This is a genomic window from Agrobacterium sp. a22-2 (assembly GCF_012276985.1).
Taxonomy (GTDB): domain Bacteria; phylum Pseudomonadota; class Alphaproteobacteria; order Rhizobiales; family Rhizobiaceae; genus Allorhizobium.
This window is the reverse complement of record NZ_JAAXMM010000008.1, coordinates 115,344-228,992: the sequence shown is the minus strand read 5'-3', so window position 1 is coordinate 228,992 and position 113,649 is coordinate 115,344. Positions and strand designations below refer to the sequence as shown.

Sequence of the window (113,649 nt, the reverse complement as noted above, 5' to 3'; positions counted from 1 at the left end):
AACCCGCCGAAATCCCTGCATCAACGCATTCTGGATAACATTCAGGACAATATCGTCAGCGGCCGCTGGCCCCCAGGCCACAAGATCCCGTCGGAACAGCTGCTGACCGAGGAATACGGATGCTCCCGCATGACGGTCAACAAGGTGTTGACGCAACTCGCCCGAGCCGGGCTGGTCCTGCGCCGCCGCAAGACCGGCAGCATCGTCATGCCGCAGAATTCGCAAAGCGCGATCCTGGAAATCTACAATATCCGCGACGAGGTCAACGCGTTCAACCTGCCCTATCGCTACGAGATCCTCGACAAGAGCATCCGACCGCCGACAAAGGCCGAGCGCGGCGGTTTGAGCCTGGCGCCAAGGCGTCGGGTCGCCGCAATCACCTGCCTGCACTATGCCGGCGATGCCCCATTCTGCCTTGAGGAACGCCTGATCAATCTTGGTGTCGTGCCCGAGGCCGAGACGGAAGATTTCTTGAGCCTGTCGCCTGGCCCCTGGCTGCTCGACCATGTGCCGTGGAACGCCGCCGAGCACCGAATTGCCGCCGAAGGCGCCAGCCAGACGGCAGCCCGCACCCTTGCGATTGCCGTTGGCACACCGGTGCTGGTCGTCGAGCGCCAGACCTGGCGGCTGGATGAGACGGTCACCCATGTGCGCCTGACCTATCCCGGCGGCAGCCACGCGCTGACGGCGCGGTTCACACCATCTCAGAAACTGGTTTAGAGCGGTAAAGAAGGAAACTTGACATGGCCCGCGACGAGAAACTGAAGCTTGGCACCTTCGTCTATACGTTCGGCTTCAACCCGGCCGCCTGGCTGCATCCGGACAGCGACGTCAACGGCGCCAACGATATCGGCCACTTGCTCAACGTGGCGAAAATCTCCGAAGCAGCCAAGTTCGACTTCATGTTCGTGGCGGATTCGCCGGCCTCCGCTATCGGCGATGCGGATGCCCTGTCGCGCTCGCCGACCAAGATGAACCGCTTCGAGCCGTTGACGCTGATCACCGCTCTCTCCGTGCTGACGGAACGTCTCGGCTTCGTTGCCACGGCCTCCACCAGCTATTATGAACCCTACAATATTGCCCGCCTCTTTGCCTCCATCGACCATATGAGCGGCGGCCGCGCCTGCTGGAACGTCGTCACCTCCGACCACGACGAGACTGGCTATAATTTCAACATGGAAGGCCTTCCGCCCCATGCGCTGCGCTATGAGCGCGGTGCGGAATTCGTCGATGTCGTCTTCGGCCTTTGGGACAGTTTCGAGCCGGACGCCCTGTTGCTCGACCGTGAGAGCGGCCTCTACTACGACAAGACCAAGCTGCATACACTGAATCACAAGGGCAAGCACTTTCAGGTTCGCGGGCCGCTCAACATCGCCGCCTCGCCGCAGGGCCGGCCCATCATCGCCCAGGCTGGCGGCTCGGAGGCCGGCATGGAACTCGCCGCCCGCACCGCCGAGATCGTCTTCAGCCTCGCCTCCAATCTGGAGCGCAACAAGGCCTTCTACACCAACGTCAAGGACCGCATGCCGAAATACGGCCGCTCGCCCGACGATCTGAAGATGATGCCGGGCGTGGTCGTCAATGTCGGCGCCACCCGCGCCGAGGCGCAGGCTCGCGTCGATTTCCTGATCGACAATCTGCACCCCGATGTCGGCCGGTGGATGCTTGGCGAATTCCTGGAAACCGACTTGTCCGGTGCTCCCCTCGACCAGCCCTTCCCGATGGAACGCCTGCCGGCCGAGCCGAAGGGGTCGAAGGCCCTGTTCGAGGAACTCAAGGACTATATCGAGCAAGGCCACACGCTCGGCCACCTCATCCGCCACTATGCCGAAAAGAGCACCGGCAACGGCATTACCGGCACGCCGGTCGAAATCGCCGATTTCATGGAAGAATGGTCCGAGGCCCGTGCTGCCGATGGCTTCATCCTGATGTTCCCGACACTGCCGGCCAGCCTCAACGACTTCGTCGAACTCGTCGTGCCGGAGCTGCGCCGCCGCGGTCTGTTCCGCGAGGAATACGAGGGCACGACGTTGCGCGAGAATCTCGGCCTGTCGATGCCCGTCAATCGGTATGTCGCAGCCCGAGAAGGTAAGTAGAAGCGAACAGTTAGAAGGCGGCAATCAGCTCCCGCATCACCTTGCGGAACCGCGCACCAACGACTTCTGCATGCCGATGCCGGCCGCCTTCGACCTGTTTCTGGCCGGAGGACCACACACAGTCTATGCCGGCGCCTTTGGCGAAGATCCAGCTGTCGAGCAGGCTGTCCGCGGGAAGACCATAATCGTGGTGCGGCTTCAGGCTGAAGAAATCGGCAGACTGGCCGGCGGCCAATCCGGCATCGCACTGCAGGGCCGCGGCCCCGCCGGCAAGGGCGCCTTCGAACAGGTGCCGCCCGGTTGAGCCGCCGGGTACGGCAATGACGTTGCGGGCTCGCTTGCCAAGACGCTGCGCATATTCCAGCTGTCGCAATTCGTCGGAAATGCCGATCAGGACGTTCGAATCCGAGCCGATCCCGAACCGACCGCCATTGTCCAGGAAGGTTTCAGCCGGAAAGATGCCATCGCCGAGATTGGCCTCGGTGATCGGGCAGAGCCCGGCAACGGCTTTGGTTTTCGCCATGCGCACCGTCTCGTCGGCGGTCATGTGGGTAGCGTGGATCAGGCACCAGCGTTCATTGAGCCCGACATTGTCGAGCAGCCATTCGACAGGTCGCGCACCGGACCAGGCGACACAATCCTCGACTTCCTTCACCTGCTCGGCGGCATGGATATGGATCGGACCGTCGAAGGACAGGCCGAGCAGTTGCCGCATTTCATCCGGCGTCACCGCCCGCAGGCTGTGCGGGGCAATGCCGGTGACCATGCCCGGAACCTTAAAATGCAGTGCCTGGCAAGCCTCCAGCAGCCGTGAGAATTGCTCGACATCATTGATGAAGCGGCGCTGACCCGGCGACGGATCTTCGCCGCCAAAGGTGAAATGCGCATAGAAGACCGGCAGGAGCGTCAGGCCGATGCCCGCCGTCGATGCCGCCGCGGCAATGCGCTCAGCCATCTCGCCAAGATTGTCATAAGGCCGCCCGTCACGATCCTGATGCAGGTAATGAAATTCCCCGACCCGGCAGAACCCCGCCTCCAGCATCTCGACATAGAGCTGGGCGGCGATCGCCTCCATCTGCTCCGGGTTCATGGTCAGCGCGAAGCGGTACATCACCGTGCGCCAGCTCCAGAAATTGTCGTCGGCCGGGCCACGCATTTCCGCAAGCCCCGCCATGCCACGCTGAAAAGCGTGGCTGTGCAGATTGGCGACACCCGGCAGGATCATGCCATGGCGCTCGTCTTCAGGAGACGCCACCACGCCGGTCTCGATCGACGCAATGCGATTGCCGACCAGTGTCAGCCGCACATCTCTGGCAAAGCCGTCCGGCAGCAGCGCCGTCTCCGCATGGATTGTCGTCATCGCTTTACCTCCACCGATCCGGCACGCCGGATTTGGACTTGCGTCCCGCCTCATTAAGTATATACATAATGGCAAAACGACACGGACGCAATGCGGGAAATCGGGGAGCGAACCTGCAATGGCTGAAGCAAATCGCATCTGGCGCAACGCGCGTCTGGCCACTCTGAAGGCCGGCACTACAGGCCTCGGCATCATCGAATCCGGCGCCTTGGCCGCCAGCAATGGCCGCATCGTCTATGCCGGGCCGCAGGCCGACCTGCCCGCTGATCTTCTTGAAAGTGCCGAGATCATCGATTGCGGCAACCGCTGGATGACCCCCGGCCTGATCGACTGCCACACCCATCTGGTCCATGCCGGCAATCGCGCCAAGGAATTCCAGATGCGCCTGGCCGGCGCGACCTATGAGGAAGTGGCCCGCGCCGGCGGCGGCATCGTCTCTTCGGTGCGCCAGGTCGGGGCCGCCGGCGAAGAGGATCTATTGGCCGAGACCCTGCCCCGGCTCGATGCGCTGATCGCCGAAGGCGTGACGACGGTCGAGGTTAAATCGGGTTATGGCCTGACCGTCGATGACGAACTGAAGATGCTGCGCGCTGCCCGCCGGCTGGCCGACGAGCGGGCCGTGACAATCCGCACCACTTATCTCGGCGCCCATGCAACGCCCGCCGAATACAAGGGCCGCAACGCCGACTTCATCCGCGAGGTCGTGCTACCCGGCCTTGAGGCAGCTCATGCGGCTGGTCTGGCCGATGCCGTCGACGGCTTTTGCGAGGGCATCGCCTTTTCCGTCGAGGAAATGCGCAGCGTCTTCGAGGCAGCGCGAAGGCTCGGCCTGCCGGTCAAGCTGCATGCCGACCAATTGTCGAACCTGCACGGTGCCGCCCTCGCCGCCGAATTCGGCGGCCTCTCGGCCGATCATCTGGAATATACCGACGAGGCCGGCGCGATGGCCATGGCCAAGGCCGGAACGGTGGCTGTCATCCTGCCCGGCGCCTTCTATTTCATCCGTGAGACGAAAAAGCCGCCGGTCGACCTGTTCCGCAAGCACGGCGTGGCGATGGTCGTTGCCACCGACAACAATCCCGGCACCTCGCCGCTCACCTCCCTGCTCCTCACCATGAACATGGCCGCAACCCTGTTCGGCCTGACGGTCGACGAATGCATCGCCGGCACCACAAGGCACGCCGCCCGCGCGTTGGGGCTTCAGGATGAAACCGGAACGCTTGAGCCCGGCAAATGGGCCGACCTGGCAATTTGGGACATCGAGGACCCGGCCGAACTCGTCTACCGCATGGGCTTCAACCCGCTGCATGCGCGCGTCTGGAGGGGAATGTGAAGATCGCGCCACTGGTACCCCCCTCTGTCGGCCACGCCGACATCTCCCCCTCAAGGGGGGAGATTGAACGCAGGCCGCCTACCCCGGACCGATCTCCCCCCTTGAGGGGGGTGAAGCGCGACCGGCATGAGCCGGGCCAATCGATCCAGTGGATCGATTTGAGCGCCGAACGCCCGGCAGGGCAGAGGGGGGTAACCTCATTCTCATCCGCGTCAGGAGCCCACCCATGACCATCACCCTCCACCCCGGCCGCGTGCCACTGTCCGAACTCGCGCAGATCTACTGGACAGGCGCCGCCGCCAGGCTCGACCGCAGCTACGATGCCGGCATTGAAAAGGCGGCTGCTCGCATTGCCCAGATCGCTGCCGGCAACGAGCCGGTCTATGGGATCAATACGGGCTTTGGGAAACTGGCATCGATCAGGATCGACGCCGCCGATGTCGCCACCCTGCAGCGCAACCTGATCCTTTCCCATTGCTGCGGCGTCGGCGCGCCACTCGCCGTCAACATCGTCCGGCTGATCATGGCACTGAAACTGATTTCGCTTGGCCGCGGCGCTTCCGGCACACGGCTCGAAGTCGTCCGCCTGATCGAGGCCATGCTGGACAAGGGTGTAACGCCGGTCATTCCGGAAAAAGGTTCCGTCGGCGCGTCCGGCGACCTGGCACCGCTTGCCCATATGGCAGCGGTGATGATGGGCGAGGCCGAAGCCTTTTATGACGGCGAGAAGCTGCCCGGCCGCGTTGCCCTCGAAAAGGCCGGGCTGACCCCGGTCGTGCTGGCCGCCAAGGAAGGCCTGGCCCTGATCAACGGCACGCAGGTCTCCACCGCTCTCGCACTGGCCGGCCTGTTCCGCGCCCACCGCGCCGCCCAGAGCGCGCTGATCACCGGGGCGCTCTCTACCGATGCCGCCATGGGCTCGTCGGCGCCGTTCCACCCGGACATTCACACATTGCGCGGCCACAAGGGCCAGATCGACACCGCCGCGGCGCTCCGCGGCCTGCTGGACGGCTCAGTCATCCGCCAGAGCCATCTCGACGGTGACGAACGCGTGCAGGATCCCTATTGCATCCGCTGCCAGCCGCAGGTCGATGGCGCCTGCCTCGACCTGCTGCGCACGGTCGGGCGGACGCTCGAAATCGAGGCCAATGCCGTAACTGACAATCCGCTTGTTCTGTCCGATGATACCGTGGTCTCCGGCGGCAATTTCCACGCCGAGCCGGTGGCCTTTGCCGCCGATCAGATCGCGCTGGCGATCTGCGAGATCGGTGCCATCGCCCAGCGACGCATCGCGCTTCTGGTCGACCCCGCCTTGTCCTATGGCCTGCCAGCATTCCTGGCCAAGAAGCCGGGCCTCAATTCCGGCCTGATGATCGCCGAGGTGACGTCAGCCGCGCTGATGTCGGAAAACAAGCAGATGTCCCATCCGGCCTCGGTGGACTCGACCCCCACCTCTGCCAACCAGGAAGACCATGTCTCCATGGCCTGCCATGGCGCCCGCCGGCTTCTGCAGATGACCGACAATCTGTTCTCGATCATCGGCATCGAGGCGCTGACGGCAGCCCAGGGCATCGACTTCCGCGCACCGCTGACCACCAGTCCGCAATTGCAGCAAGCCATCAATGCGCTGCGCATCGTGGTGCCGACGCTGGACGTCGACCGCTACATGGCCCCCGACCTCGCTGCTGCCACGGACCTTGTAGCCAGCGGCGCGCTGAACGCCAGCGTTTCAGCAGGGCTGTTGCCGGGACTGGAGGGGTAGACACCATGCAAGCAGTGTTCGAAACCACCCAAGGCACCTCCCCCGTCATCCTCGCCTTCCCCCACACCGGCACGTCGGTGCCGCCCGAGATCTGGGGCCGGCTGAACGACAATGGACAGGTGCTGGCCGATACCGACTGGCATATCCACGAACTCTATGCCGGCCTGCTGCCGCAAGCGACGACGGTCCGCGCCACCTTTCATCGCTACTGCATCGACGCCAATCGCGATCCGACGGGCACCAGCCTCTATCCCGGCCAGAACACCACGGGCCTGATCCCCGAAACCGATTTCGACGGGCTTGCCATCTGGAAAACCGGGGCCGAGCCGGTACAGGCGGATATTGCCGAACGGCTCAAGCGTTTTCATGCGCCTTATCATGCAGCTCTTGCCGTCGAGATCGAAAGGGTCAAAGCCCTTCACGGCATCGCCATTCTCTACGATTGCCATTCGATCCGCTCGCGGATCCCTTTCCTGTTCGAGGGCAAGCTGCCGGACTTCAACATCGGCACCGACATGGGCAAGACCTGCGACCCGGCCATCGAAAACGCCGCCGTCGAAGCCACGGCCGCAGCAACGGACTATACCAGCGTGCTCAACGGCCGCTTCAAGGGCGGCTGGACGACGCGCCACTATGGCCGGCCGGAAACGGGCGTGCATGCCATCCAGATGGAACTGGCCCAGTCCACTCACCTGACGACCGAAGCGCCGCCCTTTGCCTATGACGAGGTGAAGGCAGCGACGCTTCGGGTGCATCTGAAAGATATTCTCACGCGCATCGAGACATTTGCGCTCGACAAGAAACGATAAGGGGAATTGCCATGACCGATCCGCGCCACAATATCCGCGATGTCCGCGCCGCCACCGGCAACGAGATCACCGCCAAGAGCTGGCTGACCGAAGCGCCGATGCGCATGCTGATGAACAATCTCGACCCCGACGTGGCTGAGCGGCCGCACGAACTGGTGGTCTATGGCGGCATCGGCCGCGCCGCGCGCACCTGGGCCGATTTCGACACCATCGTCGCCACCTTGAAAACCCTCAACGACGACGAGACCCTGCTGGTGCAATCCGGCAAGCCGGTCGGCGTATTCCGCACCCACAAGGATGCGCCGCGCGTTCTGATCGCCAATTCCAACCTGGTGCCCCATTGGGCAACCTGGGACCATTTCAACGAACTCGACAAGAAGGGCCTGGCCATGTACGGCCAGATGACCGCCGGCTCGTGGATCTACATCGGCGCACAGGGCATCGTCCAGGGCACCTACGAGACCTTCGTCGAGGCCGCCCGCCAGCATTACAATGGCAGCCTCAAGGGCAAGTGGATCCTGACCGGTGGGCTTGGCGGCATGGGCGGCGCCCAGCCGCTCGCCGCCGTGATGGCCGGCGCCTGCTGCCTGGCCGTCGAATGCGACGAGACCCGCGCCGATTTCCGGCTGCGCACCCGCTATGTCGACGAGAAGACCGACAGCCTAGACGAGGCACTCGCAAAGATCGACCAGTGGACCAAGGCCGGAGAGGCCAAGTCGATCGCACTGATCGGCAATGCCGCCGAAGTCTTTCCCGAACTCGTCAAGCGCGGTGTGCGCCCCGACATCGTCACCGACCAGACCTCGGCCCATGATCCGCTGCACGGCTACCTGCCGCTCGGCTGGACGGTTGCCGAATGGCGCGCCCGCCAAGAGAGCGATCCGAAAGCGGTCGAGGCTGCTGCCCGCGCTTCGATGAAGGTGCATGTCGCCGCCATGGTCGATTTCTGGAATGCCGGCATACCGACGCTCGACTACGGCAACAATATCCGCCAGGTCGCCAAGGACGAGGGCCTCGAAAACGCATTCGCCTTCCCGGGCTTCGTGCCGGCCTATATCCGCCCGCTGTTCTGCCGCGGCATCGGCCCGTTCCGCTGGGCAGCCCTGTCCGGCAATCCGGAGGACATCTACAAGACCGACGCCAAGGTTAAGGAACTCACCCCCGGCAACACCCATCTGCACAACTGGCTGGACATGGCGCGCGAACGCATCTCCTTCCAGGGCCTGCCGGCCCGTATCTGCTGGGTGGGTCTCGGCGATCGCCATCGCCTCGGCCTTGCCTTCAACGAAATGGTCGCCAATGGCGAACTTTCGGCACCGATCGTCATCGGCCGCGACCATCTGGATTCCGGTTCGGTCGCCTCGCCCAACCGCGAGACCGAAGCGATGAAGGACGGATCGGATGCCGTCTCCGACTGGCCGCTGCTGAACGCGCTGCTCAATACGGCGTCCGGCGCCACCTGGGTTTCGATCCATCACGGCGGCGGCGTCGGCATGGGCTTTTCCCAGCATTCCGGCATGGTGATCTGCTGCGACGGTACGGAAGATGCGGCCCGCCGCATCGAGCGCGTCTTGTGGAACGACCCGGCCACCGGCGTCATGCGCCATGCCGATGCCGGCTACGAGATTGCAGTTGAATGCGCCAAGGAACAGGGACTTCGGTTACCGGGCATTCTTGGCAACTGAGCCAAATCTCAGCCCTGCCATTCGCGCGCCAGCGGCGCGATTGGCAGGCCGAGCAGATCGATGGCGCGCACCGCCAGATAGTCGATAATTTCCTCGACGCTGGCCGGCCGGTGATAGAAGGCCGGCACCGGCGGCATGACGATGGCGCCCATCTCGGTGACCACGCACATGTTGCGCAAATGGCCGAGATGCAGCGGCGTTTCGCGGGTCAACAGGATCAGGCGGCGCCGCTCCTTCAAATGCACGTCCGCCGCCCGGATCAGCAATGTGTCGGAAAGACCGGTGGCGATGCCGGCCAGGCTGCGCATCGAGCAGGGCGCGACGATCATGCCGGCCGTCGTGAAGGAGCCACTGGCAATCGGCGCACCGACATTGTCGATCGCATGATTGCGGGTTGCCAACGACAGCATTCGCCCGAGTGCATCCGGCCCGACCTCCTGGGCCAGCGTCCTTCGCGCCGCATTGGAGACGACCAGATGGGTCTCGATGCCCTCGATCTCCGCCAGACACTCCAGGATGCGGACCGGAATGGCCGCTCCCGATGCGCCGGACACACCCACCACGACCCGTGAAACACTCATCGCCCCACTCCCAATCCAAGCTCCGACCAGAAGCTGTCCACCCGTTGCCTGACGTCCGGCGACATCGTCAGCACCCGGCCCCATTCACGGTCACATTCGGCGCCGATCTTGGTGGTCGCATCCAGACCGAGCTTGCCGCCGAGCCCCGGTTTGGGCGAGGCGAAGTCGAGATAATCGATCGGCGTATCGGCAATCACGGTGACGTCGCGGCTGGCATCGAAACGGGTCGACAGTGCCCAGAGAATATCCGGCCAGTTGCGCACATTGATATCCGGATCGACGGTGATGATCAGCTTGGTGTAGCTGAACTGCGGCAATGTGGACCACAGGCCCATCATGATGCGCTTGGCCTGGCCGGGATACCGTTTGTCGATCGACACCACCATGGCCCGATAGGAACAGGCCTCCGGCGGCAGCCAGAGATCGACGATCTCCGGAAACTGCCGTTTGACGATCGGCACGAAGAGTTCGTTCATCGCCTCGCCGAGTTTGGAAGGCTCGTCCGGCGGCCGGCCGGTATAGGTCGAGAGATAGACCGGCTTGCGCCGCATGGTGATGGCCGACAGCGTCATCACGGGGAATGTCTCTACCGCGTTGTAATAGCCGGTATGGTCGCCGTAGGGCCCTTCGTCGGCAAGCTCCGTCGCCGACACCATGCCTTCCAGCACAATCTCGGCATTGGCCGGCACCGGCAGCGACACGGTCAGAGCCGACGCGGTTTCCGGCCGTTTGCCCTTCAACAGCCCGGCAAAATTGAGTTCGCTCATGCTTTCCGGCAGCGGCATGACCGCCGACAGGATGGTCGCCGGATCCGCACCGATCGCAACCGCCACCGGCATGTCCTGTCCAAGCTTCTGCCACATCCGGTGATGGCGCGCCCCGCCGCGATGGGCAAGCCAGCGCATGATCAGCCGGTTCGGACCCAGCATCTGCATGCGGTAGATGCCGATATTCACATCCTGCGGATCATCCGGCGCACGGGTGATGACCAGCGGCCAGGTGACGAGCGGCGCCGGTTCGCCTGGCCAGCACCACTGGATCGGCAGGCGCCCAAGGTCCACCTCCCTGTCGCGCCACACGATCTCCTGCGCCAGCGGGCGGCCCGATTGTTTCGGCCGCATCGACAACGCCGCCGTCAGAAGCGGCAATTTGCTCCAGGCGTCACGCATGGTCTTCGGCGGACGCGGATCCCTGAGTTCGGCCAGCAGGTCGGCAAGGGCCGGCAGGCCATCTGCCTGAAGGCCGAAACCCCAGGCGATTCGCTCCTGTGTGCCGAACAGGTTGACCAGCATTGGAATGTCGCAGATCCGCCCCTCCGCATCCACCGGCTTTTCGAACAGCAAAGCCGGTCCTTCGGCCAGCAAGGTTCGGTGATGGATTTCAGTGATTTCGTGAACCGTGGACACCGGTCGGGAAACCCGCACCAGCCGCCCGCGCGCCTCGAGTTCGGCCATGAAATGCTGGAGATCGGAAAAACGGCGGACGGTCGGAAACGCTTCTGTCATCCGGCCTGTCTGCCGCAGGAAAATCCTCCTGTCTTTGCGCTGGCTCAAATGGTCCTGGCGCTCGACCCGCTAGCATGCCGAAACGACAAATGACCGCATAAGGCAATTTCATGCTCTTTCCACCCGCTTTGGCCATGCCGCTCACCGTCATTCCGGTCTCCGTGATCGAGCGAGCGGCCGGACTGGTGTTCTCGCGCGTTCTGAAAGCGCATCCGACCGTTTTCGACCGGCTCGACGATCATATGGCCAAACGCTACGGCTTTGTGCCGAGCGACCTGCCGATCGGTTTTCTGATCAGGCCTGACAGGCAGACCCTCTGTGTGATCCGCAAACCGGCCCGGCCGGAAGCGGACGCCTGCGTGGAGGGCCCGCTGTTTCTTCTGCTGGCGCTGCTGGAAGGCCGGTGCGACGCCGATGCCCTGTTCTTTTCGCGCGACCTGACCGTGACCGGCGACATGGAAGCGATGCTGGCCCTGCGCAATGCGCTGGATGACAGCGATATCGACCTGCCGCGCGATCTGGGAAATGCCGCCGGCCCGTTTGCGCCGCTCGTACGTCGCGTCGTCGGCGAATTGCGCAGCCGCGCGCTTGCCGGGGAGGCTGCCACATGGAATTGATCTGCCCGGCCGGAACACCGTCTGCCTTCAAGGAAGCGGTCAATGCCGGCGCCGATGCCGTCTATTGCGGTTTTCGCGACGAGACCAATGCCCGCAATTTCCCGGGCCTCAATTTCTCGCCCGCCGAACTCGGCGAGGCGATAGCCTATGCCAAGCGAAAGGGCGTGCAGACCTTCGTGGCCCTCAACACCTTCATGCGCGCCGGCCAGGAGGCGCTCTGGTACAAGGGTGCAGACGAGGCTGTGCGCCTCGGCGCCGATGCGCTGATCGTCGCCGATTTCGGCCTGATGGCGTATATTGCCGAAAGGCACCCCGAACAGCGGCTGCATGTCTCCGTCCAAGCCTCGGCCTCCAATGCCGATGCCATCAATTTCCTGGTCGACACGTTCAATGCCAAGCGGGTGGTCCTGCCGCGCACGCTCACCATTGCCGATATTGCCCGGATTGCCCGGCAGATCCGCTGCGAGATCGAGGTCTTCGTATTCGGCGGTCTCTGCGTCATGGCCGAGGGGCGCTGTTCGCTGTCGTCCTATGCGACCGGCAAATCACCGAACATGAACGGCGTCTGCTCGCCGCCGAGCCACGTGCACTACCGACAGGATGGCGGCGAGCTGGTCTCCGAACTCGGCGACTATACCATCAACCGCTTCCCGGCCGGCGAGGCCGCCGGTTACCCGACGCTCTGCAAGGGCCGTTTCGATGTCGCCACCGATCACGGCTATGCCTTCGAGGATCCGGTCTCGCTCGACGTGATGGACCAGCTCGATGCACTGCGCGACGCCGGTGTTTCCGCCCTGAAGGTGGAAGGACGCCAGCGCGGCAAGGCCTATGTCGCGGAAGTCGTGTCGACGTTGCGCCAGGCTGTGAATGCCGATGCCGCCGCCCGACCTGCCCTCATTTCGCGACTTCGCCTGCTGAGCGAAGGTCAGCGCACCACTTCCGGCGCCTACGAGAAGCGCTGGAGATAGGACGAGACCCGATGACTGCAAAACCCAAGTTCCCGACGCTCAGTCTCGGGCCTGTTCTCTATCTCTGGGACGGTCCGAAATGGCGCGACTTCTATTTCCGCATCGCCGACGAGGCCCCGGTGATCGATGTCTCGATCGGCGAAACGGTCTGTTCCAAGCGTCTGCACTTCACCGAGCCGCATGTCGCCGAGGTCATCGAGCGGCTGGAGTCCGCCGGCAAGACCGTCAGGCTCTCCACCCTGTCGCTGGTGACGCTGGAGCGCGAAAGCCAGAATGTCCGCAACCTCATCCGCGACAGCGAACACGAGATCGAAGCAAACGACCTCTCGGCACTCGGTCTTCTGAACGGAAGGCCGCATGCAATCGGCCCGGTGATCAACGTCTACAATGCCGCCACCGCAAGGCTTCTGGCCGCACGCGGCGCCACCCGCATCTGCCTGCCGCCGGAACTGCCGATGCGCTCGATCGCCGAGATCGTCGCTGACGCTCCTGGTCTCGAGTTCGAGATCTTCGCCTTCGGCCGCATGCCGCTGGCCATTTCGGCGCGCTGCGCCCATGCCCGCGCCAAGGGCCACATCAAGGACAATTGCCAATTCGTCTGCGCCGACGACCCGGACGGCCTACCCCTCAACACACTCGACCGGCAATCCTTCCTCGCCATCAACGGCGTGCAGACGGTATCCCACAGCTGCCAGGCGCTGCTGGCCGAACTGGACGAGCTTGTGGAGACCGGCATATCGCAGTTTCGCCTGTCGCCGCAGGATTGCGACATGGTGGCGGTGGCACGCCTCTATGACGACGTTCTGCACCACCGCCTCGACGCTGAAGAGGCGCTCGATCGCCTCAGGGCCGTCTATCCCGGCGTGCCGCTCTCGAACGGCTTTCACCACGAAAAGGAAGGGGCCGCCTGGGTGGCGCGCGCCCGCAACACGAGCTTCAGCGCCGGACTATAGTCCGGCGCCCCGGGACGGCACAACGGACGACGGATCAGACGACGGCGGCAACCTTTGGCAGAACCGTCTGCAGCGACAGCCGGACCGCCGCATCAGCATGCAGCAAGGTCGAATCGAAGGTCGGAATATCGAAATCGCCGGCATTCACCAGCAGGCCGATCTCCGTGCAGCCGAGGATGACGCTATCGGCACCCGCCGCCTTGCCCTTGGCGACGATCTGCTTGTAGCGCGCCTGCGACGACGCCTTGGCGACGCCACAGCACAATTCGTTGAAGATGATGTCATGCACATCCTGGCGATCGGCCGCATCCGGCACCAGCACCTCAAGGCCGAAGCTGGCTTCGACGCGGTTGCGATAGAAATCCTGCTCCATCGTATAGCGCGTCGCCAGGAGCAGCGGACGGCGGCATCCGGCATCGCGCACAGCTCTGCCCGTCACGTCAGCAATATGGATCAGCGGAATACCGACCGCGGCCTGTATCTGGTCCGCCAGCAGATGCATGGTGTTGGTGCAGATCAGGATCATCTCGGCCCCGGCCTTTTCCAGCTCGACCGCCACAGCGCCGAGCACCGCCGCCGCCTCGTCCCAGGCGCCTGCTTTCTGTAGCGTGACGATCTCTTGGAAGTTGACCGAGCGCAGCACCACGTCGGCGGAATTCAGCCCCCCCAGCGCGTCGCGCACCTGCTCATTGACCCGTTTGTAGTAGACGGCCGTGCTTTCCCAGCTCATCCCGCCGATCATGCCGATACGCTTCATATTACTGTCCCCAATTGTTCTCTTGCGATGTTGGGACTGATTGTAGCGACAGGGACGGGCGAATGTTTTGCTTTCTTGTGCGCCAAATATTTGAATACTGAGGATCTGTCCTATCACTGTCGATTCTAGTAGGATGAATAATCGCAATGACGAGATCTGTTGGATTACCGCTTCAGCAATCCCGCACAGCTTCATGGACAGGACGGAACCAGCAATGACGGAATCAAAAATGTTCGACGAGATAGACCGCAAGATCATCGAAATCCTGCAGGTGAATGCAGATCGGTCGGTTGTCGATATCGCCGAGGCGGTGGGCCTGTCCCATACGCCCTGCTGGCGACGGATAAAACGCATGGAGGATATGGGCCTCATCCGCAGCCGTGTCGTCCTGGTCGATCGTCGCATGGCCAATGTGCCAATGTCGGTCTTCATTTCCGTGAAGGTGCCGCGCCACACGTCCGAATGGCTGGATACCTTCCGCAAGGAGATCCAGAATATCCCGGAAATCGTCGAAGCCTACCGTCTGACCGGCGAGAAGGATTATCTCCTGCGCACCGTCGTGCCGGATATCGACGTTTATGATCAGGTCTACAAGAACCTGATCAGCCGCATCGAATTTTCCGACCTGAGCGCCTCCATCTCCATGGAGGAAATGAAGTTCACGACGGCCCTGCCGACCAAATACATGTAGGAGGCCGTGGCGCTGGGGCACAGCTGAAAAACCTGCGACAGGCTGCACGACCCGTGGCATAAGGGCGCCGCAACGTTTTGGACCCGTCACCACATGATTCGTATCGAGAATATCAGCAAGCAGCTCAGCCATCGGATTCTCTTCATCGAGGCATCCGCAGCCCTCAACAGAGGCGAGAAAATCGGACTTGTCGGTCCCAACGGCGCTGGCAAGACGACGGTCTTCCGGATGATCACCGGCCAGGAGAACCCCGACGAGGGACAGGTCTCCGTCGATAAGGGCGTGACGATCGGCTATTTCAACCAGGATGTCGGCGAGATGGAAGGCCAGAGCGCCGTCGCCGAGGTCATGGATGGTGCCGGCCCCGTCAGCATTGTTGCCGCCGAGTTGCGCGAACTGGAAGCGGCCATGGTCGATCCCGACCAACTCGACAAGATGGACGAGATTATCGAGCGCTACGGCGAAGTGCAGGCCCGCTACGAGGAACTCGACGGCTATGCACTCGAGGGACGAGCCCGCGAAGTCCTGGCCGGCCTGAGCTTCAGCCAGGAGATGATGGACGGCGATGTCGGCAAGCTGTCGGGCGGCTGGAAAATGCGCGTGGCTCTCGCCCGCATCCTGCTGATGCGGCCGGATGTCATGCTGCTCGACGAACCGAGCAACCATCTGGATCTCGAAAGCCTGATCTGGCTGGAGCAGTTCCTCAAAGGCTACGAGGGCGCCCTGCTGATGACCTCGCACGACCGCGAGTTCATGAACCGCATCGTCACCAAGGTCATCGAGATCGATGGCGGGACGCTTACCACCTTTTCCGGCGACTACGAATTCTACGAGCAGCAGCGGGCCCAGAACGAGAAGCAGCAGCAGGCCCAGTTCGAACGCCAGCAGGCGATGCTCGCCAAGGAAATCAAGTTCATCGAGCGCTTCAAGGCGCGCGCCAGCCATGCCGCCCAGGTGCAGAGCCGGGTCAAGAAGCTCGACAAGATCGAGCGCGTCGAGCCGCCGAAGCGCCGCCAGTCGGTCGCCTTCGAATTCCAGCCGGCGCCGCGGTCCGGCGAAGACGTGGTCAACCTGAAGAACGTCCACAAGAGCTATGGCAGCCGCAGCATCTATGAAGGGCTGAACTTCATGGTGCGTCGCCGCGAGCGCTGGTGCATCATGGGTATCAACGGCGCCGGGAAATCCACGCTTTTGAAGCTGGTGACCGGCAGCACCGATCCGGACCAGGGCAGCGTGGCGCTTGGGGCCAGCGTCAAGATGGGCTATTTCGCCCAGCATGCCATGGACCTGCTCGACGGTGAGCGCACGGTTTTCCAGTCGCTTGAGGACTCCTTTCCGCAGGCCGGTCAGGGAGCACTGCGCTCGCTTGCCGGCTGCTTCGGCTTTTCCGGCGACGACGTGGAGAAGAGATGCCGGGTCCTGTCCGGCGGGGAAAAGGCGCGGCTGGTCATGGCGATCATGCTGTTCGACCCGCCCAACCTGCTGGTGCTGGACGAACCCACCAACCATCTCGACCTCGACACCAAGGAAATGTTGATCAAGGCCCTGTCCGAGTACGAGGGCACCATGCTGTTCGTCTCCCACGACCGGCATTTCCTGGCAGCACTCTCCAACCGCGTTCTGGAACTGACGCCCGATGGCATCCACCAGTATGGCGGCGGCTACACGGAATATGTGGCCCGCACCGGCCAGGAAGCGCCGGGCCTGCGAAGCTGAACGGATGCGCTCTAGAACAGGGACTGTTGCAGGGGTTCGGGTGGCGCCATCCGAACCCCTTCGAGTTCCAGCATGCGCATCTTGGCGGATGAACCGCCTGGAGCCGAAAAGCCACCGATCTTGCCGCCGGCTGCCAGCACGCGATGGCAGGGAATGATCAGCGGCACCGGATTTTTGGCCATGGCCTGCCCGACATCGCGGGCAGCCTCCGGCCCGGCACCCAGTTGGCGGGCCAGCGCGCCATAGGTCGTGGTCTGGCCCCAGGCAATCCCGCGGGCTGCCGCGTAAACCTGCGTGAAGAATGCGTCCTGGGCACCCAAATCGACCCGGACATTGGAAAAATCCGTCTTCTCTCCCGAAAAATAGCGCTGCACGGCGGCGACCACTTCCGCCACGTCAGGCGTGGGTATAGCAGGTCGGGCATCGGTCAGACGACGCAGCAAAAGCCGCTCGGTGGCCTCGGCCCCTTCCGATGGCAGCTGGAAACGCGTAATGCCGGCGGCGTTCCACGCAAGACCGCAGAAACCACGGGGCGTGTCGAAGATATGATAGCGGATCGCTGTCCGGTCCATGAGATCTGTCCTCCCCATTCTGGCCTGTGCATTGAAGATCATCGCGCCAGGGAGGAAATTCAACCCGTTTCCTGCACGAAATGAGCGATGAGCAGGTGCAAGACTATCCCCCGGCCCTTGCCACCTGCACCCTGCCATCCAGCCGCAGTGCAAGCCGTCCCCGTCCAAGCGGCACGATACGGATCGGCATCTGCTTTTCATCCAGTCTGCGGCGCAGCAACAGCAACCGGGTTTCAAGATTGTCCTTGAGGTCCGGCAGGCGCAAACCGGCATCGAGGCGAATTTCACGATTGGTGAATTCCGTCCGTCCGTTGGCCAGATGCTGTTCCAGCATGGAGACGAGCAATCGTCCGGCGACCCCCTTTATCACATAGGCGCCATCGATGAAGACGCTGTCGTCGAAGGCATGATGCTGCACCGTCACGACACCGGCCAGCCCGACGTCAACCGGCCCGGCCTTGCTGTCCGGCTCGGTTTCCTGTGACAGCCTTTCGCTGAGGGCAAGGGCCAGGGCAACCGTTCTGGCAACGACCGTGAGCGTCGCCTCGTCTTCGCGCGTAAAGGCCAGCCGCTCGCGGCTCTCAAGGAACAGCACCCCGCGCGTCGTATTGCCGACGCTTACCGGAACCGCAATCTGGCTCATTGAATCATCGATGGACGGCAGGTGGATGGCACGCGTTCGATTTTCGTCGGACGACGAATCACGCACCGCCGCCGTGAACCGCTGAAGACGACTCGCATCGCTGACCTTGACGATCCGGCCGCTCGCTGCCGCCGCACTGATAATACCCTCGCCTGACGGCGCATCGGCGCCAATGCCCGAAGGCTGGTATCCCAGACTGCCGATCACCACGAGTTGGTCGCGCTCCTGATAGAGGTGCAGCAGCAGCCCGTGATGGTAGCCGAGGCGGTCCCTTATGCCCTTGAGTGCAGCATCGACTATGCCGTCTGCCTCCGTTTCCGAGGTTATCGCATCGACGATTGACGCCACGGCGGCCAGCCGTCCGCGGTCCTCCCTCGGTCTCGCTCCGACCACCGTCAGTGCTGGAAAGGCGTCAATCGTCACCACGCGGAAAACGTCGAGATTACGCAATCGCATGACTCCGGACATGCCGTTCTGGGCGCTGCTGGCGTCCAGTTGCAGTGACAGGTGATCAAACAGCGGCCCGGTTTCCAGGGAATAGGCGAAGATCAACTCGAGACGGAACTGTTCTCCGCTCCTGCCGTCGACCAGAAACAGCGTGGCCTGGGGATTGAGACGGATATTGGACGAGGTTTTTGCGAAGAACTGGTTGGACAGGCCGACATGGCCATCATCCACCATCACGACATGGGAGAGATAGGAAATATTCGGCACCCCATCCGCATCCGCCGTGCAGATGATCGACGGGATCACCCCTTCGAAGCACGCCTCGAGGTCCGCAAGGGCAAGGGTCATGAACCACGGCTCCACAATCTCGTGCCGGCTTTTGCCCCGGGCGTCTGCACGAAGATGCTGGAGACCTGAATGGCAATCAGCATCGGATCACGATTCGACAGCCAGGGCGAAATGATCTCCGCGGAAAGGCCGAGCCGCATCAGGGTCGAGACGATGTCGACCAGATAGCGGGACGAGCGCTCGATCTCCTCGGCATTGGCGGGACGCAGGATCGCATCACCTTTGATCTGATAGGACTCGTAGTCTGACGGTCGAGAGAACGTTACCGCGACACGGCCGTTTTGCCGCAGATTGGTAATCGTTCCCGGCCATTGCCAGGCGGAAACGACCATCTCCACGATGCCGCGCTCCATAGACACCCAGCCGCCAGCCCCCCTGCCGATCTCCGGGCGGCGCTGATCGTCCGCCGTGCCGATGATCTGCATCACCGGGCTCTGGACGAAATGTGCAATCTCCTCCTGAAACATCTGGCTCCTTTTCCATCTGCGTTTTCGTGTCCAGTTAGGCAGGTTTTAGGATTCGGGGAAAGTCCCTTAGGGGCCTTTTAGCAAAGGGCGTTGGGCGCAGGCGCTATAATGCGCCCCATCAACATGGAGCAACCCTATGCAACAGGAAAACCCGATCAACATGCCCAAGAATGCCGTTGCCGTAATTGGCGCAGGCCCGGCAGGCCTCGTCGCCAGCCGATGGCTGCGCGCCAATGGACTGGACCCCATCATATTCGAAGCCTCACCGCGATTGGGCGGTCAATGGAACCCCGCCTGCGCCAGCGCTGCCACTTGGCCTGGCATGCGAACCAATACCAGCCGGATCATGACGGCCTTTTCCGACATGGAACATGCGCCAGAGACTCCCGTTTATCCGCGTCGGGAGGACATGCTGGACTATCTGGAACGCTACGCCTTCACTTTCGGCCTGCTGCCGCATCTGCGCCTCAAGACTCGTGTCGAGCACCTGAAAAGAGCGGAAAATGGTTCCTGGCTGGTCCACTCCGTCAACGATCTGGAAGCCCGCACGGAGTGCTTTGCGCAGGTCATTGTCGCGACCGGACGGCAGAACGTTGCGGAGGTGCCGGAGATTGCCGGCCTCGAGAGCTTCTCCGGCTCCCTGGGCGCCCTTCATGCCGCACAATACAATGGTCCCGACCGCTACCGCGGCCGCCGGGTCGTGGTCGCCGGATGCTCGATCAGTGCGCTCGAAATCGCCTCGGATATCGCACTGGGCGGCGCGGCAGAAGTGGTATCCACACACCGCCGACAGCGCTACATCCTGCCAAAAATGATCGCCGGCGTGCCCACCGACCATGTGATGTTCACCCGCTCGGCTGCGCTTCTCGGCGATGTTCTCCCGCCGGATATCCTGGCGGAAGGTCTCACCGCGAAAACCTTGAAGATTGCCGGCTCGCCGGAACAGTTTGGCGCAGCGGCACCGGTCGGCAACGTCTTTGCCGCAGGTCTGTCGCAATCCCAGCATTTTTTGCCCGCCGTTGCCGAAGGCCGCATCAAGGTCCGCCCCTGGATCGAACGTATCGATGGCCGTACCATCTGGTTCGAGGACGGCACGACCGTCAACGCCGATGCCCTTCTCTTTGGCACGGGTTATCGGCTGTCCATGCCGTGGCTTGATGAAAACATCGCGACAACCATCGGCCTGACCGACCATCATGCCGATCTGCATGACCACACGTTCCATCCCGACCTGCCGGGCCTTGCCTTTGTCGGCCTTTACGACCTCGTCGGCCCGACCTTCCCGGTACTGGAATTGCAGGCGCGATGGATTGCCCGGTGCTTTGCCGGCCCGTCGTCTCACCCGTCCCGGCGGGAGATGGTAGCGGGATTGGAAAGATCCAAGGCAAACCGCGGCCAGGCGTCGGCACTTCCGATGCATGTGGCGGCTCTCACATTCGCGCGCAATCTCGGCGTTGAGCCGGACCTCGCGGCATGGCCCGAACTCGAGCGTGCCCTTCTGTTTGGACCGCTGTCGCCCGCATCCTTCCGGCTGCAGGGGCCACACGCTCTTGCCGATGCCGCGACGCGGACAATCTCCGCGGCGGCCGCCTTCGGCAATATCAAGACCGATGCCTTCAACGCGGAGGAAGAGGAGATCCGGCGGCTCGTCGGCATGCGCACACTCTTCAGCGCCGCGTGAGGCAATCGGCTTGACCGCCCGTCGCGCACCGGAATCGATCAGCCGGCCACCATGTCGACGGCGATTTCGGGGTGAAGCTGGAGGAACGACTGGATCGCTTCCGGTTTCATCAGGCTGAATGCCGTCGACATTGCATCGGCCGTGGTCGCGTCCGGTGCAATGACCGACATCCGTCTGTAGAGCGGCGGCACGTTGCCCCTGCGTGGATCAAGGATATGCCCGAACCGTGCCGCCGGATCGAAGTGGAATCCCGATGCACTCGAGGTTGAAACCGCCTTGTTGACAATCTCCAGGATAGTGTCCGGCGCCGAACCGGTTTCCATTTCCGCAAGGCCGATCCGCCAAGGACGGCCATCGGCCTGTGCGCCGATGGCGCGGTTTTCGCCCATGTTGACGAGGCTGCTCGTCATCCCAGCCTCGCGCAGGAGGTCGACGATCCTGTCCGTGACGTAACCTTGCGCAATGCCGTTGAAGCTCAAGGCCATCTCCGGCCGTGCAAAGGCGATGCGGTCGCGATTGAACCGGACGCCATCGAAGCCAACGCGGGAGAGCACTGCGTCCAGCGCCTGGCGCTCCGGTCCGGCCGGGTCGGCTCCAGGGCTCGAAAAATGCTGGGCATACAGCATCCAGAGCGGTTGTATGGTCGGGTCGAAGGCCCCGCCGCTGGCGTCCCACACGCTGCGGCACGCCTCCAGCAGCGCAACCATCTCAAAGGGCGGCGAGGCCAGCGCGCCGACCTTGTTGAGCTCCCGCAAGGTGGACCCGTCCTTGTAGAGGCTGAAGATCGATTCCAGCCGGGCGACTTCGGCCACCACACGGTTGATCAGCCGCCTGGCGAGTACCTTGTCGTCGATGTTGAGGATCAGCGTCGCCGGTGCGCCGAGCGCCTGGCCCCGCCAGACAACCGGCTCAATCCCCGCCTCGGCACTGCCTGCAAAGGGAAGGAGCGGAAGTCCGGCGGCGGCGGCCATGATGCAGATCGCCCGGCGGCGGCCAATGGCTTCAACCATGATCGTGCCCCTTCTGGTCGGTGTCGTCCGTGTCGAGCAGCGAATCCTCGGCAGGCGTCTCCGTCCCGCCACCAAGAATATAGTCCTTCGGCATGTCGTTGAACCCGACCACCTGACCGCCATGTTGCGTCGCGAAGGCGCGCGCATCCGTTTCCTTGGAAAAGGGAACGGCCTCCTCGGCACCCATGCCGCCGCGCTGGACGCTGCCGATGACGAAGAATGCCTGGCGCGCATCGACCCAGTTTTCAGCCCCTGGCTCTTCCCAACTGTGCGCCTTGCTCATGTCGGACACGTAGATCGCGGCAATTTCTTTCGGCTCTTCCGGCAGCATGGTGAAGGCGAGCGTATCGCGCGCCGAAGAGAACCAGATTGCCTCCGGGACCTGCTCCAGGATGATCTGCCCCTTGGGTCCGGCATGCTCCAGCACGTTCATACCGCAATAGCGGCCCATCGCCTCTTGCGTCAGGGCGAACGGCGGCGGCATGACGGCCTGCTGCTCCTCGCTGCAGCCAGCGAGCAAAAGTGTTGCGGCGAATGCGGTGATAGCGATGGAAAGTCTCATACTTCCCTCCTCGAAAAGATGAAGTTTGCACAGCCGAGAGGGATGACGGTCCACAATACGAGTGCAGCGACCAGAATCGGAGCCGATAGTCCCGTATGCCCGGCAATGCCGCCCATGCCCGACAATGCGCTGGCACTGCCTGAGCCGAGGTTGAGCAGGCGGTAGGCATCCGTCGGATTGGCCACCAGCAGCGCGTCGATCAGTCCGGTCGGCAGGACCCGGCCCTGCGCGGCAACCAATGCACCCAAAAGCGCCATGTCGTAGATCAGGACGAAAAACAGCCAGATGCCGATGGCAATCCCACCCGCCGTGCTGCGTTCGCTGGCCAGCGTGCTTGTCAGGTAGCCGATGGCGACGAACACGGCCCCGAGCAGCACCGACGACCCGACCATTGAGACGAAGGACAACCAACTGCCGATGCTGATCGCCGTGCCGGTCAGGACAAGAGCCAGCGCTGCAGCGCCATAGCCGAACAGGGTGGAAAAGGCGAGGATGGCAAGGTGGCCGAGGAATTTTCCGAGGATCACCTCGCCGCGGCCGATCGGATAGCTCAGGAGAAGCAGCATGGTGCCGCGTTCCGTTTCCCCGACAATGGCGTCATGGGACAGCAGAAGCGCAATCAGCGGCACGAGGAAAATGGTGAGGCTCGACAGGCTGACGATCACCACGTCGAGCCGGTTGACGCCGACATTGCCGGTCGGCGCGCTGCCGAGGAAGGACAGGGTCAGTGCCAGCGCCGCCAGAAGCAGCGTCGTCGCCAGAACCCAGCGGTTGCGCATGCCTTCCTGGATTTCCTTGCGGGCGAGGATGAGAATATTGGTCATTTCGTCTCCTGAGCATTCAGGAAATGCGCGTAGAGGTCATCGAGTGTCGGTTCCGAGATCGTCAGGCCGGACAGCATCGAAGGATTTGCAGTCACCGCATGCAGCAGCGCGATCTTGTTTTCCGGCGCCACATCCGCCTCCAGAAGGCCCGCACCGGCCGCTCTCCAAGTTTGACCACGGACGGCCAGATCGCTGGCGGACGCGCCTTCTGCTAGCTTGACCCCGATACGGGTCGGCAGCCGCGCGATGCGGCGCAGGTCGTCCAGGGTACCGTCCGCGATATTGATGCCGCGATTGACGATGATGACCCGATCGGCCCGGTCTTCCAGTTCGGTCAACGCATGGGACGAGAGGAGAATTGTCGTTCCGCCGGCGCGCAATGCGGTGACGAGGTCATAGAAATTGCGCCGCAGCGCGGGATCAAGGCCACTGGTCGGCTCGTCCAGCAGCAGGACCCGCGGTTCGCCGAGCAGGGCCTGCGCGAGGCCGAGCCGCTGGCGCATGCCTTTCGAATAGGTCCGCACCGGGCGGTCGGCGGCTTCGGGCGCCAGTCCGACCCGTTCAAAAAGCGCCTCCGTGGTCGAATGGGCAACGCGTTTCAGCCGGGCATAAAAGGCAAGCGTCTCCCGACCGGTCAGCGCCATGTGGAAGGAGACACTTTCCGGCAGGTAGCCGAGCCGTTGCCGAACGGCAAAATCGCCGGTTGCCGGATCCTCGCCAAGAACATGGACAGTGCCGGCAGTCGGCCGGATCAGTCCGAGCATCAGCTTGATCAGCGTCGTCTTGCCGGCACCATTATGGCCGACCAGCGCGATGGTCTCGCCTGCGTTCAAGGTAAAGCCGATATCCTTCACCGCCTCGACCTTGCCGTAGCGCTTGGAAACGCCTGTAAGAGTGACTGTTGCCGTCATTGAGTTGCTTTCTTGCCAGCGATCGGGGCCATCAGGGGGTGGCTGTCGACCACGCCGCCGGGCAGGAGTGCCGGGAATTGGGCCTGAGCCCAGCGGATGACCTGAACCGCGGGGCTGGTCGTCAGCAGCTTGGCCTGCGGCGATGTCCACAGCACCTTGTCGATCAGGTCGTTGGGTCGGTAGGGATTGTCTCCAATGCCGTCGCCGTCGAGATCGAAGGCCGGGTTGTCGCTCCAATAATTGCCCCGGCCGTCCTTCGACCAGTCGGTATAACGCGTGCCGACATATTTGACCTGGTTCTGGTTGTTGATGAAGGCATTGCCGCTGATCGCGTTGCCTTCCGAACCGGCCGTGAAATGAATGCCAATCGCACATCCTTCAAAGACATTGTCGTTGAAGCGATTCTTGTTGGCATTGTAGATAAAGACGCATTTCTGTGGCCCCGGACGCAGCGTTCCGGGATCCTGGTCGGATGTTTCCGCCTTTTCGGATTTCGGCATGTCGGCATCCATGTTCCGGTTGCCGCCCAACAGCCAACGCTCGGCCGGCTGAAGGCGACCGATCACCGTGTTGCCGGTGATCTCCGAACCGTTGGCATAGTTCAGCAACAACCCGTGATCCCGGTCGCCATCCGAAACGTTGCCGCGGATCTTGAGCCGGCTGGAAAACATGATGGCGTAGCCGACGGAGTTGCCGGTGGAAATGTTGTCGCTGACCTCGCTGTCGTTTGTGTACATGTAATGAATGCCGAAGCGCAGGTCGCTGAAGCGGTTTCGGCTGAAGACGTTGCGCTTGCTGGTCATGGTGGCGATGCCGTCGCGCCCGAAACGGATATCGTTGTCGAGCACTTGTGCACCGGGCGCGTTCCAGACGCTGACGCCATTGCCGGCCTCGCTGAGGCGTTCCCCGCGCAGCCCGACGATCCTGTTGCCGCGGGCAACGGAATTGACGGCCCCATGCAGATAGATGCCGAAGAGATTGCCGGTGATCACGTTGCGCTCGATGACCGCCCCGGTCGCCGTCTGTGTTGCAAGCACGCCCGAATCGAGTGCTGCCAGATCGGTGCCGGATCCGGTGATCGTCAGCCCGCGCACGGTCACGCCTTCTCCCATGATGGTGATGACACTGCCCTGTCCGCTGCCGACAAGGCTTGCTCCGTCCTCGCCCTCAAGCGTCACGGAATTGTCGATGGTGATCGGTGCGGCATAGTCGCCCGCCTTCAGGGTAATGACGTCACCGGGGGCCGCCGCATCAATGATCGCCTGCAGCGACAACCTTTCCGCAGGACGCACGATGCGGTTCTCGGCATCGGCCACGACTGGAAGGGCGGCCCAGAGGGCCGCCATTCCGATTGTCATTGCCATTTGGCGCAAGCGCATCACACAGCCTTGGGCTCGACGAGCATGCGGCCCTTCATCTCCATGTGCATGGCATGGCAGAACCAGGAGCAATAATACCAGTAGACACCCGCTCTGCTGGCCTTGAAGGTGACCGAGGCCGTTGCCTGCGGCGCCACTTCCATGTTGATGCCGTAGTTGACGATGGCAAAGCCATGGGTCAGGTCTTCCACTTCATCGATGTTCGTCACGTAGACGGTGACGTCATCGCCCTGCTTGACGTTGAAGCTTTCCAGACCGAAAGCGGGTGCTGCCGAGGTCATATAGACCCGCACCTTGTTGCCGTCGCGAATGACGGTGCTGTCTGCCATCAGGTCCACGCCGTCGATTTTCGCCTGGGCCACGGCATCGGCGAAGAACGGGTCTTCGCGGCTCCAGACATGCACGGGGTTGATCTTCGAGGCATGCACGATCGTCGCGTCATGGGGTTCCGCAAAGGTCGGATTGTCGTGAACGAGCACCATTTCCTCGCCGGAGATATCGATCAGCTGATCGCTTTCCGGCTTCAGAGGACCAACGTTGAGATAGCGGTCCTTGGAGAACTTGTTCAGCGAGATCAGCCATTTGCCATCCGCTTCCTTGGTCTGACCCATGGAGGTGTGGTTGTGGCCGGGCTGATAGTGAACATCGATCTTCTGGCGGATCGGATCGACCTTTTCACCGGCAAAGGCCCGCTTGGCATCCTCGATATTCCATTTGCAGATCTGGCTGTCGAGGAACAGCGTCGTATAGGCATTGCCCTTGCCGTCATAGGCGGTGTGCAAGGGTCCGAGACCCAGCTCGGGTTCGGCAACGACGGTGTCGCGTGGCTTGATCTTGTCATCGAACAGGTCGTCGAACTTGCGCACGTCGAAGACCGTAACCGTCGGCGAGAGCTTGCCGGCTGCAACAACGTGGATGCCGTCCGGAGCAGTATTCATGCCGTGCGGGCCATTGGAGACGGGAACGTAACGGGTAAAGGATGAGCCGTTGCGGCCATCGACCACCGGCACGCCGCCCATTTCCTTGAACTCGCCCTTGGCGACGGCTTCCTCGATACGCTTGATGTTGAAGATGACGACCCAATCCTGTTCCTTCGCCATCATCTGTTCGAGATTGACGCCGTTTTCGGAATTGTAGCAGGTGGCAAAGCAGTATTTGCCCTGATAGTCGGCGTCGACATTGTCGAGGTTGCCGTCAACCATGACCTGCCAGGCGACCTTCATGGTTTCGCCGTCAAGGGCGGTGAAGATCGAGCGATACTGCTTGGGATCGTCGAGGATTTTGCCGTCATTGGGGATCGGAACGCCATCCTCGCCGTTGCAGAAGACATAGCCGGTCTTGGGATATTTCTGGACGCGCAGGCCGTGCACCGTGTGCTGGTTTGGCAGCTGGATGATCTTGTCGCACTTCATGACATCAAGGCGGATGCGGCAAACGCGGGTATTGGCCTTGTCGTTTGCATAGAGGTAGCGTCCGTCATAGGTGCCGTCCGTAAACGACGGATGGGGGTGGTGGAGGTCGCCGTTCAGATAGACGCCACCCTGTTCGTTCAGGAACTCGATGGTTTCGGGCAGCATGCCTTCCGTCATGATCTTGCGGCTCTCGTTGGTCTGACCCCAGCCCGTGGCACTGCACCGGTTGAAGACCGGGATACGCATCAGCTCGCGCATCGACGGTATCCCGACAATGCGGACCTCGCCGCTCTGGCCGCTCGAAAAGAAGGTATAGTATTCGTCGAGTTCACCAGGCTTCACCTCGTAGCTCTGGCCGGAGGCGGAGTCCTGCGCTGCAGCGGGTGTCGCGCTACCACCGGTCAGGGTCAGTGCACCGGTTACGCTCACTGCGCCCGCGGCCGCCACGAATGCCGTGGACCCCAGGATCTGGCGCCTGTTCAGGCGCATCTCGTTCTCTTGTTTTGACATAATGTCCTCTCCTTGGCTGATTGATCAGGCTGGATTGCCCGGCGTTCCCTCGGCATTTCCGATGGGAGCGCCGTTGTGGGTAATGATGGTTCTTGCCGGGGCTTCACCGCGCGACGCCGGCGTCGAAAGCGCCATGAATTTTTCCCGCTTCAGCCGCACCTGGATCATGTGCGGACAGCGGTGGTCGTCGTGGTAGAGTTCCTGACAGTGCATGCAGTAGATGCATTCGTTGACGTTGATCTGCCCTTCGGGATGGATCGACTGCACGGGACATTCCTTGGCACAGCGCTGGCAGGGCGTTCCGCATTCGGGGTAGCGCTTCAGCCATTCGAACATGCGGATGCGGCCGGGGATGGCGAGCGCGGCGCCCAGCGGGCAGAGGTAGCGGCAATAGAAGCGCTCGATGAACAACCCGGCGGAAAGCATGGTGAGGGCGAAGATCACGAACGGCCATTCGCGGGCGAATTTGAGCACGATCGCGGTCTTGAAAGGCTCGACTTCGGAGAACATCTCGGCCAGCGCCAGCGAATAGAACGACAGCCCGAAGAGCCCGAGGAAGATGATGTATTTGATCGGCCACAGCCGTTCGTGCAGGCCCCAGGGAAGACGAATCTGCGGCACCTTGCACCACTGGGCGATGGTGTTGGTGAGTTCCTGAAGGGCGCCGAAGGGACATAGCCAGCCGCAGAAGGGACCACGACCCCAGAACAGCAGGCCTGCAGCCACCGCCGCCCACAGGATGAAGACCAGCGGCGCGGACAGGAAGAATTCCCAGTTGAACCCGGTGATCAGCGAATTGACGAATGTCAGGACGTTGACCACGGACAACTGGGCATTGGCATACCAGCCGAGCCAGACCAGCGTGAAGAGCAGATAGCCGCGCCGGATCCAGCCGAACATCACAGGCCGTTTGACGAGCCAGTCCTGGAAGAAGAAGATTGCGGTCAGCACAAGCAGCGCGGCAATGGTGATGGCGATGTTGATGCGGTTCATCTGCCACATCTTCATCCATAGCGGCTGTTCGTCGGCAATCTGTTGGGCGGAGAGCGCGTCGCCCGGTGCCGAAGGCACAATGTCTGGAGCGGGAACCGGTGCAACGGCGGCCTGCGCCACCTTTTCTATGGTGACGTACTGATCCGGCAGCGTGTAGTCGAGATTGTAGGGAAGGACGGCCTTCTCCCGGCCGCCGGCACCGCGCTGAACCAGCAGCTGCAGTTCCCAGGATTGGGTCACATCGAAGGTGAACTCGCCTGGCACGACGAATAGGGCGATTTCGCGAAGTCGCGGTGCGCCCGCCGCGGCAAGTGTCGGTAGTCTCGTATGGTCCCGGTCGCGGAAGCGCACACCTTGCCCGTCCTGGATCAATTCGATGCGGTCGAAGATGCCGCCGCGCACATAACCCGAACCCTTGAAGGAATAGGCACCCTCTCCGGCAACGAGGATGGCGGATTGCCCGGCTTTCATCTTGCCGACCAGGCGGTCATAGCCGGCCTTGCCGAGCAGGCTCTCGCCTATCCGCGGGACGCTGACCGGCGCGACGTACAGATCGATGAAACGGTCATCCGGCCTGTGGCTTTCCGGCCTGTCCGCCGCAATCCGCTGTCCTGCCTGCCGGAATGCGTCCGACACCTCGCCGACATTCAGGCGCAGGCTGCGGATAGAGCCGTCGCCGACCAGCGTTTCCCAGTCGCTGGCGCCGACCTTCGACGGATCGAGCTTGCGCAGTTCGGTCACGGCTGCCGCAACGGGTCCTGTTACGGCACCCAACCGGTTGCTGCGGATCAGCTTGACGGCCGACCGCACCACGCTGTCGCCCATGACCAGAACGGTCACCGTGGCGCCACTGACGATATCGATCTGCGGTTGCCGGTCGGTACCTGCCGCGACGCGCCCCATGTCCTTGCCGATGATGGCATTGAGGGACGCGACGACTTTGGCTTCCGGGATGCCGATCAGGACGATCGGCTCCTTGTGCTCGACCAGCTTGAGGCCACGCACGACACCCTTGCTGTCGATGCCGACGACGATGCGGATCGGTTTGCCGGAATAGCCGACGGAACTGGTGACGTCGGAATTGAGATAGGCATATCCCAGAAGCTCCTGGCCACGAAACACCGGTGCCAGCGGCGGTTCGCCGGCGATCTCTCCGAAGCGGTCGGCACCTTCGAAAAGCTCGGCCGGCTGCACTTTGGCGAGATACGTCGAAAGCTGCCCGGCAGCGTGGCTTTCGGGAGCATTGGTCAAGGAGAAAAACAGGGCAAGAAAACAAGCAAGAATGATCGGAATGCGCAGCGTGAAGAATGTTCTCATCGGCATGGCCTAGTCTTTTTCTGCTTTGTAAGTGCCCTAATACCATGTTTAGGAAGCCATTCGCATAAACTCTTTGATCTAAATCAAATATAAAAGATGTATCTTTTGCGATCAGATGAACCTCTGGCCATTTGGTTGGCAAAGCGTGGCTGAATGCCGAAAGGGAACGATGATGGGCGATATCAGGCGCGAGCCGTGGATGATCGGCTCGATGAACGAATTGCTGTCGCTGGCCAGATCCATGGAGCAGGACGCGATAGTCGGTTACATTGCCCTTGCCGAGCGCATGCACGACGAGAACCGTCCGGACCTTGAGCGCGTCTTTGAAGCACTGATCGAGGAGGAACGCGGCCATCTGGGCAATGTCAACAAATGGTTGACCGAAGCGGACCTGGTGTCGACACCGCTTTCGAGGCCGCCGGATCCTCTGTTCGACGATGAGGGCACGGCGCTGGTCGCGCCCGAGCTGCTCACCTCCTACCGGGCTTTTTCCATGGCAGTCCGCAACGAAGAACGGGCCTTCGTTTTCTGGAGCTACGTCTCAGCGCATGCTCCCTCGGATGAAATCCGCCATGCGGCGGAACGAATGGCCAAGGACGAGCTCGAGCACGTCGCGACATTGCGCCGCGAGCGGCGGAAAGCATTTCACGATTTGCGCCGCTCGGGGGCCATGGCGGCACGAGGTGACATCGCGCAACTCGAACTGCGCCTGGCGAACCATCTCGAGGAACGTGCAGGTCGCTCAAAAGGCGCCCAATACGACCGCCTGCAAGCCTTGGCACAGTCCGCCCGGGCACGAAGCCTTGCGGCAAAGGAACGATCATTCGGACCGTTGCCGACGCTTGACGCCATACCCGAGGGCATGGCCGACAATCCCCTGTCGCTCTGTGAATTCCTGCTGGACTGTTATCTTGACCTCGGCGAGCGGGAGACCGATGAAGACACACGTCTGAGGGCCCAAGGCTGCGCGGGAGATCTGATCGCCTGCCTGCATGCCGTCAGGGCTTAGAGACATGGGTTCGGCAGCCGAAATCCGCCGCTTGGGCGCCCCCATATCTTCCGGCGGGAGCGCCGTATTCCACTTCAATACGGGATACCTTAGGCGGCCCGACGAATGCCGAAATCTTCGGGGCGAAGCATGAGGTCATCGAGCGTATAGCGGTCCAGCACGTCCAGAAAGGCCCCCAGTGCCTCGCCTATGATGCCGCGCAACCGGCATGCCTTCGTGATCCGGCATTGGTTTGCGCCACCCATGCATTCGACCATGACGAAATCCGTTTCTGTCGCACGAACCAGGTCACCGATCCTGACCGCCTCAGGTGCTCGCGCCAGCTTCAAGCCCCCGGACCGGCCGCGAACGGTCGTCAGGAACCCTTGTTTGACGAGAAATTGCGCGACCTTCATCAGATGGGCCCGGGAAATATCATAGACCCTGGCGGTTTCTTCTATGGTAATCAACCGATCCCGGTTGGCGGCTGCCATCATCATCAGGCGCAGGCCATAGTCGGAAAAGCGCGTCAATTGCATGGGTCGACTTCCGATCCGTCATCATACCGTCTTGTCATTGTGCCTCGCACAAAACTACATATCGTTTTCCATATATAGCTTGTCAATAGCCGCGCAGAACATCAGCGCGGCGCATGGGCATCGGCCATAGGAGACAAGCCGAACTATCGAATCCAGCGCGGACCCCTGACAACTGACGGTCGCCTTTATCTTCCGGCGTGCCGGAATACACGTACACAATAGCTCCCTGCCACCATCAGCGGGGTGGCCGATCAAGACGCGGATCAATCACGAAATTTCAGGCTTATATGGATTGAAAGGGGAATACGACCGGCGCCTATCTTTTGCGCCTCTGATCAATTTGCCGCTGAACGGGTTGCAGAATGATCAAACCGTTTCGAGCAGCCCCTGCTGAGGTGGCTCTACCAACCCCTCTCCTAACGCTTCTACGAGTGCGCATCAGATGAGGTGAGGAGGCAAAAGGTGGCCAGCGCGGCTCGATGATCGAAAAGATCCACGGAAATCCGGATCCCTGACAGACCGGTGGAAAAGGACAGGCTGGCCCAAAGGGCCAGCCTGCGCGACATTACTTTGCGTCGTCTGCGAAAATGTCTTTCTTGTGCGTGTTGCCCGGGACAAAGATAGCCCCAATAACCACCGTCGCACCGGCAATGATGATCGGGTACCACAGGCCGCCATAGACGTTGCCGGACTGTGCCGAGATGGCAAAGGCCGTTGCCGGCATCAGGCCGCCGAACCAGCCGTTGCCGATATGGTAAGGCAGCGACAGGCCGGAATAGCGGATACGGGTCGGGAACAGTTCGACCAGCATGGCGGCAATCGGACCATAGACCATCGTCACCAGCAGGATCAGATAGGTCAGGATCAGGATGACCGTGATCTTCTGGGCCGTGAAGATATCGACGAAGTTGGCGGCTTTGGCCACGGTGGTGTTCGCCGCTGCCGACAGCGGATAGCCGGCTGCAGTCAGCGCGTCGTTTACGCCCTTGTTGAAGGCCGCCGTGGTGTTCTTGAGATCGTCGCCGGTCAGCGCAGCCGCGTCATAGGCCGGGATGACCGTGTCGCCGATCTTGATCTGGGCGACCGTTGCAGCGGGATCTTCGACCGTGGTGTAATTCACCGATGTCCGGGCGAGTGTCGCTTTGGCGATGTCGCAGGACGAGGTGAACTTTGCCGTTCCGGTCGGATTGAACTGGAACGAGCAGTCATCCGGCGATGCGATGACGGTGACCTGGGTCTGGTGCGCGGCATAGAGTGCCGGGTTCGCCGTCCTGGTAAGCAGCGGGAAGACAATATTGTAGGTCAGCGCCGCAATCAGGCAACCTGCGAGAATGACCGGTTTGCGGCCGATGCGGTCCGAAAGCGCTCCGAAGAACAGGAAGCCGCCGGTCCCGAGGATCAGCGACCACGCCACCAGAACGTTGGCGGTGAAGCTGTCGATCTTGATCACATTCTGCATGAAGAACAGGGCGTAGAACTGACCCGAATACCAGACTACGGCCTGACCGGCGACGAGGCCGAACAGAGCGATCAGGGCGATCTTGCCGTTCTTCCAGGTACCGAAAGCTTCACGCAGCGGCGCCTTGGAAGCAGCCCCTTCTTCCTTCATCTTCTTGAAGGCAGGCGATTCGTTCATCTGCAAGCGGATGTAGAGCGAGACGAGCAGCAAGCCGATCGAGGCAAGGAAGGGAATGCGCCAGCCCCACAGGTCGAAGGCCTTGATCATCTTTTCAGTGCCGTCGGGGTTCATGATAACCGCACCAGCCGCATCGAGGACAGCCGTCGGCGCCCAGTTGGCGTTCACGTAACCTTGCACGGACAGGATCACGATGAGCGAGAGCAGCAAGCCCAAGGTCGCCGTGGTCTGGATGAAGGCGGTGAAGTAGCCGCGCTGGTTGGCTGGAGCATGTTCGGCCACATAAACCGCCGCACCGCCGTATTCGCCGCCGAGCGCCAGCCCTTGCAGCATGCGCAGTCCGATCAGGATGATCGGTGCCGCAGCGCCCCAACTGCTGTAGGACGGCAGCAGACCGACGAGGAACGTCGACAGGCCCATGATGAGGATGGTCATCAGGAAGGTATATTTGCGGCCGACGATGTCACCAAGGGCACCAAAGACCAGCGCGCCGAACGGGCGTACGATGAAGCCTGCCGCAAAAGCCAGAAGCGCAAACACGTTACGGGTGGCTTCGGGGAAGGCGGTAAAAAACTGCGCGCCGATGATAGCGGCCAGCGAACCATACAAATAAAAGTCGTACCACTCAAAGATGGTTCCGGCGGACGAGGCCATAATGACCTTCCGCTCCTCTCCCGTCATGGGCCGCGAGCGATCCGCCGCATTCATCCCAGCTACTGCCATCTGTTCCTCCTCCTTGTTCGCCGACCTTCCGATCGGCTCCGTAAGTGCCTTTGACGGTAGTACCGCTCCCCAAGGACACATTCTCCTCCACGTAGACTAAACAGACTAGTCTCAACGCACGAGGTGCCAAGCCCACGATTGGTCGTAAGACCAAAGTCTTATGATGCCCAAGCGCGGTGTTTCGGGAAATCCGGACGACTGGGACAACGGCAATTTCTGCCTGACTTCGGCTGACCGCCGTGGTGATGTGGCCAGGAAATGAAGACCCAGAAAAAGCGGAGACACCTTTCTCCGGCGACATCCGGACGATTGGATGCTCTCCAGCCACGAACCGGATTTTCCACGTCAAAATCCCTGTCATGTGCCTCCCTTACACTTCCGCGCCACGCTCGATTTCGAGCCATGAAACGGTCGGCAAATTAACGCGGAAAACTCCAATTATGAACGTTCCAGTTTTCGGGGACCAGAGCAATGTCCTGCTGCCTTCTTCGTAGAGATGCGGGTCGCCCTAGAGGGAATAGCGTTGGAAGTACGCTAACCAACGGCAAGGGTGAACGGCGGGAAACCACCCTATGCGGCTGGAGGCGGTGTCGGCCAGGGATCTCGGAATCTTCCCGCAGTCTCGTGGCCAACACCGCCGTTTCTCAAGGGATCCGGGGATCCACCGCGACAGCGCGAAGGCACACTGTTTCCATCTGGCCAGCGGCCCTGCTGAGATAGAAGGTAAGAGACCGGAAAAACGTGGCGAGGTAGTGCGCAATGATGCGTTTGTCTTCATCTTCGACTTCTTCGAAATAAAGTCGCGAGATCCCTCGCAGAATGGCAATCCGTCTTTCCCCGAGATAGGAGAGAGCAATGGAGCCTCCCTGCCGGATCAAATACCAGTCGGAGACGAGCCCGATGACGTCGACTTCGTTCAGCTCGGCTTCAGAGAATCCAACGGCTTCGCAGAGACCTGCTCCCCCGCGGGGACGGGTAACCGAATTGCGGAGAAGGTCCCTGACTGTCATGGAGATGATCACGGCAACGACGTCTGGAGGCCACTCACGGGGGAAGTAACGATGGATGACGAGTGCCTGGGTGTGACGGGAGAGAAACTCGCCATAGGTGTCCGCTGAGAGCGCCGCATCCTCGCTCAGGCCGGCATGCTCGCTTTCCAGGCGATAGAAAGCCATGATCTCGGGATTGAGCGGCATCGAGGAGAGGTCGACAGATCCTATCGCAACATCACCGCCTTGAATCGAGACCACGTCAAGTGCCGGAGGAAAGGCCACGAGCGACGGGACCGAGATATTGGTCAGCTCGCGTCCGGCGTGCGTGTGGCGGCTTATCGCCTTGACGTGCCAATGGCCGCTAAAGTGGCAGGAAATGCCCGCTTCGACAAGAGCCTCAGCAACCGCATCCTGCGGTATCCGGTTGGCAATGAGGCTGTTGGGGAACAAGACCTGTTCATAGGCGCTTCCCACCTCTTCGAAGGGACTGATGGCAGGATAATGCGAGAACGTCAGAAGCACTTTCCCCAGAGTCCTGGCGCGTGCACTGACGTCGCGCATCCAGTCGAAGACGAAGGGTTTGAGCCGCAGCATGGCGTTCCAGCCAGCGCCGGTGCTGTCGATAAAGGCGCCCTTGGAACCGGTTTTGAACCTGCCGTTGTTCGGTTCGAACACATTGGCATCGATCATCAGCAGCCACAGCCCCTCCTCCGGCTCGACCAGATAAGAAGCATCCACCAGCCTGTGCCGGTTCTGCATGTCGGCAGACACGACCTCATACGTCCGCGCTTCAAGCGCATCATCCCTTCCGAAAGGCGTTTCCCACCACAGATCCTCTGCACGCTTGAAATAGCCACATCGCGCCATCGGCAACAGACCGGCCGGATAGCCTTCGCAATACATTTGCGGCGTTACGACGCTGCCCGGTTCAGGATGGCGCCCGTCGCTGGTGACCAGCACTGCCGATCCGTCTTGCTGCAGAAAATACCGGGACTGGTGCCGCCCCCAGGGGCCGAACATGTCGTGATTGCCAGGCAGGGCATAGAAGCGGGTGCCGAACTGCGCTTCATGGTCAGAAAGCCGGCGCTCAAGGCTTGCCGTTGTGCGGCGCTGGCCGTCATCGGTATAGTCTCCGAGCAGAACGACGTGGCGGATGCCGCGCGTAGCAATCGTCTTGAGAGCGCTATCGAAGGCTGCGGCACTTTCATTGTAAACCCGCGTCGATTCACGGCTGTGCGCCCAGGTCTGCAAGGCCAGCCGGCGTCCGCCCGCCGCAAGTCCAGGCACAGCATAATCGCCCTCAATGTCGTGGAAATGCGCATCCGCGATAACCGCGAGCGAAAAGCGTCGATCGCGGTCATCCGCCATTGTGGTCTCCTTGCAGGGCAAGCAACGTCATGACCTGCGATAAAAGAAGTAGCGTTCGGGCGGAAGATGCGCCGGAATCAGCAGCCGTTCGAGCTCCGGTACCTGCAGCGGCAGGCCGCTCAGCGCATAGCCGCCAACCGCTAGCATTCCGGAAACCATCTGCGGCAGCCAGGAAAGCGTTATCGCGTCCTGATCGTCATAGCCGGTGCCGATATCCGCATGCACTAGCGCCGCACCGCAGCCGACGAACTTTTGGCCCGTCTCGCCGATCTCGCCCAACACCAGGTTTGAAGCCTCCGGAATCGAGCTCTTGTGGGCGCCGACCACCCGGTCGAAGGCGATGATCCGGCGCTCTGGATACTGTTCTCGCAGATGGCTGTAGGTCCGCCCGTTTCCCAGCCCCATCTCCAGGATCGGACCGTCAGGCAGGACAACGTTGCCGACGATGAAATCGAGGATGTCGCGCTGGGCGGTCATCCGCATGATAAAGGCATCCAGGCGGCTCATGGGCTCAGGCCTTCACAAGGTTGGCGGAGACGATCTGCCGCCGCGCAAAGATGTTGCGCGTGTCGACAATCAACGGCGCCCAGTCGGCAATGCTCTGATAATCGACGGCGTCGTGATCCGTGGACACCAGGACGAGATCGAAGCTGCGGATCGTTGCCTCGTCCCAGGCGACGCTGCGCTGTCCCATCAGATCGAGATATTCGCGGGTCCTGGGAATTTCGGCAATGAAGGGATCGTGATAGGCAATATCGGCGCCGCGCTCCTTCAGCAGTTCCATCAGCCGCAACGACGGACTTTCGCGGATGTCAGGGACATTCTTCTTGTAGGCCAGCCCGAGTATCAGCACGCGCGAGCGGCTGAGCGCCTTGCCGGCCCGCCGGTCCAGGGTCTCGGCCACCTTGTCGACGACATAATACGGCATTGCGGTATTCACCTCGCCGGCAAGCTCGATGAAACGGGTCGGCCGGTCGAACTCCCGGGATTTCCAAGTCAGGTAGAAGGGGTCGATCGGGATGCAGTGCCCGCCGAGGCCAGGCCCCGGATAGAACGGCATGTAGCCGAAGGGCTTGGTCTTGGCCGCATCGATCACCTCCCAGACATCGATGCCCATCGCGTCATAGACCAGCTTAAGCTCGTTCACGAGCGCGATGTTGACGGCACGGAAGATGTTTTCCGTCAGCTTGACGGCTTCCGCGGTTGCCGTGGTCGAGACAGGGACGACGGTTTTCACCACGGCACCGTAAAAGGCGATCATCAGTTCCCGCGCATCGGCACCGTCACCCGCCACTACCTTGGGAATGGTCGAGGTTGCGAAATCACGATTGCCGGGATCCTCGCGCTCCGGCGAGAAGCCGAGAAAGAAATCCTCGCCGGCCACAAGTCCGGTCTGCTGCAGAATGGGCTTCATCACCTCTTCCGTCGTGCCGGGCCATGTGGTCGATTCCAGCACGACGAGTTGACCGGCACGCAAGGTCTCGGCGATTTTCCGACAGGTTTTCTCGACATAGGAGAGGTCCGGATCGCGCTGGCGGGTGAGCGGGGTCGGTACACAGATGGCAATCACATCGCAGTCTGCAAGCTTGCTGAAATCGCACGTCGCCGCAAACCGCCCGGCTGCGGTTTCCGCCTGCAGAACCGGGCTGGAAACGGCCTCGATATAGCTCTCGCCTGCCTCAATCGCGGTCATCTTCGAAGGATCGATATCGAAGCCTGTGACCGTAAACCCGGCCTTTGCCATGCTCATCGCCAGGGGCAGGCCGACATAGCCGAGGCCAATGACGCCGGCTTTCGCCGTGCGTGACTGGATGGCGGTCAGAAGAACGGTCGCAACGGCGGAAGATGTCATGGGGCGGAGGCTCCGTCAGGTTCTTTTACCCCTCACCTGCGTCCAGCCCACCGGGATGTCAAGAGCAGGCAAAACGGCAGGCCGGCGTCGCTGCGGTGCCGATGTGTCTGTGTCACCCCTTGCCTCGCGGACAGGACCGGGCTTTAACGCAGTCATGAAGATAGCCTTCTATGCACCGCTGAAATCGCCCGAACATCCGGTTCCCTCCGGTGACCGCCTGATGGCGAGGCAATTGTTGGCAGCCCTCAGTAACACCGGCAATAAAGTCTCGGTCGCGTCGCACCTGCGCAGCTTTCACAGGACGCCGGATACGGTCCTGCCCGATCTCGAATTGCGGGTCGCAGCGGAAATCGACCGGCTTTGCCAGGAATGGCAGCGCCAAGGCCCGCCGGATCTCTGGTTCTGCTATCATCCGTATTACAAGGCCCCGGATCTCATCGGTCCGCCGCTCGCGCGCCGTTTCGGCATTCCCTACGTCACTGCCGAGGCCTCCCATTCGCAGCGCCGCAACCTTGGCTGTTGGGAACGGCATCAGGATGCGTTGAAGGATCTTGTCGCTGCCGCTGCCGTGAATATCTGCTTTACCGAGCGTGACCGTGCCGGCCTGGCCTCTGCTGTGCCAAACGCGCGTCTTGCGCGCATCGCCCCGTTCATCGATGCCGAGTCATTCCTCGACCTGCCATCGGCGCCGGAAACGGGTCGGCTGGTGACGGTTGCGATGATGCGGTCGGGCGACAAGCTTGCGAGCTATGAGGCACTGGCAGATGCGCTGCGGCAGGTTCGATCGCCCGACTGGCGTCTTGCCGTCATCGGCGATGGACCCGAGCGAACAACTGTCGAAGCTCTCTTTTCCGTGTTTCCGTCAGGCCGGATCGAATGGCTTGGCGAACTCTCCCGCGTCGCGGTGGCCAGGCAGCTTTCGCGCGCCTCGCTCTTCGTCTGGCCCGGTCACGGCGAAGCCTACGGCCTTGCCTTTCTTGAAGCACAGGCAGCCGGTCTGCCTGTCGTCGCCGAAAATGTGGCGGGCGTGCCAGAGGTCGTGTTGGACGGGCAGACGGGTCTGCTGACGGCTTCCAATGACAGTCTGGCCATCGCGCAGTCGATTGACACGCTTCTTTCGGATCATCCTCTCAGGCTGAGACTTAGCGAGGCTGCCCGGACATTCGTGGCGACCGAACGCTCTTTGCCTGTGATCAGCCGTCGCATTGCCAGCCTTCTGATTCCGGCCTTGGAGTATCCCCTATGAGCGAACAACTTCTGCGTGAAACTCTCGATCGCCTGGCCGACCAGGGGCAGAAAGTGAAGCTGTGGCTCCGTGACGATGACGCAGTGATGCCAACCGCAGCGCTTGACGCGTTGTTGGCAATGACCGCCGCCCATACCATTCCCGTCACGCTGGCCGTCATTCCCGAGCATACCGGCGACGCCTTGGCGAGAAGGCTCGACACCGCGCCACATGCCTTCGTCGCCGTGCATGGATGGTCGCACGCCAATCATGCGCCCGACGGCGAGAAAAAGCAGGAACTCGGACCAAGCCGTCCGGTCGAGATCGTCCTTACGGAACTGAAATCAGGCCTGCAGAAACTGAAAGGATTGCACGACACCCGTTTCATTCCCATGCTGGTACCGCCGTGGAACCGCATTGCTGCAGAACTCCTGCCCCCTCTTGGGCAACATGGCTTCATGTACCTCTCGGTATTCGGCAGGGAGCAACAAGGCTCTCCCATTCGTCTGGTCAACACCCATGTCGACATCATGGATTGGCACGGCAGCCGCGGCGGGCGCCCTGCCCCGCAATTGTTTGCAGAATTCGCCAAGGAGATCGGGCGCATGGACCGAGTTCCGATCACAGGTGTGCTGACCCATCACCTGGTACACGATACGGCTGCCTGGAAATTTCTGGCTGCGCTCTTCACCATCACGTCGGGCCATCCTGCCTGCGAATGGGTAAAGCCAGACCCGGTCTGATGGCTACCAGGATTTCCAGTCGATCAGGAAACCTCGGTCGCTGGACATGGCGTCTTTGCGGGCGGCATCAACCGCCTCGAACGGCGCGCCGCGTGGCACAACGGCTGCCATCATGTCAACGGTCGCAAGCGTGACCCCAGCACCGCGACACGCATAGGTAAAGATCAGCGGACCTGTGGACCACCAGGCAGGGGCATCCGGCAGGGCGCCCATCACGCGCGGTATCGCCTCCACGATCCGCCGTATCACGGGGTGACCGGGGGGCGTGGCGATGAACGCATTGGCCAGCAGCAATCCGCCCGCACTGGTCAGCCGCGGAATCTCCGCGGCCAGCGCCGTGAACCCGACAAGCGCGATGAAATCGTCGAAACCAACATCGTCGCGAGCCGGATACCAGTCCGCGTCCATATAGATGCCGCCGAAACGCTCCAGCACCAGATAACGGGCCACGTCGGCAGCGCCAGGATAATCCTTGCGCGCAATCATCTCGCAGAATGCCGGGTGCTCGTCAAAACCCTCCGCCCGCAGTTCAGCATCGCCCCAAAGCCGGTATTCCATTCCGAATGCAGCACAATGCTTGCGCCAGGCTTCCACCGCCGGCGGCTGCGGCAAATCGCCGATCCAGATCTGGTGCAGGACGCGGGGCACCTTCTCACCGGCAAGCCGGGCGATGATGCGTTGTTCCTCGCCGCTGTAGCGACCGACATCAGCCATGACGGCAGGATCCGGCACAAGTGTGAACTGAAGACCGGTAACCCGCAGCCTGTCTCTGGCGATCTTGGCAAGTTTCAAATTGGCCGAGTGCAACTTTCGCGGCCATCCAAGGACTGTCGGCGGGCCGAGATCAGCTTGGGCGACGAGTTCGGTGTCGGCAGCAAGGCTGTCGAGCAGTGCCTGCGCACCGTCCATATCCCCGCCCAATGCCTTTTCTACGCTCTCCTGAATAACCCCCCGGGCAATGGCGCGTGGATTGTCCCTGATGGTCACATTTTCTCTCCAAGAAAGGAAGTCCTGGCTTTTATCGGGGAAACCACCACCAGGCAAGTTCTGGGTGAATATGCCAATTCGTCGGATAAACCTGCGTGGAGAAGCGGCCGTCCCCGGCGGTGTCTTGATGGATTGCCTGCTGTTTTGTCGACAAGCAAACAACAGACCTCACGTTTCCGACCCCATCTGCATCTGCCGTTTCAGATGGGCGGCTGCGGCTGCATATCCGCCATGGCGCCATCAACAAAATGCATATGATCGTTCGACGGCGGTGAGGGAACGATACAGGTCATGAGTGCCGACTCCTGTTCGTGCAGCCCATAGAAACAGAGCCCTGCAGCATATGACTGCTCAAGCCGCTGGCGGAGCGTCTCCAGCCTGTTCCGGTCCAGATCGATCGTCATCTTCAGGCCGTCATCGAACTTGCGAAAGTCGGTGTTGCTGGCAACGGCTCGCCTGTAACGCGTAGCACTGAAGCTGCCGAGGTTTACGCCAAGCACGCCGAGCACTTTGACGAGCAGTACTTCGCCGAGCACCTGCAGGCGGCGCTTCAACAAGCCGATATGGTGGCTATATGCGGCACCGGCACTCGCCTCGTATCCTAGGCCCTCGTGCACGAAGCCGAGCTTCGGCCCATCCTCCGGCACCCCGTGCCGCCGATCCTCCTCCACCAGATTTATGATATCGAGAACGAGCCTGCTGAAGGCCTCCATGTCCTGCGCCAGTCTGGGAACCGCGATGATCGAGACGACCTTGTCATGGGTGGCTTCAATCGGGTTCCACCTGCAGGACAGGCCGCTCAGGTCTGGCCGGGCACCGATGGCGGCGGTCGGCACGGCATACTGCCCTTCCTTCATACGTTCGTCCGCCCGGCGGTTGCCACCACCTGAAAACATGGCATAGGACACGTCATCACTGGCTTGGAAGCGGGCGATGCGGACATCGAAGCCGTGGTCGCGGATATCATCCAGAGGAACCGGTGCGACACGCATTGTCAGCCCCAGATCGTCCTGAACCCAGCGCTGCACTTTCGACAGAGTAACGGTCGCGATATCAAGCCCCTTCGGCGGCACTGCCACGGTTGCACCGTCACCGCCGAATACGAATGGCAGGTCATGAGATTCCAGACTGTTCAAAAGACTGGATATGACGGCAGCGCCCGCCATGTTCACCGCCTTGTAGCGGCCCGCGTCGATTGCCGAGGTTGAAGCGACGATATCCGCGACAGCCAATGCCCAGCCCGATGGCAAGGCGCAATAGACGGCGGGATCGGCCACATCCTCGAAATTGCGAAATACTTGCAAGCCTGCAAGCCTGCAAGAAATTCAGTATCCGTCGATTCCATCTCGCAATCCTTTTTCTCCCAGAGCCACGACCGCCTGTTGTCCATTCACGGAAACCTGTTGCGGGTGACGAGGTCCCACTGATGAGGGCGTCCGTATTGCAATCAGGGGGCCTACCCTGTCCTCGTAGCCGAGTGCAAAAAATCAAGCGCCATAGCAGATGGCAGCCTTTCCGAAAGGGATCGCTCAGACCGTCGGCCTCACCTCATGTTCGAGACACATCGCAGAGGCATTTGATGGTCATTGTCCTATCTTTTACCGACAGATAGCAGACGGCTCAAAGCGTCACCACAGTTCTTCAAAGCTCATCGCAAATATCACGAAGATGTTTGAAGCCGAATCTGAACCGACCGCTTGATGTGGGTTCACGCGGTCCTTGCCGCGTTGTCGTCTGCCATGGGAGCGACGGCAAAAGTCTTTCGATCCAGGCAACATTGCAGGGCTTTATAGGCGCATGCCCGATGTGAGCGTCGACCGCCGAACTCCCGAGCAACCATTCTTCAACCCTATTGTATTTCAGAGGTAATCTGACATATCCATGTTCAAATAACTGCCACGGTGAGTGGGCCGTTGTTCGTTTGAGCGATCTGTCGACCGAGCGGATGTAATTCAGCTTTTCAGTCGCGCGCAATTTGGTGAAATAACACAAAGACTTGCCCTGTCTTTGCCCCGTTGATGGGCAGACAGTACAAGAATGGATCTATGGGTAAAGCATGCGGTATTTGGTAACCGGCACGGGTGGCTTCATCGGCTTTCATCTTGCGCGCAGACTGCTGGCTGCTGGTCATGCGGTAACCGGCTTCGACGGCATGACCCATTACTATGACGTCCGGTTGAAGCGTCAGCGTCACGAAATTCTCTGCGCTTACGACAATTTCGATCCAGTCATCGGCATGCTGGAGGACAAGGATGCTCTGGAGCGTGCCGCATCCATCGAGCGGCCCGACGTGATCATTCATCTCGCGGCGCAAGCCGGCGTCCGCTACAGCCTGGAGGAGCCAGGCACCTATGTGTCCGCCAATATCAACGGCTCGTGGCAGATCCTCGAACTGGCGAAGGCAGTGAAGCCGAAACACCTTCTTCTGGCCTCGAGCTCGTCGGTCTATGGCGCAAACGAGAGCATTCCGTTTCTGGAGAGCGATCATGCGGACGAGCCGCTGACCATCTATGCCGCGACGAAAAAGGCGATGGAGGCCATGGGCCATTCCTACGCCCATCTTCACAAGGTGCCGACAACGGCCTTCAGGTTCTTTACCGTCTACGGCCCATGGGGCCGGCCAGACATGGCGCTGTTCAAATTCACCGATGCGATCATCAATCACCGTCCCGTCGAAATCTACAGCGAGGGCCGGATGAGTCGAGACTTCACCTATATCGATGATCTGGTCGAGGCAATCGTAAGGCTTGCGGATATTCCGCCGGCAGAAAGCAACCGGATAGATGCCGCGGACGTCGTGGACACGCTGTCGCGCCACGCACCGTTCCGGGTGATCAATATCGGAGCCGGGCTGCCGGTCGAACTGATCCGTTTCGTGGATATCGTCGAGGAGGCGATAGGTCAGCAGGCAATCCGCCGATATCTTCCGCCACAGAAGGGAGACGTGCCGCGCACCTTTGCCGATCAGAAACTTTTGAAGGCACTAACCGGCTTCGTGCCCCAGACACCTCTGGAAGAGGGCGTACGCGAGTTTGTCAAATGGTACCGCGCATGGTCCCAGGCTCTCAGAGATGACGAAGCCCCGGCGGCGTAAGCACCGACAGACCGGCCATTGGCATATTTTTGACAACTTGCGTTGCTGGCGCTAAAAGATCTCACGCGCCCCCGGTCAGGCCAAGCTTCGGTACATGGAAAAAAGCCTTTCTCGATACATCTGGGGTCATACCCGACGCCAGCAGATCGTCATACTGTTGATCGTCGCTTTGTCGATGATTCCGTATTTCCTGGCGCTGGATCTTCCAAAACAGATCATCAACGGACCGATCCAGGGCGATGGTTTTGCGACGGCGGATGCGGTACAGCCGTTTTTCAAGATCAGCTACAATCTCCCGCTGATTGGGCCCTTCGAGATCTATGCGGGTTACCCTCTCGACCGCCTGTCGATGCTGATGGCACTCAGCTTCGAGTTCCTGGGGCTGGTCATTGTCAACAACGCCTTCAAGTATGTGATCAACACCTACAAGGGGCGCCTCGGCGAGAGGCTTTTGCGGCGCATCCGCTTCCAGTTGATCGACCGGGTCCTGCGTTTTCCGCCAATCTATTTCAAGCGGAGCAAAAGCAGCGAAATCGCGACAATGATCAAGGACGAGGTGGAGCCGCTCGGAGGCTTTGCCGGAGAGGCATTTGTCTCGCCCGCCATGCTTGGCGGACAAATTCTGGTATCCCTCGGTTTCATTCTAGCACAGAACCTCTGGCTTGGCATGGTCGCGCTCCTGATGGCCATGCTTCAGCTCGGCATCATCCCGCGTATGCGCCGGCGTCTGATACGCTTGGGACGCCAGCGGCAGCTAACAGCACGGGCTCTGGCTGGTCGCGTCGGCGAAATGGTCGATGGAATCTCGACCATCCACGCCTACGATACGTCCAACTATGAACGCGCCGACATGGCACGCCGGCTGGGTGAGATCTTTGCAATCCGCTACGATCTCTATCAGTGGAAGTTCATGGTGAAATTCATCAATAACTTCCTGGCGCAGGTCACGCCCTTCCTGTTCTACTCCATCGGAGGATATCTGACGCTGAAGGGCAGCCTCGACGTCGGGCAGTTGGTCGCTGTCATCAATGCCTATAAGGAATTGCCAAGTCCTCTGAAGGACCTCATCGACTGGGATCAGGGGCGGCAGGATGTGCAGGTGAAGTTCGAGCAGGTGGTCGAGCAGTTCCAATCGGATGCCATGTTGGGCGAGGAAATCCAAAAGATGTCCAAGACCGTCGTCACGCCCCTGAACGGTACAATTGCTGCCGTTAATCTGGCGATCAACGACGACAGTGGCGCCCGGCTTGCCAATAATGTCTCGTTCGATATCGGACGCAACGAAGTGGTGGCTTTCCTTGATGCCGACGGCACGACCGCTGTCGCTGTCGCAGAGGCGATGGGCCGGGCTGTATGGCCGGCGAGCGGCAAGATCATGATCGGCGACGTCGACGTTCTCGAACTGCCCGAGTCGATCACCGGGCGGAACCTGAGCTATGTGTCGGCGGAATCCTATTTCTTCCATGGCACTCTGCGGAACAATCTTCTTTATGGTCTGAAACATGCGCCATTGCGGCCCCTTGCACGCAAGGGCAAGGCCGCCGCTCGGCGACAGTGGGAAATCAAGGAGGCGCGCCTCGCCGGCAATGTTGATTTCGACATCGAGGGCGAGTGGATGGCCGACGCCGAAGCCCCGGACAATGTCGCGGATCGTGCCACGCAGAACCGTTGGATGCTGGATGCGCTCGACACCGTCTTGCTCACCCACGATGTGTTCGACCTCGGCCTGCGCAATACGATCGATCCGACGGTGAATAGGGGCCTAGCATCCTTCTCGATCGCTGCCCGTCAGACTTTGCGTGAGAGGCTGCAAACCCTCAAGCTGCCGCGACTTGTCGAACCGTTCGAGTTTGATGCCTACAACAGCGAAGCGACGATTGCCGAAAACCTGCTGTTCGGCGCCTTGGTCGGCGGCGAGGGAGCGGCCCGTCGCATTATTTCGACAAACTATTTCCGGTCGATCGTCAGAGAGAACGGTCTGGCGGAAGAACTTTTCGAAGTTGGCCGCGAGGTCGTCGCCAACATGGTCGACCTTTTTGGTGATGAGCAGCAAAACAATCCCCTGCTTCCAGAACTGTCCTTTATGGAAGGTCGGGAAATTCCGGATCTCGCCCGCCTCCAGATGGACGTCGATGGCAAGGGCCCGTTCGAGGTATCGGAGGAAAATCGTCGTTTGATGTTCCTGACCGCTTTCTCCTATGTCGAAGGCCGCTTCCGTTTCGGCTTGCTGACCGATGAGATCAGAGCCAAGATTGTCGAAGCGCGCAAGAGTTTCTATCAAAATCTCCCGGCTGATTTGCAGCCCCTCATTTCCCGATATGATGGCGCGGAATTTCAGGCAGGCCTGAGTCTCATGGAAAACATCGTGTTCGGCAAAATCAGCCGCTCTGATGCCAATGCGCATGAGCGCATCGTCTCGCTGATCCAAGACCTAGCCAAGGAAAATGACGTCTACGGCGACATCCTGGAAGCCGGCATCGAATTCGATCTCGGCCCGGGCGGGCGGCGGCTCACCTTGTTGCAGCGACGCAAATTGAATGTGGCCCGCGCTATAATTCGTAAATCTGAATACTATATTCTCAATCAGCCACTGCCGGGACTGAACCCACGACTTCAGAGCCAATTGGTCGAGAATGTCATCTCGTTCTTGCAGGAGCGGTCTAATGGGTGCAGTATCATTTGGGTCCTGTCCAATCCGAGCTTGAGCTCCTACTTTGAACGGGTTGTAGTTTTCGGCGATGGTGAGATCAAAGCCAATGGAAGCTATGCCTCGCTCATGGAACAAGACGGCACGATACAAGAGTTGATCACAGGGTAGGTCAAGACCGCCAACTTTGGTTTGAGGTGTGCATATGATCCTTGCTGATGAAGTGCGTTGCCTACGGTCGTTGCCGTTGTTTTCCTCTGTCGATGCCGCAAGGCTGAAACTTCTGGCTTTCAACTCCGAGAGAGTCCGTTTTTCACCGGGACAGGTGCTGTTCCATCAAGGTGACGCTGGAGATGCGGCTTATGTCATCCTCCGCGGGTCGGCCGAAGTAACGGTGGAGACGCCGTTTGGCATGGTCAAGGTTGCGACAATTGAAAGAAATTCTCTGATTGGTGAAATTTCCCTGCTTGGCGACGGCGAGAGAACGGCCACAGTGATTGCGACAACGCAGCTTGAAACGCTGCGGATTAACAAAGAGAATTTCCTGAAACTGATGACTGAATCACCGAAGTTCATGTTGTGCGTGCTGGAAGTTCTTTCCAGTCGCCTGTCCCGGACGACCCAGGAATTGGCCAAGCATAAGGGCCAGTATGAGTTTGCGTGAATTGACTGGGGAACTGCGTTGCTTGCGAGGGTGTCATGGCCGGCGATCCCGTTAACGAGATCCCGGCACAGTCCGCCCGGCTAACGGTAACGGTCTGGGGCGCGCGCGGTTCTGTCCCTGTTTCCGGCCCTGTATTTTCCCGCTATGGCGGGAACACCACATGCATCGAAGTGCGCTGCGGCAAGGACGTGATGATCTTCGATGCAGGGACAGGCATCGTGCCTGCGGGGCGGAAGCTGCTGCAGGAAGAGGAGACTGAACTCAACCTCTTCCTCACCCACTGTCACTTCGATCACATCATCGGACTGCCGTTCTTCGCGCCGCTTCACAAACCCCACATGTCAGTGAACATCGCATCTGCTCACATGGAAGGAAGGATGACAACACGCGCTATTGTGGAAGCGATCATGCAACCACCTTGGTTTCCGGTTGGTCCCGAAGTCTTCAAGGCCGCAGTGACCTATCAGGATTTCATGCCGGGAGATATGCTGGAGCCAAAGCCCGGCGTCGTGTTGCGCACCGACCGCCTGAGACATCCCGGCGGCGCGGTCGGCTATCGCATCGAGTTTGCCGGTAAGGTGGTGGCGATCATAACGGATACGGAACACGTGCCGGGAGAACTGGACGAACATGTGCTGGCGCTTGTCGATGGCGCCGACCTGCTTCTCTATGACAGTGCCTATTGCGACGATGAAATGAGGAAGTATAACGGCTTCGGTCATTCGTCCTGGCAGCAGGCGATCCGCCTCGGTGAGGCTGCAGGTGTGCAGACGATTGGAATGATCCACCATAGCTTCTTTCATGAGGACGAGGATCTCGACAGAATAGCCAGACAGGCAAAAGCTCGGTTTGATCGCTCTTTCGTCATCAGTGACGGGCAGGTCTTCGAATTCTAAACGCGTTCCGGGAGGAAATCCGCCCCTTTTTTGCCTTTCTCTTCAGACGAAGGCGACGGCGGGGTTTCATCCAAAAGGTTCAATGATTGATGGCGAAGCCTCTGGTTCGGCCCTTCCTTCCAGACAAATCTGCTCGAAAGCTCGCATTGATCACCGGTGTGATCATGTTCGCTTTCGTCAGCATGCATTTTTTGAACCACATCGTGCTGTTGTTCTCCGAGGAGGCTGCAGAGGACGTATTGCGCGCCTTCAAGATCATCTGGCGCAATCCGTTGGGCGTCGTGCTGCTTTACGGAGCCTTCGCGATCCATTTCCTGCTGGCCCTACGCGCGCTCTATCTGATGCGGCATTTCGACAGGCGCGCCGGGCCGGTTATCCAGATCATCTTCGGACTATCGCTGCCGATCCTCATTGCGGCGCATGTTATCTCCGCTCGTCTACCGGTCCTGTTCAATGGTCCTGACAGTCACTACGAGACCGTTATTCGTTTCATGTGGTCTGATGATCTTTTCGCCACGAGGATGTTTGCAGCTGTGCTCGTCGCCTGGATCCACGGCTGCATCGGCGTCCACGCGGCCATCAGTCATCGGGAGTGGTATCAGCGCTTCGCCAAACTCTGCTTTGCCGCAGCAATCATAATTCCGACGCTCACAATCGCCGGAATCGTCGCATCCGGACAGCGAGTCGCTCCCACGGCCGCGGCCAGTCGTGGCGATCTGAGCAGCTTGCCTCAGGAGTTATACGGAAGCTGGATTGCCCAGGCGCCCAACTTGGGCCTTTCGCAGATCGAGTATCGTTTCTATTCGATTCTCGCCTTGTGTTGCGCTTTCGTTGTGGTGGCCAGCATTCTCCGCAAGTGCCGGGAAAATGTGCTCGAAATCGCCATCACCTATTCCCATGGTGGGTTTGTACGCGTGCCACGCGGCACCAGTGTGCTCGAGGCGAGCCACATCGGACATGTCGACCACTACTCGGCCTGTGGTGGCAAGGGGCGTTGTTCGACGTGCCGCGTTCGGGTGCTTGAAACGGAAGGTCCCCTACCCCCTCCGAATGTCGTCGAGCAGGCGACGCTTGCGCGCATCAACGCGACACCCGACACACGGCTCAGCTGCCAGCTCAGGCCTGACTATGATCTTGTCGTCGACCTGCAACTCCTGGTCCCCAGTGGTGGAGATCGGCTGCCCAGAAACGAGGAATCGAGCGGCGGTCGGGAGAAGGAAATCCTGGTAATGTTTTCGGATCTCAGGAACTTCACGACGATCGCCGAGAATAGTCTGCCATACGATATCGTCTTCCTGCTCAATTCCTATTTTGCGATCCTGGTTCAGGCGATCGAGGCTGCAGGGGGGCGCGTCGACAAGTATATCGGCGACGGAGTCATGGCCATCTTCGATGTCGACACTCGCGGGCCAAGCGAGGTCTGCCAGCGTGCTCTCGGGGCCGCGGCCAGGATCGTGGCAGAGACGAACAAGCTCAACAAGAAGCTCAGAAAGGATTTCGCCATCGATCTGGAAGTCGCGATCGGCATGCATTACGGGCCTGCTATCGTGGGGGTCGTCGGCTATGGCAAGGTGGCAACGCTGACGGCGATCGGCGATACGGTCAACGTAGCGAGTCGTCTGGAGAATGTCGCAAAGCAGTTCAATGCCGCTGTCGCCGCTTCGGAAACCGTCATGTTGCTGGCCAATCTGCCGCACGAGGGTGTGTCGACCCAACGCATCGCCCTGAAGGGTCGGCGGCTGGAGATGCGCGTCCTAATGTTTTCTGCCGAGCAGATCGCACGCTACAGATAAAATCCGGATCTCGATGACGTTATCGAGACTTGGTATAACGCTGCATCTCTGGTTGGCTCGGTCGAGCCTTTGGGGTATCGAAAAAGGACGTGTCCGATACCGTCGAATTTCTGGAGGTCCCTATGAAACCCGGCCGTCTTGCAATTGCCCTGCTTATGCTTGTCGACCTCATCGCCAGCCCTGCCCTCGCTCAGGACGCCCGCAGTCAGAAACTGGTCGACGGGTTCGATGGGACAGACTTTGCCTCGCAGGGTGGGCTCTATTACCGCGAGAACGCCGAACAGGCTGCCGGGACATACTCCTTCCAAAATACCGTGAAGCGCAACGGGGTGGGCGCGCTGGAGCTGAGCGTCCGCCCGCTATGCGTGGCCAATGACGACGAATGCAGCGATCGTGCGGAAATCTGGGAGAAAACACCGCTTCGTGTGCCATACGACGAACCTGTCTGGTACGGCTTCGCGATGAAGCTTGCCGAGCCCATTCCGCAGGACGATCACCGCTATCTGATGGCGCAATGGAAGCGCGAGATCGGACCGACAGCCAAGGGTGATTTCAGCCCATTCATTGCGCTGAGACTCAATCGCGGCAAGATGTTCTTCACAGTCGAAACGAATATCATCGGCGGCAGACCTGGAACCGAAAATGGACAATGCCCAGCTGGCAGCACAGCTGTATCGTTCCGCCCGCATGAGAACCAGATGCGAGCGCTCGTCGCATTCGGCACCGACTGGGACGACAAGGACATGGTCGATTTCCCCGGCTGCACCGACCGTATTCGGATTGTTTCGCACAATCCCCTGCCTGTCGCCACAAGCGACTGGATCGACTTTGCCATCTATTCGCATCCCAATGCCAAGGGTGAGGGGCGGGTCGAGATCTTCGCCAACAAGATCTGGATCACCTCAGTCACGGGCCATATCGGGCATGACGACGCGGGGCTCGGTCAGAACCAATATTTCAAGTTCGGGCCCTATCGAGCCGGACACGAGGGCATCTGGACAGTCTATTACGACGATTTCCGTCGTTCTCCAGACTGCATCGATGTGCTTGGTGACCAAAAGATCTGCAATACGCTCAAGTAGAAGTCTCGCAACCGTTCAGATTTCCAGACCGTAGTCCGCACGCGTCACGGGAGAACTCCAATGGCGCAACCTGCCTCCAGCCTGCCTATACGGGGCGATCTGGTTGCAGGTAGGGAACGCGTTGGCGGGCAGTCTGCTGGGCCATGGACAGCGCCAGAGCGGTGGGCTACGGTGCTGTGTGTCTGAGAGACCGTACAATCAAGGACTGCTAGGTAAAACATCGTGTTGCGGGGGCAAAACTTGATTGATGGCGGCTAGTTCTGATTTGCTCTCCGTGGAAATGCTCAGCGTTTCCTTTCCTCTGTTGAACGGCAGTATCGATGCTGTTCGGTCGATGTCCATGCGCGTGGCGCCTGGCCGGGTCACCGCTTTGGTTGGTGAGTCAGGCTCAGGCAAATCCGCGCTCGGTCGCGCCGTCATGGGCATAGAGGCACACTATGCGCAGATCAGTGGCCAGGCGATCTTCAACGATCCCGATGGCGGAGGCCCAGTCGATCTCATCACACTGCCGCGCGACGGACGGCGAATCCGCCAGATCCGTGGCAATCGTATCGGGATGATCTTCCAGGAACCGATGACCTCCTTCTCGGCACTTCATACGGTCGGCAATCAGATCGAAGAAGTATTGCGCATTCACACCGCGCTTTCAACCAAGGAGCGACGGCAGCAGTCGGAAGAAATGCTGGGACTAGTGGGATTCGACCGTCCAGATCGCGTCTTCGACATGTATCCCTTCGAACTGTCCGGCGGCATGCGGCAACGCGCCATGATCGCCATGGCGCTGATAGGCCGGCCCGCGCTGCTGATAGCGGATGAGCCGACGACGGCGCTCGATGTCACAATCCAGGCGCAGATACTCAAACTGCTCAACGAGCTGCAATCCAAACTCGGCATGGCGATCCTGCTCATTACCCATGATCTCGGCGTTGTGGCCAGCATGGCAGACGAAGTCGTGGTGATGTACCGCGGCGCAGTGGTGGAATCGGGCAGTGTCGAGGATATTTTCCGCAATCCCCAGCATGACTATACCCGCGGACTGATGGCTGCTGTGCCGAACTTCGACATGCCTCGCGGCGAGCGGCTGAAGCCATTGCGCGAAATCCGAGTGAACACTGCAGGTCTGCTCGGCGACCGCGCCCGCCCTGATCGCGGCACATCCGATATCCTCCTCTCCATCAGAAACATCAGCAAGACCTACAGTCCAAAGCACACAAAAGGATTTTTTGGCGAGGCTTCCCCCCCCATACGGGCGGTTCATGACGTGTCGTTTGACATCCGGCGCGGCGAGACGCTGGGTCTTGTAGGCGAAAGCGGGTGTGGCAAAACCACGCTCAGCAAGATCCTCATGCGGGGCGTGACGCCCGACGAGGGCGCTATCATCTATCGCGGCGCAGAGGGCGAAACCGACGTCCTGAACGCCAAGGGCAAGGCGCTGAACGATCTTCGTTCCTCGATCCAGATGGTGTTTCAGGATCCCGTTTCCTCCCTCTCGCCGCGCATGACTGTGCGCGGTATCATTGGCGAGCCTTTGGAAATCCATCAGCACGGCAATGGGCGCGAGCGCCTGTCCCTGACCAAGCGACTGGTCGAAGCCGTTGGTCTACCGGCTTCGACTCTTGGGCGCTATCCGCATAGTTTCTCCGGCGGCCAACGCCAGCGTATCGGCATCGCACGGGCCCTGGCGCTTGGCCCCGGCCTGCTTATCTGTGACGAGCCAGTGTCCGCTCTGGACGTTTCTGTGCAGGCGCAGGTCCTCAATCTCTTGAAGGATCTGCGCGAAGAGCTCGGCCTGACCTATCTCTTCATTTCCCACAATCTCGCCGTGGTGAACTATATGGCCGATCGCGTCGCGGTCATGTATGCCGGGCGTATCGTCGAGATTGCGCCATGCGAGATCATCATGCGTGATCCTGTTCATCCCTATACGCGCAAGCTGATCGCCGCGATCCCGTCGCCCGATCTCAGCCGACCGATGGACTTCGGCAGTGCAGGCGAACCTTCCAACGTCGCGAAAGCGACATGGGCAAAATACTTCCTCGATGACGGCAATCCAGACCACCTTGCCCATATCGAAGTTGGCGATGGTCACTTTGTGCTTGCCCGCCGTGAGGCCAACGTGCGGGAGTTGGCATCATGATCAATCGGCGGACCCTGCTAGCTCTCATGGCCAGTGGCATCACCATGCGACCGGCATGCGCGATAAATGCCGACGCAGAGCCGGAGAGCCTCGCCGATCTGGTGCGATCGGGAAAGCTTCCGCCCATGCGGGAGCGTTTGCCACAGGCGCCCCGCATCATCCCGCTGACAGAGTCCGGCCAGACGCCCGGACGGTATGGCGGCAAGATCCGCATGCTTATTGCCAGTCAGCGCGACATTCGCTACATGCCGATCTACAGCTATTCCCGGCTGGTCGGCTACGACCGGAAATTCAACTTTCAGCCGGATATTCTGCGGCACTTCGAGGTTGAGGACGAGCGTGTCTTCACTCTGCACCTGAGACCTGGGCACCGCTGGTCCGACGGCACAGCCCTCACGGCAGAGGACTTCCGCTATGTCTGGGAGGACATGTTCCACAACACCGAGCTTCACCGAGGCGGAATACCAACCATTCTGGTCGTCAACGGAAAGGGGCCGAAGTTCGAGATGCTGGACGACATCACCCTGCGCTACAGCTGGGAACACCCCAATCCCGAGTTTCTCGGCGAGCTTGCCTCTCCGGTTGCGACGCGCTTGATGCAACCCTCGCAATACATGAAGCAATTCCACCCGAAGTACCAAACGCCAGAACGTTTGCAGGCATTGGTAAAGGAGCAGAATGTCCAGGATTGGGTTGCGCTGCATCAGAAGATGTCCCGCAGCGCCAGGCCGGAAAATCCAGACCTGCCGACACTCGATCCGTGGCGCAACACGACGTCACCACCGTCCGGATACTTCGTCTTCGAGCGCAACCCCTATTTCCATCGGGCAGACGAAAACGGGTTGCAATTGCCGTATGTGGACGCGATCACACTCAGTGTCGGATCCGGCGACCTTATCTCCGCAAAGACGGCATCGGGCGAAAGCGACCTGCAGCTCAATAACATCAGTTTTTCAGACTATACTTTCCTCAAGAGCGCGGAGCCACGCGGCGAGATCGAGGTCGATCTGTGGAAGCGGATGGAAGGATCGCGCGTCGCTCTCATTCCCAATCTCAACTGCGCGGATCTCATCTGGCGCCGCGCGTTCTCGGATGTACGGGTACGCCGCGCGCTGTCGCTGGCGATCAACCGCGACGAGATCAACAAGGCGGTGTTTTTCGGCCTTGGCCAGCCAAGCTCGAACTCTGTCTTGCCCGACAGCCCGTTGTTCCGGCAGAGATACCGCGATGAATGGGCCTATTTCGATCCGGACCAAGCGAACGCGCTCCTCGACGAGGCGGGTCTGACACGCAAGAACAAGCATGGTCTGAGGCACCTGCCGGACGGGCGAGAGTGCAGCCTGATCGTCGAAACGACGGCCGAGAACAGTTTTGAAACGGATGTCCTTGAACTGGTGACGGACTATTTCCAAGGGATTGGAATCCACATTTACACCCACGTCTCGCATCGGGAACTTTTCCGCCAGCGTATCATCAACGGCAATACGCTGATGGCGCTGTGGTGGGGAATAGACAACGGTGTGCCGACCGCCAACATGTCGCCACGCGAACTCGCTCCGACCAGCAATGACCAGATCCAGTGGCCGCTGTGGGGACTGCATGAATTGTCCGGTGGCGGCGAAGGGCGGCCTCCGGAGATAGCAGAGGCACAGTCTCTTCTCGATCTTTTCCACCGCTGGCGGAGCGCGAGCACGTTGAGCGAACGCGAGACGATCTGGCACGACATGCTCGAAGTCTTCACACAGCAGGTCTTTACCATCGGAATAGTCAATTCCGTTCTTCAGCCGGTGGTTAAGAATAAGCGGCTTCGCAACCTGCCGGACGAGGGCTTGTTCGGTTTCGATCCAACCTCCTACCTCGGCGTCTACATGCCCGACACGTTCTGGCTCGAGGGAGAGGCTTGACATGATCCGCTATATCATCTGGCGCATCGTGATGATGGTACCAACCCTGATCATGATCTCGATGCTGATCTTCACCATCATCGAACTCCCTCCGGGCGATTACTTCGAAAGCTATGTCGAGGAACTGCGCGCGATGGGAGAGCGGGCCGACATGCAGGAAATCGCCGACCTGAAGGCGCGATACGGTTTCGACAAACCGGCCCCTCTACGCTACATCAACTGGGTGACGAATTTCGTCCAAGGCGACTTCGGTTATTCGTTCGAATACCGAATACCGGTTTCTGCTGTCATTGGAGACCGGGTCTGGCTGACAATCCTCGTATCCGTCGTAACCATCATCGCAACCTGGCTGATTGCATTCCCGATCGGGATTTATTCTGCCACCCATAAATACAGCTGGGGCGACTACGGGCTGACCCTTCTTGGCCTGATCGGCATCGCGGTGCCTAATTTCATCCTGGCGCTGGTCATGATGTATTTCGCCAACATCTGGTTTGGCATTTCGATCGGCCATCTGGTCGAACCCAGTCTGCTTAACCAGCCGATGAGCTGGATGAAGTTCAAATCGATTCTCGAACACCTCTGGATACCGGTCATCATTATCGGCACGGCCGGCACAGCCGGCATGGTCCGACGAGTTCGCGCCAATCTGCTCGACGAACTGCACAAGCAATACGTGATGACAGCGCGGGCGAAGGGGCTCCATCCCTTCCGCACGCTGATCAAATACCCCTTGCGCATGTCGCTCAACTTTTTCATCTCCGACATCGGTTCGATCCTGCCCTCGATCATTTCAGGCGCGGAGATCACGGCCGTCGTGCTGTCGCTCGAAACCACGGGACCAATGCTGATCCGTGCGCTGCAGAACCAGGACATGTATCTCGCCGGCTCGTTTCTGATGTTCCTCGCGATCCTGACGGTGATTGGCGTTCTTGTTTCCGACATTGCGCTGGCATTTCTCGACCCGCGCATTCGGCTTCACGGAGGGCGCGTAAAATGACGGCGCCTGAGCATTTCGTATCCACCGAGCCTTTCGACCCCAATCTGATCGAAGCCGACCGGGATCTGGTCAGCGGCCAAGCCTCGCAGTTGAAGCTAATCTGGTGGCAATTTCGCCGACATCGGCTGGCGCTCCTATCCGGCGTCCTGCTGCTTGCCGCCTATCTGCTGATCATGGTCGTCGAGTTCGTCGCCCCCTATGACGTCCGGACCCGCGACGTCGATAACATCTACGCGCCGCCCCAACAGGTGCGGTTGTTTCACGAGGGATCCTTTGTCGGCCCGTTTGTCTATGGACGAACCATGGCGCTCGACATGACGACCTTGAAGCGCGTCTACAGTGACGACACCAAGGACCTGGAGCCGCTGCGCTTCTTCTGTCATGGCGACAGCTATCGTTTCTGGAACTTGATCGAGGGTGATCTGCACCTGTTTTGCCCGGCGAAGGACGGTCAGGTGTTCCTGCTCGGAACGGATCGTCTCGGCCGAGATGTGTTCTCCCGCATTCTCTACGGCGCCCGTATTTCGCTGACCATCGGACTGCTCGGCGTCACGACGAGCTTCATCTTGGGTATCGTGATTGGCGGCCTGGCCGGCTATTGGGGCGGCTGGTTCGACATGGCAGTGCAACGCGTCATCGAGGTGCTGCAGTCCATCCCCAGCATTCCGCTGTGGCTTGCAATGGCGGCGATTATGCCCGCGGACTGGTCGCCACTTGTCGTTTACCTCGGCATCACATTCATTCTCGGACTGCTCGACTGGACCGGCCTTGCCCGGGCGGTACGCTCCAAGCTTCTGGCCCTGCGGGAAGAGGATTATGTTCTCGCAGCTCAAATGATGGGCGCGAAAAGTCCGCGCATCATCGTCCGCCATCTCATCCCCGGCTTCCTGTCCCACCTCATCGCCAGCGCGACGCTGACAATCCCGGGCATGATACTCGGGGAGACAACATTGAGCTTTCTCGGCCTCGGGCTGAGGCCGCCAATCGCAAGCTGGGGAGTGCTGCTCACCGAAGCACGCTCTGTCAATGTTATCGCCCTTTATCCTTGGTTACTTTTTCCGGCCGTTCCTGTAATCGTGATCATTCTTGCCTTCAATTTTCTAGGGGATGGCCTTAGAGATGCCGCTGACCCATACCATTAGTTGTCGCCTTTCGCATTGTACTGTCAGCAGTCCGCGAATTTTCAGGAGAACTTCCCCATGACTGGGCGTTCGCGCAAAGTACGCGTACTTATGTATAGCCACGATACGTTCGGCCTTGGACATCTGCGCCGCTGCAGGACGATCGCCCATTCGCTGGTGGAAGATTATCACGGCCTCCAGGTGCTGATCATATCCGGTGCCACCATCGCCGGCGCATTCGACTATCGCGCTCGCGTCGATTTCGTGAAGATCCCGAGCGTGATCAAGCTGCGCAACAGCGAATACACGTCCATGGACCAGCACATTGACGTGTCTGAGACGATCCAGATGCGCAAATCGATCATTTTTCACACGGCAAAGACCTTCGAGCCCGATATCTTCATCATTGATAAGGAGCCGTTGGGCCTGCGTGGGGAAGTCGAAGACACGCTGCGTTTCCTGAAGGAGCGGGGCACGACGCTGGTGCTAGGCCTGCGGGAGGTGATGGATGCGCCCCATCTGCTAGACGTCGAGTGGAAGCGCAATGACACGATGCACAAGATCGGCCAACTCTACGACCATATCTGGGTCTATGGCCCTCCCGACTTCCACGACCCTCTCGTTGGTCTCGAAGTTCCCGAAAGCGTGCGTTCGAAAATGCAGTTCGTCGGCTTCCTGCAGCGTAAGTCATCGAAAAAGATCCAGGCTGACGCCGAAGACTATCTGCTGGTGACGACGGGCGGCGGCGGCGACGGTTCTGACCTGGTCCGCGACGTGATCGCGGCCTATCAGGTCGACCCGACCCTGACGATGAAGGCCGTGATCGTGCTGGGTCCCTATATGCCCAATGAGCAACGGATGAATTTCGTGGCACAGGCGGCGGAAAATCCGCATATCGAGATCATCGAGTTCGACAGTCGGATGGAAGACCGGATCGCCGGTGCCCGGGCAGTCGTGGCCATGGGTGGCTATAATACCTATTGCGAAATTCTCTCCTTCGACAAACCGGCACTGATCGTGCCACGCACGCATCCGCGTCTCGAACAGTTGATCCGGGCCCGCCGCGCAGCCGAGCTCGATCTGGTCAGCATGCTCCCGCCGCAAGAGGCTGCCGACAGCCATCGCATGGCGGTTGCCATCAAGGCGCTCTTAGAGCGCGATCCGCCGTCGGCGAGCCCGGCTGCCCTGCATCTCGAAGGTCTGCCGACGATTTCGTGGCTGGTCGCTCAATATCTGAGCGACCGAGCCGAACTGGCTCCCAACATCGCCCAAGGCTAATCCATGCGTCGCAACCGGAAAATCACCGTTCTTCTGAAAGGCTATCCGCGTCTTTCAGAGACCTTCATCGCGCAGGAGCTTCTGGGGCTTGAGAAAGCAGGATTCGAGCTCGAACTCGTGTCTATGCGGCGTCCCACGGACAAAAAGCGTCATCCGGTCAATGACGAGATCCGCGCACCCGTCCACTATCTTCCAGAATATCTACACGAGGAACCAGCGCGCGTACTGAAGGCGTTATGGGCTGTCCGGTCGAACCCCGGCCTGCGCGATGCCCTCAAACAATTCTGGCGCGACCTGAAGCGGGATTTCACCCGCAACCGCTTCCGCCGATTTGGTCAGGCTGCGGTGCTGGCCGCGGAATGGCCGCAGGGCTCGGAATGGCTGCATGTCCATTTTATTCATACGCCCGCATCGGTTGCAAGCTATGCAAGCCAGATCAGCGGCATTCCGTGGACCGTGTCGGCGCATGCCAAGGACATCTGGACCTCAGCGGACTGGGATCTGTCAGAAAAGCTGCAAAGGGCTGATTGGGTCGTGACCTGCACCGGCGTCGGCTTTGACAAGCTGAACAGCCTCGCGAACGGTCGCGGCAACGTGAACCTCAGCTATCACGGGCTCGATCTCGAGCGCTTTCCGAAATTCGAGGGTGAGCGCCCTGCCCGCGACGGCCTGGACGCAGCGGACCCGGTTCGGATTCTGAGCGTCGGACGCGCGGTCAAGAAGAAGGGCTATGACACCATCCTCGAAGCCTTGGCAAGGTTTCCCTCTTCGATCCACTGGCGCTTCACGCATATCGGCGGGGGCGATGAACTCCCAGCACTGAAGGCACTCGCGGATCATCTCGGCATCGCCGACCGGATCACCTGGAAGGGCTCGATGAGCCAGCAGGACGTGCTGACGCACTACCGCGAAAGCGATCTGTTCACCCTCGCCTGCCGGATTACGGCCGATGGAGACAGAGATGGCCTGCCAAACGTACTTGTGGAAGCCGCAAGCCAGGCGGTGATGTCGGTAACAACCACGGTGTCTGCCATTTCCGAACTCTTTCATGATCGGGAAAACGCGCTTCTCGTCGAAACCGACAATTCTGAAAAGCTGTCGGCAGCGCTCCAGGTGGCGATTTCTGACCCGATCCTGCGCGAGACGCTTGGAACTGCAGCTGAAGCCCGTGTGCGGCGTGACTTCGATTATCACAACAGCATCCATGATCTCGACAGGCTCTTTCACGAATCCTGGGCAAAGCGAGAGATGGCATGACCATCAATGGCGGTATGCCAGAAGGCTCGGCGGGCCGGGTCTTCTTCTATGTCCAGCATCTGCTCGGCATCGGCCATTTGGCTCGTGCAAGCCGGATCGCCGGCGCGTTAAAGGACTCCGGATTTGAGGTGACGCTCGTTACGGGTGGTTCGCCGGTTGAGGGTTTTCCGGGGCCGGGCATCTCGCACGTCGCCCTGCCGGCAATCGTCGCCTCCAATAGCGGATTTTCATCTCTCGCCGATTTGGAGGGTAATCCGGTTGATGAGCGGTTCGAGCGCGACAGAACGAGGCGTCTGCTTGAAGCCTATCGGCAGGTGCGGCCAGATGTAGTGATCGTCGAGGCCTTTCCATTTGGCCGCCGGCAGGTTCGTTTCGAGCTTCTTCCGCTGATTGATGCCATTGAGAAGACGGAGCCGCGACCGCTGCTGTTCACCTCGATCCGTGACATCCTGCAGCAGAATCGCAAGCCTGGCCGAGACCGTGAGACGACAGATCTCGTGCGGGCGCATTTCGATGGCGTACTTATCCACGGCGATCCGTCCTTCGTGCGGCTCGAGGATACGTTTTCACTTGCTTCGGAGATCGCCGATCGGGTTCACTACACCGGACTGATCGCAGCCCCACTGCCCGAGCCTTCGCCGGAGCGCTTCGACACGGTGATCTCCGCCGGCGGGGGCGCTGTCGGTGCCGAATTGATCACCGCCGCACTCGATGCACGCGAGATTCTCGGCGACACGTCCGCATGGTGCCTGATCACCGGTCCGAACTTGCCGAAAGCCGACTTTGACCGGTTTGCCGCGCGCGCTTCCGATGGCGTGAGCCTGTACCGTTTTCGCCCGGACTTTCCAAACCTCCTGCCCAACGCCACGCTCTCGATCTCACAGGCCGGCTACAACACCGTATGCGATCTACTGCGGGCGAACTGCCGGGCGCTCCTTGTGCCATTCGCGGCCGGTGGCGAGACCGAACAGAGCGTCAGGGCCGAGAAGCTGGCAACACTCGGCCTTGCGAGGATCGTGCGCGAGGAGGGTTTGACAGGCCACAGCATGGCCAGCGCCATCACGGCCACGCGCGCCCTGACACTTCCGCAGCAACTTCCCGTTTCGCTGAACGGTGCGGCCGACACCGCCCGCTTCATACAGGAACAACTGACACGCAAAACAGCGTCGACTTGACCAAAGGCAGTTGGCAGGTCGTCCGACGATATGATGAACATGCGCTCGCTTGTCGAGAAGAGCACCGACGCGGATTTGTTGCGTGAGGTGATCGGTTTTGCGGCCGAACGGCTGATGGAACTGGAGGTCGGCAGTGCGACCGGTGGTGGCTACGGCGAGAAGAACCCGATGCGGCTCACCCAACGCAATGGTAAGCGCGCCCGGGACTGGGAGATACGCGCCGGAACGGTCGAGCTTCGCATCCCAAAGCTGAGCAGGGGCAGCTATTTCCTGATGGCCTGCGTTATCGTCCAGCCGATGGATTATCCCGATAATCTCTTTTAGCGCCGGCGGTTCTTGTCTGAAACATCAATTTCAAGATCGCCTTGAATGCTTGCATCATTGTTCGACTGAGCCGATAAGCATACGATCCCTTGACACTTAGCCAGCACAATGCCCCCGTCTTATCGCAAGTCGAAGCTCATCCGTCGTTCACGCCTGTTCCGCGTATCGTTCAAGCTGTGGAAGCCGCGTATGGTCTTTTGGTCTGGAGCGCTCGCGATTGGCGTGACAAGCCTCGCGTTCGCATGGATTGCTGACATGGCCCAGCAAGCGTTTGCGGGGATAACGTCATCGGGTAGTTGGATGCATCTCCTGCCACTCATTCTCACGCCGCTCGGCTTTATCCTGTCGGCGTGGCTTGCGATCACACTCTTCCCGAACTCTCAGGGGAGCGGTATTCCACAGGCTATCGGGGCAAGGCGCCCTGCATGACGAGGCGGACCGCTCGGCTCTCCTGTCGCTTCGTATTGCGGTTAGCAAGATCGTGCTGACGGTGCTTAGCCATTTCTGTGGTGCGTCCATCGGACGGGAAGGCCCTACAGTACAGGTAGGCGCCTCGTTCATGCTGGCTGCAGCCCGCTTCGGAGGACTGGCGCAGGCCCGGAGGTCTCATTCTGGCCGGCTCTGCTGCAGGCATCGCGGCAGCCTTCAACACGCCGCTTGCGGGCATCGTCTTTGCGATCGAGGAGATGAGCCGGATACGAGTCACGAGCCAACGGTATCGTACTGACGGCCGTTATCCTGTCAGGCCTTGCGGCGCTCGGTCTGTCCGGCAGCTACAACTATTTCGGGACGGCGACGGCGGCGCCTGTGAATTTGATGGATTGGGTGCTTGTACCAATCTGCGGTATCGGCGGCGGCATGCTTGGTGCCGCGTTCAGCGGGTTCGCACTATACTCGGGCATCCGCATTCGCAGATGGGCTCAGCTAGCGCCGCTCAAGCGCATGGTTCTGCTCGCAGGTCTGTGCGGGCTTGGTGTCGCCATCATGGGCATTGTGTCCGGCGGTGATACCTTCGGAACAAGCTACGAGCAGGCGCGGGACGCGATTGAAGGTCATCCCACGCAATCGCTGTTCTTTGCTCAGAAACTGCTGGCAAGTTTTCTGTCGATGATGTCGGGAATTCCCGGTGGTATCTTTGCGCCATCACTGGCTGTCGGCGCGGGGTTCGGCAGCACAGTTGGCTCTCTTTTCGGAACCAGTATCGCGCTTGCAGCCATTCTCGGGATGGCCGGCTACTTTGCCGGGGTCGTCCAGGCCCAATGACAGCCTCCGTCATCATTTTGGAAATGACCGGCGATCACCAGGGCGCTATCCCAATCATGACGGTTTCGATGCTTGGATATGTCACCTCGCGTGTCTTGTCGCGGGAGCCGCTCTATCACGGTCTGTCACGCAACTTCACCGCTGCGGCGTGCGTGCCAAGCGCACCAAGGAGCATGGGTAGCTCATCAGGTGAGCGAAAGGCAGGGGCGCGATCAGAGCGACAGTCTATAACGATATCGACTCGGCCTGATCCAGTCCATCACTGCCGTTTAGAGATTTTTGATATCGCATGTTGGTAGAGCCTTGCTTCTGTCGATCATCTTCCAATGCCGCACGCCTTGAACAGTGACGAACCGGCCACCCGCTAATTCACGGTCTACGGTCTCAAAGAGCTTTAAGTTACAGTGGGTTACTAAAGCACGTATTTATACTGAATCAATGGATTTTCTCGTTAAGCCCTTCTGGGCCGAAACCTGAAGGCATCAACGAAGGCAGAGAATGCCGGGGAATGATTTCGACGGTTCGGGTAGTAAAGATGGTAGCCCTGGAAGGTGGGACACCAGGCCTTGAGAACTTCATGAAGCTGTCCATCATTGACATGTTGGCTAACAAGATCGGTCGGAGCGTAGGCAAGCCCCATTCCGTCGAGAGCCGCGTCGATCGCTGAGCCGATATTACTGTACACAAGCTGGCCATCGACGCGGACGCTGAACTCCCGCCCGTCTTCCTGGAATTCCCAGGCGTAAAGGCCACCAGATGTGGGAAGGCGCAGGTTGACGCAATTGTGCTCTGTGAGGCCCTGCGGCTTTTCCGGAGCCGGATATCGCTCGAAATATTCAGGCGATCCGACGACGGAGTAGCTGACATCAGGACCAATACGAACAGCGACCATATCGCGGGCGATCGCCTCGCCCAGCCGCACTCCTGCGTCGAACTGCCGTTCGACGATGTTGGTGAACCCATTGTCGACGATAAGTTCGACCTTAATATCCGCGTATTCGCGTAGGAACGGCTTCAGCCGATCCCTGAACACCAGTTCAATGGCATCGTCGGGACAAACGATCCGGATGTGTCCGGACGGCTTGTCGCCGAGAGCCTTCAACGCTTCGATTTCGGCACTAATCCCCTCGAAATGATGCTCGATACTCTGCACCAGTCGCTGGCCCATGGCCGTCGGCGCGACATCGCGGGTCGTGCGTGCCAGAAGCCGCATACCGAGCCGCTCTTCGAGTGTACGGATCGTATGACTGAGCGCAGATCGCGTCACCCCAAGTTTTACGGCCGCGCGTGTAAAACTGCGTTCTCGCGCAACTTCGAGAAAAGCCCGGATCTCGGTAAATTCGTCCCGACGCATTGTTGAATCTCCCTCACTATAACATGCAGTTTATGCCGCCTAGTGGCACGACTTCAACACCGTTATCTATGCGTTCAACGAGAGTGAGTAAGACATGACTGAACTGATCGTGGGTGATGACTTTGAGGGTCGACAGCAGACAACGCCCTGGAGCGCCGTTACCTGCCTGTCGCTCCTGACATTCCTTCTGGTGGGCCTTGAGTTCATGCCTGTCAGCCTTCTGACGCCGATTGCGCAGGACTTGTCGATCACCGAGGGACAGGCAGGATTGGCGATTGCCGTCTCGGGTTTCTTTGCGGTCGTGACCAGTCTGTTCGGAAACAGGATGTTAGTCCGATTGGACCGAAAAGCGGTCGTGCTGCTCTACACCTCCGTTCTGACCGTCTCCAGCCTCACGGTGGCACTTGCCCCAAGCTACTTTGTCTTCCTGATCGGCCGGGCCATGGTTGGTATGGCGATCGGCGGATTCTGGTCGCTTTCAACCGCCATTCTCGCGCGCCTTGCATCCGGCGCGGATCTTCCCAAAGCAATAGCGCTGCTTCAGGGCGGAACGGCCATGGCAATCGTGGCTGCCGCGCCCTTGGGCAGTTTCCTGGGCGGTCTCATTGGGTGGCGCAATACGTTTCTCGTTACCGTTCCTATCGGCCTCGCGGCGCTGACATGGCAGATGGCTGTCCTGCCGAACATGCCTCCTGCCAAAGCTGTGTCCGGCGGAACAATGTTCGGATTACTGCGCAACCGCACCTTCGCAATCGGCATGGCGGCGACGGCGTTGACGTTCATCGGCATGAACTCGCTGTCGATCTACCTGAGGCCGTTCCTCGAGCATGTGACCCGGCTCGATATCAACACGCTGTCCATGGTGCTGCTTGGCCTGGGTGCTGGCGGATTGGCGGGATTGTTTGCGATCGGCTTCGTGCTCCGCCGACATCTTGGTCTCGCACTCGTCGGCATGCCCGGCATGCTTGCCGTCATTGCGCTACTCCTGATCGCAGCCGGCCCATTCCCTTGGTTGACGGCAGCCCTGCTTGTTCTCTGGGGTGTTGTATCGACACCCGTGCCTGTCGCGTGGAACACGTGGATGACAAAAATCATCCCGGACGAACTTGAAGCAGGCGGTGGCCTGCAGGTCGCGCTGATACAGCTTGCCATAGCTGGAGGCGCATCGGCAGGCGGTATCCTCTTCGACACCCTCGGATGGTGGAGCGCCTTTGTGCTTTCCACCGTCCTGCTCGTCGGCTCGGCAGCTCTGGCCGCTCTTGCCCGGCCGCGCAGCTAAACAACTAAATTCAGCAACTGGAGACCATCATGTCACAGGGAATCGAAAACAAGGTCGTTGTCATCACCGGAGCCAGCAGTGGTCTCGGCGAAGCAACGGCCCGGCATTTGGCAGAGCGCGGCGCGACTGTTGTCATCGGCGCGCGACGCCTTGACCGCATTGAGGCTCTGGCTGCGGAATTGACGGCGAAGGGCTGCAAGGTCGTCGCGGTAGAGACTGACGTGACCCAGCGGGATCAGGTCAGAAACCTGGTCGACATCTCTGTCGAACGGTTCGGACGGATTGACGTCATGCTGAACAATGCAGGTCTCATGCCGCTTGCTCCGCTTGAACGTCTCAAGGTCGACGAGTGGGACCGCATGATAGACGTCAATATCAAGGGCGTGCTCTACGGTATCGCCGCCGCACTGCCTCACATGAAGGCGCAAAAGTCCGGGCACATCATCAACGTATCCTCGGTTTATGGCCATGTCGTCGATCCGGGTGCAACTGTTTACTGCGCCACAAAGCACGCCGTCCGAGCGTTATCCGAAGGGCTCCGCAAAGAGGTGAAGCCCTACAATATCCGGACGACGATCATCTCGCCCGGCGCGGTCAGCACCGAGCTCCTCGATCATATCAGCGAAAAAGATATACAGGCAGGCACCAGAGAGTTCGTCAGCAAGATCGCAATCGGGCCTGGCACCTTCGCCCGCAGCGTCGCGTTCGCGATCAGCGAACCTAATGACGTAGACATCAACGAAATCCTCTTCCGTCCCACAGCGCAATCGGTCTGACGGAACCGCCATGTCTCGTTCGATCAACCGACGACAAGTTTTAGGTACCGCGCTGGCTGCTGCGGCAATTCCGCGTGTCGCCATCGCACAGCAAGGGCGTGACCCGATTGGCCAAGACCCGACCGACGTTCACATCAGGTTGACCTTCAATGGACTGGTGCTGACAGCGACGCTCTACGACAACCCGTCGGCGCGCGACCTTGCGTCGATGCTTCCGCTCGATCTGAGGATCGAGGACGACGGAGGAAACGAGAAGATCGTCCATCTGCCTCGCAAGTTGACGGAAGATGGCAGCGGCCCCTTCACCAATGAGAGCCCCGGCGACCTCTGCTACTTCAAGTCCTGGGGCAATCTTGCTCTTTTCTACGCGGACTATCGCTGGGACGGGCTGATCCGTCTTGGCCGGTTCGACAGCAGTTTCGACGCGCTGCTGATCCGCGGCGAGTATCCCGTCCGCATCGAACGGATTTAACAGATCCCCCCACCTCCTGCCACCCAACAAAGGACATCTCGATGAACAGTTTCAGGATCTTGGCTGCAGCACTGGCGCTGGCGTTCACCTCCCCGGCATTTGCAAGCGATGCAAAGTCTCCGATCATCGGCGCCTGGCGCATGACCGCACTGGAGGTCGGCGCTGCGGGCAATCTTCAGGCCATTCCCTATTCAGGCCAACTTGTGTTCACCCAAGGGGGCACCTTGTCGGTGCAGGCTATGAACCCCGATGCCAATGCCGCGGATACGCCCTACACCACGAAAGCATACGAGGCCTATTACGGCCCGGTCGAAATCGATGATACCAAAAACATATTCGCGATCACCGTGGAGTCCTCCCTCGTTCGCAACCTGATCGCTCAGAGACTGGAGCGCAAGTTCGAGGTCACGGGCGACAAGCTGGTGATTTCACCGGTCGATGCTGCGGAAGGCTGGTGCGTCAGCTACGACCGCTTCTGACCAAGCTGGATTGGCTTCCCCAAACCTTGTTCTCCTCGCTGGCAGCGTTTCAGCCGTAGGAAAAAGGTTCTGCTGGCCCGCTCTCGACGCCCACATAACGATGGGCGTCGGTTAAACCGACGTCGAGCTTGGATCGTGACCGGAAAGTCTTCAACCAATCTAAACCGGTAGTCGATGAAGCGCCGCTGGATCAATCCACGGGATGATGTGTCTACCGGGTCTAGATGCTGCTAACGGCGACAGACGAGTGCCTGCTGCACATCGTCAACATAGTCGGCTGCGACACCCTCGGCGAAGCGGCGCAGACGGCCTTCACCGCAACACGCGACTTTGATTTCGGATCGGCTTTGGTACATTCAGCGCCTTTGAACCTGTTGAAGGGGAAATCCACGACCATCGAACTTGCCTCCATCCCACCGTCGCTGCCGCTGCTCACACTGCGCATCGGCCCGCCAATCCCGTTCTTCAAATCGGGCTGACGAAGTGGGACGGATTTCTGGCTCTGACGCACTTTTGCTGCTGTGCAGCCCCTACGATGCGCCAATCAAACGCGTCTGCAGCAGATCGAGTTTCGCTCTCCCGTACATCTGGCATTTGATAAGCTTCAGTCGTGTGATCTGACCTTCTGTTTGTCCGTTCGACCATGGTGAGATGATTGCGTTTCTCACGGCATTGAGGTCTTTTTCAACGCCGCCGGCAAACGAGCCGACCAGGCTGTTCTTCGCAGCTTCAAGCCATTCATCAAGCTTTCGTGCTGTCTTGGAGCGGATCATGGATTGGAAGTCACCAATAGCCGTGCGGGCGACCATCAGCTCTGGCACGTTCACTTCGATCGCCGCCACCAGGATCGCTTCGGATTTTGCCAGGTCGTCGCGTGCGGTTGTCATCAGCCGGGCAATGACCCGCGCCGATGGCGTTCGCGCAAGCCCACTCTGGTTGGCCTTCTCCGCAAGACGTCGACGCTGAGCCCATTGCGAGACGACCCCGCTCTGTCCTGGAAAGCCCTTCGCTTTCATCTCCCGCCAGAGCGCCGATGCATTCCGCACGCCTTCGTCCCAGCGGCCGTTGAGCCACGGCAGCCAGCTATCCAGTGAGCTGGGCCGTGTTCGAAAGACATCGAGGCGCTGGCCCCTCAAAACGTCGCGGACAATCTTCCGGCTATGGCCGGTTTGCCGGACAATCTGTCGAATTGACGTTCCCTTCTTCGACAGCTCTCGGATCGCCTCGTTCGTCTCCTGGCGCCGCAGATATCCCTCGTACTGCGGTTTCTCAGCGTAGGTCAAAAGCTTGGGATCAACGACATTGCTGCCGACCGCCTGCCTGATCTGGCGCATCGACTTGCCGACTGCATCGAGAAACGCTCGGCTGGAATTCTCCATCAGGTGCCAACGATTAGCGACCTGCTCAGCATCAGGCAAGGCCTTCGCGATGGCCTCACCATAGCCGCCGCCTCGATCGCGAGCGACGATCGATATCGACGGATGCTCGGCAAGCCATGTCCGAGACGTATCCAGCGCTCGATCCGGCAACAGGGTGACAGGCCTCCGCCGCTCCAGATCGCAAATGATCGTTCCGTAGGTCTGGCCGCGCCTGAAGGCAAAATCATCAATGCCTACGACGTTGAGTTCATCGTTCTGGTCAGCAATGCGGCGACGGACCACCCGCAGCAGCGTGTCGTTGCTCACCGGAACCATCAATCGATTGGCGAAGGCCGCAGCGGGTCTGCCGCCGAGCGCCAAGCCGAGGTGGTGGACAATTGTCTCTAGCCTCTGGGTGCGCCGACCGTAACGAGCCAACACGCTGTCATCAAACTGTTCGCAGAAGATGCGCCGTCCGCATAGAACGGCATCGCACCAAAATCGCCGCGCCACGATCGTCAACTCTACTCGCCGGCCGCCAAGAGGCAGATTAGCGAGCCGGCGCAGATATCTGCTTTGAACTCTTCGGCTCTGTCTCCCGCAGGCCGGACAAGTTCCTGAGGGATAGCGCGATCGCAGCCGAACTTGGACGCGATCCCCGACAACCTTCACTTCGTCTACTACAAAGCCGGGCGGCGCGAGGCTCGTGCGCTGAAATCGATGCTGCATTGCTGATCCTCCGGTGAATCAGCAAAAGCGTCGCCCGCAACAACAGCAAATGTGAGTCAGAGCCAGCTCTCAGTGATAATTTCCCGCAATCCAGGGTCAGCTCTCAGTGCAAATCAACAGGATAAGTTTTTGACGGCCTGCGCCTCAGCGCTGGCGGCCAAAGAAGAGATTTTCTGAAATAAAATCAATCTGTTATTGTGAGGAAAACATTAGAGTGGGAATGAGGGTGTAGAGACCTCGGAATTCCTGCGCAAAACAGCCGAGCCATCAAAGCCCCATACGGCCATTGCTCCAAGCTTTTGATCTGACCGCGGTTTCAGAGATGCCACAGGGGCCTGCACGCGATCTGCATCGTTGGTCACATCGTAGCAAAAGCTGACCCAGGTCAAGGCGGTTGCATCATTTGTCGTTCATGATCTGGTTCTCCGTCAAGAGATGGAGATCGAGCGGGGAGCGGCCCGGATGAATCGGCTAGTGGAGCAAGTCGTGAGATCCATGCGCAGGAGAAGTGCCTCGGTGCTTGTCTGCGCCCTTGTGGGCAGCGTTGCCCTTTTCACCAGCATGTTCGATGCAACCGTCGCTTTCGCCGATCGGGATACGCCACAGTTTCATAGAGGGGCGTGCCAGGGAGCCTATCCCGGATGGTTGCGCGGCGTGGTGGATGGATATCATGAGCTGTCCATGCCCTCCGGGGACCCGACCGGCGTGCTTGCGAAAGTCCCGACCCCGGCAGTGCTGACCTCGGCCGACGAGCGTCTCGGCTATGGCGATGGCCTGATGGCGGGCTTCACACTCGGCATGGGTTATGGAGCGGAATTGGGAAGGGCGGCGCGGACGGCGGATTTCAACACCGAAAAGATGGGCCAGATGACCGCACAGTTTCAAACCTATGTCGCAACACACTGTGGCGATCTGGTTGCGGCTTTGGACTGGAATACGACGTTCATGAATGCCGCCGGCACCTCGACAGTCGCCAGCCTGAACGAGTCGCAGCTCGCCATGCACTTCGCGGTGAGCGCCAATCAGGAAGCGATTGCCGCCGAGGCCTCGGCGCGCCGCGCTCTGGAGGCCAAGGCAGAAGGCGATGAGCAGGCGGCCTTGAAGTTTCGAGAAGCGGCGCAGCTTGCCGCTCAACTGGCCGGGGAATTTGCTCAGATGGCGAAAAGCCATGCAGCTACGGGCCGAGAGGAGGCGGTTCAAGCCATCATCGACGCGCAGGCCGCCGCCGACAGGGCCAAGAAAGCGGCCGAGAGCACAGACGGCTAGGCGAACACGCAGACCGGGTTTTTCGAGGGAAGCCCGCACTTTCGATGCGCCAATCCTTCACTTTAGGACGCGGCGGATACCACCGTGACAGTGTGCCGCTTGCGAACACTCCATGGTTTGATATTTCAGTTTCGGTGCGTCGGATCCTCCGGCCGCCCTTACCCGCCCCGTATCGACGAGGACCGATCCCATGGCCGCCATGATCTACGGCATCAAGAATTGCGACACGATGAAGAAGGCCTTGGCGTGGCTGGACGATCATGGCGTCGCCTATACGTTTCATGACTACAAGGCGTCGGGCATCGACCGTTCGCATCTGGAAACCTGGACCGCCAGGGCCGGATGGGAAACGGTGCTGAACCGCGCCGGCACGACCTTCAAGAAACTGCCCGATGAGGCGAAGGCCGATCTCGACCAATCCAAAGCGATCGACCTCATGCTCGCCCAGCCGTCGATGATCAAGCGTCCGGTGCTGGAGGCCGATGGCAAGCTGCTGATCGGCTTCAAGCCGGAGACCTATTCCGCCGAGTTCGGGGCGTAACGATGTCGAAGACCACGCGTGCCACGCAAGCTCTCACCAAAGCCGGCCTTGCCTTCACCGTCCATACCTATGACTACGATCCCAATGCCGAGCGTATCGGCATGCAGGCAGCGGAATCGCTCGGCGAAGATCCGGCCCGCGTGCTGAAGACGCTGATGGCCGAACTCGACGGCAAGCCGGTCTGCGTCGTCCTGCCCTCCGACAAGGAGGTCAGCATGAAGAAGCTGGCGGCGGCGTTCGGCGGCAAGTCGGCGGCGATGATGAAACCGGCGCTGGCCGAGAAGCTGACCGGCTTCGTGGTGGGCGGCATCAGCCCGTTCGGTCAGAAGAAACAGGTGCCCACAACTATCGAAATTGCTGCCGTCGACCAGCCCTATGTCTACATGAACGGCGGGCAGCGCGGCCTGCAGGTCCGGCTTGATCCGAAGGACGCGCTAAAGGCTCTGAACGCCATCGCGGCAGCAATCACAGCCTGAGCGGTCGCATCAGTTCCAGCTCGCCGCCCATGTGCGCAACTCGCGGCGGGCGGGTTCCGGCCAGGTCTTGGCGGACGGACGCACGACGATCTTGCGGCCGTAAGGCTTCCAGGCGAGATAGACCTGCTGCTCGACCGGGTCGACCACCAACAGCGCGGCATTGTCGGGGCAATCGGCCTTGAGGCAGGCCGAGCCGGAAATCAGGTCGCCCAGCCGCTCGGCGCTGCCGATCCCGGTAACGAAATCGAAGAATTCCGCCTTGTCCGGACCAAGCAGCCGATCGACTTTCGCGGCCGGTTCGTCATAGCCCAGAATGTCAGCGGGATGGCTGATCTCGTCGCGGCCAAGCGCCTCCCAGCCCTTGGCCGCGTCGGGCGTAAACGCCGCCGCCGAGAGCTCTGAAAAGCCATCCTGCGGTGTCCAGGACCAGCGCCTGCTGTCTTGCCCGGGAACCGCCGGCTCGGCATAGACGAGCTGCTGGTCTTCCACTTCGGGCGTGATCGGCGAACAGGTGTCGAGCGGGCCATCGAGCCGCACGGCCTCGCCCGGGGCAAGAACCAAGACAAAGGGTGCGCCTTCGCAGGCATTGCCGCCGGCAGAGGAAATGCCGAGTGCCACGGACACGCCGGCGACCTCGGTCATTTCAACGGAAATATAGGTATCGGTCAGAACCGGCTCGCCGTCCACAGTCAGCGATTGCCCCTCGTCGGTCTCGATGACAGCCAGGTCATGGCCTTCAACGGACATCTCGAACTCGGCGGCACCGGCATGGCACGGGGCCAAGAGCAGGGACATCAGCAACAGGGTCATCGAAAGATCGAAACGCGGCACGGCACCAGCAATTCGGCTGGACATTTCGAGGAATGGCATTTCTGGTCCTTCGATCTTCATTTTCGCCGCAAAGCGGCTTAAGGCTACGGGCAACATAATCAAGACAATGGCAGGTCCCGATGACAATTGCTCCCGATTTTTCCAAGACCGTCGATCCCGTCAAACTCGAAAAACTCGGCGAAGTGGCCGTAAAGGTCGGACTGCAGCTGCAGAAGGGCCAGGATCTGGTGATCACCGCTCCGCTGGCGGCCTTGCCGCTGGTCCGCCATATCACCAAACATGCCTATATCGCCGGGGCCGGCATCGTCACCACCTTCTATTCCGACGAGGAGACGACGCTTTCGCGTTATGCCCATGCGCCGGACGAGAGCTTCGACAAGGCATCGGGCTGGCTCTACGAAGGCATGGCGAAGGCCTATGCCGGCGGTGCGGCGCGGCTGGCGATTGCCGGCGACAATCCGATGCTTTTGTCGGGCCAGGACCCGGCCAAGGTGGCGCGCGCCAACAAGGCCAATTCGATTGCCTACAAGCCGGCGCTCGAATACATCTCCAACTTCGACATCAACTGGAATATCTGCTCCTATCCCAATCCGTCCTGGGCAAAGCTGGTCTTCCCGGATGTACCGGTGGAGATGGCGGTCGCCCAGCTGGCCGATGCGATCTTTGCGGCCTCGCGCGTCGACCAGGTCGATCCTGTCGCCGCCTGGCGCGAGCACAATGCCAATCTACGCCAGCGGTCCAGCTGGCTGAATGGCGAACGCTTCGCGGCCCTGCATTTCACCGGCCCCGGCACGGATCTGACGGTGGGTCTCGCCGATGGCCACGAATGGCACGGCGGTGCATCGGTCGCCAAGAATGGCGTGACCTGCAATCCCAATATTCCGACCGAGGAGGTCTTCACCACGCCGCATGCGCTGAAGGTCGAAGGCACGGTCTCCAGCACCAAGCCGCTGTCGCACCAGGGAACCTTGATCGACAATATCCAGGTGCGGTTCGAAGCGGGCCGGATCGTCCAGGCCAAGGCGTCGCGCGGCGAGGAAGTTCTGCTGAAGGTTCTTGATACGGATGAGGGCGCACGGCGGCTCGGCGAAGTGGCGCTGGTGCCCCATTCCTCGCCGATCTCGGCGTCGGGTATCCTGTTCTACAACACCCTGTTCGATGAGAATGCTTCCTGCCACATCGCGCTCGGCCAGTGCTATTCGAAGTGCTTCCTTGACGGAGCCTCGCTCAGCCAGGATCAGATCGCCGCGCAGGGCGGCAATTCCAGCCTGATTCATATCGACTGGATGATAGGCTCCGACAAGGTGGATATCGACGGTGTGCGGGCCGACGGATCGACTGTTCCCGTGATGCGCAAGGGCGAATGGGCCTGACATTGTCGAGGCGGCCGGCGGATATCCGCCGGCACCGGAGCATGCTTAAAGGTCAGATCAACGATAGTAGACAACCTTGCCGCCGTTGAGGGCTGTCTGGATCCCGATGACATTGTGGATAGCGATCTTACGCTGAGCAAGCGCTTCGCGCAGATGCGGGTCGTGGGCTGCTTCGGCCTGTGCCTCCGTGACGTCGGCTTTTGATGGATAGAGAACGAAAGACGGCATGCCGCTTTCATCGTTATGCCGCGACATGCCAAGCTGATGGGTCGTGACATTGTCGTTATAGATCTTGCCGAACAGGATGGTCGACAGCTGCGACTGGTCCGCCAGGACGGGAGCAGCACCGACCGTTGCCGTCAAGATTCCCGCCAGCACCGCAATAGTGGTTCGTTTCATGATGAAATCTCCTTGATATAGCAGACAGGACCAGCGGCCCTTTCATGTGACATAGGAATTTGATCGAACCTTTGAAAGGGCACGATCACTCATAACTATAGGATGCTGGCACCGTCGGCGGTACCCGATTCTTCACGCCCCGATTTCGGCCGGCGGCTGAAGACCAGGCTTTCCAATCCTCTGGGCAAACCAGACGCTGCCCAGCACGGCCACGAAGCCGGCGGCCTGCAGCAGGCTGAGATCCTGGCCAAGCAGAAGCAGGCCCAGAAGGGAGGCGACCAGAGGGCTTAGAAAGCCAAGCGATGCGGCAGCCGACGGCTCGATACGGGCCAAGCCGCGAAACCACAGGATATAGGTGAGCGCGCCGCCGATCAGGCCGAGATAGAGCAGCCCTGCGACATTGGCGAGACTAAGCGCCGGCAAGGGTGGCTCCAGCAAAAGGGCGAGCGGTACCAGCAGCAGGCCACCGGCTGTCATCTGCCAGGCTGTGAAGGCGAGGTTGGAGATCGGCGGCTTCCAGTGTCGGGTCAGCACCGTGCCAGCAGCCATGAAACCGGCGCCGGCGAGGCCCGCGGCAACGCCGACCGGATCAAGCGCGGCCCTGGGCGTCAGCACCAGAAGCGCGACACCCGAAAGGCCCGCCAATCCAGCGATCACCGCAAGCGGACGGATGGCCGTGTTCAGCACCAGCCGCGAAAGCCCGATCACAATCAATGGCTGCACGGCGCCGACAGTCGCCGCAACACCGCCTGGCAGCCGATAGGCCGAGACGAACAGCATGGCCCAGAACAGCGTAAAGTTCAGCGCGCCCAGCACAAAAACGCGAGGCCACCAATGTCCGGCGGGCAGTTGACGGACCAGCAGGAGCAATAGCAATCCGGCCGGCAGGGCTCTGAGCATGGCGACCGTCAGCGGGTATCCTGCCGGCAGCAAATGCGTCGTGACGATGTAGGTGCTGCCCCAAATGGCCGGCGCCAGGGCCGTGACGGCAACCGTCAGCGCATAATCCGAATTTATCTTCATGTCGATAATCTCTACCTCAAGATAAATATCTATACGCCGCATTTATCTTGACGTCAAGATTTCTGGTCCCTATCCATGAAGCATGAGTTCACAGATCGACCCGAAACCGGATGGTGTCGACCGCATCCTCGCCCAATGGCGGCGTGAGCGGCCGGACCTCGATGTCGATGCGATGGGTCTGTTCGGCCGGCTGTCGCGGCTGAAAACGCATCTGGGCCGCGAGATCGAAAAAGTGCTTCTGGCGCATGGGCTGAACTCCTCGAGCTTCGATGTGCTGGCAACGCTGCGTCGCTCCGGCGCGCCCTATGCGCTGTCACCCGGCGATCTGCTCGCCACGATGATGGTGAGTTCGGGCACCATGACCAACCGCATCGACCAGCTGGAAAAGGCCGGCTTCGTGCAACGGGTCACCCACCCGGAAGACCGGCGCAGCGTCTTGATCGCGCTCACCGACCGCGGCCTTGTCTGCGTCGAGCAGGCGGTAACGGCGCATGTGGCCAACCAGAACCGGCTGATCGAGGGCCTGGATCCGGCCGACAGGAGCGAACTTGATCGGTTGCTGCGGACCTATCTTGCCCATTTCGAATAGGTCATAGACGAGTGACGGCAGCCCGGACCGTGTCGATAAACCGCCGGCGTCCCCCGGCGGACACGCGGTCCATATCGTGCAGGCAGAGCATGCGGAAATCGACGTTCCTGGCGCAGAAGGTCGCGACGCCCCGCTTCAACAGCCGCTTGACCGGATTGCCCATGTAGAAATGGACGATCCACCAGGGCGAACCAGTGGTGGTTACCGCCCAGAAGGTCCTGACATGATCCAGCCGCGGGATCAGGCGGCCGCCATCCGCCGCGTGGTCGAAAGCGACACCGGGCACAAAAACCCGGTCGATGAAGCCCTTGAGGATTGCCGGAAGGTTAAACCACCATTGCGGAAAGACCAGGATCAGCCCGTCTGCGACCTGAAGCCGGGCGATAAGAGAGGACACGGCCGACGAGTCGTAGTCGGCGGTCATGTAGCTTGCCCGTTCGGCCGCTGTCAGGCGCGGGTCAAAATCCTCGGCATAGAGGTCGAGCAGATCGACCCGATGCCCGTGTGCCTCCAGTGTTTCGACAATGCTCCTCGCAAGAGCTGCCGCATAGCTGTCTGGGAGAGGATGGGCCAGAACCACGAGAAAATGGCGCCCTCCCATCAGAACAGGCTCCCCTGCCCGGCCGGCGGATCGGCTTTTTTCGAAGGCCTGGCGGCTGTGCCGGCCTTGGCAGCGCCGGGCATGCTGGCGGCCGGTGCCGGGCCATCAGCCCCTTTGGTTATGGCGGCGATGCGCCCGTCGGCGAATTCGATGGCGACAGCCATGCCGCTCTCCAAGGCGGCGGCCCGCGATACCGGGCGATCCTCGCCATCGCGCACCACGGCATAACCGCGCATCAGCACATTCTTGTAGGACAGCGACTGCAGCATGCGGTCATGGGCCGTCACCATCTGGCGGCGCTGGCGGGTTTCGCCGGCCATGGCGGCATCGGCGCGTTGCGCCAGGCTCGACAGCCGGTCGCGGGCCCTGCCAAGCTGCGAGGAGAGCCGCGACGGCAGGGCGCGAAGGGCCGCGTCAGCACCGTCGACGCGGGCCCGAAGCCGGCCGATCTGCCGTTCGATGATACGCTCGGCGGTGGCCGCACGCTCGTTCAGCCGCTGGCGACGCTCGATGATGCGCCGGGCCAGCATGTCGGGCGAGAGGCGCGCTGAGGCCCGCTCGAAGCTGCGGCGCTTGTTCATGGTGTTGAGTTCGAGGCTGCGCCCGAGCCCACCGGCCGCCTCGTCGAAACGCCGGCGCGGCAAAGCCAGCAACTGGTCGAGCGATGGCAGGGCGCGTGCCAGCGCCCGCAGGTTCTGGCGGCGCAGATCCATCTGCCGGCTTGAGGCACCCGACAGGCGAGCGGACAGATTGGCGATCTGCGCTTCGAGATCGGCTTTGACCGGCACCGCCATTTCGGCAGCACCGGTCGGTGTCGGCGCGCGCACATCGGCGGCGTAGTCGATCAGCGTCCAGTCGGTCTCGTGGCCGACGGCCGAGATCAGCGGAATGGTGCTGGCCGCTGCCGCCCTGACCACGGCTTCATCGTTGAAGCTCCAAAGGTCTTCGAGACTGCCGCCGCCGCGCGCCACGATCAGCACATCAGGCCGGGCGATCGGACCGCCAGGTTCAAGCGCATTGAAGCCCTGAATGGCATTGGCCACCTCGTCGCCCGAGCCCTCGCCCTGCACCTTGACCGGCCAGACCACGACATGCACGGGAAAGCGATCGGCGATGCGGTGCAGGATGTCGCGGATGACGGCACCGGTCGGCGAGGTGACCACGCCGATGACACGGGGCATGAAAGGCAGCAACTGCTTGCGCGCCGGATCGAACAAGCCTTCGGCGGTGAAGCGGCGCTTGCGTTCCTCGATCAGCGCCATCAGGGCGCCGGCACCGGCCGGCTCGATGGTTTCGATGACGATCTGGTATTTCGAGGACCCTGGGAAGGTGGTGATGCGGCCGGTGGCGATCACCTCCATGCCCTCTTCCGGGCGATGTTTCAGCTTGGAGAAGCTGCCCTTCCAGATCACCGCATCAATGCGAGACTTGTCGTCCTTCAGCGAAAAATAGGCATGGCCAGAAGAATGCGGACCGCGATAGCCGGAGATTTCGCCGCGCACCCGCACGTGGTCGAACGCGTTCTCGATCGTCCGCTTGATGGAGCCGGACAGTTCCGAGACGGTGAACTCGGCGACATTGGTGGGCGAATCATCGCTGAAGAAATTGGCCATGGGGTTTTGTAACCGATGCGCCGTCCGAGCGCAGCATGCGGCTTCCCTTCCCGTCAATTTTCAACGCGGTTTTCCCCCTTAGCTTTGGTGGAGCGATAATCGGCGAATGCAGACCGTCCAACCTCAAAGGAGTTGTCCATGACAGACCGATTTTCCAATGTTCAGCCATCCCTTGCCGGGCCGGCTTTTTCCGGTTTTCCGATCACCCCGGATGACAGCCTGGACCTGCCGGAAACCACGCGTGCCGTCTATGTCGGCCAGGGCGGTGACCTGGCCGTTGTGATGGCCTCCGGTGCCGCGCTGGTGCTCTCCGACGTTGCGGCCGGCAGCCTGCTGCCGATTCGGGTCAGCCGGGTGCTTGCGACCGGGACGACTGCCGGCCTCCTGGCAGGGCTCGTCTAGGGCAGCGATGATGCGCCATTGCGGGACAGTTCAGCAGCCATCATGCGTGCCGACTGTCCCGAGGGCTATCACCAAGTAAGCGGTCCGTTAATAAAACTGCCTTATTCTGCGCCCACAAGCATTACAAAGGAGCCGGCCGGATGATTTTTCTTACGGCTATGACAATCGGAATTGCCGCCGCCGCGATGCGTAGCGCCCTGACCATTGCCCTCGTCGCGGTGCTGATCGGCGCGACGTTTGCGCTGGCGGCTGCCCTGTCGAGCGGACCGGTGGCCTTATCGCCCCTGCTGATCGCCATAGCCGGCTATAATTTCGGCCTGCTCGACTTGGTGGTCGTTCTCTATTTCTTCCAGCGGCAACGCACAGCCTGAAGGTTAAATTCGGTCCTTCGCCCCCCTGACGGGGCCTTCGCCCGCTTTATTGGTTTGCCGGCGGTTTGACTGTGAAGATGGTCAGCCCTGAATTCTCGATGGCCGGCAAAGGCTGGAGATAGGCCGGGATATCTCCCCGTTTCAAGGCTGCATAGAGTCCATCCGGCTTCAGATTGACGATACGGCCGGTCTGTGGATCCGTCGGGCAGAAGGCGATGATGGACACGCCTGCGCCGCGGACAAAGGCTTCAGCCTCCTCAGGCGTGGCAAGGCCGATATGCAGTTCGGTCAGCATGCCGCCCTGGTTTCGGTGATAGGGTGCCGAAAGGGTACGATGATCGGTGAACCGCAGGATTGGGGCGCCGCTGCCGGAGGGTGCGGCGACGGTGCCGGCCGGCAGGTCGGCCAACTGCCGAAGTGCCTGCCCGGAAACGCAGTCGGCCTCGGTGGAGCCGGCGCTAAGCACCCGGCTCTCGCGGGCGCGATTGGCAAGACCGGCCGTGCCTTCCGCCAGAAAGACCCCGCCCAGCGCCCAGACCGGAGGCACGGCCATGAGAACGGTCATCACATAGGTAAAACCGGCGCTGAGGTCTTCCGGGTCCTCGGCCGCATGACGCCTGAGGTCGATGATCAGCAGGGACAGCGGCAAGACGGCCAGCAGATTGGAAAACACCGCGCCCCGGACCTGGACAAGGGCAATGACCCAGCACACCGAGATCAGCGCCAGCAGAATGACATGCAGTTCGGTGCGATCCCTGCGCAGGGCACGGAAAAGGCAGATCGCGATGCCGAACAGGCCAACGGCATAAAAGCCGCCGAGCGAACCTGGATCATGGCGGGCCTGACCGGCAATGTTCTGCGCCTCGGTCACGCCGCTCAGCCATAGGGTCACCAGCATCGGATCGAGATCGCTGAGCGGATTGCGCAAGCAATGGGGGGCAAGCACCAGAACCGAGGCGGCAAGCACCACGCCATCGACCAGCAGGATGGCAAATCGCGTGGTCCGTCCAAACCGGCTGGCGAAGATCGAGGAGAGAAACAGCAGTGAACCGCCGATCGCCGTCATGCCGTAATAGCCGAGAGAAAGGCTGTCGCAGGTGATGAACGTGTAGAGCCGCGGCGGCACTGTGCCGAAGAAGATCAGTGACACGACCAGCGAGAGCGTCAACGCGAAGGCGGCGGCCGCGACGCGGAAACGTTCGCCATGCCAGGCCCACTGTAAGGCGACGATCAGGCAGACAGCGGCCACCAGCGGCGTCGTTTCCGCGCCAATGGCCAGCGCCAGCGCGCAGGCCGCGCCCGCCAGACCAAAACTTGCGGCACGATAGGCGCCGTCGACCAGCATGGCGGCGATAAAGGCGACCAGCACGAGTTGAACATTGTGATGATCGATAGCGCCCGGCAGAAAGCGATTGGTTGTGATGATCAACAGGGCCGTCATGCCGAGCGCGACATGCATGACCTTGGGACCGCCGATGCGGAGCCCGGCCAGCGCCATGCTGGCCAGCAGCGGCGTGATCAGGAACAGAGGCCAGACCAGCAGCGCCGCTGCTTCGGCGCGCTCAGACGGCAGGAAAAAACCGAAGCCGCGGATCAGCCCGGCGATCGGCAGGTCGATCAGGCGGGACCAATGCATCAGCACACCGCCGTCGAGGCCAAGCCGGTACTGGGTCAGATCGAACCAGTTCTGGCCGGCCAGGAAGTCGCGCACCTCCACCAGTCGCATCGCATCGTCGTTGTCGACACCGACATAATCCCTTGCAAACGGCAGATTGAGGAGCGCAATCGCCAGGATGACGGCAAAGCAATAGAGGGGCACGACCAGCTCCGGGCGCGACCACAGGGGCCTGCTGCGCATTGGGCGCGCCAGTTTTTCCACCATAGACCCAGCTCCCGAACGTCACGAAGATAGTGCCGAACATCCCGTGGCGATATTTTTCCAATCCGGTCGGCACCTGAAACCTAGCCTTAACCTTATCAAGAAATAGTAAAGCCTCTCCGGCTCGTCTGTTGGGTCGGCCTGTCATCGTCGTTTCGAGTAAAGATCATGAGCGCAGCCGACTATCCTGATGTGGCCGTACTTCTGCCGTGCTTCAACGAAGCTTCGACCGTCGGTGCGGTGGTGCGCAGCTTTCGCGAAACGTTGCCGAATGCGCGGGTCTATGTCTACGACAACAACTCGACGGACGGAACGGCGCTGCAGGCCATGCTGGCTGGCGCCACCGTCGTGCGCGAACGCCGCCAGGGCAAAGGTCATGTAGTGCGCCGGATGTTCGCCGATATCGAGGCCGACATCTACCTGATGGCCGATGGCGACGGGACCTATGCGCCCGAGGACGCCGAAGACCTGATCCGCACGCTGCTGACCGAGCGCGCCGACATGGTGGTCGGAACGCGGCGCGGCGTGCATGACGATGCCGGACGCAATGGCCACGCCTTCGGCAACCGGCTGTTCAATCGGCTCTATCGCTTCCTGTTCGGCGCCGATTTCACCGATATCCTGTCCGGCTACCGCGCCTTTTCGCGCCGCTACGTGAAGAGCTTTCCGGCCGTGTCCGGCGGCTTCGAGATCGAGACGGAAATGTCGGTGCATGCCTCGCGCCTGAAATTGCCGGTCTGCGAGCTGGAGCTCGACTACGGCCGGCGGCCGGAAGGGTCCCATTCCAAGCTCTCGACCTTCAAGGATGGTGCAAAGATCCTGTGGATGTTCGCCATGCTGATGAAGGAAACGCGGCCTTTCGCGTTTTTCGGCGTGTTCGCCGCCGGCCTCCTTGCCGCCAGCCTGGTGTTCATGGCGCCGGTGCTGTTTGAATATTTCACCACGGGCCTCGTCAGCCGCATGCCGACATGGGTGTTCTCGATGGCGCTGATGATGATGTCGTTCCTGTTCTTCACGGCGGGAACGATCCTTGATTCCGTGGCGCGCTCGCGGGCCGAGCAGCTGCGCATTCACTACATGGCTCAGGCACCGGCCTTCACCCCTGCCAAAAAGCCTGTCGCGGCCAGCACTGCCGTCGGCAAAGCGCCAAAGCGACCCAAGGCCGACGCCGCCTGAGGGCATTTCCGATGCTGCGGTTCGCGATGTTTCTGTGCTTCGGCTTTGCCCTTGATGCAGGTCTGCTTCGGGGTCTCCTGTCGCTGAAACCTTTCGGGCCGATCACCGCCTGTCTTTTGTCGATGGCGGCCACGGTCGGCCTTTGCTGGCTGTTCTTTGGCCTGCTGCACGCCGGACAGGTCGCCGCCATCAGAGGTCAGGGCTTTCGCTACGCATCGGCAGGGCTGATCTCGGCGATCGTCAGCCTGCTGCTCTCGCTCGCACTGCTGACATCGCTGCCGACGATAAACCCGCTGACGGCCCAGGCCCTGTCGGGCCTGGCGGCGATCGCGTTCGGCCTGTTTGCCTATTCGCGTTTTCTGCGCAACCGCTGAAGGCGAACGATCTCAGACCGGCTCCCAGCCGTCCTTGTCGCTCGCCCTGTAGATGGCGTCGATGAAAGCCTGATTGGCCTTGGAATTCTCCAGCGTGACGATCTCCTGCGCCTCGCCCTGCGCCGCGCGGGCAAAGGCCTCGGCTTCGCGCTTGTACTGTCGGCTGTCCTGGAAGCGGAAGATCTGCGATTCCGTGTGCGAACGGTTGGAAAGCTCCAGCTCTTCCGCACCCCAACGGTCGGCATTGAAGGGTGAGCGCACTTCGATGAAGCCTTCGGTGCCGTGGAACACCATGGACTGGCGGTTGGCCATCTGGGTGGAGATGTAGAAACTCATTTCGAAATCGCCGAAATCGGCCTTGACGCTCGAATAGATGTCCGTGCCGAACTCCGGATCGCGCTCGGTGACGGCCTGGACCCGCAGTGGCTCCTGGCCGGTGGCAAAACGCGTAGTTATGGCCGGGTAGACGCCGATATCCGGCAGTCCGCCGCCGCCCAGTTCCGGCACGTTGCGCATATTGCCGGGATCGCGGTTGAAATAGGTGAATACGCCCTGCACATGGCGCAAGCGGCCAACGGCGCCAGCCTGCAACAGTTCGCGTACCTTGTGCCAGACGGGCGTATAGGTGACCATATAGGCCTCCGACACCAGCACCTTATTGCGGTCGCGGGCCGCGATCACCTGGTCGATATCGGAAGCCTTCAGAGCGATCGGCTTTTCGCAGAGCACGTGCTTGCCAGCATCAGCCGCCTTGATCGACCATTCGACATGCTGCGAGGTCGGTAGCGGGATATAGACAGCGTCGATCAGGTCGGAGGCCAGCATGTCCTCGTAGGAGCCGAAGGCGTGCGGCGCGCCGAAGCGGTCGGCCATGGCGCGGGCCTTGGCGATGTCGCGGCTGGCAACGGCGGTGACGACGCAGTTTTCGGCATCCTGAATGGCCGGAACGACGAGATCACGACCGATCTTGGCCGTCGACAGAATTCCAAAACGCAGCATAGGCTTCCTCCCACGAACTTTGGCCGGACATTAGGCGAAGGAGATGCGGCGTGCAATGCACAGCCGTTCGAACATCGCGCGCATTACATTTTCATTTTGGCCGAAAATGTCCCGTCTTCGTCCGGCTTCCTGCTTTTGCGCTTTGAACCAAGCCTTACATTGCCGTATCGTTTCAACACGCTGGAGAGCCCAAAATGTCCGCAGACAAATCCGCCCTGATCGTCATCGACGTGCAGGAATCCTTTCGCCAATGCCCATTCTGGACCAATGATGACCTTGCAGGCTTCGTCGAGAAGCAGCAGGCGCTGATCGACGGGGCGCGGGCCGCCGGCATCCCGGTCGTACAGGTTTTCCATGTCGACAGTGATGCCCCTTTCACGCTGGAAAGCGGTTTCGTGCGCACCCTGGCTGAACTTTCGGTGCCGGCCGATGTCACGTTCCACAAGAACGTGCATTCGGCGCTGATCGGCACCGGCCTTGAGGACTGGCTGCGTGAAAAAGGCATAGGCCGCCTGATCATCTCCGGCATCCGCACCGAACAATGCTGCGAGACGACCACCCGCAATGCGGCCGATATCGGCTTTACCGTGGATTTCGTCAGCGAGGCCATGCTGACCTTCCCCATGACCCATGCATCGGGCGTGACATTCTCGCCGAGCGACATCCGCACCCGAACAGAGCTGGTGCTGGAGGGCCGCTTTGCCCGGATCGCCACCGTCGAGGAGGCGCTGGCCGCCGGAAAGCTGGCCGCGTGACGCAACCGGACGGCCAGACGCCGGACGTCGTTCCGGTCTTCACGCTTCTGCCTCCGCAGGCCCTGCTGATCGACGTGGCGGGGCCAATGGAAGTGTTACGATATGCCAATGCCGAGCAGCAGGCGATCCGGTTCGACTGCCGTTACATTTCCGCGCAGCCGCGCCAGACAACCTCGATCGGGTTGATGCTGGATGGTCTGGAGCCGCTGCCGGATACCCTGCCGCCCGGCGCCATGCTGGTGATTTCCGGCAGTCTGTCGGTGGGACAGGAGGAACTCGGCACCGATCCGGAATTGCGCAGCCTGACCGCCTGGCTGTCGCGAGCGGTGACGGCCGACACGCGGCTCGTGACGATCTGTTCCGGCGCATTGCTGGCGGGTGCGGCCGGTCTGCTGGAGGGGCATGCCTGCACCACCCATGCCGAATGCATCGACGAGCTGAAGGCGCTCGCCCCGACCGCGCAGGTTCTGGAAAACCGGCTCTATGTCGAGGACGGCAATCGCCTTTCGAGCGCCGGCATTTCCACCGGCATTGACCTGATGCTGCATATCGTCTCGCGGCTGACCAGCGCCCAGGTTGCGCTGGCGATCGCCCGCAAGATGGTCATCTATCTGAGGCGCAGCGGGTCCGATCCGCAACTGTCGCCCTGGCTGTCGGGCCGCAACCATATCCATCCGGCCATTCACCGGGTGCAGGATGCCGTGATGGGCGATCCGGCGCGCGACTGGAGCCTTGGCGAACTGGCGCGCATCGCGGCACTCAGCGAACGGCACATGACGCGGCTGTTCCGTGAGCATACCGGCTTTGCGGTCACTGCCTATATCAACACGATCCGGATTGCGCTTGCCCGCGATCTGCTGTCCCAGAGCCGTTTCGACATGGAGAGCGTGGCCGAACGCGCCGGCTTTTCCTCGACCCGGCATTTGCGACGCGTGTGGTCCGAGCATCATGCGGCACCGCCGAGCCAGTATCGGCGCGACCATCGCCATGAGGCCTGAACCCATTCAAGGATTTGAATGGTCTATCACCGAACGGGTTGCTAGGGTCGGCCATCAATCGTCCCGTGACAGGCATTGCAAAAAGGAAACGACCCCATGCAGATGCGAGCCCTTGGCCGGACCGGCCTTTCCATTTCGCCTGTCGTGTTCGGCGGCAATGTGTTCGGCTGGACCGCCGACGAGAAGACGTCCTTTACGCTGCTCGACGCGTTTTTTGATGCCGGCTACAATGCCATCGATACGGCCGATGTCTATTCGGCCTGGGTCGATGGCCATGAAGGTGGCGAGAGTGAAACGATCATCGGCAAATGGCTGAAGCAGGGTTCGGTGGCACGCGACAAGGCTGTGATCGTCACTAAGGTCGGTTTCGACAACAGAGGCAAGGCAACAGGGCTTGGCAAGGACTGGATCGCCACGGCGGTCGAGGCCTCGTTGCGCCGTCTGCAGACCGACTACATCGACCTTTATCTGGCTCACAAGCCCGACCCGAACACGCCGCATGAGGACACGCTGGCCGCCTTTACCAGGCTGAAGGAACAGGGCAAGGTCCGCGCCATCGGCTGCTCCAATTATCCGGCCGACCTGCTGGCGGATAGTTTTGCAGCCGCCGCCAAGGCCGGCCTGCCGCGCTACGATGTCATCCAGCCGGAATACAATCTCTACACCCGCGACAAATTCGAAGGCCCACTGCGCGATCTGTGCATAAAGGAAGAGATCGGCGTGATCAGCTATTATGCGCTGGCGGCTGGCTTCCTGACCGGCAAATACCGCGAGATTGGCGATGCGGAGGGCAAGGCGCGCGGTTACCGGGTCGGCGACTACCTGAACGACAAGGGCCGCCGCATCCTCGCCGCCCTCGATCTCGTTGCCGTCGAAACCGGCACGACGCCGGCAACCGTTGCCATCGCCTGGGTGGCCGCCCGCCCCGGCATCACCGCGCCGATCGCCAGCGCCACCAGCCTTGGCCAGCTCGACGCGATGATCAAGGCGGGAACACTGACGCTATCGCCGCAGGCCATGACGCTTCTCAACGAAGCCGGCGCGTGAGGATACCATGACCCTGGACATTCGCGATCCTCTGCCCGGCGATGAGACCGATTGGCGCCGCCTGTGGGCCGGCTATCTCTCCTTCTACAAGGTGGATCTGGCCGAGCACATTACCGCCCACACCTGGTCGCGCATTCTCGACCCGCAGTCGCGCGTCGCCATGCGGCTGGCCTTCGTCGATGGCGAGATGGCCGGCTTTGCCATCCACCATTGGCACGATTCCACCTGGGAGATCACGCCGGACTGCTATCTGGAAGACCTCTATCTCGACGCCCGCTTCCGCGGCCAGGGTGTGGGCCGGGCGTTGATCGACGACCTCATCGCGCTTGGCAGGGCGAAGGGCTGGACACGGCTCTACTGGCACACCAACCACGACAATGCCACCGCCCGCAAACTCTACGACCGCTACACGCCGGCCGACGGGTTCGTGCGCTATCGGATAGAACTGGCCTGACCGGTCAGCCGCGGTAGCGGAAGAAATCCACGAAGGCCCGGAGCGCCGGGCGCATCTGGCGGCGTGACGGGTAATAGATATGGAAGCCGTCGAAGGGTGCGCACCAGTCGTCCAGCACCCGGATCAGGCGTCCGGTCTCCAGCTCGTCTGCGATCCGCTGATCGAACAGATAGGCAAGGCCGGCACCATTCAGGGTCGCTGCCAGGATCAGCCGGTCGTCGGACAGCACCAGCGGCCCGCCAACATCGACCACCAGCGCCTTGCCGTCCTTTTCGAATTCCCAGCGGTAGATCCGGCCGCTGGAAAAGCGCCGGCGAATGCAACGGTGGCCGATCAATTCGCGCGGATGGACGGGGCGGGAGTGGTGCTCGAAATAGCTGGGTGCGGCCACTACCGCGCCGCGCCACGGACCACTGGCCTTGACCGCAATCATGTCGGCCTCCAGATGCTCACCCAGTCGCAAGCCGGCATCGAAGCCCTGCGCGACGATATCGTCGAAGCTGTCATGGGACACCAGTTCGAGTTCGATCTCCGGATAAAGATTGAGGAAATCGCCGAGCCGCGGCGCGATCAGGTGTTCGACAGCCAGTCTTGGCAGGGTAATCCGCAAGGCGCCGGCCGGATGCTCCCGGCTTTCGGCAAGGGCTGCCAGCGCATCGTCGATATCGGCGAGCGCCGGCGACAGGGCATCGAGCAGGCGCCGGCCCTCCTCGGTCGGCGCGACGCTGCGCGTGGTGCGGGCCAGCAGCCGCACGCCGAGGCTTGCCTCCAGCGACGTCACGGCGTGGCTGACGGCGGACGGGGCGATGCCCAGTTCCTCGGCGGCCTTGCGAAAGCTGCGGCCCTCGGCCACGGCGGCCAGAACGGCGAGCTGCGAGAGTTGAATCCGGTTCATTGTTCTATTTGATAGAACAAGCCACGATCGATTGCACCTATTATCGCCGAGCTCCCGTCGCGCTATCTTGCCGTCATCGCCGTTGCCTATCAATAGTGGCAAGTGGCGATCGATAATGAGAGGTATAATTTCATGAAGACACGCAAACTCGGTTCAGAACTCACCGTATCCGCCCTTGGCCTTGGCTGCATGGGCATGAGCCACGGTTATACGCCGACCGGCGACGAGGCGGGATCGCTGGCAACACTTGCCCGCGCCGTCGAGCTTGGCGTCACCCTGTTCGACACCGCCGAAATCTACGGACCCTTCACCAACGAGATCCTGGTCGGCAAGGGTTTGAAGGCCTATCGCGACAAAGTGAAGATCGCCACCAAGTTCGGCTTCAGGATCAATGCTGCCAACCCGAATGACGCCAGCGGCGCCGGCACGGATTCTCGCCCCGAACATGTGCGCGAGGTGGCTGAGGCCTCGCTGAAGCGGCTTGGTATCGAGGTCATCGATCTCTTCTACCAGCACCGCGTCGATCCAGCCGTTCCGATCGAGGATACGGTCGGTGCCATGGCCGACCTGGTGCGCCAGGGCAAGGTGCGGGCGATCGGCCTTTCGGAGGCCAGTGCAGCAACGCTGCGGCGCGCCCACGCGGTGCATCCGATCGCCGCCATCCAGAGCGAATATTCGCTATGGACCCGCGATCCGGAAGAAAACGGCGTGCTCGACACCTGCCGCGAACTCGGCATCGGCTTCGTGCCCTTTTCGCCGCTGGGCCGCGGCGTGCTGACGGGCGCCCTGAAGACGCTGGACGGCATGGCCGACAACGACTTCCGCCGCTCGCTGCCACGTTTTCAGGCGGAGAATTTCGATGCCAACCTGGCGCTGATCACGGCACTGGAACAGATGGCGGCCGAGAAGGGCGTCACGCCCGGCCAGCTGGCCCTGGCCTGGGTGCTGGCCCAAGGCGACTTCATCGTGCCGATCCCCGGCACCACCAAGATCGCCAATCTGGAAAAGAACGTCGCCGCCGCCGATATCGTGCTGTCGACGGAGGAAGCGCAGGCGCTCGGCGACCTGTTGTCTCCGGCCAAGGTGGCGGGGGCGCGGTATCCGGAACGCATGGCGCAGATGGCGAACAAGTAACCGGCCTCTGTCCGCCGGCGCCGCCATTTTCAACGTCTCAGCCCCCTGCCGAAATGTAAACGGAAACGGTCGCGAATGACGCGGCCGTTTCCTATTGTTGAGGTGAAAGACACCGGCATTCAGGCGCGCAGGCTGCCGCCGGTGCTCTTTTCGACATTGCCGACGATCTTCTTGGTCAGCGCGTCGAAATCCTCGTCGGTCAGCGTCTTGTCGGCGGGCTGGATCAGGACTTCGATCGCCACCGATTTCTTGCCTTCGCCGACGGACGGGCCTTCGAAAATGTCGAAGACGTTGACGCCGGTCACCAGCTTGCGGTCGGCGGTGGTGGCCGCCTTGATGATCGCGCCGGCCTCGACCGTCTTGTCGACGACGAAGGCGAAGTCGCGCTTGACCATCTGGAACGGAGAAAGCTCCAGTGCCGGCTTGGTGCGGGTCGCCTTTTTCTTCGGCTCCTGCATGGCATCGAGATAGATCTCGAAGCCGCACAGCACACCGCTGATATCCAGCGTTTCCAAGGTTTTGGGATGGAATTCACCGAACGTGCCGAGCACGGTTTTCGGGCCCATCTTGATCGTGCCGGAGCGGCCGGGGTGATACCAGGCAGGCCCGCCCTGCTCGATCTGCACATTGGCCATCGGCAGGCCGCAGGCTTCGAGAACGGCAAGCGCATCGGCCTTGGCATCATAGACATCGACCGGCTTGCCGCCGCCCTTGGCGGCATTCGACCACATGCGGCCGGCGCCGCTGATCGAGGCCGTGCCACGGCGGATGCCGCCGGCAACGCGACGCTGGCCTTCCGGCCTGTCGCTCTCATAGGTGCCGGACACTTCGAAGATGGCCACATCGCCAAAGCCGCGATCGGCGTTGCGCTGGGCGGCTGTCAGCAGGCCAGGCAGAAGCGACGGTCGCATGTCGGACATGTCAGCAGCAATCGGATTGGCGAGCTTCAGCTCGGGCTTGCCGCCGCCGAACAGTTTTGCATGCGGCTCAGAAATAAAGGACCAGGTGACGGCTTCCAGCATGCCGCGGCTGGCGAGCGCCCGCTTGGCGCTGCGCGTGCGGATCTGCAGCGTGGTGAGGATCTTGCCATTGACCGTGCCCATGGCGGGCAGCGGTTCCGGCTTGATATGATCGACGCCGTGAATACGCATGACCTCTTCCACCAGGTCGGCCTTGCCGTCCACATCCGGGCGCCAGGACGGCACCGAGACCGAAACACGGTCCCCGTCACCGCTGACACCGAAGCCGAGGCCGGTCAGGATCTGGCGGCTCTCCTCGTCGGAAACGGTCAGGCCGGTCAGGCGCTTGACTTCGGAAAAGGGGAAGTCGACGATCTTCGGCTCAAAGCCTTCGTAGCCAACAACCTTCGCTTCGGCCGCCGTGCCGCCGCACATCTCCAGCACCAGCTCGGTGGTGCGCTCGAGGCCCGGCATCATATATTCCGGATCGACGCCACGCTCGAAGCGATAGCGCGCATCGGTGATGATGCCGTGGCTGCGGCCTGTTTTGGCAATGTTGATCGGATCCCAGAGTGCGGATTCGATCAGTACGTCGGTGGTGGTTTCGTCACAGCCGGAATGCTCGCCGCCCATGATGCCGCCGATCGATTCCAGGCCGTTATCGTCGGCAATGACAACATTGGCCGGGTTCAACGCATAGGTGCGGGTGTCGAGCGCCAGAATGGTTTCGCCTTCCCGCGCACGCCGCACGACCAGATCGCCCTTGACCTTGTTGGCGTCGAAGACATGCATCGGCCGGCCCTGGTCGAAGGTCATGTAATTGGTGACGTCGACCAGCGCCGAGATCGGACGAAGGCCGATGGCCAGCAGGCGCTGCTGCATCCATTTCGGGCTCGGGCCGTTCTTGACACCGCGCACCAGGCGATAGGCAAAGCCCGGGCAGAGCCTTTCGTCGTCCAGCACGATCTTGACCGTGACCGAAGTATCACCTTCGACCTTGAAGGACGGCGCCTTCGCCACCTTCAACCGGCCGAGGCCGGAGGCGGCCAGATCGCGGGCGATGCCGTAGATCGAGGTGCAGTCCGGACGGTTCGGCGTCAGGTTGATCTCGATGACCGGATCGTCAAGGCCGGCGTAGGACGCGAAGCTCGTGCCGACCGGCGCATCGGCGGGCAGGTCGATGATGCCATCATGATTGTCCGACATGTCGAGCTCCTTTTCCGAGCACATCATGCCGTGGCTTTCGACACCACGGATCTTGCCGACAGCGAGCGTCACGTCGATGCCCGGCACGTAAGTGCCCGGGCGGGCAAGCGCGCCGACCAGACCAGCACGGGCATTGGGCGCGCCGCAGACGATCTGCACCGGCTTGCCGTCACCGGCATCGACCATCAGAACCTTCAGGCGGTCCGCCTCCGGGTGTTTTTCGGCGGACAGGACCTTGGCGATCACGAACGGCTTGTAGGCCGCCTTGTCATCGACATGCTCGACCTCAAGGCCGATGGCGGTCAGCCGCGTGCAGATCTCGTCGAGCGTGGCATCGGTATCAAGGTGATCCTTGAGCCAGGAGAGGGTGAATTTCATTTCTTTATACTCCTTACGCGCTCAAGCCGCCGAACAAGGTCGGCATGTCGAGCGGACGGAAACCGTAGTGGCTCATCCAGCGGACATCGGCGTTGAAGAAATCGCGGAGATCCGGCATGCCGTATTTCAGCATGGCGATGCGGTCGAGGCCCATGCCCCAGGCAAAGCCCTGGTATTCGTCGGGGTCGAGGCCGCCGGCGCGCAGGACGTTCGGATGCACCATGCCGCAGCCGAGGATTTCCATCCAGTCGGTGCCTTCGCCGAACTTGACGATCGGGCCTGACGAGCGATCGCACTGGATGTCGACCTCGAAGCTCGGTTCGGTAAACGGGAAGAAGGACGGGCGGAAGCGCATCACGACATTGTCGACCTCGAAGAAGGCCTTGCAGAACTCCTCCAGAATCCAGCGCAGATGGCCGACATTGGCCGTCTTGTCGATGACCAGACCTTCGACCTGGTGGAACATCGGCGAATGGGTGGCGTCACTGTCCTGGCGATAGGTCTTGCCGGGAATGACAATGCGGATCGGCGGCTTCTGCGCTTCCATGGTGCGCACCTGCACAGGCGAGGTATGGGTGCGCAGCACCTTGCGCTCGCCGTTTTCGTCAGGGGCCAGGAAGAACGTGTCGTGCATCTCGCGGGCGGGATGGCCCTCCGGGAAATTCAGCGCGGTGAAATTGTAATAATCGGTCTCGATATCCGGGCCTTCGGCGATCGAGAAGCCCATGTCGGCGAAGATGGCGGTGATCTCATCGACGATCTGGCTGATCGGGTGGATGCGGCCGCGCTCGGCCGGCGAGGAGCGAACCGGCAGGCTGACATCCAGCGTCTCGGCTTTCAGGCGCGCGGTGATCGCGGCATCCTTGAGGTCCGCCTTGCGCTCCGTAATCACGTCGGTGATCTCGGTCTTCAGCGCGTTGATGGCGGCACCTCGGGTCTGGCGCTCTTCGGCGCTCATCGTGCCCAGCGTCTTCAGGAGTTCGGAGACCGAGCCCTTCTTGCCGAGAGCGGCGACGCGAACCGCTTCGATGCCCGCTTCATCCGCCGCTGCCGTAATGTCGGCGAGGAGCGCCGTCTTCAATTGATCCAGATCGGACATGTTCGTCTTTCCTGCCCTTGTTCCGCAACCGGATCTAATGCCCGGCTCATGACGCTGCAATGAAAAAACCCGCGCCAGTTCTCCCAGCGCGGGTTTCCCAATACCAAATTCAGTTTGGGACGCGCTGATTACCTTACAGCGGTTTCAAACTCGTTGGCGGTGCCGGCATCCTTGAGATACACGAGAGCCTTCTTGGAGGCAGCCACCAGGGCGCCGAAAGCTTCCGGCTCATGGATGGCCATGTCCGACAGGACCTTGCGGTCGACTTCGATGCCGGACTTGTTCAGGCCGTCGATGAAACGGCCGTAGGTCAGGCCGTGTTCGCGGACAGCCGCGTTGATACGCTGGATCCACAGAGCGCGGAAGTTGCGCTTGTTGACCTTGCGGTCGCGGTAGGCGAATGCCTTCGAACGATCCACGGCAGCCTTGGCGGCCCGGATGGTGTTCTTGCGGCGGCCGTAGAAACCCTTGGCTGCCTTGAATACTTTGTTGTGCTTGGCGCGGGAAGTTACGCCACGTTTTACGCGTGCCATGTCATGATCTCCTTAATGATCCAAAAAGCCTTGAGTCTCAGAGACCGTTGGGCAGGTAGTTCTTGATGACCTTCTTGCCATCCGGTTCGGCGAGAACCATCGTGCCGCGAGCGTCACGAATGAACTTGTTGGACCGCTTGATCATGCCGTGGCGCTTGCCAGCGGCGGCTGCGAGGACTTTGCCGGTCGCGGTGATCTTGAACCGCTTCTTGGCAGCCGATTTCGTCTTCATCTTGGGCATTTTGCTACTCCATTTTTCTTGTATCGAAACAGGCAGACGAATGCCCGTTTTCAAGCATAAAGAACGGCCACGGCATGCCCTGCCGGACCGTTCGGACGGGCGCTTATAACCGCAGTCGGTTAAAAGCGCAACGGGTATCGCGGGAATCTTGCCCCGAAAGGCAGGCGCTCCGGGTCACTGCCCAATCGCCGGCGACAAAAGTCGACCTGCGAAGAGCATACTGGCGTCACTTGGGCGCCAGCACCATCATCATCTGGCGGCCTTCGAGCTTGGGCTCGGCTTCCACCTTGGCAATTTCTACCGTGTCTTCCTTGACCTGCAGCAGCAGCTTCATGCCGAGTTCCTGGTGCGCCATTTCGCGACCACGGAACTTCAACGTGACCTTGACCTTGTCGCCGTCTTCGAAGAAGCGGTTCATCGCCTTCATCTTCACCTCGTAGTCGTGGGTGTCGATATTGGGACGCATCTTGATTTCTTTGACTTCGACGATCTTCTGCTTCTTGCGGGCTTCGGCGGCCTTTTTCTGGGTGGCGTATTTCAGCTTGCCCAGGTCCAGGATCTTGCAAACCGGCGGCTCAGCATTCGGCGAGATTTCAACCAGATCCAGGCCCGCGTCCTCGGCCATTTTCAGGGCCTCGTCGGTCGCGATCACACCGATATTCTGGCCTTCTGCATCGATAAGCTGGACTCTGGGAATTCTGATTTCCCGGTTGGAGCGCGGCCCGTCCTTGGTGGGGGCGTCGGCTTTGAAAGGTCTGCGAATGGTCGTATTCTCCTCAACTGTTTCGAATGGCCGCAAGGGTCGGCGGCCCTGACTTAGGCAATTTTCCGGCAATGTGGCTATTGCTGCGGCGTAGTCAATAGCATGTCTATTTGAAAAAATCACCTGCTGTGCGTACTCGAACGAATCTGTTTTATAAAAATCGTCCCCTATCGGAGTGCCATATGTCCGCAAATCCATCCGAAACGCCGCCGAACTTCATTTCCGTCGGCGAAAATGCCGAAAGCCGGGAGATCGCCGTACTGCTGCGCGCGGACACGTCGGCGCAGAGCCGTCCGGCTCTGATGTGGCTCGGCGGCTACCGGTCGGACATGAGCGGCACCAAGGCGGTCGAGATGGAGGCGCTTGCCGCAGAGCTCGGCTGCGCGTCGATCCGCTTTGATTACTCCGGCCATGGCGTGTCGGGCGGCGAATTCCGGCTTGGCACCATTTCGCGCTGGCTGGAGGAGGCCATGGCCGTGCTTGATCATGCAGGTCCCAAGCGCGTCGTGCTCGTCGGGTCCTCCATGGGCGGCTGGGTGGCGCTGCGACTGATCCAGGAGTTGAAACGACGCGGCACGGGACCCGAAGTGGCCGGCCTGGTGCTGATCGCCCCCGCACCCGATTTTACCTGCGACCTGATCGAACCGCATCTGACCGCCGTCGAACGCGCCTCGCTCGAGGAGCGCGGATACTTCGAAGAGCCGTCCGAATATAGTTCCGATCCCAATATTTTCACGCGTGCGCTGATCGAGGACGGTCGACAAAACCGCGTTCTCACCGGAATCATCGATACCGGCTGCCCCGTGCATATCCTGCAGGGCATGATGGACAGAGATGTGCCGTTCGCCCATGCCTTGAAACTGATGGAGCACCTGCCGGTCAACGACGTGACCCTGACGCTCATTCGCGATGGCGATCATCGCCTCTCGCGACCGCAGGATATCGAGCGGATGCGGGCCGCGATCACGGCGCTCGCCTTGGCCTGATCGGTCGCATCTTAACCATAGCGGACAATTGAACGGTGCCCCGGCACGCCGAAGATTGACTCTCACCCCCGATAGATCTTAACTCTTTGTTAAGGATATAGGGGACGAGTTCATGATGAACAGGTCACGCGTGCTGGCTTTGGTGCTGGCCGGATTTGCGCTTTTTGCGCCCGAGACAGGCGCAATGTCGGCGCAAAATGGACCACAGGCCATGGCGACGGGCAGCGTGACGTCGCAGCCTATCGGCCATTACGAATTCTGCCGCGTGTATAAAGACGAATGCGCCGTTCGCACCAAGTTGCAGCCGGCACCGCGACTGACGCCGCATGGCTGGACCATGGTTCAGGTCATCAACGGCGACGTCAACAGGGCCATCATTCCGATGACGGACCGCGAAATCTTCGGCCGCGAAGAGGTCTGGGCCTATCCGACCGAGGTCGGCGATTGCGAAGACTTCGTCCTGTTGAAGCGCAAAAAGCTGATGGAAGCCGGCTTTTCGCCCGCCGACCTGCTGATCACCGTCGTGCGCAAGCCGGATGGCGAGGGCCATGCCGTGTTGACGTTGCGGACCTCTCAGGGCGACTTCATCCTCGACAATCTGGTCGACGACGTGAAGCTGTGGGCAGACACGCCCTATACCTATCTCAAGCGCCAGGCGAGCTTCGATAGCGGCCGCTGGGTCACCATCGAGAACGGCCGCGACGTTCTGGTCGGTGCTTTGAAGTGATCCGGTTTTCCAGCAAGTCCTGATCAGCCGTTGCCGATCAGGATGCCGGCTGCGAGCACCAGCGAGCCGCCCAGAACCACCTGCATGGCGGCGCGCAGGAATGGCGTGTCCATGTAGCGGTTCTGGATGAAGGCGATGGCCCAGAGTTCGATGAAGACGACGACTGCCGCCGTTGCCGTTGCCGTCCAGAAATGCGGGATCAGGTAAGGCAAGGCGTGGCCAAGGCCGCCCAGTGCCGTCATGATGCCGGAGGCAAGACCCCGCTTGATCGGCGAACCACGACCCGACAGTTTTCCATCGTCATGGGCGGCTTCCGTAAAGCCCATGGAGATGCCGGCGCCAACGGAGGCCGACAGGCCGACCAGGAAGGTCTGCCAAGTGTCGCCGGTGGCAAAGGCGGCGGCAAAGATCGGCGCCAGCGTCGAGACCGATCCGTCCATCAGCCCCGCCAGACCGGGCTGCACATAGGTCAGCACGAATTGCCGTCGCGCCGTTTCGCTCTCCTCGGCCTTGACATCTTCCGGGGTGTGCTTGTCGCCCAGCATCTGGGCAATTTCCTCGTGGCCCTGCTCGGCCAGCGCCAGATCGCCCAGTAGCTTGCGCGTCGAGGCATCCGTGGTCATGCGCGCCGCCTCGGTGTAGAAGCGGAAAGCCCCCTTCTCCATGGATTCCGCTTCGGCGCGGATCTGGTCGAGAGTCTGGTTGGCGCGCAACCAATCGGGCTTGCGATCGTAGAAATCCCGTACATGCTCACGGCGCACCAGCGGAATACGCTCACCGAAGCGCTGGCGATGCATGTCGATCAGCATATTGCGATGGGTGTGCTCGACCTCGGCCATATCCTCGAAAACCTTGGCCGATTGGGGGTATTGTGCCCGCAGTTGATCGGCATAGGCCAGATAGATGCGCGCATCATCTTCCTCGGACGAGATTGCAAGGCCGAGGATTTCCTGTTCGCTCAGGCTCTTGAACGGTCGTTTCGAAGATGGAAGGAAGTGGCGAAACATGATATTCTCCGTTTAGAATTATTCTAATTTATGCGGACGCCCGTCACCGGTCAAGGCTGCGCAACGTCCTGCGTCGCCATGACGCTTGTGCCTGCACTGGTAAATCCCGACGGTATCGCCCATTTGACCGATAGGCCGTTCTCGATCAAAGCTGAACGCGCCCGGATGATCTGGGACGGAAGCGCAAGGAGCAGAAGCCATGGTTGCAGACCTGTCCGGCCGAGCGGCCCATATGGAGGGCATCCGCCTTCGGGCCGAGGCTGATATGGCGCAAATCGGCGTTGATCAGGCCTTTATCGACCGGCTTGTCGAGACCTTTTATGGCCGGATCCAGGCCCATGAACGGCTGGGACCGGTGTTCGACGCGCGGCTTGCCGGGCGCTGGCCGGCCCATCTCGCCAAGATGAAGAGCTTCTGGTCGGCGATTGCCTTCAAGAGCGGCGCCTATGGCGGCAAGCCCGTTCAGGCCCATCACGGCGTGGCAGGCTTGGAAGAAGGATTGTTTACCGAGTGGCTGGCGCTGTTTGCCGCAACGCTGGACGACATCGCCCCAACACCACAGGCCAAGGCCTGGTTCATGACCTCGGCCGAGCGGATCGCCAAGAGCCTCGTCCTCGCCCTGTTCTACAACCCTGCCCTCGACGACCCGGCCCGCCGGCCGTCGTAATTTTTGAGCTGCGGACCCGGAATCGTGCGCAATTTTCGCCAAGCGGCAGCCGCTGCGACGAAATGTTATCGCGTTTTAGGTTGCATCCTGCCTTTTGCCATGGTTAGACCCGCGCCGGAGCCGCAGGCGCATCCAGAGGACATAACCCAAGGTAAAAGTCATGAATCGTCGTTCATTCTTCAAGAAAGCTGGCACAACCGGTCTCGGCGCTGCCGCCACCGTCGCATTGGCCGCCCCGGCCATCGCCCAGGAAAACCCGAAGGTCTCCTGGCGCCTGACGTCTTCTTTTCCGAAAAGCCTGGATATCATTTTCGGCGCCGCGACAGATATTGCCAAGAGCGTATCCGAAGCCTCCGGCGGCAACTTCACCATTCAGACCTACGCCGCCGGCGAAATCGTGCCGCCGCTGCAGGCTGCCGACGCCGTTCAGTCCGGCACAGTCGAAATGGCCCATACCTGCAGCTACTACTATATCGGCAAGGACAAGGCCTTTGCGCTCGGCACCGCCATTCCGTTCGGTCTCAATGCCCGCATGACCAATTCCTGGTTCACCGCCGGCGGCGGCACGGACCTGATTAACGAATTTCTCGCCGGATATAATCTCTACGCCCTGCCGGCCGGCAATACAGGCGCGCAGATGGGTGGCTGGTTCCGCAAGGAAATCAACACGATCGACGACCTCAAGGGCCTGAAGATGCGCATCGCGGGCCTGGCCGGCGAAGTCATGGCCAAGGTCGGCGTGACGCCGCAGCAGATCGCCGGCTCGGACGTCTATCCGGCGCTCGAAAAAGGCACCATCGACGCCACCGAATTCGTCGGCCCCTATGACGATCTGAAGCTCGGCTTCTATAAGGTCGCGAAGTACTACTATTACCCGGCCTGGTGGGAAGGCGGCCCGGCCGTCCACGCCTTCTTCAATCTGGAGAAGTTCAACGCCCTGCCGGAAAGCTACAAGCGCATGCTGACCGACGCCTGCGCGGCGGCCAATGCCCGCATGCTCGCCCGCTACGACGCGGCCAATGCCAGTGCCCTGCGCACGCTGGTGGCCGAAGGCGCACAATTGCGGCCGTTCAACTCGGACATCCTCGACGCCTGCCACAAGGCAGCGGTCGAGACTTATGCCGAGCTCAGCGCCAGCAACCCGGCCTTCAAGAAGATCTACGACAGCCAGCAGGCCTTCAAGCAGGATGCCTATCTCTGGGCCCAGGTCGCCGAATACAGCTTCGACACCTACATGATGATGCAGCAGCGCGCCGGCACGCTGTAAACCTCATCACAGTCGAACGATTGAAACCGCCCCGGCCAGCCATGTCCGGGGCGTTTTACTGCGCCAAGGCAGACGATGTGCCTGCTCCGGAAGTCACCTCGGTCCACCGCGCCACGACGCCTTCCGTTCGTGCCCGGACGTCGGGCGACGCAAGGCATGTGGCAACCGCTTCATAACCGGGCGCACCGGGATAGGGTGCCACGCGCGTCGGCGGGCTGTGATTGGCCGGGCAGAGAATGATCGCTTCATCAGCGCCCAGCGCCGCAAGATCGAGGATCGAGGAGGAGCGCGTCAGCATCAAGAGCCGCGGTCCGCTGACGCCGCGCCGGCGCAGATAGGCAGCAAATGCCTCCTGCGAGGCGGCATCAAGCCCCTGCTCCACCATATCGATCACCAGCGTCGGCGGCCCTTTTGCCTCCAGTGCCACCAATAGCGCGGTCAGCGCCGGAGAGGGCGTTGCCCCGTCCTCCACCAACCAGGCGCTGGCGTGCTCGACGCGTGCCTCTAACTCCGGATCGCACCGCAATTGCGCTTCGGTCGTGCCGTCCGTCAGCCGCTCCAATCCGAGGAAACGCGCACCATCCAGGGACGTGGCAATGGCGCGAGCCAGTCTCGTCTTGCCGCTTCCCAGCGGACCGATGATGTAGGTGAGCCGAGGAAGCCCGCGCAATTCGAAATGCTCTCCGCCCCAGGGCCAGGGCAGACCGAAGGCGACGTCGATCTCAGCGGCCCGACGCGTCAACCCCTTGAGTTCGGCAACTGAGGGAGCTTTTCCTTCGGCCAGATCGCCTCTGACCGCACGGATCCTCTCGACCGTTTGCGCCAGCGATCGCATCTCCAGTTCCAGCGCAGCCTGGCGGTTTGCAAGCGCCGTTTCCAGACTTGCCGCCTCACCACCCAGCACGCGCGCGACCTGGGCAAGGCTCAGCCCCAAGCCTCGCAACGCGGCAATCTCACCCGCACGGCGCATCTCTTCAGGCCCATAAACACGCCATCCGGCAGCGGTGCGCAACGGCGAGATCAAGCCGCGACGCTCATAGAGGCGCAAGGCCTTGGCGGACACCCCCAGCTTTCGGGCCGCATCAGCCGGGTTGAGAAATTGATCAGGCATGGTCATGGAATCACCTCGCTGGTTGTTGGTGCCCAGCTCTATCGAGGCTGCCCCTAGGTCCGGGTCAAGCCTCTTATTTCACCCTTCCAGCCCCTCCAGTACATTGGCGACATTCAGGCCGATCTGCGGCACGCCGTAGCCGCCTTCCATACAGGTGAGGATGGGCAGGCCGCTGGCCGCGATCATCTCGCCCATGCGCCGGAAATCCGGCGTCTTCAGCTTGAAGAAGCTGATCGGGTCTTCCTCGAACGTATCGACGCCGAGCGAGACGACGATCACCTCTGCTCCGTAGGTCTTGATGCGGGCGAGTGCGTCGGCAAGGGCTGCGGACCAGACATCCCAGGGGGTGCCGGCCGGCATCGGGTAGTTGACGTTGCAGCCCTCGCCCCTGCCCTCGCCGGTCTCGTCGGCATAACCGAGGAAGTAAGGAAAGGCGTCGAGCGGATCGCCATGCAACGAAGCGAAGAAGATATCGTTGCGCCGGTAGGTGATGTCCTGCGTGCCATTGCCGTGGTGGAAATCGACATCGAGGATGGCGACCTTGGCGGCGCCATGCTCCAGCAGGCGCTCGGCGGCAACGGCTGCGTTATTGATGAAACAATAGCCGCCGAACAGGTCGAAGCCGGCATGATGGCCCGGCGGGCGGCAGAGCGAGAAGGCGAAGCGGTTGCCGGCGTTCAGCCAGTCGGCGCCCGAGAGCGCGACATTCATCGACGACAAGGCGGCTTCATAGGTGCCCTTGGAAATCGAGGTTTCGACCGAATTGGCGTAATAGCCGACAGCCCCGTCGATATTGTTGGGGACCCGTTGGCGCGAGCGGCGATAGGCAAAGGCGGTGGGAATGGCTTCGCCCTCGAAACCCTGCGCCACCCACCGCTCCCAGCAGGTGTGCAGGAATTCCAGATAGCCGGCATCGTGGATCTTCAAGGCCGTGGCGAGCCCGTGATCGGCGGGCGGTACGACATCGGCAAAGCCGGCCTTGCGAACCGCCTCCAGAATCCATTCGGCGCGGAACGGTCCTTCGAACGGCTTGACCAGCAGCCCGCCATGCAGCTCCGTCTTGGCATCCCTGAGCTTGTGGTCTTCCGAATAGAATACGCGCATGAAGTTTCACTTTCCCGGGCCGATATCGATCTGGGAAAGGTAGCGTCGAAGCGATCGGCTTTACAAGATTGCGACAGCCAGATTTCGGTCGGACGACCAAAAATCGCGACGCCCGAGGTCAGGCGATCCGCTTGTAGAAGATCGTCGTGTCGCAGAAGCGGCCGTCGGGAAACAGCGCATAATCCGGCACGATGCCGGCCCGGATCCAGCCGAGCTTCTCATAGATCGCTTCGGCCGGCTCGCCGGTCGCTGTGTCGAGCACCAACAGTGTCTTGCGATTACGGGCCGCTTCGCGTTCGGCAAACGCCATCAGCTTGCGCGCCAGACCGAGGCCGCGATTGTCCGTATGCACCAGCAGTTTCTTGATATCGGCGCGGTGCGGCTGGTTGGGCATGGCCGCAAACCCGACCTGCACGGTGCCGACCACACGGCCCTCAATCTCCGCCACGATCAGCAGCACATTACCGGTACCCACGGCCCGCGCCACGCCCTGCCAGAACGGTTTGGCATCCGACGGCTGGTAGGGTTCCATGAAGCCGACCGAGGCGCCATCATTGACGCAATCGGACAGGATCTCGCAGAGATCGGGCAGTGCTTTCAGGGTTTCGGCTTCGGTGAGCAGGCGGATGGTCGTCATGAAAACTCCATGGGGCAAACAAAGAAGCACTTACCGGCCGCCGAGATCGATGATCACGGCATAGCGGGCGGGCGAGGTGGCGGGATTGTGGAAGGAATGCACGTCGCCGATGTTCATGTGCAGGCAATCGCCGGGGGTGAGCCGATAGGTCTTATCCCCGACCATCAGGTCCATCTCGCCCTCGAACAGCCAGACATGCTGCCACTGGTTGCGGCTGGCAGGCTGGGCGGCAAAGCGCACCGTGGCGCCCGGCGGAAACTCGACCTCGACGACATCGACCCGCGCGCCGGTGCCGGGCGGCGATACGGAGCGGCGGCGATAGCCGGTCTCCGGATCGCGCCACAGGGCCTGGGTTTCGCGCCTGGCCAAGGGCGCACCCGCCGTCTCGGTCTCCTCGAAAAAGGCCGATAGCGACAGACCGAGCGCCGAGCATAGCCTTGCCAGCAACGCTGCCGTCGGGCTGGCCTGCGAACGTTCGATGCGCGAGATCATCGCCCGACTGACGCCCGAGAGATCGGCCAGATCCTCGATCGTCATAGACTGCGCCGTGCGCAGGGACTTGAGCTGGGCCGCGATGTTCCGGCTGATATGGTCTTCGGCGATTTCCATTATCATAGAATTTACGGATACAATGATGGAGTCAAGAGACTATCGCAACGCCTTGCGAAATCCTATTGTGGGGGGCGGGGATTTTATCCGGAATTGCCCTCTTGCACTTCCGCCCATTCCCGGCCTTTTTCCCGTGCCAGATGGCAAGGCATGATTCGCATGCGGCTCCCTCACAGAATGCCGTCCCGAAGACCCAGGCTGGAACCGGCGTCAATTGCCCAAGGAGAGTGGCATGAACGAAGTAAAGAGACCAAAAATCGAGGAAATGCGGCCAAAGATCACCGTGATCGGCGTTGGCGGCGGTGGCGGCAATGCGGTCAACAACATGATCGCCGAAGGCCTGGAAGGCGCGGAATTTGTTGCGGCAAACACCGATGCCCAGGCGCTGACCATGTCGAAGGCCTCGCGAATCATCCAGCTCGGCGCGGAAATGACCGAGGGCCTAGGCGCCGGTTCGATACCCGACACCGGCCGGGCGGCTGCCGAGGAATCGCTGCATGAAGTGATGGACCATCTGGCCGGCACGCATATGTGCTTCGTGACGGCCGGCATGGGCGGCGGCACAGGCACCGGTGCAGCACCCGTGATCGCACGCGCTGCCCGCGAGGCCGGCATCCTCACGGTCGGGGTGGTGACGAAACCCTTCACGTTCGAAGGCCAGCGCCGCATGAAGGCGGCGGAGGAAGGCATCGAGCGGCTTCGCGAAGCAGCCGATACGGTCATCGTCATTCCGAACCAGAACCTATTTCGCATTGCCGACGCCAAAACCACCTTTGCCGATGCCTTCGTGATCGCCGACCGGGTGCTCTATTCGGGCGTCAGCTGCATCACCGACCTGATCGTCCAGGAAGGACTGATCAATCTCGACTTCGCCGATGTCAAATCGGTGATGAAGGGCATGGGCCGTGCGATGATGGGCACCGGCGAGGCAACCGGCGAAGGCCGGGCCATGCGGGCCGCCGAAGCCGCGATCGCCAATCCACTGCTCGACGAGGTGTCGATGCGCGGCGCACGCGGCGTGCTGATCTCGATTTCCGGCGGCATGGACATGACGCTGTTCGAGGTCGACGAGGCCGCCGCCCGCATTCGCGACGAAGTCTATGACGATGCGGATATCGTGGTCGGCGCAATCTTCGACAAGCGGCTCGACGGCATGTTCCGGGTCTCGGTGGTGGCTACCGGGCTCGGCGAGCGCTAAACGTCACCTGATCGACAACAGATGCGGCGATCCTTAAGCGATCGCCGCTTTCAAGGGATCCGCCTGGCACAGGATCCAGTCCTCAAAGGCCAGCATGGCCGGCGTCGGCGTGGCCGATTTCAGGCGCGTCAGCCAATAGCTTCCCATCGAGGTGCTGAGTTCGAACGGCTGCGTGACGGCCCCCGACGAAAGCAGGCGGGCAAACATCATCGGTGGCGCCAGCGCCACGCCGGCGCCCTGCAGCGCCGCCTCCATCATGGCCAGCGTGGAATCGAAGACGACGCCCTTCAGCAGGCTGGCCGGATAGGCGATGCCGGCTTCAGCAAACCAGTTGATCCATTCGTCGCGCCGGTAGGAGCGCAGCAGGGTCTGGCTCATCAGATCCGCCGGCTCGCGCAACTGATCGGCAATACTTGGAATGCACAGAACGGACAGCGGCGCTTCGAACAGGCGGATCGCCTCCGTACTGTGCCAAGCGCCATTGCCGAAGCGGATGGCGAAGTCGAGCCCCTCTGCCGCCATGTCGACGCGGTTGTTGTTGGTCGACAGGCGCAGGTCGATGAACGGGTATTTCTCCTGAAAATCCGGCAGGCGCGGCAATAGCCAGCCGACGGCAAAGGTGCCGACTGCGCCGATCATCAGCACGTCGCGGATATGGCCGCCCTCGAAGCGCTCCAGCATATCCGCCATGCGGTCGAAGGAATCGCGCAGCACCGGCAGCAGCGCCTCGCCCTCGGCGGTGATCATCAGTCCGCGCGGCAGGCGCTTGAACAGCACCACATTCAGCCGGCTCTCCAGCGCCTTGACCTGATGACTGATGGCGGCCTGCGTGACGCAGAGCTCGATGGCGGCGCGGGTAAAACTCAGGTGCCGGGCCGAGGCTTCGAAAGCCCTGAGCGCATTGAGCGGAAGATATGGCCTGACCATGGATGCCCTAGTTTTTCTTATGCGTCCTCCCAGATATCGTGGTTTGTGCCGCGCCGGCAACCGCCCGTATTCTGATCTCAGGGCCTGGGATCGACAGTCTTCCCTTGGCCCGGATCGAAACACGAGGCTTCCAGCCCAAAGAAGAATAGGGATTGACCATGTCCATCATCGTGACACGGCGGCGTTTTTCCATGGCCGCCGGCTCGCTTTTTGCAGCCGGAGCCCTGACGCCGGCCGGTCTTGCCACTGAAGCAATCGCGGCTGAAAACCCCATGGCCGCGACGCTGCAGGAGATCGAGCGCCGCATCGCCGCCCGTCTCGGCGTCGCTATCCTCGATATGGAAACCGGCCGGCAATGGAGCCATCGCGGCGACGAACGTTTCCCGATGTGCAGTACCTTCAAGGCGATTGCCAGCGCCGCGGTCCTGGCCCGGGTCGATGCCGGCCAGGAAGATCTTGAGCGCCGCATCAAGATCAGCGCCGACGATATCATCGCCCATGCGCCCGCCGCGGAAAAACGGATTGGCGGTTTCATGACCATGGGGGAGCTTTGCGCGGCGGCTGTGACCCTCAGCGACAATACTGCCGCCAACCTCATCCTCAAGAGCCTTGGCGGGCCGGAGGGCTTCACCCGGTTTCTTCGGTCGATCGGCGATAAAACAACGCGGCTCGACCGATGGGAGCCTGAACTCAACGAAGCCAAGCCCGGCGATCCGCGCGACACCACGACGCCGGCCGCCATGGCCAAAACCCTGCAAACGCTTGTCACGGGCGATGCCCTGACCCCGCAGTCACGCCAGCAACTGTCGGCCTGGATGATCGCCAATACAACGGGCGCAGGCAAACTCCGGGCCGGTCTGCCGCGCGACTGGGTGGTGGGCGACAAAACCGGCAGCGGCCGGCTCGGCACCGCCAATGACATTGCCGTCCTCTGGCCGCCGGAGCGCAAGCCGATCTTCGTCGCGGTCTACATTACCGAAACCAAGGCCACCATGGACGACCGCAATGCGGCCATGGCCGAAATCGCCCGCACGATGGTCGCGGCGCTGGAGGGCTGATCCGGCCTCTCTCTGCCCCGGCGGCGCGGCGGGCGGGCTCGTGCCACCGGGTTTTACATGCGCTGCCTGCGACATGAGTTTGGTCGCTGGCCGCTCTTTTCCATAACCCCTGATCGGATAGACTGACGCTTTCTCAGCCGATTCGCCGTATTCCGCGAACCCTCCATACCTTTGAAAGCAATCCCGATGGCCGACACCGCGTCCAAGCCGGCATCGCCGCTCTCCATCGTCAGCATCGTCGCCTCCATGACGGCAGTTGCGATCGGCAACGGCATGATGTTCGCCTATGTCCCTTTCGTGCTGGCGACCGAGAAGGCACCGACCTGGATTTCCGGTGCGGCGGTAACCGCGGTGGCTCTCGGCGGGCTGATCGGCTGCGTGATTGCGGGACCGCTGATCCGCCGCGTCGGCCATGCCCGGCTGTTTGCCTGCTCGATGGCGCTGGTCATTCTGGCGGCCGTGATCATCGCCTTTGGCGTGCATCCGCTGGCCTGGGTCTTTGCCCGCGGCCTCTATGGTTGTGCCGGCAATGCCAATTTCATCATCTCGCAGAGCTGGCTCAATCATGCCGCCGCCAATTCCTGGCGCGGCAAGGCCATGTCGACTTTCTATATGGCCTATGTGTTCGGCATGGGTTTCGGCGCCTGGCTGTTCGGTGAAATCCCGGCCGCCGGCAATATCGCGCCGCTGATCACCGTCGCCTTCACGGCGCTCGCCATCCTGCCGATCGGCCTGACACGCCTGCCGACCCCGCCGGCGCCGGCCAGGGTCAGCATCGACCTTCGGCTCGCCTGGAGGAACTCGCCCGTCGGCCTGGTCGGCGTGCTGGCCGCCGGGGGGCTGTCGATGGCGGTTCAGGGCTTTACGCCGATCTATGCCGCCGCCGACGGCGCCAGCCAGAAAGACGTCGCGCTTTTGATGTTCGTCATGCAGTTCGGGCTGATCGCCATCCAGTACCCGATGGGCACCCTGTCGGACCGCATCGACCGGCGCATCGTACTGATCGCAACCTGCCTGATCATCGCGGTGATTTCCGTCGTCGCCCTTGGCGTCCCCTTCAGCCGGTTGCCGTTGCTGATGCTGGTCTTTGCGATCTTTGCCGGATCGGTCGAAACGGTCTATTCGATCGCCAATGCCCATGCCAATGACCGCACGGAGCCCGGCGATTTCGTCTCGCTGTCCTCGACCCTGTTGGTCGCCTGGTCGACGGCCGCGACCGTCATCCCGCTCAGCATTACGCTGCTGACGCCGGTGTTCGGACCGCAGACCTTCATCTATGCGGCCATGGCGGTGTCGCTCGCCTATGCCGGGTTCGTGGCCTTCCGGCTTTACGGACGACCGGAATCCCTGCCTGGCCAGGGCGAAGGTTTTGAACTGATGAGCGCCCAGGTACCGAATGCCGGCGCCCTGGTGGAAGACGACAAGGCTGGCGACACCACTCCGTAACACCGGCGCCGTATCCGCCGCAAATCCATGCCGGAGTTTTGCGCTTCTGCGGATCCGGACAAGAGTTCGTTTAGGCTGTTGGCATAGTCTGGCTATCCCTCACGCAGGGAAATCGTCTATTCACTTTGCCTGACACAGGAAAGCGGGGCCGCCCATGCTCAAGTTCAAGACCTCCACCGGCGTGGTCACCGTCGAGACCTGGGGCTATCAGTTGCAGGGGCTGAACGGCGCCCCGCAGAACGTCAGCTTGCTGGTTTCCGCGACCCATGATCTGCTCGTCGTCGATGCCTCGCGAGACGGCACCAATGCCGGTCGCTTTACGGAAAACGAAGTGACCCGCATGAAGGACGGCATGGGCGGGCGATCCGTAGTCGTGTCCTACATCTCGATCGGCGAGGCCTCGGATTTCCGCGATTACTGGGACAGCGACTGGACGACGACCGGCAAGGCCACCGGCCGATTGACCGACGAGGCGCCGGACTGGCTGGGACCTCTCAATCCCGACTGGCCGGAATCGCGCAAGGTGCGCTACTGGGACCAGGACTGGCAGGACACGATGTTCAACGACCAGAAAACCGGGGATCTCGACGCCATCGTCAAGGCCGGCTTCGATGCCGCCTATCTGGATATCATCGACGCCTATTATTTCTGGGGCGCCGAGGTCAGGCCGGCCGACCGTCAGGCCGGCGATCCGGCCAATGCCAAACAGGCGGCCCAGCGCATGGTCGATTTCGTGGTGGCCATGACGGAGCATGCGCGCGAGACCAATCCGGACTTTTTCGTCATTCCGCAGAACGGCGCCTGGATTCTCGACGATCTCGGCACCGACACAGCGCGCAAACGGGCCTATCTCAATGCCATCGGCGGCATCGCCGTCGAGGATCTCTACTATCGCGGCGACAAGGACGAGAACAATGCGCTGCGGCCCGACGAAGAGACGATCGCCGTGCTGAAGCGCGATTTCGTCGACAAGGGCATCCCGGTCTTCGTCGTGGACTATATCAGCGGCAGCAATCGCGTCGCGGCGTTCAACGAGATGGTGCTCGCTGACGGCTTCATTCCGTTCGCCGCCCCCGAACGCGATCTCGACCGTCTGGTCGGCACCTATGACGGCGACCCCGCCTATATCCGCCCCACGACGCAGGCGGATGTGTTGCGAGGCTCGACGCTTGCCGACCGAATCGATGGCCTGGCCGGGAATGACAGGATTTCCGGGCGCGGCGGCAATGACATCCTCTTCGGCCGCGATGGAGACGATCGGCTGTGGGGCAGTGTCGGCAAAGACACCCTGTCCGGCGGGAACGGCAACGACAAGGTTTACGGCGGCGCAGGAAAAGACACGCTGACCGGCGGGGGCGGCAAGGACCAGTTCATCTTCGATACCAAACCCGGCACGACGAATATCGATACGGTGACCGACTTCAGCGTCACCGACGACAGGCTTCTGCTGGACCACGATATCTTTGCCCGACTGCCCGTCGGATCCCTGAAGGCGTCTGCCTTCGTCATCGGCACAAAGGCCGCCGATGCAGGCGATCGGATCGTCTACAACGCCAAGACGGGTGATCTGTTCTACGACGCAGACGGCTCCGGCGCGGGTGCGGCAGTGCAGATTGCCGAACTCGACGCGCACCTCAAACTGACGGCGGGTGATTTCCTGATCTTCTGAGAACGGGCACCCGATCATTGACAGGCGGGTCGGCTTTTGCCTTGCCCTTGAGGGCAGACAGCCGGCATTCATTGCATTTCGGCGGGCGTTATCGGTAAAATTCTTTGCAGTTTGGGAGGTTCCATTGTATGCGGGCGCATGAGCACAAATCCGACCCGCACGCCCCTTGACCATATCCGCAACTTCTCGATCGTGGCACATATCGACCACGGCAAGTCGACGCTGGCCGACCGGCTGATCCAGACGACCGGCGGCCTGGCCGAGCGCGACATGTCGGAACAGGTGCTGGACTCGATGGATATTGAGCGCGAGCGCGGCATCACCATCAAGGCCCAGACGGTGCGTCTGCACTACAAGGCCAACAATGGCGAGACCTATATCCTCAACCTGATCGACACACCCGGCCATGTCGACTTCGCCTATGAAGTATCGCGGTCGCTGTCGGCCTGCGAAGGCTCGCTGCTGGTCGTCGACGCCAGCCAGGGCGTGGAAGCGCAGACGCTCGCCAATGTCTATCAGGCGATCGACAACAACCACGAGATCGTCACGGTTTTGAACAAGATCGACCTGCCGGCTGCAGAACCCGACCGCATCCGCGAGCAGATCGAGGAAGTGATCGGCATCGACGCCTCCCAGGCCGTGCTGATTTCGGCCAAGACGGGCCTCGGCATTCCCGACGTCCTGGAAGCCATCGTCCACCAATTGCCGGCGCCCAAGAGCGAAATGGGCGAAAAAGGCCCGCTGAAGGCGCTGCTGGTCGACAGCTGGTACGACACCTATCTCGGCGTCATGGTTCTGGTGCGCATTCTCGACGGCGTGCTGACCAAGGGCCAGACCATCCGCATGATGGGCACCGATGCCAAATACCAGGTCGAACGCGTCGGCGTGCTGACGCCCAAGATGCTGGCCGTCGACAGCCTTGGCCCCGGCGAGATCGGCTTCTTCACCGGCTCGATCAAGGAAGTGGCCGACACGCGCGTCGGCGATACGATTACTGAAGACAAGAAGCCGACGGCCCATGCCTTGCCGGGCTTCAAGCCGGCCCAGCCGGTGGTATTCTGCGGCCTGTTCCCGGTCGATGCCGCCGATTTCGAGGATCTGCGCGCTGCCATGGGCAAGCTGCGGCTCAACGACGCCTCCTTCTCGTTCGAAATGGAATCGTCCGCGGCACTCGGCTTCGGCTTCCGCTGCGGCTTCCTCGGCCTGTTGCATCTGGAAATCATCCAGGAGCGGCTGGAGCGCGAATTCGATCTCGATCTGATCGCCACCGCGCCAAGCGTTGTCTACAAGCTGACGATGACCGACGGTACGGAGCGTGAGCTGCACAATCCGGCCGACATGCCCGACGTGGTGAAGATCTCCGAAATCCAAGAGCCGTGGATCAAGGCGACGATCCTGACGCCTGACGACTATCTCGGCGGCATCCTGAAGCTCTGCCAGGACCGCCGCGGTGTCCAGACGGAACTGACCTATGTCGGCAAGCGTGCCATGCTGACCTATGAACTGCCGCTCAACGAAGTGGTGTTCGATTTCTACGACCGCCTGAAGTCGATCTCCAAGGGCTATGCCTCGTTCGACTATCATCTCGACGGCTATCGCGAAGGCAATCTCGTGAAGATGTCGATCATGGTCAATGGCGAGCCGGTCGACGCGCTCTCGATGCTCGTCCACCGCTCGGCTGCCGAAAAGCGCGGCCGCGACATGTGCGAGAAGCTGAAGGACCTGATCCCGCGGCACATGTTCAAGATCCCGATCCAGGCGGCCATCGGCGGCAACGTGATTGCCCGCGAGACGATCTCGGCCATGCGCAAGGACGTCACGGCCAAGTGCTACGGCGGCGACGCCACTCGCAAGCGCAAGCTGCTCGACAAGCAGAAGGCCGGCAAGAAGCGCATGCGCCAGTTCGGCAAGGTTGATATTCCCCAGGAGGCGTTCATCGCGGCGCTGAAGATGAGCGACGAGTGATCAAGAGGCCTTCGGGCCTCTTTTTTATTATCCGTGATCAGAGAGAATCTGCGCTGCTTCGTTTCTGCATGCAGCGCTCCGTGGGGGGACTTTGCCCCTCTTTGCAAGGTGCGCTATACTTGGCCATCCCAATGGAGATTGTCATGAGCCCGAAGGTCCGAAAGGCAACTGAACTTCCTCTTGATGATGCGCTGATCACTGAGGCGACGGCGCTCGGCCTCGACGTAGCAAACGCGGCCGAGGACGGCATCGCGCGTGCGGTGAAGGCGGAGAAGGAACGGCGCTGGAAAATCGAGAATGCCGAGGCGATTCAGGCGGAGAAAGACTACGTGGCCAAGCATGGCCTGCCCTTCGCCAAATATCGGCAGTTCTGATGGCACGCTTCCGGGTCTATCGGCTCAAGTCCGAAGGCCTGCTGGCTGTTGATCTGCAATCAGATTTTCTCGACGACCTGCCATCCCGCGTCATGGCGCCGCTTTATCCTGTCACCGATCTTCCCTGGGTCATGGCGCGCCTCACCCCACGCTTCATGATCGACGGCCAGATGTTCGTCATGGCGACCCAGCGCATGGGATCGATCCCAATCGCCGAAATCGGCCCGTCCATCGCCGACCTTTCCTCCCGATCCGACGAGATCACCGCTGCTACGGATTTCCTCTTCCAGGGTTTTTGAGCCCCGCTTGCCGAGCGTCGCCGGTCGCGCTAGCATTCGAATGCAATCACAAGCGCAAAAGGCGCTGGCATTTCGCGAAAGGGAGACGGCATGCACAAGTTCAAGATCCTAAAGACCGAAAAGGGCGAGTTCCGCGTTCAGTTCGTTTACAACGCCGAAGTAATGGTCTGGTCGGAAAACTATGCCGCCAAGGCCAGCGCCAAGAATTGCGTCGAATCGATCAAGAAGAACGCGCCGGGTGCTGCGACGGTCGATCTCAGCAAGGACGAGACCGGGTCGGGCTACCGTTTCGAAATCGTCGAGAGCAAGGACGGCCAGCATTTCGTGCGCTTCAAGGCCTCGAACGGTGAAACCATGGTGCGCTCGGAGACCTATGCCTCCAAGGCCAGCGCCAAGAACTGCGTCGAATCAGTCAAGAAGAACGCGCCGGACGCGCCCGTCGAAGACGATAGCGCTGCCACGAGCTGAGGCTTGGCAGGCGCCAGGAAACCCCACCGCCGCCCGTTAGATCCGGCATGACAAAAAGCCGCTCGCCTTGTTGGCGAGCGGCTATTTTTATTGGATAGGCCTGCTTATGGCTGTGTCGTGCCCGAGTTCGGCGTGGCCGGAGCCGTACCGGTGGCAGGCGGCGTTGCTGGAGCGGGCGTGGTCGGCTGGACCGTCGGCGCAGTCTCAGTCGCGGCTGGCGGCGTGGCGGACGTCGTTGCCGGGTCCGTCGAGGGTCCGCTCATCAGCGACCACACGACGACACCCGCAACCACCACGGCGGCAAGAGCGAACCACGGGGTCATGCTCTTGCGCGGCGGTACCGGGGGGGACGTCTGCAAATCGGGGCGATTCAGACTGGAATTCGGATCGTAGGCCATGGTGTTCTCCTCCTTGGATGGTACAAAAACGCGCCTGTGGGCGATTAGTTCCATGACAATAGGCGTGGCTCAAATCAATCCCAGCGAGCTGCCGGCCAGCATGGTCGAGAAGCCGAACAGGATGGTCGCTGCCAGGCGATAGACCAGCGTCGGATGACGATGACGGGCAGCGCGAAGCAGCGTGGCGCCCGCCGTCAGCCAGAAGCTCGCCACCAGCACCACCATGAGTGAGAACAACGCCAGATAGGGGAATACGATCTGGGGTCCGCTATGCGGCATGAAGACCAGGCCGATGATCAACGCTTTCGGATTGAGCACGGTGGTGACAAACACGCGACGGAAGGTGACGAAGCCAGCAGAGGCCTGTGTCAGCGATCCCTCGGCCGGCAGGATCCAGAGCTTGACCGCCAGAAACAGCACCCAGGCCGCCGAGCCGAGCTTCAAGACGCTGCCCACCAGAGGCTGATCCGACAAAAGGGCTGCGGCAAACAGGGCGACCGGTGTGATCGTCACCAGATAGCCGCCGATTTCCGCGGCGATCAGCGGCGCAGAGGCCCTGAAGCCCCGCGCGCCGCCGGCAATGGCCAGAAGCGTGTTGGTCGGCCCCGGTGTGAGCAATAACAACAAGGTGGCAAGGGTGAAGCCGGCAATATCCACGCGTGATCTCCATTCGTCCGTCGCGGGGCCACCATAGCGACTGGAGGATGACCCGTCTTGATCTTGGTCAAGCGTTGCAGCGATCGGATCAGCCATTTACGTTCACCGGCTGCGCCGTTCCGTGAGAAAATACAGCAGTGCTAAGACCGGGAGGGCTAGCCCCAGCGACGAGGCGAGCCACCAGCCGCCTTCGGCAAAGGCCCAGGCGCCCACTGCCGAGCCTATGGCGCCGCCCAGAAAGAAGGTCGCCATGTAGAGGCCGTTCAGCCGGCTGCGCAGCTCGGCGCCGAGGCCGTAGATCGCCCGCTGGCCGATGACCAGCGTGGTGGTCACACCGAAATCGAGCAGGATGCCAGCAAAGACCAGCAAGCCGAGAGCCAGCGCGGAGCCATGTTCGGCCAGATGGGTGACAAGGAAGGCGACCGCGACGCTGAGGATGCCCAGTATCGTTGCCGGCCGCGACAGGTTGCGGTCGGCCAGGCGCCCGGCAATCGGCGAGGCGATCGCACCCGCCACACCCGCCAGCGCGAAGAGCGCTATGCCACGCTGCGTCAGCTCATAGCCGGGGCCGGCCAGCAACAATGGCGTGACGGTCCAGAAAAGGCTGAAGGCAGCGAACTGACAGGCCTGGTAGGCGGCGCGGCGGCGCAGGACCGGCTCCGTGACCACCAGGCGCCCCATGGAGGCGAGCAGGGCACCATAGCTGAGCTTGGCCGCCGGCCGGCGCTCAGGCAGCCTACGGGCCAGCAGCAGCCCAAGCAGGATCATGACGGCCGCAGACAGGAAGAAGACGAGATGCCACGAGGACAGACCGGCGATGAAGCTCGCCGCCGGCCGCGCCAGCATGATGCCGAGCATCAGACCGCTCATGACATTGCCGATGACGCGGCCGCGGGTGACGTCCGGCGCCAGGTTTGCGGCAAAGGGTACGATGATCTGCACGGCGACAGAGCCGATGCCGATCAGCAGGCAGAAGCCCAGGAACGGCGCTGGAGAGACGGACAGTCCGGCTCCGATCAGCGCCAGGGTGACCAGGCCGACCATGGTCAGGATCAGACGCCGGTTTTCGAGAAGGTCGCCCAGCGGCACGAGCAGCAGGAGACCAAGGCCATAGCCGATCTGGGTCAGCGTCACGATCAGGCCCGTCGCCTGCGGCGGCAGGCCGATCTCCACCCCGATCGGCCCGGCCAGCGGCTGCGCATAATAGAGGTTGGCAGCAATCAGGCCGCAGGCGGCCGCCATGATAAAGGTCAGGCTGGCGGAGATCCCCGGAAGCCTGTCAGACGTCTGGGGTGGGACGGTGGTGTTCGACAATGACATGCAGATCTCCATATTTTGGAAACATTCGTTTCCTAATTTATCAAACTCAATCGACCAGTTTCATGGCGGCATCGACGACGGACAGTGTCAGCGCACGGTCGCAGCCGGTCTTGCCGATGATGCGCAGACCCTGCATCAGGCAGAGCAGCGCACGCGCCGTCGCAGCACTGTCCAGATCGGCCCGCACCGACCCGTCGATCTGGCCTTCGCGGATCATCCCGATGATGCGCGCCTCGTTGCGCAAGGTGGCTGTTGCAACGCGTTTTGCCATATCGGCGTCGAAGATTGCCAGCTCCGTGGCGCTGCCGACCACCAGGCAACCGCGTCGCCCACTGG

Annotated in this window: 104 protein-coding genes and 4 pseudogenes (2 of these 108 running past the window's edge); 62 read left to right on the top strand and 46 right to left on the bottom strand. The window is 61.2% G+C overall.

The window, feature by feature from the left end:
- Positions 1-720: the 3' portion of a histidine utilization repressor gene (hutC, locus tag HFC70_RS14560; RefSeq protein WP_246735795.1), read on the top strand. The gene continues 33 nt to the left of window position 1, outside the view; 720 of the gene's 753 nt are visible here — the last part of the coding sequence; the start codon falls outside the window, past its left edge; the stop codon is at positions 718-720.
- 23 nt (positions 721-743) lie between these two features.
- Complete coding sequence (locus tag HFC70_RS14555; RefSeq protein WP_168473971.1) at positions 744-2,096, top strand: LLM class flavin-dependent oxidoreductase; 1,353 nt, start codon at positions 744-746, stop codon at positions 2,094-2,096.
- Between the two features lie 10 nt (positions 2,097-2,106).
- Here HFC70_RS14555 and HFC70_RS14550 read toward each other — a convergent pair whose 3' ends face one another.
- Positions 2,107-3,456: a formimidoylglutamate deiminase gene (locus HFC70_RS14550; protein ID WP_168473970.1), complete on the bottom strand. Its 1,350-nt coding sequence runs from the start codon at positions 3,454-3,456 to the stop codon at positions 2,107-2,109.
- Between the two features lie 118 nt (positions 3,457-3,574).
- Between HFC70_RS14550 and hutI the strand changes: the two genes are divergently transcribed.
- From hutI to hutU, 4 genes are all read left to right on the top strand, one after another.
- The gene (hutI, locus tag HFC70_RS14545) at positions 3,575-4,789 is read left to right on the top strand and encodes an imidazolonepropionase (RefSeq protein WP_168473969.1); all 1,215 of its coding nucleotides are present in this window, start codon (positions 3,575-3,577) and stop codon (positions 4,787-4,789) included.
- 226 nt (positions 4,790-5,015) lie between these two features.
- Complete coding sequence (gene hutH / locus HFC70_RS14540) at positions 5,016-6,551, top strand: histidine ammonia-lyase (RefSeq protein ID WP_168473968.1); 1,536 nt, start codon at positions 5,016-5,018, stop codon at positions 6,549-6,551.
- A 5-nt stretch (positions 6,552-6,556) separates the two neighbouring features.
- A complete protein-coding gene (gene hutG / locus HFC70_RS14535) occupies positions 6,557-7,360 on the top strand; it encodes an N-formylglutamate deformylase (protein WP_168473967.1) in 804 nt (267 codons plus the stop codon).
- Positions 7,361-7,371: 11 nt separating this feature from the next.
- Complete coding sequence (gene hutU / locus HFC70_RS14530) at positions 7,372-9,045, top strand: urocanate hydratase (RefSeq protein ID WP_168473966.1); 1,674 nt, start codon at positions 7,372-7,374, stop codon at positions 9,043-9,045.
- 8 nt (positions 9,046-9,053) lie between these two features.
- Here the strand turns inward: hutU and HFC70_RS14525 are convergent, their stop codons facing one another.
- Both HFC70_RS14525 and HFC70_RS14520 read right to left on the bottom strand, forming a co-directional pair.
- Positions 9,054-9,626, bottom strand: coding sequence for a UbiX family flavin prenyltransferase (locus tag HFC70_RS14525; RefSeq protein WP_168473965.1), 573 nt, complete (start codon positions 9,624-9,626; stop codon positions 9,054-9,056).
- The gene (locus HFC70_RS14520) at positions 9,623-11,131 is read right to left on the bottom strand and encodes a UbiD family decarboxylase (RefSeq protein WP_168473964.1); all 1,509 of its coding nucleotides are present in this window, start codon (positions 11,129-11,131) and stop codon (positions 9,623-9,625) included. The genes HFC70_RS14525 and HFC70_RS14520 overlap by 4 nt, the downstream gene beginning before the upstream one ends.
- 110 nt (positions 11,132-11,241) lie before the next feature.
- On the opposite strand from HFC70_RS14520, the gene HFC70_RS14515 reads away from it, so the two are divergent.
- From HFC70_RS14515 to HFC70_RS14505, 3 genes are read left to right on the top strand one after another with little or no spacing between them, the layout of a single operon-like run.
- Entirely contained in the window at positions 11,242-11,748 is a 507-nt protein-coding gene (locus HFC70_RS14515) for an SCP2 domain-containing protein (protein WP_168473963.1), read from the top strand.
- Complete coding sequence (locus HFC70_RS14510) at positions 11,739-12,716, top strand: peptidase U32 family protein (RefSeq protein WP_168473962.1); 978 nt, start codon at positions 11,739-11,741, stop codon at positions 12,714-12,716. The genes HFC70_RS14515 and HFC70_RS14510 overlap by 10 nt, the downstream gene beginning before the upstream one ends.
- Positions 12,717-12,727: 11 nt before the next feature.
- On the top strand, positions 12,728-13,669 hold the full coding sequence (locus HFC70_RS14505) for a U32 family peptidase (RefSeq protein ID WP_168473961.1): 942 nt from the start codon (positions 12,728-12,730) through the stop codon (positions 13,667-13,669).
- 34 nt (positions 13,670-13,703) lie between these two features.
- On the opposite strand, the gene HFC70_RS14500 is transcribed toward HFC70_RS14505, so the two are convergent.
- Positions 13,704-14,426: an aspartate/glutamate racemase family protein gene (locus HFC70_RS14500; RefSeq protein ID WP_168473960.1), complete on the bottom strand. Its 723-nt coding sequence runs from the start codon at positions 14,424-14,426 to the stop codon at positions 13,704-13,706.
- Positions 14,427-14,640: 214 nt separating this feature from the next.
- On the opposite strand from HFC70_RS14500, the gene HFC70_RS14495 reads away from it, so the two are divergent.
- Together HFC70_RS14495 and HFC70_RS14490 are read left to right on the top strand one after the other, a co-directional pair.
- A complete protein-coding gene (locus tag HFC70_RS14495; RefSeq protein ID WP_246735794.1) occupies positions 14,641-15,117 on the top strand; it encodes an Lrp/AsnC family transcriptional regulator in 477 nt (158 codons plus the stop codon).
- Between the two features lie 93 nt (positions 15,118-15,210).
- Complete coding sequence (locus HFC70_RS14490) at positions 15,211-16,833, top strand: ABC-F family ATP-binding cassette domain-containing protein (RefSeq protein WP_168473959.1); 1,623 nt, start codon at positions 15,211-15,213, stop codon at positions 16,831-16,833.
- 11 nt (positions 16,834-16,844) lie between these two features.
- Here HFC70_RS14490 and HFC70_RS14485 read toward each other — a convergent pair whose 3' ends face one another.
- From HFC70_RS14485 to HFC70_RS14475, 3 genes are all read right to left on the bottom strand, one after another.
- Entirely contained in the window at positions 16,845-17,405 is a 561-nt protein-coding gene (locus HFC70_RS14485; RefSeq protein WP_168473958.1) for a methylated-DNA--[protein]-cysteine S-methyltransferase, read from the bottom strand.
- Positions 17,406-17,508: 103 nt separating this feature from the next.
- A complete protein-coding gene (locus HFC70_RS14480) occupies positions 17,509-18,843 on the bottom strand; it encodes a GAF domain-containing protein (protein ID WP_168473957.1) in 1,335 nt (444 codons plus the stop codon).
- Complete coding sequence (locus HFC70_RS14475) at positions 18,840-19,310, bottom strand: hypothetical protein (protein ID WP_168473956.1); 471 nt, start codon at positions 19,308-19,310, stop codon at positions 18,840-18,842. The genes HFC70_RS14480 and HFC70_RS14475 overlap by 4 nt, the downstream gene beginning before the upstream one ends.
- Before the next feature lie 136 nt (positions 19,311-19,446).
- On the opposite strand from HFC70_RS14475, the gene HFC70_RS14470 reads away from it, so the two are divergent.
- Positions 19,447-20,991, top strand: a complete 1,545-nt coding sequence (locus tag HFC70_RS14470) for an NAD(P)/FAD-dependent oxidoreductase (RefSeq protein WP_168473955.1) — start codon at positions 19,447-19,449, stop codon at positions 20,989-20,991.
- Positions 20,992-21,029: 38 nt separating this feature from the next.
- On the opposite strand, the gene HFC70_RS14465 is transcribed toward HFC70_RS14470, so the two are convergent.
- The 7 genes from HFC70_RS14465 to HFC70_RS14435 are packed head-to-tail and all read right to left on the bottom strand — an operon-like array spanning position 21,030 to position 29,909.
- Complete coding sequence (locus HFC70_RS14465) at positions 21,030-22,001, bottom strand: FAD:protein FMN transferase (RefSeq protein WP_168473954.1); 972 nt, start codon at positions 21,999-22,001, stop codon at positions 21,030-21,032.
- Positions 21,994-22,563: a nitrous oxide reductase accessory protein NosL gene (locus tag HFC70_RS14460; protein WP_168473953.1), complete on the bottom strand. Its 570-nt coding sequence runs from the start codon at positions 22,561-22,563 to the stop codon at positions 21,994-21,996. Before HFC70_RS14460 ends, HFC70_RS14465 begins: the two co-directional genes overlap by 8 nt.
- Positions 22,560-23,387: an ABC transporter permease gene (locus tag HFC70_RS14455; RefSeq protein ID WP_168473952.1), complete on the bottom strand. Its 828-nt coding sequence runs from the start codon at positions 23,385-23,387 to the stop codon at positions 22,560-22,562. Before HFC70_RS14455 ends, HFC70_RS14460 begins: the two co-directional genes overlap by 4 nt.
- Positions 23,384-24,298: an ABC transporter ATP-binding protein gene (locus HFC70_RS14450; RefSeq protein ID WP_168473951.1), complete on the bottom strand. Its 915-nt coding sequence runs from the start codon at positions 24,296-24,298 to the stop codon at positions 23,384-23,386. Before HFC70_RS14450 ends, HFC70_RS14455 begins: the two co-directional genes overlap by 4 nt.
- Positions 24,295-25,644, bottom strand: coding sequence for a nitrous oxide reductase family maturation protein NosD (locus HFC70_RS14445; RefSeq protein ID WP_246735793.1), 1,350 nt, complete (start codon positions 25,642-25,644; stop codon positions 24,295-24,297). Before HFC70_RS14445 ends, HFC70_RS14450 begins: the two co-directional genes overlap by 4 nt.
- Positions 25,645-25,676: 32 nt before the next feature.
- Positions 25,677-27,599: a TAT-dependent nitrous-oxide reductase gene (gene nosZ / locus HFC70_RS14440; protein ID WP_168473950.1), complete on the bottom strand. Its 1,923-nt coding sequence runs from the start codon at positions 27,597-27,599 to the stop codon at positions 25,677-25,679.
- A 24-nt stretch (positions 27,600-27,623) separates the two neighbouring features.
- Entirely contained in the window at positions 27,624-29,909 is a 2,286-nt protein-coding gene (locus tag HFC70_RS14435) for a NosR/NirI family protein (protein ID WP_168474035.1), read from the bottom strand.
- A 199-nt stretch (positions 29,910-30,108) separates the two neighbouring features.
- Here HFC70_RS14435 and HFC70_RS14430 point away from each other — a divergent pair, with 199 nt between their 5' ends.
- A complete protein-coding gene (locus tag HFC70_RS14430; RefSeq protein WP_368669655.1) occupies positions 30,109-30,918 on the top strand; it encodes a ferritin family protein in 810 nt (269 codons plus the stop codon).
- An 89-nt stretch (positions 30,919-31,007) separates the two neighbouring features.
- Here the strand turns inward: HFC70_RS14430 and HFC70_RS14425 are convergent, their stop codons facing one another.
- From HFC70_RS14425 to HFC70_RS14405, 5 genes are all read right to left on the bottom strand, one after another.
- Positions 31,008-31,436: an Rrf2 family transcriptional regulator gene (locus HFC70_RS14425; RefSeq protein ID WP_168473948.1), complete on the bottom strand. Its 429-nt coding sequence runs from the start codon at positions 31,434-31,436 to the stop codon at positions 31,008-31,010.
- A 565-nt stretch (positions 31,437-32,001) separates the two neighbouring features.
- Complete coding sequence (locus HFC70_RS14420) at positions 32,002-33,753, bottom strand: MFS transporter (RefSeq protein WP_168474034.1); 1,752 nt, start codon at positions 33,751-33,753, stop codon at positions 32,002-32,004.
- Positions 33,754-34,439: 686 nt separating this feature from the next.
- Complete coding sequence (locus HFC70_RS14415) at positions 34,440-36,155, bottom strand: metallophosphoesterase (RefSeq protein ID WP_168473947.1); 1,716 nt, start codon at positions 36,153-36,155, stop codon at positions 34,440-34,442.
- Positions 36,156-36,182: 27 nt separating this feature from the next.
- Positions 36,183-36,662, bottom strand: coding sequence for a class I SAM-dependent methyltransferase (locus HFC70_RS14410; RefSeq protein ID WP_168473946.1), 480 nt, complete (start codon positions 36,660-36,662; stop codon positions 36,183-36,185).
- Positions 36,663-36,666: 4 nt separating this feature from the next.
- Complete coding sequence (locus tag HFC70_RS14405; RefSeq protein WP_168473945.1) at positions 36,667-38,007, bottom strand: nucleotide sugar dehydrogenase; 1,341 nt, start codon at positions 38,005-38,007, stop codon at positions 36,667-36,669.
- A gap of 154 nt (positions 38,008-38,161) precedes the next feature.
- Here HFC70_RS14405 and HFC70_RS14400 point away from each other — a divergent pair, with 154 nt between their 5' ends.
- Both HFC70_RS14400 and HFC70_RS14395 read left to right on the top strand, forming a co-directional pair.
- Positions 38,162-39,253, top strand: a complete 1,092-nt coding sequence (locus HFC70_RS14400; RefSeq protein WP_168473944.1) for a glycosyltransferase family 4 protein — start codon at positions 38,162-38,164, stop codon at positions 39,251-39,253.
- The gene (locus HFC70_RS14395; protein ID WP_168473943.1) at positions 39,250-39,975 is read left to right on the top strand and encodes a polysaccharide deacetylase family protein; all 726 of its coding nucleotides are present in this window, start codon (positions 39,250-39,252) and stop codon (positions 39,973-39,975) included. Before HFC70_RS14400 ends, HFC70_RS14395 begins: the two co-directional genes overlap by 4 nt.
- A gap of 3 nt (positions 39,976-39,978) precedes the next feature.
- Here HFC70_RS14395 and HFC70_RS14390 read toward each other — a convergent pair whose 3' ends face one another.
- Positions 39,979-41,124 (bottom strand): glycosyltransferase family 32 protein, encoded by a 1,146-nt coding sequence (locus tag HFC70_RS14390; protein WP_246735792.1) that lies wholly within the window; start codon positions 41,122-41,124, stop codon positions 39,979-39,981.
- 6 nt (positions 41,125-41,130) lie between these two features.
- Positions 41,131-42,307: pseudogene (locus tag HFC70_RS14385) on the bottom strand (DUF3095 domain-containing protein).
- Between the two features lie 711 nt (positions 42,308-43,018).
- Between HFC70_RS14385 and HFC70_RS14380 the strand changes: the two are divergent.
- The 15 genes and pseudogenes from HFC70_RS14380 to HFC70_RS14310 all read left to right on the top strand — a co-directional run.
- Positions 43,019-44,056: an NAD-dependent epimerase/dehydratase family protein gene (locus HFC70_RS14380; protein WP_168473942.1), complete on the top strand. Its 1,038-nt coding sequence runs from the start codon at positions 43,019-43,021 to the stop codon at positions 44,054-44,056.
- A gap of 94 nt (positions 44,057-44,150) precedes the next feature.
- Entirely contained in the window at positions 44,151-46,874 is a 2,724-nt protein-coding gene (locus HFC70_RS14375; protein WP_168473941.1) for an ABC transporter ATP-binding protein, read from the top strand.
- A gap of 34 nt (positions 46,875-46,908) precedes the next feature.
- Positions 46,909-47,367, top strand: coding sequence for a cyclic nucleotide-binding domain-containing protein (locus HFC70_RS14370; RefSeq protein ID WP_168473940.1), 459 nt, complete (start codon positions 46,909-46,911; stop codon positions 47,365-47,367).
- Between the two features lie 35 nt (positions 47,368-47,402).
- Positions 47,403-48,263, top strand: coding sequence for an MBL fold metallo-hydrolase (locus tag HFC70_RS14365; protein ID WP_168473939.1), 861 nt, complete (start codon positions 47,403-47,405; stop codon positions 48,261-48,263).
- Between the two features lie 89 nt (positions 48,264-48,352).
- Positions 48,353-50,056 carry an adenylate/guanylate cyclase domain-containing protein gene (locus HFC70_RS14360; protein WP_168473938.1) on the top strand — a complete coding sequence of 568 codons (1,704 nt, stop codon included), beginning with the start codon at positions 48,353-48,355 and terminating at the stop codon, positions 50,054-50,056.
- A 155-nt stretch (positions 50,057-50,211) separates the two neighbouring features.
- On the top strand, positions 50,212-51,138 hold the full coding sequence (locus HFC70_RS14355) for a polysaccharide lyase (RefSeq protein WP_246735805.1): 927 nt from the start codon (positions 50,212-50,214) through the stop codon (positions 51,136-51,138).
- 247 nt (positions 51,139-51,385) lie between these two features.
- Positions 51,386-53,275: an ABC transporter ATP-binding protein gene (locus HFC70_RS14350; RefSeq protein ID WP_168474031.1), complete on the top strand. Its 1,890-nt coding sequence runs from the start codon at positions 51,386-51,388 to the stop codon at positions 53,273-53,275.
- Positions 53,272-55,179, top strand: a complete 1,908-nt coding sequence (locus HFC70_RS14345; protein WP_168473937.1) for an ABC transporter substrate-binding protein — start codon at positions 53,272-53,274, stop codon at positions 55,177-55,179. Before HFC70_RS14350 ends, HFC70_RS14345 begins: the two co-directional genes overlap by 4 nt.
- 1 nt (position 55,180) lies before the next feature.
- The gene (locus tag HFC70_RS14340) at positions 55,181-56,179 is read left to right on the top strand and encodes an ABC transporter permease (RefSeq protein WP_168473936.1); all 999 of its coding nucleotides are present in this window, start codon (positions 55,181-55,183) and stop codon (positions 56,177-56,179) included.
- The gene (locus HFC70_RS14335; protein WP_168473935.1) at positions 56,176-57,321 is read left to right on the top strand and encodes an ABC transporter permease; all 1,146 of its coding nucleotides are present in this window, start codon (positions 56,176-56,178) and stop codon (positions 57,319-57,321) included. The genes HFC70_RS14340 and HFC70_RS14335 overlap by 4 nt, the downstream gene beginning before the upstream one ends.
- Before the next feature lie 57 nt (positions 57,322-57,378).
- Positions 57,379-58,578: a glycosyltransferase family protein gene (locus HFC70_RS14330; RefSeq protein WP_168473934.1), complete on the top strand. Its 1,200-nt coding sequence runs from the start codon at positions 57,379-57,381 to the stop codon at positions 58,576-58,578.
- Positions 58,579-58,581: 3 nt separating this feature from the next.
- Positions 58,582-59,835 (top strand): glycosyltransferase, encoded by a 1,254-nt coding sequence (locus HFC70_RS14325; protein WP_168473933.1) that lies wholly within the window; start codon positions 58,582-58,584, stop codon positions 59,833-59,835.
- Positions 59,832-61,010 carry a glycosyltransferase family protein gene (locus tag HFC70_RS14320; RefSeq protein WP_246735791.1) on the top strand — a complete coding sequence of 393 codons (1,179 nt, stop codon included), beginning with the start codon at positions 59,832-59,834 and terminating at the stop codon, positions 61,008-61,010. The genes HFC70_RS14325 and HFC70_RS14320 overlap by 4 nt, the downstream gene beginning before the upstream one ends.
- A 30-nt stretch (positions 61,011-61,040) precedes the next feature.
- A pseudogene (locus tag HFC70_RS14315) lies at positions 61,041-61,280 on the top strand (transposase); the annotation flags it as partial.
- Positions 61,281-61,442: 162 nt separating this feature from the next.
- Positions 61,443-62,746, top strand: a pseudogene (locus HFC70_RS14310) (chloride channel protein); the annotation flags it as partial.
- A gap of 302 nt (positions 62,747-63,048) precedes the next feature.
- Here the strand turns inward: HFC70_RS14310 and HFC70_RS14305 are convergent.
- Positions 63,049-63,951, bottom strand: coding sequence for a LysR family transcriptional regulator (locus HFC70_RS14305; protein ID WP_168473932.1), 903 nt, complete (start codon positions 63,949-63,951; stop codon positions 63,049-63,051).
- A 94-nt stretch (positions 63,952-64,045) separates the two neighbouring features.
- Here HFC70_RS14305 and HFC70_RS14300 point away from each other — a divergent pair, with 94 nt between their 5' ends.
- From HFC70_RS14300 to HFC70_RS27005, 5 genes are all read left to right on the top strand, one after another.
- The gene (locus tag HFC70_RS14300; RefSeq protein ID WP_168473931.1) at positions 64,046-65,230 is read left to right on the top strand and encodes an MFS transporter; all 1,185 of its coding nucleotides are present in this window, start codon (positions 64,046-64,048) and stop codon (positions 65,228-65,230) included.
- A 29-nt stretch (positions 65,231-65,259) separates the two neighbouring features.
- Positions 65,260-66,006 carry an SDR family oxidoreductase gene (locus tag HFC70_RS14295; protein ID WP_168473930.1) on the top strand — a complete coding sequence of 249 codons (747 nt, stop codon included), beginning with the start codon at positions 65,260-65,262 and terminating at the stop codon, positions 66,004-66,006.
- Between the two features lie 10 nt (positions 66,007-66,016).
- On the top strand, positions 66,017-66,478 hold the full coding sequence (locus HFC70_RS14290; protein WP_168473929.1) for a cyclophilin-like fold protein: 462 nt from the start codon (positions 66,017-66,019) through the stop codon (positions 66,476-66,478).
- 41 nt (positions 66,479-66,519) lie between these two features.
- Positions 66,520-66,957, top strand: a complete 438-nt coding sequence (locus tag HFC70_RS14285) for a lipocalin-like domain-containing protein (protein ID WP_168473928.1) — start codon at positions 66,520-66,522, stop codon at positions 66,955-66,957.
- A gap of 224 nt (positions 66,958-67,181) precedes the next feature.
- The gene (locus tag HFC70_RS27005; protein ID WP_246735790.1) at positions 67,182-67,436 is read left to right on the top strand and encodes a hypothetical protein; all 255 of its coding nucleotides are present in this window, start codon (positions 67,182-67,184) and stop codon (positions 67,434-67,436) included.
- Between the two features lie 51 nt (positions 67,437-67,487).
- Here HFC70_RS27005 and HFC70_RS14275 read toward each other — a convergent pair whose 3' ends face one another.
- Positions 67,488-69,044, bottom strand: coding sequence for an ISL3 family transposase (locus HFC70_RS14275; protein WP_168473927.1), 1,557 nt, complete (start codon positions 69,042-69,044; stop codon positions 67,488-67,490).
- A gap of 435 nt (positions 69,045-69,479) precedes the next feature.
- Between HFC70_RS14275 and HFC70_RS14270 the strand changes: the two genes are divergently transcribed.
- From HFC70_RS14270 to ybaK, 3 genes are all read left to right on the top strand, one after another.
- Positions 69,480-70,310, top strand: a complete 831-nt coding sequence (locus HFC70_RS14270) for a hypothetical protein (RefSeq protein WP_168473926.1) — start codon at positions 69,480-69,482, stop codon at positions 70,308-70,310.
- Positions 70,311-70,500: 190 nt separating this feature from the next.
- Complete coding sequence (locus tag HFC70_RS14265; protein WP_168473925.1) at positions 70,501-70,851, top strand: ArsC family reductase; 351 nt, start codon at positions 70,501-70,503, stop codon at positions 70,849-70,851.
- 2 nt (positions 70,852-70,853) lie between these two features.
- Entirely contained in the window at positions 70,854-71,327 is a 474-nt protein-coding gene (ybaK, locus tag HFC70_RS14260) for a Cys-tRNA(Pro) deacylase (RefSeq protein ID WP_168473924.1), read from the top strand.
- A gap of 9 nt (positions 71,328-71,336) precedes the next feature.
- On the opposite strand, the gene HFC70_RS14255 is transcribed toward ybaK, so the two are convergent.
- A complete protein-coding gene (locus HFC70_RS14255; RefSeq protein WP_168473923.1) occupies positions 71,337-72,197 on the bottom strand; it encodes a hypothetical protein in 861 nt (286 codons plus the stop codon).
- A gap of 80 nt (positions 72,198-72,277) precedes the next feature.
- On the opposite strand from HFC70_RS14255, the gene HFC70_RS14250 reads away from it, so the two are divergent.
- The gene (locus tag HFC70_RS14250; protein WP_168473922.1) at positions 72,278-73,531 is read left to right on the top strand and encodes an aminopeptidase; all 1,254 of its coding nucleotides are present in this window, start codon (positions 72,278-72,280) and stop codon (positions 73,529-73,531) included.
- A 57-nt stretch (positions 73,532-73,588) separates the two neighbouring features.
- Here HFC70_RS14250 and HFC70_RS14245 read toward each other — a convergent pair whose 3' ends face one another.
- Positions 73,589-73,930, bottom strand: a complete 342-nt coding sequence (locus HFC70_RS14245; protein WP_168473921.1) for a hypothetical protein — start codon at positions 73,928-73,930, stop codon at positions 73,589-73,591.
- A 132-nt stretch (positions 73,931-74,062) separates the two neighbouring features.
- A complete protein-coding gene (locus HFC70_RS14240) occupies positions 74,063-74,953 on the bottom strand; it encodes an EamA family transporter (protein ID WP_168473920.1) in 891 nt (296 codons plus the stop codon).
- A gap of 82 nt (positions 74,954-75,035) precedes the next feature.
- Here HFC70_RS14240 and HFC70_RS14235 point away from each other — a divergent pair, with 82 nt between their 5' ends.
- Positions 75,036-75,542: a MarR family winged helix-turn-helix transcriptional regulator gene (locus HFC70_RS14235; RefSeq protein WP_168473919.1), complete on the top strand. Its 507-nt coding sequence runs from the start codon at positions 75,036-75,038 to the stop codon at positions 75,540-75,542.
- A 1-nt stretch (position 75,543) separates the two neighbouring features.
- Here HFC70_RS14235 and HFC70_RS14230 read toward each other — a convergent pair whose 3' ends face one another.
- Together HFC70_RS14230 and xseA are read right to left on the bottom strand one after the other, a co-directional pair.
- Positions 75,544-76,143 (bottom strand): NAD(P)H-dependent oxidoreductase, encoded by a 600-nt coding sequence (locus tag HFC70_RS14230; RefSeq protein WP_168473918.1) that lies wholly within the window; start codon positions 76,141-76,143, stop codon positions 75,544-75,546.
- Complete coding sequence (gene xseA / locus HFC70_RS14225; RefSeq protein WP_168473917.1) at positions 76,143-77,756, bottom strand: exodeoxyribonuclease VII large subunit; 1,614 nt, start codon at positions 77,754-77,756, stop codon at positions 76,143-76,145. Before xseA ends, HFC70_RS14230 begins: the two co-directional genes overlap by 1 nt.
- Before the next feature lie 138 nt (positions 77,757-77,894).
- Here xseA and HFC70_RS14220 point away from each other — a divergent pair, with 138 nt between their 5' ends.
- Together HFC70_RS14220 and HFC70_RS14215 are read left to right on the top strand one after the other, a co-directional pair.
- Entirely contained in the window at positions 77,895-78,158 is a 264-nt protein-coding gene (locus tag HFC70_RS14220; protein WP_168473916.1) for a hypothetical protein, read from the top strand.
- A 140-nt stretch (positions 78,159-78,298) separates the two neighbouring features.
- The gene (locus HFC70_RS14215; protein ID WP_168473915.1) at positions 78,299-78,529 is read left to right on the top strand and encodes a hypothetical protein; all 231 of its coding nucleotides are present in this window, start codon (positions 78,299-78,301) and stop codon (positions 78,527-78,529) included.
- A gap of 46 nt (positions 78,530-78,575) precedes the next feature.
- Here the strand turns inward: HFC70_RS14215 and HFC70_RS14210 are convergent, their stop codons facing one another.
- Complete coding sequence (locus HFC70_RS14210; RefSeq protein ID WP_246735789.1) at positions 78,576-80,387, bottom strand: hypothetical protein; 1,812 nt, start codon at positions 80,385-80,387, stop codon at positions 78,576-78,578.
- A 189-nt stretch (positions 80,388-80,576) separates the two neighbouring features.
- Between HFC70_RS14210 and HFC70_RS14205 the strand changes: the two genes are divergently transcribed.
- Both HFC70_RS14205 and HFC70_RS14200 read left to right on the top strand, forming a co-directional pair.
- Complete coding sequence (locus tag HFC70_RS14205; RefSeq protein WP_168473913.1) at positions 80,577-81,584, top strand: glycosyltransferase; 1,008 nt, start codon at positions 80,577-80,579, stop codon at positions 81,582-81,584.
- A gap of 11 nt (positions 81,585-81,595) precedes the next feature.
- Positions 81,596-81,958: a GtrA family protein gene (locus HFC70_RS14200; RefSeq protein ID WP_168473912.1), complete on the top strand. Its 363-nt coding sequence runs from the start codon at positions 81,596-81,598 to the stop codon at positions 81,956-81,958.
- Between the two features lie 12 nt (positions 81,959-81,970).
- On the opposite strand, the gene HFC70_RS14195 is transcribed toward HFC70_RS14200, so the two are convergent.
- Positions 81,971-82,957 (bottom strand): Gfo/Idh/MocA family protein, encoded by a 987-nt coding sequence (locus HFC70_RS14195; protein ID WP_168473911.1) that lies wholly within the window; start codon positions 82,955-82,957, stop codon positions 81,971-81,973.
- A gap of 194 nt (positions 82,958-83,151) precedes the next feature.
- Between HFC70_RS14195 and HFC70_RS14190 the strand changes: the two genes are divergently transcribed.
- The 4 genes from HFC70_RS14190 (at position 83,152) to HFC70_RS14175 (ending at position 86,211) form a co-directional block, all read left to right on the top strand.
- Entirely contained in the window at positions 83,152-83,712 is a 561-nt protein-coding gene (locus HFC70_RS14190) for an isochorismatase family protein (RefSeq protein ID WP_168473910.1), read from the top strand.
- Positions 83,709-84,710, top strand: coding sequence for a GlxA family transcriptional regulator (locus HFC70_RS14185; RefSeq protein ID WP_368669651.1), 1,002 nt, complete (start codon positions 83,709-83,711; stop codon positions 84,708-84,710). Before HFC70_RS14190 ends, HFC70_RS14185 begins: the two co-directional genes overlap by 4 nt.
- Before the next feature lie 96 nt (positions 84,711-84,806).
- Positions 84,807-85,757 (top strand): aldo/keto reductase, encoded by a 951-nt coding sequence (locus HFC70_RS14180; RefSeq protein WP_168473909.1) that lies wholly within the window; start codon positions 84,807-84,809, stop codon positions 85,755-85,757.
- A 7-nt stretch (positions 85,758-85,764) separates the two neighbouring features.
- Positions 85,765-86,211 carry a GNAT family N-acetyltransferase gene (locus tag HFC70_RS14175; protein WP_168473908.1) on the top strand — a complete coding sequence of 149 codons (447 nt, stop codon included), beginning with the start codon at positions 85,765-85,767 and terminating at the stop codon, positions 86,209-86,211.
- Positions 86,212-86,215: 4 nt separating this feature from the next.
- Here HFC70_RS14175 and HFC70_RS14170 read toward each other — a convergent pair whose 3' ends face one another.
- Positions 86,216-87,106, bottom strand: a complete 891-nt coding sequence (locus HFC70_RS14170; RefSeq protein WP_168473907.1) for a LysR family transcriptional regulator — start codon at positions 87,104-87,106, stop codon at positions 86,216-86,218.
- A gap of 132 nt (positions 87,107-87,238) precedes the next feature.
- Between HFC70_RS14170 and HFC70_RS14165 the strand changes: the two genes are divergently transcribed.
- Complete coding sequence (locus tag HFC70_RS14165) at positions 87,239-88,240, top strand: aldo/keto reductase (RefSeq protein WP_168473906.1); 1,002 nt, start codon at positions 87,239-87,241, stop codon at positions 88,238-88,240.
- Between the two features lie 119 nt (positions 88,241-88,359).
- On the opposite strand, the gene pheT is transcribed toward HFC70_RS14165, so the two are convergent.
- From pheT to infC, 5 genes are all read right to left on the bottom strand, one after another.
- Positions 88,360-90,783 (bottom strand): phenylalanine--tRNA ligase subunit beta, encoded by a 2,424-nt coding sequence (gene pheT, locus HFC70_RS14160; protein WP_168473905.1) that lies wholly within the window; start codon positions 90,781-90,783, stop codon positions 88,360-88,362.
- A gap of 13 nt (positions 90,784-90,796) precedes the next feature.
- Positions 90,797-91,882, bottom strand: a complete 1,086-nt coding sequence (gene pheS, locus HFC70_RS14155) for a phenylalanine--tRNA ligase subunit alpha (protein WP_168473904.1) — start codon at positions 91,880-91,882, stop codon at positions 90,797-90,799.
- Positions 91,883-92,010: 128 nt separating this feature from the next.
- On the bottom strand, positions 92,011-92,415 hold the full coding sequence (gene rplT / locus HFC70_RS14150) for a 50S ribosomal protein L20 (protein ID WP_168473903.1): 405 nt from the start codon (positions 92,413-92,415) through the stop codon (positions 92,011-92,013).
- A gap of 37 nt (positions 92,416-92,452) precedes the next feature.
- Positions 92,453-92,656, bottom strand: coding sequence for a 50S ribosomal protein L35 (rpmI, locus tag HFC70_RS14145; protein ID WP_054151415.1), 204 nt, complete (start codon positions 92,654-92,656; stop codon positions 92,453-92,455).
- A 226-nt stretch (positions 92,657-92,882) separates the two neighbouring features.
- Complete coding sequence (infC, locus tag HFC70_RS14140; protein ID WP_168474028.1) at positions 92,883-93,419, bottom strand: translation initiation factor IF-3; 537 nt, start codon at positions 93,417-93,419, stop codon at positions 92,883-92,885.
- A gap of 182 nt (positions 93,420-93,601) precedes the next feature.
- Here infC and HFC70_RS14135 point away from each other — a divergent pair, with 182 nt between their 5' ends.
- Positions 93,602-94,405, top strand: coding sequence for a carboxylesterase (locus HFC70_RS14135; protein WP_168473902.1), 804 nt, complete (start codon positions 93,602-93,604; stop codon positions 94,403-94,405).
- A 184-nt stretch (positions 94,406-94,589) separates the two neighbouring features.
- Complete coding sequence (locus HFC70_RS14130) at positions 94,590-95,132, top strand: transglutaminase-like cysteine peptidase (RefSeq protein WP_246735803.1); 543 nt, start codon at positions 94,590-94,592, stop codon at positions 95,130-95,132.
- A gap of 23 nt (positions 95,133-95,155) precedes the next feature.
- Here HFC70_RS14130 and mbfA read toward each other — a convergent pair whose 3' ends face one another.
- Positions 95,156-96,139: an iron exporter MbfA gene (gene mbfA, locus HFC70_RS14125; RefSeq protein ID WP_168473901.1), complete on the bottom strand. Its 984-nt coding sequence runs from the start codon at positions 96,137-96,139 to the stop codon at positions 95,156-95,158.
- A 199-nt stretch (positions 96,140-96,338) separates the two neighbouring features.
- Between mbfA and HFC70_RS14120 the strand changes: the two genes are divergently transcribed.
- Complete coding sequence (locus HFC70_RS14120) at positions 96,339-96,806, top strand: group III truncated hemoglobin (RefSeq protein ID WP_168473900.1); 468 nt, start codon at positions 96,339-96,341, stop codon at positions 96,804-96,806.
- A gap of 160 nt (positions 96,807-96,966) precedes the next feature.
- Positions 96,967-98,073: a TRAP transporter substrate-binding protein gene (locus tag HFC70_RS14115; RefSeq protein ID WP_168473899.1), complete on the top strand. Its 1,107-nt coding sequence runs from the start codon at positions 96,967-96,969 to the stop codon at positions 98,071-98,073.
- A 55-nt stretch (positions 98,074-98,128) separates the two neighbouring features.
- Here HFC70_RS14115 and HFC70_RS14110 read toward each other — a convergent pair whose 3' ends face one another.
- The 4 genes from HFC70_RS14110 to HFC70_RS14095 all read right to left on the bottom strand — a co-directional run bounded on the left by HFC70_RS14110 (position 98,129) and on the right by HFC70_RS14095 (position 101,534).
- Positions 98,129-99,190, bottom strand: coding sequence for a MerR family transcriptional regulator (locus HFC70_RS14110; protein ID WP_210259270.1), 1,062 nt, complete (start codon positions 99,188-99,190; stop codon positions 98,129-98,131).
- A 72-nt stretch (positions 99,191-99,262) separates the two neighbouring features.
- Positions 99,263-100,288 (bottom strand): histone deacetylase family protein, encoded by a 1,026-nt coding sequence (locus HFC70_RS14105; protein WP_168473898.1) that lies wholly within the window; start codon positions 100,286-100,288, stop codon positions 99,263-99,265.
- Between the two features lie 118 nt (positions 100,289-100,406).
- A complete protein-coding gene (locus tag HFC70_RS14100) occupies positions 100,407-100,925 on the bottom strand; it encodes a GNAT family N-acetyltransferase (protein ID WP_168473897.1) in 519 nt (172 codons plus the stop codon).
- A gap of 30 nt (positions 100,926-100,955) precedes the next feature.
- The gene (locus tag HFC70_RS14095; RefSeq protein ID WP_168474025.1) at positions 100,956-101,534 is read right to left on the bottom strand and encodes a helix-turn-helix domain-containing protein; all 579 of its coding nucleotides are present in this window, start codon (positions 101,532-101,534) and stop codon (positions 100,956-100,958) included.
- 232 nt (positions 101,535-101,766) lie between these two features.
- Here HFC70_RS14095 and ftsZ point away from each other — a divergent pair, with 232 nt between their 5' ends.
- Positions 101,767-102,732 carry a cell division protein FtsZ gene (gene ftsZ, locus HFC70_RS14090; RefSeq protein WP_168473896.1) on the top strand — a complete coding sequence of 322 codons (966 nt, stop codon included), beginning with the start codon at positions 101,767-101,769 and terminating at the stop codon, positions 102,730-102,732.
- Positions 102,733-102,765: 33 nt separating this feature from the next.
- Here ftsZ and HFC70_RS14085 read toward each other — a convergent pair whose 3' ends face one another.
- The gene (locus HFC70_RS14085) at positions 102,766-103,659 is read right to left on the bottom strand and encodes a LysR family transcriptional regulator (protein ID WP_168473895.1); all 894 of its coding nucleotides are present in this window, start codon (positions 103,657-103,659) and stop codon (positions 102,766-102,768) included.
- Positions 103,660-103,817: 158 nt separating this feature from the next.
- Between HFC70_RS14085 and bla the strand changes: the two genes are divergently transcribed.
- The 8 genes and pseudogenes from bla to HFC70_RS26995 all read left to right on the top strand — a co-directional run bounded on the left by bla (position 103,818) and on the right by HFC70_RS26995 (position 110,938).
- The gene (gene bla / locus HFC70_RS14080) at positions 103,818-104,717 is read left to right on the top strand and encodes a class A beta-lactamase (protein ID WP_168473894.1); all 900 of its coding nucleotides are present in this window, start codon (positions 103,818-103,820) and stop codon (positions 104,715-104,717) included.
- 186 nt (positions 104,718-104,903) lie between these two features.
- A complete protein-coding gene (locus HFC70_RS14075; RefSeq protein WP_168473893.1) occupies positions 104,904-106,163 on the top strand; it encodes an MFS transporter in 1,260 nt (419 codons plus the stop codon).
- A gap of 154 nt (positions 106,164-106,317) precedes the next feature.
- A complete protein-coding gene (locus HFC70_RS14070; protein WP_168473892.1) occupies positions 106,318-107,832 on the top strand; it encodes an MJ1477/TM1410 family putative glycoside hydrolase in 1,515 nt (504 codons plus the stop codon).
- Between the two features lie 138 nt (positions 107,833-107,970).
- Positions 107,971-109,797, top strand: a complete 1,827-nt coding sequence (gene lepA, locus HFC70_RS14065) for a translation elongation factor 4 (protein ID WP_168473891.1) — start codon at positions 107,971-107,973, stop codon at positions 109,795-109,797.
- A 143-nt stretch (positions 109,798-109,940) separates the two neighbouring features.
- Complete coding sequence (locus HFC70_RS14060) at positions 109,941-110,171, top strand: type II toxin-antitoxin system CcdA family antitoxin (protein WP_168473890.1); 231 nt, start codon at positions 109,941-109,943, stop codon at positions 110,169-110,171.
- On the top strand, positions 110,171-110,470 hold the full coding sequence (locus HFC70_RS14055; RefSeq protein ID WP_168473889.1) for a CcdB family protein: 300 nt from the start codon (positions 110,171-110,173) through the stop codon (positions 110,468-110,470). The genes HFC70_RS14060 and HFC70_RS14055 overlap by 1 nt, the downstream gene beginning before the upstream one ends.
- Before the next feature lie 90 nt (positions 110,471-110,560).
- Positions 110,561-110,713 (top strand): annotated as a pseudogene (locus HFC70_RS27000) (YegP family protein); the annotation flags it as partial.
- 51 nt (positions 110,714-110,764) lie between these two features.
- Positions 110,765-110,938, top strand: coding sequence for a YegP family protein (locus HFC70_RS26995; protein WP_368669660.1), 174 nt, complete (start codon positions 110,765-110,767; stop codon positions 110,936-110,938).
- Positions 110,939-111,042: 104 nt separating this feature from the next.
- Here the strand turns inward: HFC70_RS26995 and HFC70_RS14045 are convergent, their stop codons facing one another.
- From HFC70_RS14045 to HFC70_RS14030, 4 genes are all read right to left on the bottom strand, one after another.
- Complete coding sequence (locus tag HFC70_RS14045) at positions 111,043-111,297, bottom strand: hypothetical protein (protein WP_246735788.1); 255 nt, start codon at positions 111,295-111,297, stop codon at positions 111,043-111,045.
- Positions 111,298-111,405: 108 nt separating this feature from the next.
- Positions 111,406-111,993, bottom strand: a complete 588-nt coding sequence (locus HFC70_RS14040; RefSeq protein WP_168473886.1) for a hypothetical protein — start codon at positions 111,991-111,993, stop codon at positions 111,406-111,408.
- Positions 111,994-112,095: 102 nt separating this feature from the next.
- Complete coding sequence (locus HFC70_RS14035) at positions 112,096-113,313, bottom strand: MFS transporter (RefSeq protein WP_168473885.1); 1,218 nt, start codon at positions 113,311-113,313, stop codon at positions 112,096-112,098.
- A gap of 46 nt (positions 113,314-113,359) precedes the next feature.
- Positions 113,360-113,649, bottom strand: partial view of a TetR/AcrR family transcriptional regulator gene (locus HFC70_RS14030; protein WP_168473884.1) — the end only. It continues 334 nt past the right edge of the window; the window shows 290 of its 624 coding nt (coding positions 335-624); its start codon lies beyond the right edge, outside the window — the gene reads right to left on this strand; the stop codon is at positions 113,360-113,362.

Excerpts from the sequence above, each read along its gene's own strand:
- HFC70_RS14555 (WP_168473971.1), top strand. The coding sequence starts at position 744 with ATGGCCCGCGACGAGAAACTGAAGCTTGGCACCTTCGTCTATACGTTC.
- HFC70_RS14550 (WP_168473970.1), bottom strand. The coding sequence starts at position 3,456 with ATGACGACAATCCATGCGGAGACGGCGCTGCTGCCGGACGGCTTTGCC.
- hutI (WP_168473969.1), top strand. The coding sequence starts at position 3,575 with ATGGCTGAAGCAAATCGCATCTGGCGCAACGCGCGTCTGGCCACTCTG.
- hutH (WP_168473968.1), top strand. The coding sequence starts at position 5,016 with ATGACCATCACCCTCCACCCCGGCCGCGTGCCACTGTCCGAACTCGCG.
- hutG (WP_168473967.1), top strand. The coding sequence starts at position 6,557 with ATGCAAGCAGTGTTCGAAACCACCCAAGGCACCTCCCCCGTCATCCTC.
- hutU (WP_168473966.1), top strand. The coding sequence starts at position 7,372 with ATGACCGATCCGCGCCACAATATCCGCGATGTCCGCGCCGCCACCGGC.
- HFC70_RS14525 (WP_168473965.1), bottom strand. The coding sequence starts at position 9,626 with ATGAGTGTTTCACGGGTCGTGGTGGGTGTGTCCGGCGCATCGGGAGCG.
- HFC70_RS14520 (WP_168473964.1), bottom strand. The coding sequence starts at position 11,131 with ATGACAGAAGCGTTTCCGACCGTCCGCCGTTTTTCCGATCTCCAGCAT.
- HFC70_RS14515 (WP_168473963.1), top strand. The coding sequence starts at position 11,242 with ATGCTCTTTCCACCCGCTTTGGCCATGCCGCTCACCGTCATTCCGGTC.
- HFC70_RS14510 (WP_168473962.1), top strand. The coding sequence starts at position 11,739 with ATGGAATTGATCTGCCCGGCCGGAACACCGTCTGCCTTCAAGGAAGCG.
- HFC70_RS14505 (WP_168473961.1), top strand. The coding sequence starts at position 12,728 with ATGACTGCAAAACCCAAGTTCCCGACGCTCAGTCTCGGGCCTGTTCTC.
- HFC70_RS14500 (WP_168473960.1), bottom strand. The coding sequence starts at position 14,426 with ATGAAGCGTATCGGCATGATCGGCGGGATGAGCTGGGAAAGCACGGCC.
- HFC70_RS14495 (WP_246735794.1), top strand. The coding sequence starts at position 14,641 with ATGACGGAATCAAAAATGTTCGACGAGATAGACCGCAAGATCATCGAA.
- HFC70_RS14490 (WP_168473959.1), top strand. The coding sequence starts at position 15,211 with ATGATTCGTATCGAGAATATCAGCAAGCAGCTCAGCCATCGGATTCTC.
- HFC70_RS14485 (WP_168473958.1), bottom strand. The coding sequence starts at position 17,405 with ATGGACCGGACAGCGATCCGCTATCATATCTTCGACACGCCCCGTGGT.
- HFC70_RS14480 (WP_168473957.1), bottom strand. The coding sequence starts at position 18,843 with ATGACCCTTGCCCTTGCGGACCTCGAGGCGTGCTTCGAAGGGGTGATC.
- HFC70_RS14475 (WP_168473956.1), bottom strand. The coding sequence starts at position 19,310 with ATGTTTCAGGAGGAGATTGCACATTTCGTCCAGAGCCCGGTGATGCAG.
- HFC70_RS14470 (WP_168473955.1), top strand. The coding sequence starts at position 19,447 with ATGCAACAGGAAAACCCGATCAACATGCCCAAGAATGCCGTTGCCGTA.
- HFC70_RS14465 (WP_168473954.1), bottom strand. The coding sequence starts at position 22,001 with ATGGTTGAAGCCATTGGCCGCCGCCGGGCGATCTGCATCATGGCCGCC.
- HFC70_RS14460 (WP_168473953.1), bottom strand. The coding sequence starts at position 22,563 with ATGAGACTTTCCATCGCTATCACCGCATTCGCCGCAACACTTTTGCTC.
- HFC70_RS14455 (WP_168473952.1), bottom strand. The coding sequence starts at position 23,387 with ATGACCAATATTCTCATCCTCGCCCGCAAGGAAATCCAGGAAGGCATG.
- HFC70_RS14450 (WP_168473951.1), bottom strand. The coding sequence starts at position 24,298 with ATGACGGCAACAGTCACTCTTACAGGCGTTTCCAAGCGCTACGGCAAG.
- HFC70_RS14445 (WP_246735793.1), bottom strand. The coding sequence starts at position 25,644 with ATGGCGGCCCTCTGGGCCGCCCTTCCAGTCGTGGCCGATGCCGAGAAC.
- nosZ (WP_168473950.1), bottom strand. The coding sequence starts at position 27,599 with ATGTCAAAACAAGAGAACGAGATGCGCCTGAACAGGCGCCAGATCCTG.
- HFC70_RS14435 (WP_168474035.1), bottom strand. The coding sequence starts at position 29,909 with ATGAGAACATTCTTCACGCTGCGCATTCCGATCATTCTTGCTTGTTTT.
- HFC70_RS14430 (WP_368669655.1), top strand. The coding sequence starts at position 30,109 with ATGATCGGCTCGATGAACGAATTGCTGTCGCTGGCCAGATCCATGGAG.
- HFC70_RS14425 (WP_168473948.1), bottom strand. The coding sequence starts at position 31,436 with ATGCAATTGACGCGCTTTTCCGACTATGGCCTGCGCCTGATGATGATG.
- HFC70_RS14420 (WP_168474034.1), bottom strand. The coding sequence starts at position 33,753 with ATGACGGGAGAGGAGCGGAAGGTCATTATGGCCTCGTCCGCCGGAACC.
- HFC70_RS14415 (WP_168473947.1), bottom strand. The coding sequence starts at position 36,155 with ATGGCGGATGACCGCGATCGACGCTTTTCGCTCGCGGTTATCGCGGAT.
- HFC70_RS14410 (WP_168473946.1), bottom strand. The coding sequence starts at position 36,662 with ATGAGCCGCCTGGATGCCTTTATCATGCGGATGACCGCCCAGCGCGAC.
- HFC70_RS14405 (WP_168473945.1), bottom strand. The coding sequence starts at position 38,007 with ATGACATCTTCCGCCGTTGCGACCGTTCTTCTGACCGCCATCCAGTCA.
- HFC70_RS14400 (WP_168473944.1), top strand. The coding sequence starts at position 38,162 with ATGAAGATAGCCTTCTATGCACCGCTGAAATCGCCCGAACATCCGGTT.
- HFC70_RS14395 (WP_168473943.1), top strand. The coding sequence starts at position 39,250 with ATGAGCGAACAACTTCTGCGTGAAACTCTCGATCGCCTGGCCGACCAG.
- HFC70_RS14380 (WP_168473942.1), top strand. The coding sequence starts at position 43,019 with ATGCGGTATTTGGTAACCGGCACGGGTGGCTTCATCGGCTTTCATCTT.
- HFC70_RS14375 (WP_168473941.1), top strand. The coding sequence starts at position 44,151 with ATGGAAAAAAGCCTTTCTCGATACATCTGGGGTCATACCCGACGCCAG.
- HFC70_RS14370 (WP_168473940.1), top strand. The coding sequence starts at position 46,909 with ATGATCCTTGCTGATGAAGTGCGTTGCCTACGGTCGTTGCCGTTGTTT.
- HFC70_RS14365 (WP_168473939.1), top strand. The coding sequence starts at position 47,403 with ATGGCCGGCGATCCCGTTAACGAGATCCCGGCACAGTCCGCCCGGCTA.
- HFC70_RS14360 (WP_168473938.1), top strand. The coding sequence starts at position 48,353 with ATGGCGAAGCCTCTGGTTCGGCCCTTCCTTCCAGACAAATCTGCTCGA.
- HFC70_RS14355 (WP_246735805.1), top strand. The coding sequence starts at position 50,212 with ATGCTTGTCGACCTCATCGCCAGCCCTGCCCTCGCTCAGGACGCCCGC.
- HFC70_RS14350 (WP_168474031.1), top strand. The coding sequence starts at position 51,386 with ATGGCGGCTAGTTCTGATTTGCTCTCCGTGGAAATGCTCAGCGTTTCC.
- HFC70_RS14345 (WP_168473937.1), top strand. The coding sequence starts at position 53,272 with ATGATCAATCGGCGGACCCTGCTAGCTCTCATGGCCAGTGGCATCACC.
- HFC70_RS14340 (WP_168473936.1), top strand. The coding sequence starts at position 55,181 with ATGATCCGCTATATCATCTGGCGCATCGTGATGATGGTACCAACCCTG.
- HFC70_RS14335 (WP_168473935.1), top strand. The coding sequence starts at position 56,176 with ATGACGGCGCCTGAGCATTTCGTATCCACCGAGCCTTTCGACCCCAAT.
- HFC70_RS14330 (WP_168473934.1), top strand. The coding sequence starts at position 57,379 with ATGACTGGGCGTTCGCGCAAAGTACGCGTACTTATGTATAGCCACGAT.
- HFC70_RS14325 (WP_168473933.1), top strand. The coding sequence starts at position 58,582 with ATGCGTCGCAACCGGAAAATCACCGTTCTTCTGAAAGGCTATCCGCGT.
- HFC70_RS14320 (WP_246735791.1), top strand. The coding sequence starts at position 59,832 with ATGACCATCAATGGCGGTATGCCAGAAGGCTCGGCGGGCCGGGTCTTC.
- HFC70_RS14305 (WP_168473932.1), bottom strand. The coding sequence starts at position 63,951 with ATGCGTCGGGACGAATTTACCGAGATCCGGGCTTTTCTCGAAGTTGCG.
- HFC70_RS14300 (WP_168473931.1), top strand. The coding sequence starts at position 64,046 with ATGACTGAACTGATCGTGGGTGATGACTTTGAGGGTCGACAGCAGACA.
- HFC70_RS14295 (WP_168473930.1), top strand. The coding sequence starts at position 65,260 with ATGTCACAGGGAATCGAAAACAAGGTCGTTGTCATCACCGGAGCCAGC.
- HFC70_RS14290 (WP_168473929.1), top strand. The coding sequence starts at position 66,017 with ATGTCTCGTTCGATCAACCGACGACAAGTTTTAGGTACCGCGCTGGCT.
- HFC70_RS14285 (WP_168473928.1), top strand. The coding sequence starts at position 66,520 with ATGAACAGTTTCAGGATCTTGGCTGCAGCACTGGCGCTGGCGTTCACC.
- HFC70_RS27005 (WP_246735790.1), top strand. The coding sequence starts at position 67,182 with ATGCTGCTAACGGCGACAGACGAGTGCCTGCTGCACATCGTCAACATA.
- HFC70_RS14275 (WP_168473927.1), bottom strand. The coding sequence starts at position 69,044 with ATGCAGCATCGATTTCAGCGCACGAGCCTCGCGCCGCCCGGCTTTGTA.
- HFC70_RS14270 (WP_168473926.1), top strand. The coding sequence starts at position 69,480 with ATGGAGATCGAGCGGGGAGCGGCCCGGATGAATCGGCTAGTGGAGCAA.
- HFC70_RS14265 (WP_168473925.1), top strand. The coding sequence starts at position 70,501 with ATGGCCGCCATGATCTACGGCATCAAGAATTGCGACACGATGAAGAAG.
- ybaK (WP_168473924.1), top strand. The coding sequence starts at position 70,854 with ATGTCGAAGACCACGCGTGCCACGCAAGCTCTCACCAAAGCCGGCCTT.
- HFC70_RS14255 (WP_168473923.1), bottom strand. The coding sequence starts at position 72,197 with ATGCCATTCCTCGAAATGTCCAGCCGAATTGCTGGTGCCGTGCCGCGT.
- HFC70_RS14250 (WP_168473922.1), top strand. The coding sequence starts at position 72,278 with ATGACAATTGCTCCCGATTTTTCCAAGACCGTCGATCCCGTCAAACTC.
- HFC70_RS14245 (WP_168473921.1), bottom strand. The coding sequence starts at position 73,930 with ATGAAACGAACCACTATTGCGGTGCTGGCGGGAATCTTGACGGCAACG.
- HFC70_RS14240 (WP_168473920.1), bottom strand. The coding sequence starts at position 74,953 with ATGAAGATAAATTCGGATTATGCGCTGACGGTTGCCGTCACGGCCCTG.
- HFC70_RS14235 (WP_168473919.1), top strand. The coding sequence starts at position 75,036 with ATGAGTTCACAGATCGACCCGAAACCGGATGGTGTCGACCGCATCCTC.
- HFC70_RS14230 (WP_168473918.1), bottom strand. The coding sequence starts at position 76,143 with ATGGGAGGGCGCCATTTTCTCGTGGTTCTGGCCCATCCTCTCCCAGAC.
- xseA (WP_168473917.1), bottom strand. The coding sequence starts at position 77,756 with ATGGCCAATTTCTTCAGCGATGATTCGCCCACCAATGTCGCCGAGTTC.
- HFC70_RS14220 (WP_168473916.1), top strand. The coding sequence starts at position 77,895 with ATGACAGACCGATTTTCCAATGTTCAGCCATCCCTTGCCGGGCCGGCT.
- HFC70_RS14215 (WP_168473915.1), top strand. The coding sequence starts at position 78,299 with ATGATTTTTCTTACGGCTATGACAATCGGAATTGCCGCCGCCGCGATG.
- HFC70_RS14210 (WP_246735789.1), bottom strand. The coding sequence starts at position 80,387 with ATGCGCAGCAGGCCCCTGTGGTCGCGCCCGGAGCTGGTCGTGCCCCTC.
- HFC70_RS14205 (WP_168473913.1), top strand. The coding sequence starts at position 80,577 with ATGAGCGCAGCCGACTATCCTGATGTGGCCGTACTTCTGCCGTGCTTC.
- HFC70_RS14200 (WP_168473912.1), top strand. The coding sequence starts at position 81,596 with ATGCTGCGGTTCGCGATGTTTCTGTGCTTCGGCTTTGCCCTTGATGCA.
- HFC70_RS14195 (WP_168473911.1), bottom strand. The coding sequence starts at position 82,957 with ATGCTGCGTTTTGGAATTCTGTCGACGGCCAAGATCGGTCGTGATCTC.
- HFC70_RS14190 (WP_168473910.1), top strand. The coding sequence starts at position 83,152 with ATGTCCGCAGACAAATCCGCCCTGATCGTCATCGACGTGCAGGAATCC.
- HFC70_RS14180 (WP_168473909.1), top strand. The coding sequence starts at position 84,807 with ATGCAGATGCGAGCCCTTGGCCGGACCGGCCTTTCCATTTCGCCTGTC.
- HFC70_RS14175 (WP_168473908.1), top strand. The coding sequence starts at position 85,765 with ATGACCCTGGACATTCGCGATCCTCTGCCCGGCGATGAGACCGATTGG.
- HFC70_RS14170 (WP_168473907.1), bottom strand. The coding sequence starts at position 87,106 with ATGAACCGGATTCAACTCTCGCAGCTCGCCGTTCTGGCCGCCGTGGCC.
- HFC70_RS14165 (WP_168473906.1), top strand. The coding sequence starts at position 87,239 with ATGAAGACACGCAAACTCGGTTCAGAACTCACCGTATCCGCCCTTGGC.
- pheT (WP_168473905.1), bottom strand. The coding sequence starts at position 90,783 with ATGAAATTCACCCTCTCCTGGCTCAAGGATCACCTTGATACCGATGCC.
- pheS (WP_168473904.1), bottom strand. The coding sequence starts at position 91,882 with ATGTCCGATCTGGATCAATTGAAGACGGCGCTCCTCGCCGACATTACG.
- rplT (WP_168473903.1), bottom strand. The coding sequence starts at position 92,415 with ATGGCACGCGTAAAACGTGGCGTAACTTCCCGCGCCAAGCACAACAAA.
- rpmI (WP_054151415.1), bottom strand. The coding sequence starts at position 92,656 with ATGCCCAAGATGAAGACGAAATCGGCTGCCAAGAAGCGGTTCAAGATC.
- HFC70_RS14135 (WP_168473902.1), top strand. The coding sequence starts at position 93,602 with ATGTCCGCAAATCCATCCGAAACGCCGCCGAACTTCATTTCCGTCGGC.
- HFC70_RS14130 (WP_246735803.1), top strand. The coding sequence starts at position 94,590 with ATGTCGGCGCAAAATGGACCACAGGCCATGGCGACGGGCAGCGTGACG.
- mbfA (WP_168473901.1), bottom strand. The coding sequence starts at position 96,139 with ATGTTTCGCCACTTCCTTCCATCTTCGAAACGACCGTTCAAGAGCCTG.
- HFC70_RS14120 (WP_168473900.1), top strand. The coding sequence starts at position 96,339 with ATGGTTGCAGACCTGTCCGGCCGAGCGGCCCATATGGAGGGCATCCGC.
- HFC70_RS14115 (WP_168473899.1), top strand. The coding sequence starts at position 96,967 with ATGAATCGTCGTTCATTCTTCAAGAAAGCTGGCACAACCGGTCTCGGC.
- HFC70_RS14110 (WP_210259270.1), bottom strand. The coding sequence starts at position 99,190 with ATGACCATGCCTGATCAATTTCTCAACCCGGCTGATGCGGCCCGAAAG.
- HFC70_RS14105 (WP_168473898.1), bottom strand. The coding sequence starts at position 100,288 with ATGCGCGTATTCTATTCGGAAGACCACAAGCTCAGGGATGCCAAGACG.
- HFC70_RS14100 (WP_168473897.1), bottom strand. The coding sequence starts at position 100,925 with ATGACGACCATCCGCCTGCTCACCGAAGCCGAAACCCTGAAAGCACTG.
- HFC70_RS14095 (WP_168474025.1), bottom strand. The coding sequence starts at position 101,534 with ATGGAAATCGCCGAAGACCATATCAGCCGGAACATCGCGGCCCAGCTC.
- ftsZ (WP_168473896.1), top strand. The coding sequence starts at position 101,767 with ATGAACGAAGTAAAGAGACCAAAAATCGAGGAAATGCGGCCAAAGATC.
- HFC70_RS14085 (WP_168473895.1), bottom strand. The coding sequence starts at position 103,659 with ATGGTCAGGCCATATCTTCCGCTCAATGCGCTCAGGGCTTTCGAAGCC.
- bla (WP_168473894.1), top strand. The coding sequence starts at position 103,818 with ATGTCCATCATCGTGACACGGCGGCGTTTTTCCATGGCCGCCGGCTCG.
- HFC70_RS14075 (WP_168473893.1), top strand. The coding sequence starts at position 104,904 with ATGGCCGACACCGCGTCCAAGCCGGCATCGCCGCTCTCCATCGTCAGC.
- HFC70_RS14070 (WP_168473892.1), top strand. The coding sequence starts at position 106,318 with ATGCTCAAGTTCAAGACCTCCACCGGCGTGGTCACCGTCGAGACCTGG.
- lepA (WP_168473891.1), top strand. The coding sequence starts at position 107,971 with ATGAGCACAAATCCGACCCGCACGCCCCTTGACCATATCCGCAACTTC.
- HFC70_RS14060 (WP_168473890.1), top strand. The coding sequence starts at position 109,941 with ATGAGCCCGAAGGTCCGAAAGGCAACTGAACTTCCTCTTGATGATGCG.
- HFC70_RS14055 (WP_168473889.1), top strand. The coding sequence starts at position 110,171 with ATGGCACGCTTCCGGGTCTATCGGCTCAAGTCCGAAGGCCTGCTGGCT.
- HFC70_RS14035 (WP_168473885.1), bottom strand. The coding sequence starts at position 113,313 with ATGTCATTGTCGAACACCACCGTCCCACCCCAGACGTCTGACAGGCTT.